A 115,343-nucleotide genomic window follows, 5' to 3' on the forward strand; every position below is an offset into this window, starting at 1 on the left:
GGGCGACGTGACCGGCGTCGACGTGGCCGGCCGCCCCTGCGCCGGGGGCGTGCCGGTCGCCCGCATTCGCGCCGGGGGCGCGAGCGTCGCCCGCGTCCGCGCCGGGGCGGCGCCCGCCGTTCGCCGCCGTGCCGGTGGCGCAGCCGTCATCCGGACGGCCGCCGTCATCCGGACCGCCGTCACCATCCGGACGGCCGCCGTCATCCGGACCGCCGCCGTCGGCGGAACCGGCGCCCCCGCCCGGACCGGCGCGGCCGCCCGTCTCGGTGGCCGCACCCGCGACGGCCGCCCGGAAGACGTCCGTGTCCAGCCAGCGGGGCAGCGCGCAGGTCAGCGCGGCGGCCCGGCGTACCGGGTCCGTCTCCCACTTCAGGAAGCGCTCCACGGCCATGGCGCTGGTGTCGCCCGTGTCGGCGAGGTCGTCGAGGTCGGCGGGTCGGGCCTCGGCGAGGGTGGAGACCAGGACGGGCAACCCACCGGTGAGCCGCAGGACTTCGTCGACGACGGGCTCGGCGAGGACGCCCTTGGCGGCGAGGAGGCCGCGTGACTCGGTCTCCGTGAAGGGCCGCAGGGGCAGGTCGAGGACGAAGTCGGTGAGGCCGCCCCAGCGGGCGGCGTCGAGGGGGTGCCGGCCCGCCGTGACGAGGACGACGTTGCCGGGGAGGGGGCCGTAGCGGTCGCCGGAGACGAGATCGTGGAGCCACGGGTCGAGGAAGGCGCCGGTCCGTTCGTAGGTGTCGAAGAGGAGGACGAGCCAGGGCACTTCGGAGGCGACCGCGCCCAGCTCCTCCAACAACGCAGGTGTGAGGACGAGTTCGGGGGCGAGCAGCAGCTCGGCGTCCTCGTGGCCGCGCGCCCGCGCACCGAGGCCTCCGCGCAACCGGGCGGCCTGGCGGACGAGTTCGGCCGGGTCGACGGCGCCCGCGAAGGGGCCGACCACGGGGACGAGGCCGAGTGCGACGAGCGTGGCCCGGGCGGCGGCCAGGCTCGCGGCGGACGGCTCGGCGGCGCCGGTGGCCCCTGACCGCCGCCCCGCGCCGGCCGGCGCGCCGGGCCCCGCCTCCCCCGCCGCATCCGGGTCCGCGTCCGGCTCCGCGAAGGCCACCGCGGCCAGTTCCGCCTCGTACCGCCGCTCCCGGTGCGCGGCCAGCAGCCGTTCCAGGTCCTTGCACCGGTGTCCCTGCCGGGCGAAGCGGTCCGCGACGACGGCCAGGGCCTCCGGGACGCTGCCGACGCCGTCGTCGAGGTACGCGGTGAGGGCGCCGCGCTCCTGGGCGATCTGCTCCAACTCCCTTGCCAGGAAGGTCTTTCCGATGCCCGCGTTGCCGTGTACGTGGAAGAGGAAGCGACGTCGCTCGTCCTCGATGGGCAGATCGAAGTTGGCTCGAAACGCCGCCCGTTCGCTGCCGCGGCCGACGAAGCCCTGTCGGGTGCGCCGCCGGATCAGCTCCTGCATCGTGGGAATCTGCGGCTGCGCGCGACCCATGCGAACTCCTCCGGCCTTCCTCGGTTCTCCACGGTTTTCCGCCAGCGACGGGTCTCATTGTGATCCAACGCGCCGAAAAACACCTGGGGATGATCCATGCTCACGCACATAGTTGGACCATGGCTGAATCCCAGACCCCCCGCGGCTCACTTCTTCCCCTCGCCTCCACGTTGCTCGTCGGCACGGTCGCCCTCTACATGGCGCTCGTCGCGTTCAGCAACATCACCGACTTCGGCACGAACCAGCAGTTCGTCCGCCATGTCTTCGCCATGGACACCACGTTCAAGGACGAGGACCTGATGTGGCGGGCCATCGAGTCGAAGGGCGTCCAGGACGCGGCGTACGTCCTCATCATCGTCTGGGAGACCGTCGCGGCGCTGCTGCTCATCGCCGCCACCTGGTTCTGGGCCCGGGCCCTCGGCCACCGCACCTTCCACACGGCCCGCCGCTACAGCACCCTGGGCCTGCTCATGGTCCTCCTCCTCTTCGGCGCCGGCTTCATGGCCATCGGCGGCGAATGGTTCGTCATGTGGCAGTCCAGCGACTGGAACGGCCTCGACGCCGCCCTCCGCGTGTTCCTGCTGAGCGGAGTGGTACTGCTGGTGACCCATCTGCCGGCGAACGAGACCAGGACCGGCTGAGCCCCCACGACCGACTGAGCCCCCACGACCGGCCGACAGACCGACAGACCGATCGGCCGACCGGCCGACAGACCTCCCGCACCGGCCGCCCCGCTGCCGGCGGTCATCGGGCCGCCGGCAGTTCGGGGGTTCCTGTTGCCCCCCTCCGGTCTCCCGCAGGTGGGTCAGTCCAGTACCGGCAGCAGGTCCGGCAGGTGGCCGTCGGAGGCTCGGGCCGCCTGTTGGCGTTCCTGCGGGACCTCGCCGTACAGGGTCGTGCGAGGCCTCGCGGGGCGGCCCGCCGCGTCGGCGACCGCGATCAGGTCCTTGACCGACTTGTAGGAGCCGTAGGAGGAGCCCGCCATGCGGGAGATGGTCTCCTCCATCAGGGTGCCGCCCAGGTCGTTGGCGCCCGAGCGGAGCATCTCGGCCGCACCCTCCGTGCCGAGTTTGACCCAGCTGGTCTGGATGTTGGGGATCCAGGGGTGGAGGAGGAGGCGGGCCATGGCGGTGACGGCGCGGTTGTCGCGCATCGTCGGGCCGGGGCGGGAGATGCCCGCCAGGTACACGGGCGCGTTGGTGTGGATGAACGGCAGGGTCACGAACTCGGTGAAGCCGCCGGTCCGTTGCTGGATGCCGGCCAGCGTGCGCAGGTGGCCGAGCCAGTGGCGGGGCTGGTCGACATGGCCGTACATCATCGTCGAGGAGGAGCGGATGCCCAGCTCGTGGGCGGTCGTCACCACCTCGATCCAGGTCGCCGTCGGCAGCTTGCCCTTGGTCAGGACCCAGCGGACCTCGTCGTCCAGGATCTCCGCCGCCGTACCGGGGATGGAGTCCAGGCCCGCTTCCTTCGCGGCCGTCAGCCACTCGCGGATCGACATCCCGGTGCGGGTCGCGCCGTTCACCACCTCCATCGGGGAGAAGGCGTGCACATGCATGCCGGGGACGCGGGACTTCACGGCCTTCGCGATGTCGAAGTACGCGGTGCCCGGCAGGTCGGGGTGGATGCCGCCCTGCATGCAGACCTCGACCGCGCCGAGGTCCCAGGCCTGCTGGGCGCGGTCGGCGACCTGGTCGAGGGAGAGCGTGTACGCGTCGGCGTCCGTGCGGCGCTGCGCGAAGGCGCAGAAGCGGCAGCCGGTGTAGCAGACGTTGGTGAAGTTGATGTTCCGGGTGACGATGTAGGTGACGTCGTCGCCGACCGCCGACCTGCGGACGTCGTCCGCGATCCGGGTGAGCGCGTCCAGCGCCGGGCCGTCCGCGTGCAGCAGGGCGAGCGCCTCGGCGTCCGTCAGCTTCGTCGGGTCGTCGGCCGCCGTCGCCAGCGCCGACCGTACGTCGGTGTCGATGCGCTCGGGCACCATGCCCGGCGCCGCCGCCTCGCGCAGGGCGCCCCAGTCGCCGTAGACGGAGTCGAAGTCCTCGCGGCGGTCGCCGGTACGGCCCTCGGTGTCGACGGCGGTGTGCAGGTCCGTGCGGCCGGTGGCGACGAAGACCTCCTCGGGCTCCTGCCACGGGTGCCCTTCGACGACCGCGTCCGGCAGGGCGAGGCCGGTCTCCGGGTCGGCCAGGGCCCGTACGTGGGGCAGGAGACGCGGGTCCAGCCACGGCTCGCCGCGCGAGACGAACTCCGGGTACACGCACAGGCGTTCGCGCAGCTCGAAGCCGGCGGCGCGGGAGCGTTCGGTGAGTTCCTCGATCTGCGGCCAGGGGCGCTCGGGGTTCACATGGTCGATGGTGAGGGGGGAGACCCCGCCCCAGTCGTCGATCCCGGCGCCGATCAGCCGCTCGTACTCGCTGTCGACGAGGTTCGGCGGGGCCTGGATGCAGCCGGCCGGGCCCATGAGGTGCCGGGCGACGGCCACCGTGGCGACCAGCTCGTCCAGTTCCGCGTCCGGCATGCCGCGCATCGCGGTGTCCGGCTTGGCGCGGAAGTTCTGGATGATCAGTTCCTGGATGCCGTGGTAGGCCCGGGAGACCTTGCGGAGGGCGAAGAGGGACTCCGCGCGTTCCTCGTACGTCTCGCCGATGCCGATGAGGACACCGGAGGTGAAGGGGACCGAGGAGCGGCCCGCGTCCTCCAGCACCCGCAGCCGGACCGCCGGTTCCTTGTCCGGGGAGCCGTGATGGGGGCCGCCCGGCTCGGACCACAGGCGGGTCGCGGTCGTCTCCAGCATCATGCCCATGGAGGGCGCCACCGGCTTGAGCCGCTGGAAGTCCGTCCAGCTCATGACGCCGGGGTTGAGGTGCGGGAGGAGGCCCGTCTCCTCCAGGATGCGGATGGAGATGGCGCGGACGTACGCGATCGTGTCGTCGTAGCCGTGCGCGTCGAGCCACTCGCGCGCCTCCGGCCAGCGGTCCTCCGGCTTGTCGCCGAGCGTGATCAGCGCTTCCTTGCAGCCGAGCGCGGCCCCCTTGCGGGCCACGTCCAGCACCTCGTCCGGCGACATGAACATCCCGTGGCCGGCGCGGCGCAGCTTGCCCGGGACGGTGACGAACGTGCAGTAGTGGCACTTGTCCCGGCAGAGCCGGGTGAGCGGGATGAAGACGCTCTTCGAGTACGTGATCACACCGGGCCGCCCGGCCTCCGCGAGCCCCGCGTCCCGCACCCGCGCCGCCGACGCGGCGAGGTCCTCCAGGTCCGCGCCGCGCGCCTGGAGCAGCACCGCCGCCTCGCTCACGTCGAGCGCCACGCCGTCACGGGCGCGTTTGAGTGCGCGCCGCATGGAGTTCTCGGTGGGGCCGGTGGGGCCCTGGGGGCCGGTGGGTCCGTTTCCCGAGGTCGCGGAAGTCGTCATCCGTCGAGCATACGAGCGACTTGGCTCCGCCGGTGGGGTGGGCGCCTCCTAACCCGGGGATGCGGGTTTCGTGGGCGGGTGCGGGGGCGTGGGGGTTCTCGCGCAGTTCCCCGCGCCCCTGAGAAGCCCAGGCCCACGGGCATGAAAGGCGAGGCCCTGCGGGCCCAGAAGGCAGCGGCGGGCTGAAAAGCATGGGGCACAGCCCCTGCTTTTCAGGGGCGCGGGGAACTGCGCGAGCAAGCCCCACCGGACCCGCACCCGCCGACGAGCCCCGCCCCCCGAGCTCTCAGGCGCCGCCGCCTCTCACGCACCCTCCCCCAAGAACACCGCGTACTCGTCCAGCAGCCCCAGCACCTCGGCCTCCCCCGCCGGAGGCAGCTGCACCACGGCCTCCTCGATGCCCGACTCCGCGTAGTACGCCAGCTTCCCCGCACTCGGCTGCACCGCGTAAGGCACCACTTGCAGCCCGGCGGGATCGCGCCCCGCGTCCGCCCACGCCGCCCGCAGCGCTGGCAACGCGTCCCCGAGCCCCCGCCCGCCGATCGGCAGCCACCCGTCCGCGTACTCGGCGATGTGCGCGAACAGCTTGGGCCCCGCGGCCCCACCGATCAGCGTGCGCGGCCCCACCACCGGCCCCCGCGCCTTCTGCACCGGCTTCGGGTACGCGGAACTCGCCCGCACGCTCCCGAACTGCCCCTCGTACGCCGTAGGTTCCTCCGACCACAGCGCCCGCATCAGCGCCATGCGGTCGCGCACCAGCTCGCGCCGGGTGCGCCACTCGACCCCGTGGTCGGCGGCCTCCTCGACGTTCCAGCCGTAGCCGAGGCCGAGGGTGAGGCGGCCTCCGGAGAGGTGGTCGACGGTCGCGATCTGCTTCGCGAGGTCGATCGGGTCGTGCTGGGCGACCAGGGTGATCCCGGTGCCGAGCCCCAGTCGCTCGGTGACGGCCGCAGCCTGGCCGAGCGCGACGAAGGGGTCGAGGGTACGGCCGTACTCGCGCGGCAGGTCGCCGCCGGCCGGGTACGGGGTCGTCCGCTCGACGGGGATGTGGGTGTGCTCGGGGAGGTAGAGCCCCGCGAAACCGCGTTGCTCCAGCTCACGGGCGAGCCGGGTCGGAGTGATCGTCTCGTCGGTGAGGAAGATCGTCACGGAGATGCGCATGTGTCATCTCTAACCGCTCGGGACAAGGATGTCCATACCGACCGGTCGGCACATAGGGGAGCCGACCGGTCGGCCCCTGGGGCCTGCCTGCCGGTCCTCGACGGCCGTGGACCGCAACACCGCATCCGCCCCCGGATCCAAGCCCAGCGCGCGGGAGATCCGGTCGGCCGTCGTTTCGGACGGCCGCCGATGCTCCTCCTCCATCGCCTGGACGAGACCGGCCGACGCGAGGACCGCGACGCCGAGGGCCTCGCGGGACAGGCCGGCACTCATGCGCGCGGCATTGAAAATCCCGTGCAGTACAGCGTCCAACCGGTGGTGTCGTGGAGGGGAGGTCCGGCTGTCAGTCGGCGAGCCCGGCGTTGACGATCGCCTTGATGTACGGGAGGTCGTTGCCGGTCCCCGTCGGGTTCAGGGAGTACACCACGAGGTGCCGGAGGTCGCGGGTGGCGAAGAACCCGTTGTCCCAGCCGGGGCGGGAACCGGTCTTGCCCCACGCGTACTCGCCACTTGGGAGCTGGTGGCGCAGGAGTCCGCCGATGCTGTAGCAGGCCGCCTGGCCGACGCAGTTCTTGTTGTCGGTGGCGCTCTTCACGTTCGGTACCTCGAATACCAGCTTCTGCTGGGCGGGTGGGAGCAGGCGGCCCCGGAACAGTGCGGTGACGAAGCGGTCCAGGTCGGCGGCGGTGGAGATCATGCCTCCCTCGGCCCACGGGTACGGGCTCTGCTCGGTCACGTCCTGCCCGTCGAGGTACACCTCCGCGTGGGGCGAGGGGATCGTCGGGTCGTCGGCGGCGGGCAGGCTCGTGTGCCTCAGACGCAGCGGCCGGATGATCCTGCGCTGTAGTTCGTCGGTGAAGGAGTGGCCGGTGACTTTCTCGACGACCAGGCCGAGGACGAAAGAGTTGAGTCCGTTGTACTGCTGCTCGGAGCCGGGTGCGGGCGGCGCGTCGGTGGCTGCGGCGAACGAGTCCCGCAAGAAGTCTTCGGGCGTCACTGATCTGAGCTGCCATCCGGGTCCGTCGGCAGGGACGGGGGTCGGGGCGGGCTTGGGCAGGCCGCTCGTGTGGTCGAGGAGCTGGCGCACGGTGACGCGGTGATACGCCTCGGGCAGCACGTGGGGGACGTACCTTCGCGCCGGTGCGTCCAGGCCGATCCGGTGCTCGGCGACGAGTTGGAGAATCACCGTGTTGGTGAACGCTTTGGTGACACTGCCGATCCGAGCATGGGCGTCAGCGGTGACCGGGCCGGCGGTGGCGCCCACGCCGTCCCGTCTGATGAGCGCACCCGCGACGACGTCGTCGGGCAGGTGGTCGAGGATTTCCTGAACGGTGAGGTTCGCGGACGCCGGGGCGCTGGAAGCAGGCGTGGCGGCAGCCGTGGGCAGGGCCGCGCCGACGGTGAGAGCGGTGGCCAGGGCGAGGGTGGTGACGGCAAGGCGGATGCGCATCGAAGCTTCTTCTCCACGGCGCTGATGGGACCTGTTGACAACGCCAACTCTGCTGCGTGCAGTCGCCGTCGCCCATGAGTGATCACCCTGATCACAACCCTGAACTACCCCTGACAGATGCGACCTGGTGCCTGCCGCCTCATCAGTTCGCCGGGTTGGTCAGGCTGCGGTTGCGAGGGGGCGCCCGCCCCAGCGGATGCCCTTCTCGCTGCGGATGCGGGCGCGTTCCTCGCGCTGTGCGGCGAGTAGGTCGGGGTGGCGGGCGTCGGCGTTGCGCCAGCGCGGGTAGCGGTGCAGGGCCTGGGTTTGCGTGGGGTGACTGCGGTGGTGGGAGTTGGCCGCTCGGTGACTTCGTCGCGGAGGTTGCGCAGGGCGACTAGGGGTCTTCCCCGGGCGGTGGGGTCGTGAGCGTGTGGAGGGTGTGTTTGGCCTTCTTGGCCGTGGCGGTCACGTCGCCGAGGCGGTGGACCAGGATCCAGCGGCCGTCGTCGTACGCGGCGGCCACGACCGACGAGCCGCGGGTGGCGCCGTCGTGCCACCGGAGCGAGGGCCCGCGCTGCCAGGAGGGCGCCGGTTCGCCGAAGCGGCGTTCCACGAGCTGGGCGACCACGAGGTCCGCCAGCGTCCGGCAGCTGGACCACAGACCGCCGGCCGGCAGGATCGCGCCGGTCATCGTCCACAGCGGCCGGGGCCGGCCGAACAGATCGCGCGGCACGAGCCGTCGCTCCTCCGGCGGCGTCGCCGTCATCGCCCCCGCACCCAGCCCGAGCGGCACCAAGACGTGGGTGTCCACCAGCTGTTGGTACGAGCACCCGGTGACGGTGGTGAGTGCCAGCCCGAGCACGGCGTAGCCGAGGTTGGAGTACTCCTGACGGCCCGTCCGTCCGGCCGTCAGCCGGTCCAGGTCGCGCAGCGACTCCCGCAGGGCCGTCTCCGTGAATCCGGCGTACGGGTCGTCGGGCGGGCCGGTGGGCCCGACGGGCAGCCGGGGCAGGCCCGACGTGTGCTCGGCGAGGTGCAGGAGGGTGATGCCGGTCCCCCTCGGCACCTCGTCGAGGCACTCCTCCAGCGGCGTGTCGAGGCCCAGGTCCCCCGCCGCCGCCAGCCGGGCGAGGACGGTGCCCGTGAGCACCTTGGTGAGGGAGCCGATCTCCACGAACCGGTCCGCGTCATGGCCGTACGTGACCCGGTCGGTGACACCGGCTCCACCCAGCAGACAGGTCGGGGTCCGCACGCGCGCTCTCCTGCTCTCTCGTCGGCCGGGGCCGGGTGGAGGCCCGGGCCCGGCGGCGGCTCCCCCGCCGGGAGAGCCGTATCGAAAACTGGCGATTCCCTTCCCTTGCCCCACAGTTCACCACCGCATACGAAGGTGACACGCACCACAGGCAGCACCACCCACGCCATGTCACTCACGACCGACCGGGGAGCAGCAGCATGTGCGACGACCACCACGGTGACGGGAACGGAATGGGAAGGCGCGCGCTGTTCGTGACGTCGGCCGCGGCCGCGCTTACGTTGGGAAGCGTGACCTTTGGGACGAGCGGCGCCGAGGCCGCGGACGGCGAGCAGGAGACGAGGACGATCAGGGGATCCCTCCCCACCGGCTCCCCCGATTTCGTGTATCTGCCGGTAGAAGTGCCGCCGGGGGTACGGGAGTTGAGGGTCTCCTACAGCTACGAGAGAACGACCGTCCCGGCCGGCACCATGGGCAACGCGCTCGACATCGGCGTCTTCGACGAACGCGGCACCGAGCTGGGCGGCAAGGGGTTCCGGGGCTGGTCGGGCGGCGCGCGCACGGAGTTCTTCATCCGGACGGACGAGGCGACCCCGGGCTACCTCCCGGGCCCCGTACGCCCCGGCACCTGGCACATCGCGCTGGGCCCGTACACGGTGGCACCGGACGGGCTGCCGTACGAGATCACGATCACCCTGACGTACGGGCGTCCGGCCGCTGCCGTGAAGCCGGTGTACCCGCCGGAGCGGGCCAAGGGGCGGGGCCGGGCCTGGTACCGGGGCGACTGCCACCTCCACTCCTGGTACTCCGACGGCCGCCGCACCCCCGCCGAGCTGGCGGCCCTCGCCCGTGCCGCCGGCCTGGACTTCATCAACAGCTCGGAGCACAACACGCAGTCCGCGCACGCCCATTGGGCCGAGCACGCGGGTGACGACCTGCTGATCATGCTGGGCGAGGAGGTCACCACGCGCAACGGGCACGTGGTGGCGCTCGGCGTCGATCCGGGCACGTTCGTCGACTGGCGCTACCGGGCGCGGGACAACCGGTTCGGCAAGTACGCCCGGCAGATCCGGCGCGCCGGAGGCCTGGTCGTCCCGGCCCATCCGCACGCCACCTGCATCGGCTGCAACTGGAAGTTCGGCTTCGGCGAGGCGGACGCGGTGGAGGTGTGGAACGGCGCCTACTCGCCGGAGGACGAGGTGGCGCTCGCCGACTGGGACGGCATGCTGGTCGCGGGCGTGCGCGAGGGCCGCCGGGAGTGGATCCCCGCGATGGGCAACAGCGACGCGCACCGCGATCCCGACCCCGTCGGGCGGCCCCAGACGGTCGTCCTGGCCGACGAGTTGAGCCGGGAGGCGATCCAGGAGGGACTGCGGGCGGGCCGCTCGTACGTCGCCGAGTCCAAGGACGTGTCCGTGTCGTTCACGGCGTCCGGGGCGCGGGGCGAACACGCGGGCATCGGGGAGCGGTTGACGGTGGACGCCGACACCCCGGTCACCGTCTCCCTGGAGGCGACGGGCTCCGCCGGCTGCACCATCCGCTTCGTGACCGACCAGGGTGTCCTGTTCACCTCGCCCGCGATCCCGGAGTCCGGCACGGGCGCGGCGCAGTGGCGTACGACGGCCTCGTACGCGGCGTACGTACGCGCCGAGGTCCGCAGGCCGCCGATCGTCCCGGGCTTCCCGGGCCCGCTGGCGGCCTTCACCAACCCGATCTTCCTCGGACGGCGATAGCGGCCGGGGGCTCGCCGGCCGTCGCGCGATGGTGGCCGGCAGGAAGATGCGGGGACGGTAGGGGGAACCCTCGTACGAAATACTCGTGTTGGGCTTTAGGTTTGGCTCGACACGAAGTGTGCGTCTGTCTGTGTGCCGACGCACCCTGCACGGCGACAGGAGACGGCGCCCATGACCGATCACGTGACCACGCCCGACCCGGCGGCGGCTCCGGCGGCGAAGGAGAAGGTCGACACCTCGGTGCCCGCCTCCGCCCGCATCTGGAACTACTGGCTGGGCGGCAAGGACAACTACCCGGTGGACGAGGCGGCCGGCGACGCGTACGCCGGCGCCTTCCCCGGCATCGTCACCATCGCCCGCAGCAGCCGCGCGTACCTGCGGCGCAGCATCCGGCACCTGGTGGAGGTGGAGGGCGTCCGGCAGTTCCTGGACGTCGGCACCGGGCTGCCCACGGCCGACAACACCCACCAGGTCGCCCAGCGCAGCGCGCCGGAGGCGCGGATCGTCTACGTCGACAACGACCCGATGGTCCTCGCGCACGCCCGCGCGCTGCTCTACTCCTCCCCGGAGGGCGCCACCGCGTACGTCGACGCGAGCCTCTACGAACCGGAGCGCATCCTGGAGGCCGCGTCCCGGACGCTGGACCTGTCGCGGCCGACGGCGCTGATCCTCAGCGGCATCCTGGGCCATGTCGCCGAGTACGAGGAGGCCCGTGACATCGTCCGCCGCCTGCTCGCCGGCCTTCCCTCCGGCAGCTACCTCAACATCAACGAGGGCTCCCGGGGCACCGATCCGGACTACGAGCACGCCCAGGACGCCTACAACGAGACGGGCGCCGTCCCGTACTTCCTGCGCCCGATCGACCAGATCACCGGCTACTTCGACGGTCTCGACCTGCTCGACCCGGGCGTCGTCTCCGTGCCCCTGTGGCACCCGGACGACACGACGACGGGCCGGCCGAAGCCGATCGGCCAGCACGGCGGGGTGGGCCGGAAGCCGTAGGGCACGTCGGGCGGGAGCGGGGGCGGGCGCGGGGCGTGCGGCGAGGCAATCAGCGCGCCCCGGCCCGGCCGGTGGGTTCGGACCCGCCCCCGTTCCGCCGGTCGGCCGCGTCGGCCCAGTCGGCCAGGTCCGCGACGACGGCCGTGTGGTCGGAGGGCCAGACGCCGTCGACGGGGCCGTCGCCCGCTCTGCGCACGGCGCGTACGTGGCCGAGTCCGCCGGGGCCCGGCGGTCCGACGTGGATGTAGTCGACCCGTACGCTCGGCCCGTGCGAACCGGCGACGTACGGGTTGGCGAGGTCCCAGGTGGCCGAGGGGGCGCCCGGTTCGGCGTACTCCCAGACGTCGAAGAAGCACTGCCCGGGGACGGCGGGCGCGGTCCTGTAGCCGCCGAACAGCCGGACCTCGTCGGAGTCGGGCCAGGCGTTGAAGTCACCGGTGATCACGGGCGGGTGGCCGGTTCGGCCGGTGTCGCCGGTGGGGCGGCCGCGGTGCCGGGCCACGAACTCGGCCAGCGCGGTGACCTGGCGGCAGCGCTGCGCGGACGCGGCGGTCTCGGAGCTGAGGTGGGCGGTGAAGAAGGGGATGGGCGCGCCGGGTGCGTCGAGGAGGGCGTAGAGCGCGCCGCGCCCGCTGCCGCCCTCCGCCGTCGGCAGCCCGATGGCGTCCCGCTCCAGCACGGGCCACCGGCTGAGCACGGCGGTGCCGATCCCGACGCGCGGGTCACCGATCCGTCGCTGCCAGCGCTCGGCGTCGCCGTACTCGCCCCAGGCCCAGTGCATGCCGAGTTCCCGGGCGAGCCATCCGGCGAGATTCCCCTCGCCGCTCTCCGCCCCGTCGGCCGCCTGCTCGTCGCTCGCCTGCCCGTCGCCCGCCTGCTGGTCGCCCGTCTGCTGGTCGCCCGTCTGCTCCCAGACCTCCTGCAACCCAACGACATCGGGCCGCAGTTCACGCAGCACGGCGAGGATCGCCTTCTGCCGCTCCTGCCACGGCCCGAACCGCCACCACAGGTTCCACGTCACGACCCGCACCGGCCACCCACCGCCTTCGCCCCGCACCCGATCCTGTACCCCGTACCTCCCACACACCGAGGAGAACCACTCCGAATGTCCCGTGAAACGGAGCTGAAGCAACGCGTCGTGACGGCCTTCCAGCGTCACGTCGCCAACCCGCTGCTGCGCAGGGTCCCCCTTCAGACCCTGCTGGAGACGACCGGCCGCACGTCCGGCCTCCCGCGCCGCACCCCCATCGGGGGCCGTCGTGTCGGCGACGCGTTCTGGCTGGTCTCCGAGTACGGCGAGAAGTCCCACTACATCCGCAACATCAAGGCCGACCCGTCGGTCCGGGTCCGCATCCGGGGCCGCTGGCACACGGGCACGGCCCACCTCCTCCCGGACGACGACCCGATCGCCCGCCTGCGCACCCTCCCCCGCGCCAACAGCACAGCGGTACGCGTGCTGGGCTCCCACCTGCTGACGGTACGGGTGGACCTGCACGACCACCACGCCTGACCTGCGAGACCGCCGACGGGTTGCTCTTCCACCCCGTACGTCGTACGTCGCGGGGTGGATGCCGTCCGGCGCAGGACGTTCCCTTCGCGGCCCGGCACAGTGGGTCAGGGTCAGCCGGGGTGGTCCGGGGCCTCCTCGAAGGTGAAGTAGATGCTCAGGACGTAGGGCTCGTCCTCGTCGTGGGCGTGGTCCCAGGAGACGTCGACCAGGAAGACGTCGTGTGCGCCCACCCACGCGTGGGCCTTCCGGAAGGCGTCCGCGGCCGTGGTGGCGGGGAAGAGTTTTCTGGCCATGGGGTGCACCTGCGACTCGGCGTCCGAGTCGTCGAAGCCCTCAGGGACGGTCAGGCAGAGGTCCGGATCGAGTTCCATGCCCGAGAGGACCGCCGCGACGACGGCCGGGTTGCCTCGGGGAGTGCCGTAGCGTGTCCGGGTCACGGAGCGAATCGGTCAGGACGACGTTGGCCGGCACGCCACGAACACGAACTCCTTCCCGGGCCGGTCGGGAGCGTCCCGTACGTCCTCGACCGTGTAGCCGTGCGCGAGCAGGTCCGCCTCGATCTCCCGCCGTTCGCGGAATCTGAGGGTGGAGTCGGAGGTGAGGGTCACGGCTTCGCCCCCGGCGGCGCCACCGGTCCCGTCGAGGACGTAGTGCCAGCGGAACGACACCAACGGGCCGGTGATGTCGGTCAGTTCCACCCAGCTCTCGACGGTGCCGACGCCCGGGACGTCGGTCACCCCGTACGACGCCTCGCGGTTCCACGTCTCCCACGCCCGTCCCGCCGGGTCGCGGGTCTCGAAGACGAGCCGGCCGCCCGGCCGCAGAGCCTCGTGCGCGCCCGCGAGGGTCCGCCGCCACAGCTCCGGGTCGACGATCTCCTGCGCCACGTTGGCCGTCATCGTGACCAGGTCGACCTGGAGCGGGGGAAGGTCCGTCGCGTCACCGTGGATCCAACGGACCCGGTCCGCCCCGGGTTTGGCCCGCGCGACGTCGAGGGAGGCACCGGCCGGGTCGACCCCGACGACCTCCACCCCACGCTCCGCCAGCAGCAGCGCGAACACCCCCGTCCCGCAGCCGATGTCCAGCACCTGCCTCGCGCCGAACCCCTCCGCGAGGAGCAGATAGGCGTCCAGGTCGCCGCGGTCGGGGTCGAGCGGATCGTAGAGTCCGGCCAGCCGCGGGTCGTGGAAGGTCTCGTCAGCCATGCCGTCACCCCTGCCCTTCCCAACAGCCCCCGATGCGGGCGGAATTCGCGCGACAGGGCACAGGCGCACCGTGGAAGGTGGTCACGGACGATTGAACGCCCGATCGCCCGACCGCCAATCCGCTGACCGCCGACCGCCGACCGCTGACCGCCGACCGCTGACCGCTGACCGCTGACCGCTGACCGAGGAGTCCACCCCATGCCCGATCGCCAGACGACCGTGTCCATCACGGAGTTCGCCGTCTCCGACGCCGAGGCCGGGCCGTACGGTGTCACGACCGGGCCGGACGGCGCGTTGTGGTTCACGTTGGTCCACGCCGGGCGGATCGGTCGGCTGGCGCTCGACGGTGAGGTCACGTCGTACGCCCTCGAAACGACGACCGGCGGGCCGTCCGTCATCACCTCCGGGCCGGACGGCGCGCTGTGGTTCACCGAGTTCCGGGGGCATCGGATCGGGCGGATCGGCACGGCCGGCGAGGTGACGTCCTTCACGCTGCCGACGCCGGACGCGGGACCGTTCGGGATCGCGGTCGGCGCCGACGACGCGTTGTGGTTCACGGAGTCGGGGGCCGACCGGATCGGCCGGATCACGACCGACGGGGAGGTCACCGAGTTCCCGCTCCCGCTCACCGGGGCGTTCGCGTCGGCCATCGCGGCCGGGTCGGACGGCCGGCTGTGGTTCACGATGAACCAGGCGAACGCCATCGGTGCGATCACCCTGGACGGGGACGTCACGGTCCACCCGCTGCCGACGCCGGGCGCCGCGCCCGTGGGCATCGCCGCCGGTGGTGACGGGGCCCTGTGGTTCGTGGAGATCGGGGCGGGGCAGATCGGGCGGATCACCACGGACGGCAAGATCGACGAGTTCCCGCTGCCGGACCGGGAGTGCCGCCCGCACGCCATCGTCGCCGAGGCGGAGGCAGTGGCCGGAGCCGGGGCCGGAGCCGGAGCCGGGGCCGGGGCCGGTGGTGCTTGCTGGTTCACCGAGTGGGGCGCGAACCGCGTCGGCCGGATCGCCTACGGCGCCGGGCACCCCGAGCCGCACGAGATCCACGAGTACGACCTGCCGACCCCCTCCTCGGAACCCCACGGAATCGCACTGGGCCCGGACGGCGCCGTGTGGACGGCCCTGGAGACCGGCTCCCTGGCCCGCGTCGAGACCCGCTTCCAGAAGTGAGCCACCGGCAACCTCAGATTCTCCTCTGAACCCACCCCGCCGCCTTGTCGCCCCTCTCGCCCCGGTGTCACGATCACGGCCTCGCCCACCACCAACGGGGCGGAAAACGGGGGTTGTTCATGTCACGTGCACCACGCGCGCCGCGCCGCACCCGCACCACCACCTGGGCGCCGGCACTCCTCTCGGCGGCCGTACTTCTCTCCGCCACCGCCTGCTCACAGCCGCCGGCCGAGGCGGAGTCGAAGCCGACGGCGAAGGCGACCGCGAACCATGGCCGGGGCGAGGGCAAGGGCCGGGGCGGAGGCGGCGCCGAGCGCAGGGACGAGGCCGACGGCGACGCACCCCGTGAGTTGGCGTATCGGGCTCCCGATCCCGTGACCGACCGCGTCGTCCTGCGTCAGGACCGGACCCGGGACAGCGCGCACCTGGAGTTCGGGCCGGCGAGGAAGGGGGAGGCCAAGGCCCTGGTGGTCGCCGTGAGCTGCGAGGGCAAAGGCACGATCGAGGTCGTGCTCCGCCCCTTGAGCGCCTCGTTCCCCATGGAGTGCCTCGACGGCGAGGTGAAGAGCATCGCCAACGAGTTCGTCATGGACGGCGCGGAGCGCGCGGGCACGGTCTCCGTCACCGCCGCGACGGGCGTGCAGTGGTCGCTGTCGATCGGCCGGGGCGACGACCCGACCGGCGTCGCCTGACGCGACCTCACCGGCCGCCGCCCCACCGCCCCGTCATCCCAGCGCGTTCGCCCACCACCCCACCGCCCCGTCGGCAGGCATCACTCCGTGTCGACGGGCGGGGGCTGGTCGGTGTCGAGTTGGTGGTCGGCCCAGACGTAGCTCGCGGGCAGCAGGTCGGTGATGGCGACGGTGCGCAGGCGGTCGCCCTCACCGACGATGACCCCGATGGCGGGGAAGTAGTCGAGCAGGACCTGCCGGCACCGGCCGCACGGCGGCACCACCCCTCGGTCGCGGTCGCCCACGGCGACGATCACGTCCAGCTCGTAGGCGCCCTGGGCGGCCGCGGCGCCGATCAGGACCAACTCGGCGCAGGGTCCTCCGGTGAAGTGGTAGGCGTTCACGGCGGTGACGATCCGACCGTCCCGGGCGCGGGCCGCGGCCGCCATGGTGTGGTTGTCGCCACGGCAGCGTGTGCGGGCGACATGGGCCGCGGCGCGGATGAGTTCGTGGTCGACGGGGCGGGTCTGCGAGATCATCCCCCCAGCCTCACCCGCCCACCCGCCCGAGCACCAGCTCAGCCAGCTCCGCCGGGCTCGCCTCGCCGTCCAGGAACACCGTGTCGGAGGGGAGGGTGTCGGCCGCGGTCGCGCACACCGCGATGCGGTCCTTGCACCACCGACGCACCCGTTCGTCCTGCTCGGGGTCGTCCGGGGTGAAGCTGCGGCCGTCGATGCGGGCGGTCAGCACGTCCTCGGGGACCCGGAGGAAGAAGTGGTGGAGGGGGATGCCGGCGGCCTCGATCGCGCCGAACACCTCGGCCACGTAGGCGGGCCGCACGAGGGTCATCGGCACCAGCACCGTCCGCCGTCCGTACTCCTCCACCAGCCCCACCAGGAACCCGGCCACCTGCCGCCGCCACAGCCGCAGATCCTGGAAGTCCCCGGTCGGCACCTCCACGATCTCCCGCAGCACGTAACCGATCACCTCCGGATCGAAGACCAGCGCGTCGGGCCACCGCCCCCGCAACTCCTCCACCAGCGTGCTCTTGCCGCTCCCGAAGGCGCCGTTCACCCAGACGATCATCAGCCGACCGTACCCGTGTCCCCTCCGGGGCGCGTGTCGGTCCGGGCGAACTCGGCCAGCGCCGTGAAGTCCGGTTCGCGCAGGCCCAGTCGGGGGTCGATGCGGTGCAGCAGGGCGTGTGGTCCGTGGCGTCGGGTGACGAAGGTGCGGTCGATGGCGGTCAGTTCGTCGTCCACCCACGCGAACGGGCGCCCCGCCGCGTGCTCGACGAGATGCGGTGTCTTCCAGAACAGGCCGGCCGGCCAGGAGGTCCCGTCGGCCCCCGGGTCGCGGCCCACCCCCGACCGCGCCCCGGTGCCCGCCCGCTCCGCCACCCCCGCCCGTTCCGCCGCCCCCGGCCACTCCACCACCGGCAGTTCCGGCAGCCCCAGCACCGGCCCGATGTACGTGTTCGCCTCGGCGCCCCACGTCGTCGCCCACACCAGGTCGTACCGGCGCCCCAGCTCCAGCAGCCGCCGCCCGTGCTCCTCGTTCAGCCACACCCGCAACGGCTTGACGTACGCCGCCGGTTCACCCGGATGCTGGTCGAGCCAGCCCTGCGGCTTCATCCGGTGCGTCGCGTACCCGGCGGGCCGCCGCTCCGGCTTCGCCGCGTACGGGTTCAACGGCCCGTCGACGTCCAGGTAGAGCAGAGGACGCCGCCGAGACTCACCAGGACCACGCATGCGGCCATCATCGCCGCACCAGCGCTCAGACGGCAGACGGCAGAACGCCTGAGGTGAGAGGTGAGAGAACGATCACCCCGGCCAGACGATCGCCTGCGTCTCGCTGTACGCGTGCAGCGCGTACGAGCCCACGTCGCGCCCCACCCCGCTCTGCTTGAAGCCCCCGAACGGCGCCTCCATGTTGCGGCCGACCGTGTTCACCCCCACGCCGCCCGCGCGCAGGCGCCGGGCCACCCGGAACGCCCGGGCGACGTCGCCGGACCAGACGTAGTCGATGAGGCCGTAGTCGCTGTCGTCGGCGAGGGCCACGGCATGGTCCTCGTCGTCGAAGGGGAGGACGACGACGACCGGCCCGAAGATCTCCTCGCGGACGACCCGCATATCGGGCGTGCAGTCCGCCAGCAAGGTCGGCGCCACCCAGAAACCCCGTTCGTACGGCGGCCGTTCACCCCCCGCCACCACCCGCGCGCCCTCCTTGCGGCCCAGTTCGACGTACGACTCGACCCGGTCGCGGTGGGCCGCCGAGATCACCGGCCCCACCACCGTGCCCGGCGCGCGCGGATCCCCGACCGGCAACCTGGTTGCGTAGGCGGCCAGTTGGGCCACCAGGCGGTCGTACACGCCTCGCTGGGCGATCACCCGCGTCGGTGCCGTGCAGATCTGTCCGCTGTAGAAGGTGAAGGTGGTGGCGATGCCGGCCACGGCCCTGCCGAGGTCCGCGTCGTCGAAGACGACCGCCGCGCCCTTCCCGCCCAGCTCCATCAGCTGGCGCTTCATCCCGCGCCCGCAGACCTCCGCGATCCGCCGCCCGACGGCCGTGGAGCCGGTGAAGCTGACCATGTCGACGTCCGGTGAGTCCACGGCGGCCTCACCGGCGTCCGGTCCCGAGCCGCTCACCACGTTCACCACACCCGGCGGAACACCGGCGGCCTCCAGGGCCTCCGCCATGCGCAGGACGGAGAGCGGGTCCTGCGGGGCCGGTTTCACGACCACCGTGTTGCCCATGGCGAGGGCGGGCGCGATCTTGCCCGCCGGGTTGGCCCAGGGGTTGTTGTACGAGGTGACGCAGGTGACCACGCCCACGGGCTGACGTACGGCGAGGGCACCCATCACGGCCGCCCTGCCGAAGGGCCCGGCCTCGTTGATCTGGGGCGCGATCGGCTCCTCCACCGGCTCCACGCGCGCGTACCGCTGGAAACGGGCGGCGCCCACCCCCACCTGCATGCCCCGCGCCGTCCCGGTCGTCGCGCCGCTCTCGGCCTGCGCGAGGTCGGCGTACGGCACGAGGTGGCGTCGTATGTGGTCCGCCGTCCGGGCGAGGATCGCGGCCCGTTCCGCGGCCGGCGTCCTCGACCACGGGCCGAAGGCCTCCCGGGCGGCGGCGGCGGCCGCGTGCACCTGTTCCCGCGAGGCCTCGGGCGCCCACCCGACGACCTCCTCCGTCGCCGGGTCGACCACCGGGTAGTGCCCGCCGTCGGGCTCGACCCAGGAGCCGCCGATGAACAGCCGCCGCCGCTCCGAGGACTCCTCCGCAGCTCCTTCCGAAGACCCCGGCCGGCTCACCGCGTACTCACCGTGCGGGTGTCGCGCCCGCTGCGCAGGACCTTGCCGGGCACGGCGCCGGTCACCACGTCGTCGCGGATCGCCTCGACGCCGTTGACCCAGACCGCCCGTACGCCGATCGCCCTGGAGTCGAGGCGTGGGCTGTCACCCGGCAGGTCGTGCACCAGGGTGGCCTTGCCGGCGTCGACGCGCTCCGGGTCGAACAGGACGAGGTCCGCATGCCACCCCTCCCGTACCTGGCCCCGTTCCCGCAGGCCGAAGAGGCGCGCCGGGTCGTCGGTGAGCATCTTCACCGCCTGCTCGAGACCGACCAGCTTCCGGCCGCGCAGACAGTCGCCGATGAACCGGGTGGTGTACGGGGCGCCGCACATGCGGTCCAGGTGGGCGCCCGCGTCGGAGCCGCCGAGGAGGACGTCCTCGTGCCGCCAGGTCTCGGCGCGCAGGGTCCAGGAGTCGGGGTCGTTGTCGGTGGGCATGGGCCACAGGACCGTACGGAGGTCGTCGGCGGCGCAGATCTCCACCAGGCACTCGAACGGTTCCTGCCCCCGCTCGGCGGCGATGTCCCGCACGACGCGCCCGGTGAGGCCCTCGTTGGCCTCGCTGTAGGTGTCGCCGATGACGTAGCGGCCGAAGTTCGCGAGCCGCCGGAAGACGCCCGCCTCCTTGGAGTCCGCCCGGCGCAGCATCTCCGCCCGTACGTCGGGGTCGCGGAGGCGCTCGATCCGTTCGGGCACCGGCAGGCCCAGGACCGGCCCCCAGCCGGGGATGAGGTTCAGCGCGCAGAACGTGCCCAGCGACATGTTCATCGGGGTGAGGATCGGCATGGTCAGCGCGACCACCCGGCCGCCCGCCTTCCGGGCCCGCTCGCTCGCCTCCAGCTGCCTCGGCACGCGCTCGGGGACGGCGGAGTCGATGGTGAGGACGTTCCAGTTGAGGGGGCGCCCGGCGACCGCGCTCATCTCGACGAAAAGGTCGATCTCGTCGTCGCTGAACTGGTCCAGGCACCCGGCGACGATCGCCTCGATCTGCGTGCCCTCGTGCTCGCCCACCGCCCGGGACAGCGCGATCAGTTCGGCGGGCGTGGCGTGGCGCGAGGCGACGGGCTTGCCGTCCCCGTCGCTGTGCGTCGACGACTGCGTGGTCGACAGCCCCCAGGCGCCCGCGTCCATCGCCTCGTGGAACAGCCGCAGCATGGCGTCGAGTTGCTCGGCGCTCGGCTGCCCGCCGATGGCGTCCGGCCCCATCACATACCGCCGCAGCGCGCAGTGCCCCACCATGAACCCGGCGTTGACCGCGATCCGTCCTTCGAGCGCGTCCAGGTACTCGCCGAAGCCGTGCCAGGTCCAGGGCGCGCCCTGCTCCAGCGCGACCAGCGACATCCCCTCGACCTTGGACATCATCCGGCGCGTGTAGTCCGCGTCCTCGGGGCGGTCGGGGTTGAGGGGCGCGAGGGTGAACCCGCAGTTGCCGCCCGCGACCGTGGTCACCCCGTGGTTGAGGGAGGGCGTCGCGTACGGGTCCCAGAACAGCTGTGCGTCGTAGTGGGTGTGGGGGTCGACGAAGCCGGGGGCGAGGACGAGGCCGGCCGCGTCCTCGGCCGTACGGGCTTCTTCGGTGACGTCCTGGCCGATGACGGCGATACGGCCGTCCCGTATGCCCACGTCGGCGGTGTACGCGGGCGAGCCTGTCCCATCGACGACGGTCGCACCTTTGATGACATGGTCGAGCATGACTCTCCCCTCCGGGTTCCCAGTAAGAATCGGGTGCCACCATGCTTTTAGAGGCGCGGGGAACTGCGCGAGCAACCACGACGCACCCGCAGCCGCCGAACGACCCTCAACCCGCCGCCCGGAACCGCGAAGTCCGATGCACAGGATCCGTGTCGATCTTCGGAATCACGTGCTCCCCGACCAGCCGAATCGTCTGCAGCGTCGCGTCCTTCGGCACCCCCACCGGCAGCCCGAAGCTCAGCTGGTCCGCTCCGGCCTGCTCCCACCGCTTGCACTGCCGGAACACCTCGTCCGGGTCCCCGCAGATCAACAGCTCCTCCTCGATGAGCAGTTCGATGAACTCCTCGTTGTACTCGGGCAGCGTCTCCGGCCAGACGGGGAAGCCCTCGGGCCGGGGGAAGGTGTCGTGGTACCGGAAGACGAGCGAGGGCAGATAGTGCAGCCCGCCGCTCACGGCGATGCGTACCGCCTCGTCGTGCGTGGGCGCGCAGATCGCGGTCGTCGTCACCATCACGTTGTCGTTGACGAAGTCCCCGATGGGCTCGGCGTCGACGATCGCCGTCTTGTACTTCTCCAGCACCCACTCCATGTCGGAGACCTTCTGCACGCTGAAGCCGAGCACCCCGAGGCCCTTGCGGGCGGCCATGGAGTACGAGGGCGGCGACCCGGCGGCGTACCACATCGCGGGGTGCGACTTCCCGTACGGCTTGGGCAGGATCTTGCGCGGCGGCAGCGACCAGTGCTTGCCCTGGAAGCCGACGTACTCGTCCTGGAGCCACATCTTGGGGAACTCGGCGATGGTCTCTTCCCAGATCTCCTTGGTGTGGTTCATGTCGGTCACCCCGGGGATGAACCCGAGAATCTCGTGCGAGCCGGCCCCGCGCCCGCTGCCGAACTCGAAGCGGCCCTCGGTGAGATGGTCGAGCATGGTGACCTTCTCGGCGACCTTCACGGGGTGGTTGACCTGGGCTAGCGGGTTGAAGATGCCGGAGCCGAGGTGGATCCGGTCCGTCGCGTGCGCCAGGTAGCCGAGGAAGACGTCGTTGGCCGACAGGTGTGAGTACTCCTCCAGGAAGTGGTGCTCGGAGGCCCAGGCGTACTTGAAGCCGGACTTGTCGGCCTGGATGACGTACTCGGTCTCCTCCATCAGCGCCTTGTGCTCCGCGAGGGGGTCGGTCTCGGCCCGCTTGCCCACGTATCCCTGTACAAAGAGCCCGAATTCCAAGGAGGTTCACCGTCCTCAGCCATACCCGGCAGTCGTCACGACTGTTTCTGACAGTACGTCAGATCTGGATACGGCCGACTGTTCCACCGGCCCCGTGGAGCGTCAATAGCTGACGTGTCGTCAGATACGCGCCCGGGGGGAGCCGGGGCGGTCAGAGGCTCACGCCGGCCAGCCAGCCCCCGTCGATCACGAACGGCTGCCCGGTGATGTAAGAGGAGTCGGCGCAGGAGAGGAAGAGGGCGAGGCGGGCGACCTCCTCGGGGCGGCCGATCCGGCCGAGCGGGATGCGCTTGCGGTAGAGCTTGTCGACGGCCTCGGCGGACACTTCGTCGCCCGGGTCGGTCATCGCGGTGTCGACGGCGCCGGGGCAGACCGCGTTGACCCGGATGCCCTTGCGGGCCAGCTCCAGGGCGGCGACCCGGGTGAGGCCGACGATGGCGTGCTTGGTCGCGGCGTACGCGCCGACGTACGCCATGCCCGTCATCCCGGTGTACGAGGCGGTGTTGACGATGGTGCCGCCGCCGGCCGCCTCGATCTCGGGGGCCAGGGTCTTGACGCCGAGGAAGACACCGACCTGGTTGACCCGCACCACCTGCATGAACTCGTCGAGCGGGGTGTCGACGAGGGAGTTGAAGCGCAGCACACCGGCGTTGTTGACCAGCCCGTCGACGCGGCCGTACGCCCCCTTGGCGGCGGCCACGGCATCCCTCCAGTCGCCCTCGCGGCTCACGTCCAGGTGGACGTAGAGCGCGCCGATCTCCTTGGCGAGGGCCTCCCCCTGGTCGTCGAGGACGTCGGCGACGACCACCTGCGCCCCCTCGGCCCGGAACAGCCGGGCCTCCTGCTCACCCTGGCCGCGCGCGGCGCCTGTGACGAGGACGACACGTCCGTCGAGCTTGCCCATGTGGACTCCCTTCGCGGTGCGTTGGCCGAGGTCAGGGTACCTCTGTAGCTGACGATTCGTCAGATGTGAGGCCCGCGCTTGCATATGCGATCTCAAGTGACCTACGAGTAGGGACATTTGACCCTGTCGATGTCATGTACGGAGCCCCAATATTTCTTCAGCAGAAGGTAAAGCAACACTCAAGGAGAGAGCCCGTCATGGCGAAGAGGCGCTTCAAGAACAAAAAGGTCCGGTACCTGGCGATCGGAGCCTCGCTCGTGACAGGTACGGCTGTCGCCGCCGTGCTTCTGCCGTCGGCCAGCGCGGCCGAGGAGTTGACGGCGGAACAGATCATCAAGAAGTGTGAGCGGGCCAAGGTGCTGAACGGCAAGCAACAGGACATCTTCGATTTCGGCGGGCACCCTGTTGCCGGCCCCACCTTCGAGTCCGACAATTGCGATTTCGTCGAGACCAAATTCGAGACATTCGACGGCCCCACGGAGAAGGTCACCGTGGACTTCCCGAACTGCGAACCCGACGCCACCGAACCGGCGAAGGTGACCACCGAGTTCTCCAAGGCGGTGGGCCAGGGCGAGGGCAAGTACACCGCGACCCAGCAGGGCGCCCTCGGCGGTCTCTTCGGAGCCCTGAGCGGCGGCTGGGTGAAGCACAAGGGCACGCTGGACATGACGGTCAAGACGGCCACCGCCAGCGAGTCGGAACAGCGGGAGGTCCCCGTCGGCAAGGTGATGCACGTGACGTTCACGCCGAAGATGCAGCGCATGACCGGCGAATGGCGCGTGCGTATCGACGCCGACCCCGGCAGCTTCGCCGTGAACCCCACCCCCGAGCAGAACTTGGTGGCCCCGGAGGTCGTCGAGGGCCCGGTCATCCTCGAAAGCGCCGCCGGCACGCCCGGTCTCGCCGACGGCACCACGAAGGTCGTCCTGGAGGACTGCTGACCTCCCTCCCCGCTCCCCCCACCTCCTCTCCCCCTCCCTCCTCTCCCCCTCCCCCCACCTCCTCTCCCCCTCCCTCCACCAGCTCTTCCCCTCCCTCCACCAGCTCTTCCCTCCCCACCTTCCTCGCAGGAGACGCACATGACACGCACCGGGCGCAGCGGCAACCACCGCAGCAAGAAGAAGCGCATCACCCTCGCGCTGGCGCCGGTCGTCGCCCTCGGACTGGCCGTCCCGCTGATGTACAGCGCGGGCGCCGCCACCCCCGACGAGGTGGCCACCGACTGCCGCACGGACTCGGACAAGCTGGAGAACTGCGAGTTCGTCGACGTCCAGTTCAAGGCCAACAGTCTCGGCCCCAACGAGCGGGTCACCTCGGTGACCGACAACTGCGGAGTCGGCACCGCGGCGACGAAGACCTTCAGCGGCACGGCGTCGGTGACGCGCGTCATTCAGCTGGAGGACGGCTTCAACACGGACGGCAGCACGAAGCTGGCGAGTTCCGTCTTCGAGATCGGCGTCAAGTTCGCCACCCAGGAATTCAACATCAAGCGCGACGACACCACCTCGTCGTTCTCCTTCTCCCGGTCCGACACGGTCAAGGCGGACCACGTGGCCTTCTTCATGTGGTCCCACAAGCGCACGGACGTGAGTGGCTTCCTCAAGGCCACCTACAAGGAGGCCCAGGACGGCCAGAAGGTGTTCTTCTCGCCCAGCGAGAACGCCACCAGCGTCCACGTGTTCTACCCGCAACTCCTGCCGAGCGGAACGCCGGACGGCCGTCTGTGGCTGCGCAACGTGAAGTGCGACACGCCCCAGGCGAACGGCATCCTCAAAAGTGAGGGAAGCGTCCGCGCCGAACCCGGATTCGACGAGGGCGGGGCGAACGTGACCGACGTCGAGATACCGCTCTCCGAAGTCACCGTTCAGTAGCGGCCGCCCGCCCGGAGAAACCCGAGTAATCCCCCGCGCTCAGCGCGGGGGATTCTTCTTTCGGTCGCCGATGGTTTTTCCTTCGGTCTCCGAAACGGGCGCCTGCGTGTTCCCGAATGCGCTCAATCGGGCGTTCTCATACGCGAACTCCGGGAGCCGCTCCCAGCCAGCGCAGCACGGCTTCCGTACTGCCGCGGGCGTCCAGCTTGGCGTAGATGTTGCTGAGGTTGTTGCGGACGGTCTTCTCGCTCAGCGTCAGCCGCAGGCCGATCTCCTGGGCGCCGAGGCCGGTGGAGAGCAGCTCCATGATCTGGCGTTCGCGGGGCGAGAGCAGGGAGCGCAGGCGCTCCGTCTCCTGCCCGTGCTCCGGCAGCTGCCGTGCCGCGTCGCGGATGACGGCGCAGGCCACGGGCGAGAAGTACGTGTGGCCGACCGTGGCGGCCACGACCGCGGAGGACAGCATGCAGGTGCAGTAGTCGCCCTCGACCAGATAGCCGGCCCCGCCCCGGAACACCCCCACCACCGTGTCGGGGTCCTGCCGGGGGCTGACGACGATCACCGGGACGCTCATGGAACCCATGGCCTTCAGCAGCCCCGCGAACGACTCCGAGGGGTCCTCGCAGCGCAGGACCACGACGTCCGCCTCGGTCTCGCGGAGTTCGCGGTAGGGCGGCGGGACGAGGAGCGCGCTGCTGACGTAGCGGTCGTCGGGGGCCGGCCAGTCGTCGTGCGGCCACCGGCCCGGGGCACAGGCCAGGGCGACCGACAGGCCCGGGGACGAGGGCGCCGGCCGGCGGGGTGGGTGTGCCGGGAGGTGGGAGGGGCGTGCGGGAACAGCTGAAACGGGGGTGCCTGCGTGCTGGGACGTTCTGACGTGCCGGGGGGATCGCACCTCGCGTGTCCTTCCGCCGAAGCCATGACTCCCCTACATACGCGACTCCGGCGTCAGTTGTTCGAAGTTTCAAGGATGAACCGCCGAGCTGTCTGACAGGTGGGCCGCGCCCGGCCACGGCGACGGCCGAAACCTGGCGGTAGGGTCCCGATGTGCGTTGATCCGCCGGGCGGTGGCCGAGTGCCGCCGCAGAGGATGCGGGTGACCCCGGTGAGTCCCGGGGCCGCCCGGTTCGGCATACCCGCCCTCCACCCACACCGGAGATCACGCCATGACCGCCCAGCGGCCCGTCACGCCCGACGAGAAGCCCGACGAAGCGCCTCACGTGCCCGACGAAGCACCCCACGTGCCCGACGAAGTGCCCCACGTGCCCGACTGCATGTCCCGAGCCATGCCCCCTGCCCTGTCCTACGACGCCTTCGTCGAACGCGCCGCCGCCGACCCCGCCGTCGTAGGACTCGTCCTCAAGGGCTCCCGGGCCCACGAGGGCATGACCACCGAGCACTCCGACCACGATCTGTACGTCGTCCTCGCCGACGGCGCGACGACGGACCTCACCCGTTTCGCGGGGCACCGCACGCCCGGCCTCGATCTCGTCGTCCTCACCCTCGACGAGTTCCGCGCCGCCGGGATGCCCGGCTTCGAGCGGTACGCCCTCGCCCGCGCCCGGGTCGTGCTCGACCGCCTGGACGGAGGGATCACCCGGATCCTGTCCGCCAAGGCCCGGCTCGACGCCGAGGAGGCCCGCGAGGCGGTGGCCGCGTACCTCGACGCGTACGCCAACTCCCTCTACCGCTCGGTCAAGAACGACCGCGACGGCCAGGCACTCGCGGCCCGCCTCGACGCCACCGACAGCGTCCGCTACCTGCTGGAACTGCTCTTCGCCCTCGCCCGGCGCCCCCGCCCGTACAACAAGTACCTGGAATGGGAGCTGACCCACTTCCCCCTGCCCGACTGGGACACCCCCCGCCTCCTCGACGCCCTGGCCCACATCACGGCCACGGGCGAGGTGCCCGCACAGCGCGACCTGTTCGCCCGGGTCGAGGCCGTGGTCCGGCGGGCAGGACACGGCCCGGTCCTGGACGCGTGGGGTGAGGATCTGGGGCTCATGCGGGCGCCGTAGGAGTGCGGTCGGCTCGGTGGCGGCCGGTGCCGCAGTCAGTCGGGCAGGTCCCAGCCCGGCCCGTCTGGTGAGCCGAGCCAGACTCGTTGACCGCCGGGAGCGACGGTCAGGCCGAATTCGGTCTGCGGCGGCGCTCCCGCGTCCCGCCACGCTCCGATCGATTCCTCGACCGCGTCCCACAGCCGGTCCGGACCGCCCTGACGCACCAGGTGCCCGGCGTCACCACTCGGCACGAGCGTGGCGAACGACCTCGTGGCCAGGTCCACCACATGGTCCAGCACCGGGGCCCCGCTCACGCCCATTCCCACCCACTGGGCACCCGGTACCGCAAGCTGGGCGACGAACTGTGTGGTCCAGTCGGCCAGTACCCCGGGGCCGACCCGGGCCTGGCGCTCGTCCGCGTCCTGGGCCAGGACATTCGCGACGCCGCACAGGGCGGGCGCGGCGTGAGGACGGGCGATCATGAACGACACCGTGCCGGGCAGGAACCGCCCCTCGGCCGTGCCGCCCTCGCCGACGATCAATTTCACCAGGCCCGACCCGTACAGCCACCCGGAGACAGGTACGACGATCGTGCCGCCAGGACGCACCTGCTCGACCCAGGCCCCGGGAACGGTGCGCACAGAACACGTGGCGATCAGCCCGTCGTACGGCGCGCCCTCGGGATGGCCGAGGAGGCCGTCGCCGTTGACGAGTGCCGGTGGGTAACCGACCGCCGTGATCGCATCCCTGGCACGTGCGGCGGCAGCCGGGTCGACCTCGACCGACGTCACGTGCTCACTCCCGAGTCGCTCACACATGAGTGCCGTCGAGTAGCCAGTACCGGTGCCGATCTCCAACACTCGGTCCCCGTCGTGCGGATCGAGGTCCTGAAGCATGCGCACGACGAGGCTCGGCAGGGTGGACGAAGAGGTCGGATCGCCGTGAACGGGCCCCGCCACGTCCGCCGGATGCACATGACCGTCCAGCTGTGTCACCAGCGTGTCATCGGCGTACGCCTCCATCAGCCAGGTGTCCAGGTCGTCGTCGCGGCCCGGAAGGACCGGCGTCCAGAGCGTGCCTCGCGCACCCTGGGACCGGCGGAAATACGCGCGTACGAACTCATGTCTGGGCACGGTCTCGACAGCGGAACGCCAGAGCGCCGACCGAAGATGACCACCCTGTTCGAGCCGGTCGGCCAAGGCTTCACGCAGCTCGACGGCGAGGTTCCCGTCCGCGAGTGGGTTGTCTGTCATACCGAGCGCCCCTTCTCCAGCAGGTCTGCCAGAGCACAGGTGATGGCCCCGGTCGTCGCACGGTCCACGAACGCCCACTGACCGTTCGGATTGCACTCCAGGAAGCGCCAGGCGCCGCTCGCCTCCAGAGCGAAGTCGAACGCGCCGAAGACCAGACCGAACGCCTTCAGATAGGCGCGGATGCCCTGCCGCACGGACATAGGGATGTCGGCGGCTTGCATCGGCGTGCAACTGACGAGGTCGTGGTCGAACCGCCAGTCGAGGTGATCCCCATCGGTGGTGATACGGGTGGCGTGCAGTCGCTCGCCCACTGCCGCCACCCTCACATCGGCGATCTTGGTGACAGCCTGCTGGAACAGGTGCGGGCAGGCGGCGACACCGTCGCCGATCTCATCGGCCGCGACCGGGCGGACCCAGACCGTACGCAAGGCGCCGCCCTTGCGGTACGCGGTCGATCTGAGCGGCTTGTAGACCACCGGCTCGTACTCCTTGGCGAAGGACCGGGCGGCTGCGGGGTCGTTGGTGATCAGCGTCGGGGGTACGTCCAATCCGGCCCGTACGGCTTCGTTGATCTGGCGGGGCTTGAACTCCGCGCCCGAGTTCCGGTGCGGGTGGTTGACGTACAGGCAGGCCGGAAGCGCAGCGAGAAGACCGCCCAGACCGTGCCGCAGCTGGGCCACGGCGAAGTCCCGCTCCTGGTCGTCCGGGCCTCCGGCCGGGACGTACGGGGTCGGTCGCCGGTAGTACACGGCGCGGGCGTCCTCCAGGCCGAGGGTGCGAGTCGCGGTGGTGAGCGGACCGTGCCACGAACGGCCGCCGCCCGCCCGGCCGGAGAACGTCACCTCGTCAGGCGAACCGGGGTCGAGCCGTACGACCGGGACGCCCCGGGCGTACAACTCGGTGATGACGTGGTCGGACGTCATGTCGTCCAGGGCGGTCAGCACGACGACCGGGCGAGGAGAGGCCATCAGTCCTGGTCCGCGTCCTGGTCTTGCCCCTCGTCGGAGTTCGAGGGACCGGAGCCGTCCCCCTGGCTGGTCTGGGTCCTCGTCTCCGTTCCGGTGCCGGTGCCGTGCTTGCCCATGTCGACGGGGCGTCCGCACGCGTCGTGGAAGACGGTCGTCTGTGACGCCGGGTCCAGGGCCACGGCGGTGGCGACGACGTGCAGCGCCGGGTACGGCTCCATGCGGGACAGGCCCCAGGGGCGGAGAGGTCGGCCGATCGGTTCGCCCGACGCCTTCTCAGCGCCGAGTTCGCGCCTCGACAGGTTCTCGTGATGGTCACAGAGGGCGTTCACCGAGCGTGCGAGTCGCCGAGCGTGCGCGATGGCGGCGGGGGGCGTGGGGCCGGGTTCGAAGCCGAGCCGCATCCGGGCCTCACCGACACAGGCGAGCGCGCAGGCACGGGGCACGTCCCCCTCGGGCAGCGCTCCGGCCGCGGCCTCCACCTCGGGAACGGCCACCACGATATGACCGCGCAGTTGCAGGATGAGGGTCTCCAACTCGTCGGGGGGCGGGGGCCCCGCATGCCCGGCGAGCAGACGCCGTGCGGTGGCTCGCATGGTGTCGATGTCGAGCGGGGCTCGTTCCCATTCCCCGGCAACCCGAGGACGGACGGTTGGTGTTGCTGCCATTCGGCACTCCTCAGCAGCGTCGGCCGTATCTCGGGAGGCTGTGCCCCGCCGAGGCTTCGTCGTGACTGCTGACGCTAGGCGGGTGCGGCCCGACGCTCCCAGCGTTGTGCAGATATGTGCAACAACGCCTTTCAACAGGTGAGTTGATGGAAAAGGACACTTGACCCCGTCCATACGGGGGCCCACTCTGATGCAGAGGACTGCACAACCAGTCGAAGGGGAACTGACGTGCCACTGCTGTTCATCGGCATCGATCCGAACACCGGTGACGACGAGAGCCCGACGGTGTGGGTCGATCAGGAGAAGCAGGAGCTTGTCTTCCAGGGATGGAAGCCCGGCCGTGAACTCGAAGCGGAGTGTGCCGCGTTCGAGGTCCCGGGACACGGAGCAGGGATTCCGGACGGGGAGGCAGTGATCCGCATCCCGGCCAGAATGGTGCACATGATCAGGGAGGCCTGCGATGCCGTCGAGCGTGCCGCCGTTCAGTGAGCTGATCGCGGGCTGCGAGCGCTCGGCGCTTCACCTCGAGATGCGCGACTCCTATGCCGTCGACGGCGAGAAGGGACCATTCGCCCAGTGGCGTGGGGGGTACCGCCCCGACCCGGAGGATCGGGCGTCCTGGTGGCGCCCCTGGCTCGACCTGATCCAGGAGACGGTCTCTCGCGGGATCGTCGTACGCCGGGCCCGGATCGTCTCCGAGCCGGTCACCGAGTACATCCGCTTCGAGCACGCGAACACGTTCACCAACATCGCCGCAGGCGAGCACGTGCGCTGGCTGCCCCGCCGCCAGGCCTCGGACATCGCGCTGCCCGGCAACGACTTCTGGCTGTTCGACGACCGGTTGATCCGGTGGAACCACTTCACCGGTGACGGTCATTCGGCCGGCCAGGAGATCTCCGACGACCCGGCAGCCGTCGAGCTGTGCTCGGAGGCGTTCGCGACGGTGTGGGCGCGTGCCGTTCCCCACGACCTGTACGACATCCGCTGACAGCACGCCCGGTAGGCCCGTTCATGCCCCTCTCCCCGTCTTCATCCGCCCAGGCCGCACGCGAGGCTGTCGCCGGACGGCTGCGTGACCTCCGAAAAGAGGCGGGACTGACGGTCGTCGAGCTGGCGGACCGGTGCGACTGGCACCACTCCAAGACGTCCCGCATCGAGAACGCGGTCACCGGTCCCACCGCGAAGGACATCCGCCGCTGGTGCGCGGCGGTCCACGCCGAGGACCAGGCGGACAACCTCATCATCCAGTCGGTGAACGCCGAGTCGATGTACCGGGAGTGGCGCCATCAGGTCCGTAACGGCCTGAAGCAGCTCCAGGAAAGCTACGCCCAGGTTTTCAGCAGCACCACGTTGTTCCGCGTGTACTCGTCCACGCTCGTCCCCGGACTGCTTCAGACGGAAGGCTACGCGGCGGGCGTTCTCCGTAGAGCCGCCCGGTTCCGTGAGCTCCCCTTCGACGACAGTGCCGAGGCAGCCCGGGCCAGGGTCGAACGCTCGCGGGTCATCCACGATCCGGGGCGCCGCTTCGCCCTGCTGGTGGAGGAATCCGTTCTCCGCTGCCAGATCGCCGACGCGGACGCCATGGCCGCGCAACTCGGCTATCTCCTGACTGCCGGGGCCCTGCCGTCCGTGTCGCTGGGAATCATCCCGATGGACACGGCAGGGCGCGCGCAGTGGCCACGGGAGACGTTCCACGTCTACGACGACGAACTCGTGTCCGTGGAACTCGTGTCAGCCCGCGTGAGAATCACCCAGCCCGACGAGATCACCCTCTATCTGAAGGCTTTCGAGCAGCTGCGGGGGATGGCCGTGTACGGCCCGAAAGCCCGCTCGCTGATCCTGAAGGCCATCGAGGCTCTGGGCTGACGCAGGCGGGCGCGTGTCCGGTGCCACCCAGGTCCAGTAGGACGTGGGGTCACTTCTCCTGATCGGCGACGAACGAACCTTGCCCCAGGACAGTACGGAGTCTTCCCTCCGAGCGGAGGGAGGCCACAGCCTTTTGCACAGTCGACGCGGCGACGTCGAACTCCGCGGCAAGGTCGACCACGGCCGGGAACCGGCTACCGGGGGCGTAGGTGCCACCGTCGATTCGGCGGCGCAGATCGTCCGCGATCTAGGGCCAGACGGGTCTGGCACGGTCGAGATCCATGGGACGAGCGTAGAGGCGCCGCGCGTCAGCCGCTGTCGACCGAACCCGTGGGTCGTTTGTTCACCACGTACACCCCCATGCCCGTCACCGTCTCCACCAGTCCCTCGTCCTTGAGCACCTTCACGGCCTTGCGCAGAGTGTCGCGGGCTACGCCGAACTCGGCTTCCAGCTCGACGAGGCTCGGGATACGGCGGCCGGTCGGGATACTGCCGTCCTCGATGCGGGCGCGCAGGCTGTCGGCGATCTGACGATACGGCGGGACTGGCCCTTCCCGATCAATGCTCATGGTCCAGGACAGTAGGCGGCGAGCGTGTACCTGCCATAGCTACCCCAGAGGATAGACGGGGGTAGTACAGTCCGTCTACCCTCTGGAAACGTAAGACCCCGGCGAGGTTGTGGGACCTCCCGGGGCACGGCCAGCAGCTGAAAAGGAGCTGACGACAGTGAGCATTATCCATGCCCTCTTGCGGTGCGTTCTGAGCGTCTTGGCACCAGGCACCGGCAGGAGGCGAGCCGGTGCGTGCCTCTTCGAGCCCGGCCCCGGGCGCGAGTCCGAGGCATCCTCAACGCCCACCGGGCCGCTCCCCGCCTCACGTTCCCCCTACAACCTGGACCCCCACACCTCCCTTGACGGCTCTACCTCCCCCCTCATCCGCCCCTACTCTCATCGCCGTCGAGCGGGAGCAGGCTCGGCAGTCGCGGCGGCGGCTCGCGCTGGTGCTCGCCGCCGACTTCGGGATCGACCTCGACCGTCATGTCGTCGGTGCCGAGCGGGCGGTGGCGTGTTGAGGTCGTCGGAAGCACACGTCGCCCCGTACTCCGAGCGCGCGCCGGCTGGGCGGCCCGACCACGCGGATCTGCGCCGGCGGTGCCGGCAGACCACCGACGGACCCCTGCCGGGAGCCACGGACCTGCCGCTGTCCCCGTGTCTGTGCTCCGGCCAGGCACCCGGCACGGACAGGGCCCGGTGAAAGCTGGGCGGTACCCCGAGAACGGGGCCTCCCGGCTGACCATCCGCACCTATCGGATCCGCCCAGACGGCGAAACCGTCGGCCACGCACAGCAGCGCACCGTCATCAGCGGGCACGACACCGAGCGCCTGCCGAAGTCGCATGAATGGCCGCCGTGCGGATGCCCTCGCTGCCGGACCGGGCGGGAGACCGAACCCCGGTAGCCGGGTCCGCGCCATCAGCCGCTCGCCCTGCCACGGCTTCCGCGACAGGGGGGCGGCCCCTACAACAGGGGCCCCACCTCAGCCCCGAACGCCCCCATCTGGTCAACGAGTTCACTCCGCCCCCGACTCCGGAACCGCACCTGGATCTGGTCCACCCCCATCGCCCCGTACTCCCGCAGCGACTCCGCGAGCGCTTCCGGACCCCCGGTGAGGGTCCGGCGCCCCACGTCCCAGTCCGGCTCGCCCACGTACAGCGGCTCGGTGATCGCGCCGATGGTGAAGGGGGCGGTGGCGCCGGCCTCCTCCCGGAGCCGGCGGAGCCGGGCGATCTGCGCCGGGAGGCGGTCGCGCGGGTCGCCCTGCGGCAGCCAGCCGTCGCCCCGGACGGCGGCCCGGCGGACGGCGGCGGGGGACGAGCCGCCCACCCACAGGGGCACCCGGTCCTGGGCGGGGCGCGGACGTTGGCCCAGGTCCTCGAAGTCGTACAACTTGCCGTGGTGGGAGGGGAATTCGTCGGGGCCGAGCGCTGCGCGCAGGGCGTCCACGCACTCGTCCAGGACCGCTCCCCGCCGCTCGAAGTCCACCCCCAGCGCCTCGAACTCCTCCCGTACGTGCCCGGCGCCCACGCCGAGGATCAACCGGCCGCCGGAGAGGTGGTCGAGGGTGGCGTACTGCTTCGCCGTGACGAGCGGGTGGCGCAGGCCGACCACCGCGACATGGCTCAGCAGCCGGACCCGTTCGGTGACGGCGGCCAGGTGGGCGAGCGTGGCGACCGGGTCGTACCAGACCGTGCCCATCGCGGGCGCGAGGCGGCGCGGGATGGCGACATGGTCGCAGACGGCGAGGTACGCGAACCCCGCCCGGTCGGCGGCCCGCGCGATCTCGACCAACTCCTCCGCCCCGGCGTTCGCCTCCCATGGCTCGGCGTAGAGGGTGCTCTGGGACTGCACGGGCAACTGCATCCCGTAGGCCAGTCGGGCTTCATCCGGTGACCGCACAACCGCTCCTCCGTCTGATTGACCGCGGATCGGGGAGGAACTCATCGTCTTATCTGACGGCTAGTCAGACAAGAGGGGCGGCGGCGTCGGCGGCGTCGCCATGAGGCCGGAGGTGGTCGGGCCAGTCGAGGGGAGGGAGCGCGCCGCCCCTCGGAGGTGTTCCGCGAGCGCTTCGACTGCCGGGGCCATGGGTGACGTGCGGGCGCCGGCGCCCCACGCCAGCAGATGGTGACGGCGGGCCCACGGCTCACGCAGCTCGCATACGTCGATCGGCTGCACGTCCGGGGCAAGGGCGCGACGCGGTACGACGGCGAGGCCGACCCCGGCGGAGGCCAGCGTGACGAGGGTGCCGAGGTCCGCGACGGTGGTGCGGTGACGCGCGGCGGGAGCGTGCTGACCGAGGTGTCGCTCGATCCAGCGACGGAGCGAGGAGTCGGCGTCGAGACCGACCAGCGGGTGCTCGGCGACCTCGCTGTACGTCAGTGCCGTACGCCCGGCGAGGATGCCGCCGGCCTGACCGACCACGACGAGGGAGTCGTCGCCGAGGGGTTCGGTGTCCAGGCCCTGGTCGCGGGCCTCGTCGTCGACGACCACCCCCAGGTCCGCCTCACCGGCCGCGAGCAGACGCATCGTGCGCGGCGTGCGGCTTTCGGCGACGGTGACGTCCACGTCCGGGTGGGCGCGCAGGAACGACACCAGGGCGCGCGGCACCAGCCTGTGCAGGGCGGAGCCGCCGCCCAGCAGGGTCAGAGGCCCGGTGCGGGGGCGGGCGTAGCTGGCGACGGCGCTTTCGAGACGGGCCGTGCGGTCGAGGACCTCGCGGGCGTGGCGGGCCAGGGCCGTCCCGGCCGGGGTGGGCCGTACGCCACGCCGGCCCCGGATCAGCAGAGCCACCCCGGCATGGTGTTCCAGGGACCGGACCCGGGCACTGGCCGACGGCAGACTCAGATGCATGCGGCGGGCGCCCGCCGTGATCGAGCCCTCGGTCACGATGCCGAGGAAGAGCCGAAGGTCGTCGAGGTCGTAGCGCACCCGCTTGAGCCTATGGCAGAGCCGTAGGCTCGATACGCGGATCGCGCATGGTGAGGCCATTGCGGGGACCTGACCCCCGGCGCGATGCTCGGCGCATGTCGGAGATCCTCCTCGTGCTGCTGGCCGGTCTCGCCGCGGGCACTCTGAACGCGGTCGGCGGTGGGGGCACGTTCGTGGCGCTGCCCGCCCTGGTCGCGGCCGGTCTGCCGCCGGTGACGGCGAACGCGGCCTCGACCATCGCCCTCCTGCCCGGCTCGGTGGCCGGAACCTGGGTCTCCCGGCACGAGATCACGCAGGTCGGCGGTGCTTCCACCCGAGCGATGACCATGACCGGTCTGGTGGGTGGCGGAGTGGGCGCGGCCCTTCTGCTGGCCCTGCCGTCCGCATCCTTCGACGCTGCCGTGCCCTGGCTGCTGGCCTTCGCCACGCTCGTCCTCGCCTTCGGGCGACCCGCCCTGCGGCTGCTCGGCACGGGCCCGGAGCGGGCGCGCGGCCTGGGGCCCGGCGCCCTGCTGGCCGGTCACTTCCTGCTCTCCGTCTACGGCGGATACTTCGGCGGAGCCGTAGGCCTCCTGATGCTGGCCCTGTGGAGCCTCGGCCTCGGGCTGGATCCCGCCACCGGCAATCCCATGCGGATCGCCCAGGTGACCGCCGTCTACGTCAGCGCCGCAGCGCTCTTCCTCGTCGCCTCGGACGCGCTCACCGCACCGGTCCTCCTCAGCGCCATGCTCACGGGCGCGGTCGTCGGCGGCTTCGCCGGGGCCCGCCTTGCCCTCCGGCTTCCGGCAAGCGCCCTCCGGGCTGTCGTCCTGGGAACGGCGGTGACGATGACCGCCCTCTACTTCTCCCGCGCCGGCATGACCTGACGACGTGGCAGACACCCGGGTACATGCCCTACCGACACAGAGGCCCGCCGTTCACCGCCGGTCGTCCACCGGGCGGCGCTCCCGCGAGGCGTCCCCTGTCACGCCCTGATGGCGCGACTTCACCCGCCTCTCCCCCCCCCTGTGAAGCGGCACCCGACCTCCACGGCTGGGGTGCTGTGCATGCGGACGGCAATGATCTCGGCACCGCTCAGGAGTCCGGTGGTCCGAGCTGCTGCTGAGCAGCGCGGTGGTCGCCACCACGAGGTCCCGCCCTCGCCGACCGGAAGTCCGTCGGCGGCCCCGGCCGGTGCCACCGGAGCCCCCGCAGCCGCCGGGACGCGGCCCGCCAATCAGGAGGGAACCCCATGGGGTGACACACCGGGTGCCGTCGTACTCGGTGCCTGCGCCGGCGGTCGGGTGCCGGCCTTGCTCTTCGCCCTACCCGGCCGCGAACGCGGTGCGGTCGTCGACACCGCGTCCGGCGCCGGTGCCGGCAGCGCCGAACACGGCGTTGTCAGCAGGCCTTTGACCTGGGCGGCCACGGCGCGTATCCGGCCCGAGAGTTCACATGAGTGTCGTACTTACGCCCATTCCTGACCTCTCCGGCTTCGGAGGGCGGCCTTCCGCTCAGGGCCCCGCCCACAACCCGTCCTCCGTCAGCCCCAGCAGTTCGATCGCGTTCCGGCGCACGATCCGGTCCACCACGTCCGGGTCCAGGTGGCCCATCTGGGCCTCGCCGACCTGGCGGGACTCGGGCCAGGTGGAGTCGGAGTGGGGGTAGTCGGTCTCGTAGAGGACGTTGCCGACGCCGATCGCGTCCAGGTTGCGGAGCCCGAACGCGTCGTCGAAGAAGCAGCCGTAGACGTGGTCGGCGAACAGCTCCGACGGCGGGCGGTGGACCTTGTCCGCGACGCCGCCCCAGCCCCGGTTCTCCTCCCAGACGACGTCCGCGCGCTCCAGGATGTACGGGATCCAGCCGATCTGCCCCTCGGCGTACATGACCTTGAGGTTCGGGAAGCGCTCGAACTTGCCGCTCATCAGCCAGTCGACCATCGAGAAGCAGCAGTTGGCGAAGGTGATGGTGGAGCCGACGGCGGGCGGCGCGTCCGCGGAGGTGGACGGCATACGGCTGGAGGAGCCGATGTGCATGGCGACGACCGTGCCCGTCTCGTCGCAGGCGGCGAGGAAGGGGTCCCAGTCGTCGGTGTGGACGGACGGGAGGCCCAGATGCGGAGGTATCTCGGAGAAGGCGACGGCACGGACGCCGCGCGCCGCGTTCCTGCGCACCTCCGCCGCGGCCAGCTCCGCGTCCCAGAGCGGGATGAGGGTGAGCGGGATGAGCCGGCCCCGCGCCTCGGGGCCGCACCACTCCTCCACCATCCAGTCGTTGTACGCCCGGACGCCGAGCAGCCCCAGCTCGCGGTCGGCGGCCTCGGTGAAGGTCTGGCCGCAGAAGCGCGGGAAGGTCGGGAAGCAGAGGGCCGACTGGACGTGGTTGACGTCCATGTCGGCGAGGCGCTGCGGGACGTCGTACGAGCCGGGGCGCATCTGCTCGTACGTGATGATCTCCAGCTTGATCTCGTCCCTGGAGTAGCCGACGGCGGTGTCGAGGCGGGTCAGCGGGCGGTGCAGGTCCTCGTAGACCCACCAGTCGCCGATGGGGCCGTCGTCGCCGGGGGCGCCCATCACAGGCTTGAAGCGGCCACCGAGGAACGTCATCTCCCTCAGCGGCGCGCGGACCACCCGGGGGCCCGTGTCCAGGTACTTCTTGGGGAGCCGGTCCTGCCAGACGTTCGGGGGCTCCACCGTGTGGTCGTCGACGGAGATGATCTTCGGGAAGGGGGCGGGTGCGGGGGTGGGGCTGTCGGGATCCGTGGCGCTCGTCTCCAAGGTGTCCATGTCCGTCACGGTAGCGCCGATCTGACGGTCCGTCAGTAACGGTGTCACCGCCGACCCCGCCGCGAAGAGTCTGTGTGGACCTCGTGACATCCCGCGTGGCCCGGTGTGATCGACCTCTCGCACGGCTGACGGATCTGCCATGAACAAGGCAAACTGGCCTGGATATCAGAAGGCCTTAGGGGGCTGTCGATGGGCGGTGGACCGGGAGTGCCGGAGGTCGGTGGGCCGCGAGTGCCGGAGCAAAGGACTGCCGTGGACGCCGAGACCGCGCAACCGTCCCCCGAGGCCCCGGCCGAGCTGCGCTTCAGCGTGCTCGGGCCCGTGCGCGCCTGGCGCGGCACCGAACCCCTCGCCACCGGTTCGCCCCAGCAACGCGCCCTGCTCGCGGCACTGTTGCTCCGCGAGGGCCGGACCGCCACCGCCAGCGAGCTGATCGACGCGCTGTGGGGCGACGAACCGCCGTCCCAGGCCCTGGCGGCGGTCCGCACGTACGCCTCCCGGCTGCGCAAGGTGCTCACCCCCGGCGTCCTGGTCAGCGAGTCCGGCGGCTACGCGGTCCGCGCGCTGCCCGCCGGCGCCCTGGACCTCGCCGTGGCCCAGGAACTGGCGGCCGACGCGGAGAAGGCCAAGAACACCGGGGATCTGTGCCAGGCGCGCCACCTGCTGAACGAGGCGCTCGGGCTGTGGGACGGCGAGGTCCTGGCGAGCGTCCCCGGGCCGTACGCCGAGACCCAGCGGGCCCGCCTCGACGAGTGGCGGCTGCAACTGGTCGAGTCCCGGCTGGACATGGACCTGGAGCAGGGCTGCCACGCGGAGGCCGTCTCCGAGCTGACCGCGCTCACCGCCGCGCACCCGTTGCGGGAGCGGCTGCGCGAACTGCTGATGCTGGCGCTGTACCGCAGCGGACGTCAGGCGGAGGCCCTCGCGGTGTACGCGGACACCCGCCGCCTGCTCGCGGACGAACTGGGCGTTGACCCCCGCCCGGGACTGCGGGAGTTGCAGCAGCGCATCCTGCAAGCGGACCCCGGCCTCGCGGAACCCTCCGCGCCCCTCGCGCCCGAGACCACCACGACGCCGGTCCGGCCCGCCCAACTGCCGGCCACCGTGCCCGACTTCACCGGGCGCGCCTCCTTCGTGAACGACCTGAGCAAGGTACTGGCGGAGGCGTCCGGCGCGGAGGGCCAGGTGATGGCCGTGTCCGCGCTGGCCGGCATCGGCGGCGTCGGCAAGACGACCCTCGCGGTGCATGTGGCCCACCAGGCCCGGTCGGCCTTCCCGGACGGCCAGCTGTACGTCGACCTCCAGGGCGCCGGGGCCCGCCCCGCCGAGCCCGAGACGGTCCTCGGTTCCTTCCTGCGGGCGCTGGGCACGGCCGACTCCGCGATCCCCGACTCCCTGGAGGAGCGGTCGGCCCTGTACCGGTCGGTCCTGGACGGCCGCCGGGTGCTGGTCCTGCTCGACAACGCGCGGGACGCCGCCCAGGTTCGGCCCCTGCTGCCCGGTACGGCGGGCTGCGCGGCCCTCGTCACCGCCCGGGTGCGCATGGTGGACCTGGCCGGGGCCCACCTGGTCGACCTCGACGTGATGTCCCCCGACGAGGCGCTCCAGCTCTTCACGAAGATCGTCGGCGAGGAGCGGGTGGCGGCGGAGCGCAAGGCCGCGCTCGACGTCGTCGCGGCCTGCGGTTTCCTGCCCCTCGCCATCCGCATCGCCGCGTCCCGCCTGGCGGCGCGCAGAACCTGGACGGTCTCCGTCCTCGCCGACAAACTCGCCGACGAGCGGCGGCGGTTGGACGAGCTGCAGGCCGGCGACCTGGCCGTGAAGGCCACCTTCGAGCTCGGCTACGGCCAGCTGGAACCCGCCCAGGCCCGCGCCTTCCGCCTGCTCGGCCTCGCGGACGGCCCGGACATCTCCCTGGCCGCCGCGGCCGCCGTACTGGACCTGCCGCCGGAGGAGACCGAGGACCTCCTGGAGATCCTGGTCGACACGTCCCTCCTCGAATCCGCCGCGCCCGGCCGCTACCGCTTCCACGACCTCGTACGGCTCTACGCGCGTGCATGCGCCGAGCGGGACGAGCAGCCGCCGGAGGAGCGGGAGTCGGCGATGTCGCGGCTGCTGGACTTCTATCTGGCGACGGCGACGCGGGTGTACGCGATCGAGCGGCCCGGGGACCGGACGGTCGCGCATCTGGAGAGGAGCCAGTACGCCGGCCGGGAGTTCGCCTCCGCCTCGGACGCGCTGGACTGGCTGCACGCGGAGGCGGAGCCGCTGCTCGCGTGCGTGCAGCAGTCCCTGAGGGCATCCACACTGCGGCGGGCCGTCGACCTCCTGCTGGCCACCATCGACCTGGCCGAGTCCGGCGCCGGTTCGCGCCGCTACGAAACGACCGCGCTCGCCGCTCGGGACGCGGCCGCGGCGCTCGGGGACGCGCACGCCGAGACCCGGGCACGCATCACGCTGGCGCAGGTCCTCAGCCAGGCGGGGCGTTTCGACGAGGCGGAGCAGGAGGCCGCGCGCGCCGATCTCGTGAACGGGACGGCCGAGGACCCCTGGACGAGCGGCACCGCCCCCAACCAGCTGGGCATCATCGCCAACTGCACCGCCCGCTTCCCGGACGCCGAGGTCTTCCTGCTCAGGGCCATCGAGGCGTTCCAGGCGGACGGCAACAAGCCCGGCGAGGCCAGCGCGGTGTGCAACCTGTCTCGTTCTCTCGCCTCGATGGGCCGCACCGCCAGGGCGGTCGAGCTCGCCCAGCGAGGCGTGGAGATCTACGACGAGCTGGGCCTGTCCCTACGCATCGCCAACGCCCGCTATGCCTCGGGGACCGTGCTCACGCAGGCGGGCCGGCTCCCGGAGGCCCTGGAGCAGCTCGACGCGGCACTGCGGATCTTCACCGAGAACCGTCAGCGGCTCTGGGAGGGGACGACCCATTTCCGGGTGGCCCAGGTCCACCTGGCGGCCCGTCGCCCCGCGCAGGCCGCCCGGCACGCCGAACAGGCGCTGGCGATCGGCTGCATCGGCGGCGACTGGATGAGGGCCAACGCCCTGACCCTGCTGGGCAGGGCCCTGGTGGCCCTCGGCCAGTCGGACCGGGCCCGTGCCTGCTGGCGCGAGGCGCTCACGATGTACGAGCAGTCCGGCTCGTCCGAGGCGGCGGAGGTGCGCGGGCTGCTCCACCCGCTCGCGGCGGCGTGACACGCCTGGGGCGGGACGTTCATCGAACGTTTATGAGCGGCTGACAGTCTCAGGTCATCGATCCGTCGCGTCGGGGGGCAGGCGGATCCACAGGGCCTCATGAATGACCCGAGGTCACTCGAAACGCCCGTTCGGCGACCCCCGGGGGAGTTGCCGAACGGGCGCTTCCGCCGAGAAACACCGCTCACTCACGGGGAGTTCCAGCTATGAGCGACAAGAAGAAGCAGGACCCGGAGATCACCACGATGGACCAGCACACGCCCGCTCCGCCCGGCAAGGACGGCGCGATCACCCCGCTGGACCAGCACACGCCGGCCCCGCCGAGCGAGGACCCGGAGATCACCACGATGGACCAGCACACGCCGGCTCCGCCCGCCCTGGACCTGGGCGGCAAGAAGTAGACCTTTGCCCGACGGGGATCGGCCGCGGTGGCGCGGAGGGGGAGCCACCGCGGCCGAGGCATGTCCGGTGGCCGGTTCCGGCACCATCGAGGAAGGGGACCAGGATGATCGCAGCGCGTGTCGGATCCGGTGCCTCCGTCGTCGCACGGCCGGAGAGGACCCCGCCCGCGCTGCGCGCGGCCCTGGAACAGGTCGCCCCGCATCGCGTGGGCGAGATGGAACGGCAGAAGGACGAGGCCATCACCCTGGCCGCCCGCACGGGCAGCCTCGGCCCGATCACCCGGTTCCTCGACACCTGGGCCGTGGCGGTCGAGATCGCCCGCGTCCCGGCCGCCGCCGAGCGCCTGCGCACCGCCGAGCACACCGCACGCACCGTGGCCCCCGACGACCCCGCCTGGCGCGAGGCCATGAACGAGATCCACGCCCTCCACACAGCGGCGCGGGAGTCACTGAGCAGCGACTGATCGGAAGCCGGACGACGGCCGGGCGGCGGCCCAGCAGGGACTGAGCAGCGGCCGGGCGGCGGCCAAGCGGAGACTGCGCAGCGGCCGGGCGGCAACCGCACGACAGGAGGGCGGCAGTTGAGCCGAGACCGGGTCCCACCGGCCCAACCACTCCCGCACCTCCACCCCCCTCACCACCCCCGCAACTCCCCCTTCACCACCTTCCCGCTGGCGTTGCGCGGTAGTTCGCTCACGAAGGCGACCGTTCTCGGCACCTTGTAGTTGGCCATCTCCCGGCGGGACCACGCGATGAGGTCGTCAGCGGTCACCAGGGAGTCGGGGCGGCGGACGACGAACGCCCTGCCGACCTCGCCGAGGCGGGGGTCGGGGACGCCGACGACCGCCACGTCCGCGACATCGGGGTGGAGGCCGAGGAGTTGCTCGATCTCCGCGGGATACGCGTTGAACCCGCCGACGATGAACATGTCCTTGAGGCGGTCGGTGATCCGCAGGTTGCCGTCCTCGTCCAGAACGCCGATGTCACCCGTGCGCAGCCAGCCGTCGGCGGTGACCGCGCGGGCGGTCTCGGCGGGGTCCTCGAAGTAACCGCGCATGACGTTGAAGCCGCGGACGAGCACCTCCCCGGGCGCACCGGCCGGCAGGGGGGAGCCCAGCGGATCGACGACGCGCACCTCCGTGCCGGGGACCGCCCGGCCGGACGTCGACGCGATCACCGACGGCTCGTCGCCGCGCCGGCACATCGTGACGATGCCGGACGCCTCGGACAGGCCGTACGCGGTCAGTACGGTGTCGACGCGGAGTTCGGCCCGCAGCCGTTCGACGAGCCGGAGCGGGACCACGGCCGCGCCCGTCACCACCAGCCGCAGCGCGCTCAGGTCGTAGTCGTCGCGGGCGGGATGGTCCAGGAGGGACTGGTGGAGGGTCGGCGGGCCGGGCAGGACCGAGACCCGCTCGGCGGCCACGTTGGCCATCGCCGTCTCCACGTTGAACACCGGCTGCGGGATCATCGTCGCGCCCCGCATCAGACAGGCGATCACCCCGGCCTTGTAGCCGAAGGTGTGGAAGAACGGGTTCACGATCAGGTAGCGGTCGCCCTGCCGGAGCCCGGCCAGTTCGCTCCACACCTCGTACGCGCGCAGGGTCTGCGCATGGGTGATCACCGCGCCCTTGGGTCGGCCGGTCGTGCCGGAGGTGAAGATGATGTCGGACGGGGAGTCGCCCGTCAGCCGGTCGGAGCGTGCCCTCACCTCCTGCGCGGTCACCCCGTCGCCGCTCGCGAGGAAGTCCTTCCAGGTGCGGAAGTCGGCGGGGGCGTCGTCCGAGAGCACCACCGCCTGCTCCAGATGCGGCAGTCCGGGCAACGGCCCCGGCCGTTCGCACACGCCGCCGGCCCCCGGCGCCCGCAGCCGCCCGCCGTCCGCGCCCGCCGCGCGCCGGAGCGAGGCGACGTACGAGGTACCGAGGAACGTGCCGGTGACGAACAGCAGCTTCGCCCGGCTGCGCGCCAGCACGTCCGCGGCCTCACCACCCTTGAAGCGGGTGTTCAGCGGGACGAGGACCGCGCCCGCCGAGACCGCGCCGAGCGCGGCGACGATCCAGTCGAGGGAGTTCGGGGCCCAGAGGGCGACCCGGTCGCCGACCCGCACCCCGTTCGCGACGCACGCCGCCGCAGCGCGCTCCACCCGAACGCCCAGCTCCGCGTACGACACCCGGGTACGTCCGTCGACGACGGCCTCGACCCCGGCGTACCGCCGGGCCGCCGCGCGGACCAGCCCGGGGACGGTCCCCCACTCCAGGTCACCGCGCCGCCCGACCAGGTCACCGCGCGTCCCCTCCCGGTCACCGCGCCGTCCCTCCATGCCACCGCTCACAGCAGGCCTCCGTACCCGAGAACCGGTGTTCAAGCGCCCGATCGTCAGCCGGACACCCGTAGCTGACTACCCGTCAGATTAGCTGTACCCTGACGGACTGTCAGCAGCCGAACGGCCCCTGTGCGGAGGTGCGCTCCGCCACCCGGTGCGGAGGTGCGCCCCATGGCCCAGCTCAAGGACGCGACAGCGATCGTCGGCATCGGGCAGACCCCCTTCGCCAAGCAACTCCCGGAAACAGAACGGTCGTTGGCGTGCCGGGCGATACTCGCCGCCCTCGACGACGCCGGGATCGCCCCGGACGAGGTCGACGCGCTCGCCTCGTACACGATGGAGGAGACGGACGAGGTCGAGGTGGCGAAGGCGCTCGGCCTCGGCGACCTCACCTTCTTCAGCAAGGTCGGCTACGGCGGCGGCGGTTCGTGCGCCACGGTCGCGCACCTCGCCGCCGCGATCGCCACCGGCCAGGCCACGGTCGGGGTCGCCTGGCGGTCCCGCAAACGCGGCTCCGGCCCCCGCCCGTGGAAGAACACCACGGTCCAACTCCCCACACCGGCCCAGTGGACCCGCCCCCACGGCCTGCTGCGCCCCGTCGACGAGATAGCGATGCTGGCCCGCCGCCACATGCACGAGTACGGCACCACCCGCGACCACCTCTTCAACGTGGCCCTCGCCTGCCGCAACCGGGCGAACCAGAACCCCGCCGCGATCATGTACGAGCGCCCGCTGACCCGGGAGATGTACATGAACTCCCGCTGGATCAGCGAACCCCTGTGCCTCTTCGACAACTGCCTGGAGACGGACGGGGCGTTGGCGTGCGTGGTGGTCTCCGCCGAGCGCGCCCGTGACTGCCGGCGCCTCCCCGTCTACGTCCACTCCACCGCCCAGGGCCTGCCGGCCCAGCACCACGGCATGGTCAACTACTGGAACGACGACCCGCTGACCGGCCCCGCCTGGACCGCCGCCCGGCACCTCTGGAAGCACGCGGACCTCACCCCGGACGACATCGACGTCGCCCAGATCTACGACGCGTTCACCGCCCTGATCCCCCTGTCGCTGGAGGGGTACGGGTTCTGCGCGCGCGGCGAGGGCGGCGCCTTCACCGAGGGCGGCGCCCTGGAGACCGGCGGCCGGCTCCCCCTGAACACCTCCGGCGGCGGCCTCAGCGAGGCCTATGTGCACGGCTTCAACCTGATCAACGAGGGCGTCCGGCAACTGCGCGGCACGAGCACCGCCCAGGTGCCCGGCGCGGCGACCTGTCTGGTCACGGCGGGCGAAGGGGTACCGACCTCCGCGCTGCTGCTGAGGAACTGAGGAGTCGAGGACATGCTGACACCGGTGGTGGACGAGGACGGCGCCCCCTTCTGGGAGTACGCCGCGCGGGGCGAACTGCGGATCCAGGCGTGCGCCGACTGCGGCGAACTCCGCTTCCCGCCCCGCCCCTGCTGCCCGCACTGCCGCTCCTTCGCGGCCGAGTGGCGCCGGGTCTCGGGGCGGGGCCGGATCTGGTCGTACGTCCGCCCGCACCCGCCGCTCCTGCCCGACTACGCCGCGCAGGCCCCGTACCACGTCGTCCTCGTCGAACTCGCCGACGCGCCCCGCATCCGTCTGGTCGGCAGCCTGGTGAGCGGGCCGGGCGCCCGCCTGGACTCGGTGCCGGCCGAGCGGATCCGGATCGGCGCGCGGGTGCAGGTGGCGTTCACCTCCACCGGCCTGCCCCAATGGGTGCTGGAGCGGCCGTGACCCTGCGCACCACGACGGACAAGGCGACGGGCGTGGCCCTGCTGACCCTGGACCGCCCGGAGCGACTGAACGCGATCGACCTGCCGACGGCCGAGCAACTCGCCTGTTTCTGGCGGGAGTCGAGATACGACGACGCGGTGCGGGCGGTCGTCGTGACCGGCGCGGGCGAGCGTGCCTTCTGCACGGGCCTCGACCGGGACGCGGCGGGAGCCGTCCCGCAGCCGAACTCCCCCTACACGATCGAGGACCCCCTCCTCAGGATCGGCCCGAAGTCCAACGACTGCTGGAAACCGCTGATCGCGGCCGTGAACGGCATGGCCTGCGGCGGGGCCTTCTATCTGCTGGGCGAGGCGGAGTTCCTCGTCGCCGACCCCGCCGCCACCTTCTTCGACCCCCACACCAGCTACGGCATGGTCAGCGCCTTCGAGTCGATCCTGATGGCCCAGCGCATGCCGTACGGGGAGGCCACCCGCATGGCACTGCTGGGCACCGCCGAGCGGATGTCGGCCCGGCGGGCGCACGAGGTGGGGCTGGTGTCGGAGGTGACGGAACCCGGCGAGGCGGTCGCCGCGGCCGTGCGGTGCGCGGAGATCGTCGCCGGGTTTCCGACGGAGGCCGTCCAGGGCACGGTACGGGCCTGCTGGGCGGCACGCGAGGCGACGCGAACGCACGCGCTCGCGTACGCCCCGCACCTGATCTCACTGGGCAACCAACCGCGGCAACGACAAGAGGAGTTGTACGTGTCGCGGCGACAGAGCGGGCATCGGACGCGATGAGGAGGGACACCTCGAATCACGGACAATTCGCGAATGAAACGTGAACTGATTCACACGCAGGCTTCACTTGATTGCGCCACTCATGAGCTTTGTCCCCATGTGAGTCTCTGGTTAAGAGGCGGGAGTTGCTCGTATGTTGCGACCTGATCACTCGACCTCTTGATCGCACATATCCAGTCATAGCTCAACGCCGTTCGGCGGGGGATAAAACATATGAATACACACGGGGGAAGACGTCGGCTCCGCAGAGCCGGCGTGGTGCTTTCCGCAGCCCTGATGCTGGCGGCGAGCACATCGGAGGGCGCGATGGCGGTGGCCGGCGGGAGTGCCGGCACCTCTGCCGTCGACGCCGCCAAGACCGCAGCGTCCGCCGACACGGCCGGAGCGGCCGACGGGTCCGCTGAAGCCGAAGCGGGCGAGGACGCCAAGGCACTGGCCAAGGCCGCGCGCACGGGCAAGCCCGTGGAGATCACCTCGATGCGCGGCGAGAGCAGTGAGGTGTTCGCCACTCCGAAGGGTCATCTGGAGGCCCGGGAGCACCTGCGACCGGTGCGGACGCGGGTGAACGGCGAGTGGCAGGACATCGACACCACGCTGGCGCGCGGCGCGAACGGCACAGTGGCGCCCAAGGCCACCACCGTCGGGCTGACGTTCTCGGGCGGGGGCACCGACCCGCTGGTGCGCATGATCAAGAACGGCCGGGAACTCGCGTTGTCCTGGCCCGAGAAGCTGCCCGCTCCGGAACTGAGCGGGAACACCGTCACCTACCCGGACGTCCTGCCGGACGTGGACCTGCGCATGACGGCGCAGCAGGACGGCTTCACTCAGTTGCTGGTCGTCAAGTCGGCTGAGGCCGCGGCGAGTACGGAGCTGAACGAGCTGCGTCTGGAACTGGACGCGGGCGGCATGCGGGTCGAGGAGACCGACGGCGGCGGCCTGGCGGCGATCGACAAGGGCGCAGGAAGCGCGGTCTTCGAAGCCCCTCGCCCGGTGATGTGGGACTCCAGCGACCAGGCACCCGGCACCACGGAGGAGTCCTCGACGCGGCCCTCCGCCGGGAGCGCCTCGAAGACGTCGGCGCTGTCCGCACCGCGCTCGGCCACCTCGGCCACCACGACGACCGCCGTCACCGCCTCCGCCACCGCCGCCGAGGCCGGCGCCGACGGCCCGGAAACCAGCGCCGCGGAGTCGGCGAACGTGGCACCGGTGGGTGTGGACGTCCCCGCCGCGCAGGACGAGTTGGTGCTGACGCCCGACCGCGACGTGCTCCGGGGCAAGGACACGGTGTACCCCGTGTTCATCGACCCCCAGTGGTACTCCCCGAAGGCGTCGGCGTGGACGATGGCCTCCGAGTACTGGGCGTCGTCGCCGCAGTGGAAGTTCAACGGCGAGTCGGACGCGGGCCTCGGGTACTGCAACTGGGCCTACTGCGCGCCGCACGACACCAAGCGGCTCTTCTACCGCATCCCGACGTCGAAGTTCGCGGGCCGGAGCGTGCTGCAAGCGGAGTTCGTGGTCCGCAACACCTGGTCGGCGTCCTGCTCCGACCGGAGCGTGGAACTGTGGCGCACCAAGGACATCTCCTCGTCGACGACCTGGAACTCGCAGAACGCCTCCGGCTTCTGGATCGACCACCTCAGGACCGCGTCCTTCGCCTACGGATACACCGGCTGTGCCGCGAAGGACGCCGAGTTCGACGTGAAGTCCGCGATCCAGTTGGCGGCGGACAAGAAGTGGTCGACGATGACCTTCGGCATGCGGGCGGCGAGCGAGTCCGACGCCTACGGCTGGAAGAGGTTCTCCGACGACGCCTATCTGCGCGTGCAGTACAACCGGCCGCCGCCGCAGGTCAAGATGTCGCAGCTGGTCATGGAGTACGGCGGGACGTGCAAGAAGCCCGAGAACGCCGCGCGTGTGCGCTCCCTGGGCAAGATCTACGCGAACGACATCACGGACCCCGACGGTGACACCGTCAAGGTGGAGTTCGCGGCCAGCTGGGACACCGGTGACGGCAAGGGCTCGGTGACCCGCTGGAAGTCGGGGCTGACGGGGGCGAAGAAGTCCGGCTCGGACTTCTCGATCACCCTGCCGTCCACCCTCCCCAAGAACAAGACGATCAACTGGTACGTCCGTTCCAACGACGGGGCCCAGTCCTCGCCCTGGTCGTACACGGGCGACCCGACCTCCTGCTACTTCGTGTACGACACGAGCGTGCCGAAGGCCCCGAGCATCTCCTCCGCCATCTACCCGGCCTCCGACCCGGAGGACCCCGAGGACCCCTGGTACGACGGAGTGGGCCAGTACGGCAACTTCGTGATCACCGGCGCCGTCTCCGACGTGACGAAGTACTGGTACGGCATCAACGGTGACCCGGTGTCCGCCAACACGGTCACCACCTCGGGCGGCGCGGCCAAGACGGTGCCGGTGCTGCCGCTCAAGCCGGGCCTCAACACCTTCACCGCCCGCTCCTTCGACGCCGCCGGCAACGGCTCCGAGATCCGCACCTACCAGTTCCGTGTCAAGGCCGGGCAGCTCGAACGCGCCAACTGGTCGATGGACGAGGCGGCCGGCGCCACCCAGGCGGCGGGCGGCGCACCCGAGCAGACCGCGTTCCTGTACGGCGGCCCGACCCGGGACGTGGAGGGCAAGATCGGCAAGGCCGTGCAGTTCGACGGCGTCGACGACTACGCCGCCACCGAGGTCGCCACCATCAACACCGATGTGAGCTTCTCGGTGTCGGCGTGGGTGAAGCTGTCGGCGATGCCGGCCGGCGGGGCGGTCGTCGCCTCCCAGCGGGGCAACAACGCGCCGGGCTTCGAGCTGTACTACTCCAAGGGGTACGACCGCTGGGTGTTCAACCAGTACAGCGCGGACACCACCAGCGCCACTCCCGTCCGGGCCATGCAGGCCGCCGCGGGCGGGGCCAAGGCCGGGGAGTGGACCCATCTGGTCGGTGTGTACGCCGCCGGTGAGCAGCAGCTGAAGCTGTTCGTCAACGGCACCCTGGCCGGCACCACGGCCTACAGCACGGCGTGGAACGCGCGGCGCGGCATGATCATCGGCGGCAGCCATCTGAACGGCGCCGTGACCTCGTTCTTCCCCGGGTCCATCGACGAGGTGAAGACCTTCGAGAAGCCGCTGTCGGCGGCCGAGGTGTCCACCCTCTACAGCGCGAACTCGATCGGCGCCGGCCGTCCGGCCCGCGCGGTCTTCCACATGGACGACGCCGCCGACGCCACCGCGCTGAGCGGCCGTGCCGACGTGAACCCGGCGGTCCTCAAGGGCGGGGCCACCACGGGTACGGCAGGGGTGGACGGCAACGCCCTGACCCTGGACGGCACCGACGACTACGCCGTCACCAGCGGCCCGCACATCAACACCTCGTACAGCTACGCCGTCTCGGCCTGGGTGAAGCTGCCGAAGACCAAGCCGAACCACGCCGCCACGGTCGCCTCGCAGATCGGCTCCACGGTGACGGGTCCGGAGCTGTACTACTCCAGTGCCTACGACCGCTGGGTGTTCAACCAGCACGGCGCCGACGCCGCCGACTCCACGGTGGTGCGGGCCATGCAGCCCGAGGGCACCGCGGCGTACGGCGGTGAGTGGACGCACCTGGTCGGCGTGCAGGACACGGTGGCCGACAAGCTCTCGCTGTACGTCAACGGGACCCTGGCCGGCACCACCGCCACGACCACCACCTGGTATGCCGGGGGTGCGGTGCAGATCGGTGCCAGCGCGTTCGAGCGGACGCCGACCTCGTTCTTCCCCGGCCAGATCGACGACGTACGGCTCTTCGACCGTCCGGTGTCCGCCGGCGAGGTGCAGCAGCTGTTCAAGCAGCGCGCGGTGGTCAAGGGCCGCTGGAAGTTCGAGACGGCCACCGGAACGCCCCTGACCTCGCCGGACGCCTCGGCCGCGGCCAACGCCATGACCCTCTACAACGGCGCCCAGACGGGCTCGGGCTGGGTCGACGGTGCCGTCACCCTCGACGGCACCAACGACTACGCCGCGGCCTCCGTGGTCCCGGTCGACACCGGTGCCAGCTTCACGGTCAGCGCCTACGTCCAGACGGCCGCCACTCCGACGAGCCCGGTCACGGTCATCAGCGCTCCGGGAACGAAGAAGAGTGCCTTCGCGGTGCGCTACGAACCCAGCGCCACCCCGGCGACCGATCCGGGCCGCTGGCGGATCGCCACGGCCGACTCCGACAGCGACACCGCCGCGGTCTCCGACGTCGGCAACGGCATGTTCTACAGCCCGACCGACTGGAACCATCTGGCGCTGGTCTACGACGGGTTCTCCAAGGAGGTCCGCCTCTACGTCAACGGCGAACTCCAGGAGACCGCCTGCGCCGACGCCGACGAGGACGGGGTGCAGGACGACGCGAGCTGCGCCGACGTCGTCTCGTGGGCCGACGACGTGCTGACCTACAAGGCGTCGAAGACGCTGCAACTCGGCCGGGACACCACGGGCACCACGTCCGGCCAGTACTTCCCCGGTTCGCTCTCGGACGTGTGGGTCTTCCAGGGCGCGTTGACCGAGACCCAGATCGACCACCTCGCGGTCGGCATGCCGGGCGTGGAGACCGCCGTCCCCAGCGGCGACTGACCGGCTCGGTCATCGGGAACGGGGCCCGCCGCCGTACGCGGCGGGCCCCGTTCCCCGCCTGACTTCTTCGCTCCGCCGCACATGGCTCCCCCCTGCCCGCGGAGCACCCAACGGGAGGAAAAGACTCGGATGACGACCAGACCACGCAGGAGAACAGGCCGGCCGTGGCGGTGGGTCGCCATGGCCTCGGCCGCGGTGCTGACCGGCACACTGATACAGGCATCGGGCGTGCCCGCCGCCGCCCAGCCGGCCTGGCGCAAGCCCGCGCTGCCCAAGGCCGAGTCACCGGTCGCCGGCGGCCCGGCGGGCAAGGCCGTGCCCCGCACGGTCACGAAGGGCTCCCGCACCCCCGCCAAGGCCCCGGCCACCACCTGGCCCAAGGCGACCGCCGCGACGGTCACCCTGGACAAGGACACCACCCGGGTCAAGGGACTCCCCCTCACCCTGGACACCAAGGTCAAGAAGACCGCCGACGCCGCCACCGGCACCTACACCGTCGGCGCCCTGTCCAAGAAGGCCGCCCGCAAGACCGGCGTCGACGGCCCCGTCTTCACCCTGACACCCCGCAAGGGCGACACCCAGCGCGCCGGCAAGATCCGCGCCGGACTCGACTACTCCTCCTTCGCCGGCCTCTACGGCGGCGGATACGCCGACCGCCTCGGCCTCGTCCAGCTGCCCGCCTGCGCACTCACCACGCCGCAGAAGAAGCAGTGCCGCACGACCCGGCCCGTGGCCACCGTCAACGACACCGAGAAGCAGACGCTGACCGCGTCCGGCCTGGCCCTCGCCTCCGGCGGTCCCACCGTCTTCGCCGCCGTCGCGGACACGGAGAGCGTCGGCAGCGACTACAAGGCCACCACGCTGTCCCCCTCCTCGACGTGGAGCACCAACCTCAACACCGGTGACTTCAACTGGTCGTACGAGATGGCGGTGCCCGAGGTCCCCGGCGGTCTGAAGCCGAACGTCGGTCTGACGTACTCCTCCTCGGCCGTCGACGGGCGGACGGGCAACACCAACAACCAGTCCTCCTGGGTCGGTGACGGCTTCGACCTGTCGCCCGGGTTCGTCGAGCGCCGCTACAAGCCCTGCGACGACGACGGCGTGGAGAACGCGGACGGCGGCAAGCCGGGCGACCTGTGCTGGGCCTACGACAACGCCTTCCTCACCTTCAACGGCAAGGCCGGTGAGCTGGTCCCCGACGGAACCGACTCCTGGAAGCTGAAGAAGGACGACGGCACGAAGGTCGCCCGGATCCGCGGCTCCAGCGACAACGTGCGCGGCAACGGTGCCCGCGACGACGAGTACTGGCGGGTCACCGCCCCGGACGGCACCCGCTACTACTTCGGGTACAACCGCCTGCCCGGCTGGACGGACGGCAAGGAGACCACCGACTCCGCGTGGACCGTGCCCGTCTTCGGCGACGACTCCGGTGAGCCCTGCCACGCCGCCACGTTCGCCGACTCCTGGTGCCAGCAGGGCTGGCGCTGGAACCTCGACTACGTCGTCGACGCGCGCGGCAACGCCATCGCCTACTACTACGACAAGGAGACCAACTCCTACGGCCGGAACCTGAAGGCCGCCGACGACACCCGCTACGTCCGTGGCGGCACGGTCGACCGCATCGAGTACGGGCTGAAGTCCACCTCCATGTACAGCGCGCAGGCGCTGGCCAAGGCCGACTTCACCAACAGCGAGCGCTGCATCGCGGACGCGCAGACCGACTGCGACTCCATCGCGAACGACGCCGCCTACTGGTACGACACCCCCTGGGACCTGAACTGCGAGGCGGGCACCGACTGCGACGCGGGCCGGTACTCCCCGGTGTACTTCACCCGCAAGCGGCTCACCGAGGTCGCCACCCAGGTGTACGACGGCAGCGGCTACAAGAATGTCGACTCCTGGAAGCTCACCCACCGCTGGGGCATGGCCGACACCGACTACCAGCTGCTGCTCGACTCCATCCAGCGCACGGGCCACACCGCCACCCCGGCGATCACGCTGCCGAAGACCACGTTCGCGTACACCCAGCTCGCCAACCGGCTCGACAGGACCGGCGACGGCTACGCCCCCTTCATCAAGTCCCGGCTGTCCACGATCGCCGACGAGTCCGGCGGCCAGACCGACGTCAACTACTCGGCGCCCGTCTGCGACTCGGCCGCGCTGCCCACCCCGCAGACCAACACGACCCGCTGTTTCCCGCAGTACATCGGGGGCAGTTCCACCGCCGATCCCGAGCTGCAGTGGTTCAACAAGTACGTCGTCTCCTCCGTCACCGCGACCGACCGCACCGGCGGCTCCCCCGACCAGGTCATCACCTACGACTACAAGGACGGCGCGGCCTGGCACTTCGACGATGACGACGGGCTGACGAAGGAGAAGCACAAGACCTGGTCCCAGTGGCGCGGTTACGGACACGTCCGTGTCCAGACCGGCGGCCAGGGCGGCGCCTCGGCCATGAGGACGCAGCAGGACTCGTACTTCCTGCGCGGCATGGACGGCGACCGCAAGGAACCCTCCGGCGGCACCAAGTCCGTCAGCGTCGCCCTGGGCGACGGCGAGGGCGACCCGATCGCCGACCACGAGTCGGCGACCGGCTTCGCCTACAAGGCCGTGGCCTACTCCGGACCGGGCGGCAAGGCGCTGACCAAGACGGTCAACCGCCCCTGGCACCACGAGACGGCGAAGAAGACCCGCGACTGGGGCACGGTGACGGCCAATCTCACCGGCACCGCCTCCACCAAGACGTGGACCTCGCTGGACGACGGCGCCGGCGCGGCCTGGCGGATCACCTCGCTCGCCAACTCGCACGACACCGTGGCCGGACGGGTCACCCAGGTCGACGACTTCGGCGACAACACCACGTCCACCGACAACAAGTGCACCCGCACCACCTACGCCACCAACACCACCGACAACATCCTCAACTTCCCCTCCCGCGTGGAGACCGTCGCCAAGGCGTGCGACACGACCCCCAGCCGTCCCGCCGACGTGATCTCCGACGTGCGCTCCGCCTATGACGGCGGCGGCTACGGGACGGCCCCCACCAAGGGCGATCTGACCGCGAACGCGGTCCTGAAGAAGTACGACGGCACCACCGCCGTCTACCTGGAGTCCGGGGCCACCTTCGACTCCTACGCCCGCCCGCTGACCAGCACCGACCTGACGGCGGACGTGAAGGTCACCGCCGCCGGGGTCCTGACCCGGACGGTACGCGGCGACAGCCGTACGACCACCACCGCCTACACGCCCACCACGGGGTTCGCCACCAGCACGAAGGTGACCTCGCCGCCGGCCACGGCGGGTGACGCGGCCACGGCGCACTCCTCGACGACCACGTACGACATCCTCCGCGGCCAGCCGCAGACCCAGACCGACACCAACACCAAGGTCACCAACCTCACCTACGACGCGCTGGGCCGCTCCTCCAAGGTGTGGCTGGCCGACCGGACCACCAGCCAGACCCCGAACTTCGAGTTCACGTACACCATCGCCGAGGGCAAGCCGGCCGCGGTCGGTACCAAGACGCTCGGCAACAACGGAACCCAGCGCACCTCGTACGTCCTGTACGACGGCTTCCTCCGCGAGCGCCAGACCCAGGAACCCGGCCCGGACGGCGGAAGCCTGCTGGCCGACACCTTCTACGACGAACGCGGCCTGGTCTCCAAGGAGTTCGCGAGCTACTACACGGAAGTCGCCCCGTCCACGACGCTGTTCAAGCCCGAGAACGCGCTGAGCGTCGAGACCCAGAACCGCTACACCTACGACGGCCTGGGCCGGCAGACCGAGATGAGGCAGCTCGCCGGGAACGGCGACGGCGGAGCGGTCCTCGGTGTCACGAAGACCCTCTACGGCGGTGACCGCACCACGGTCGTCCCGCCCGTCGGAGGCGTCGCCACCACCAAGCTCACCGACGCCCGCGGCCAGCTGACCGAGCTGCGCCAGCACCACAGCCGCAGCGCGACCGCCGCGTACGACACCACCAAGTACGGCTACACGGCGGGCGGCAAGCTGGAGAAGGTCACCGACCCGGCGGGCAACTCCTGGGAGTACCAGTACGACCTGCTGGGCCGGCAGACCAAGGCCGTCGACCCGGACAAGGGCACCACCGTCAGCGCGTACGACGACCGGGGCCGGCTCACCACGGCCGACGACGCCCGTCCCGACGCGGAGACCCCGGCGCTCTGGTACGGCTACGACAACCTCGGCCGCCGCACCGAGATCCGGGAGGGTTCCTCCAGCGGCGCCCTGCGCGCCAAGTGGGTGTACGACACGATCAGCGGCGCCAAGGGCCAGCTCGCCTCCAGCTCCCGCTTCAGCGGCGGCCAGGAGTACAAGTCGAGCGTGGTCGCCTACGACCGGCTGTACCGCCCGCTGCGCACCTCCGTCACCATCCCGTCCTCCGAGGGCGCCCTCCAGGGCACCTACCTGTCGACGACCACGTACAACGACTCGGGCACGGTCCAGGGCGTCGGCTACCCGAAGGCCGGGGCCCTCCCGGCGGCGACGGTGGCCTACACCTACGAGGACGAGACCCTGCGTCCGACGGGCTTCTCCGGCAGCCAGGGACTGAAGTCCACCACGAGCTACAGCCTCACGGGCAAGCCGCTGCAGTACGAACTGTCCAACAACGGCGGCAAGAAGACCTGGGCGACCAACACCTACGAGTGGGGCACCCAGCGCCTGGCCACCTCCCGCGTGGACCGGGAGAACATCACGGGCGTCGACCAGCACAACACCTTCCGCTACGACGAGGCGGGCAACGTGCTGTCCGTGTCGGACGTCTCCCGCTCCGGCACCGACAACCAGTGCTTCACCTACGACCACCTGCGCCGTCTGACCGAGGCGTGGACGCAGCCCACCACCACCTGCGCCACCGCGCCCAGCGCCGGTGTCCTCGGCGGCCCGGCCCCGTACTGGCACTCCTACAGCTACGACAAGGTGGGCAACCGGCAGAACGAGACGATCCACGACACCACCGGCAACACCGCCAAGGACACCAAGCGGGCGTACGACTACCCGGACCCGGGCGCCGCTCGCCCGCACACCCTGTCCTCGGTCGTCACGACCGACGCGACGGGCTCGACGGAGGACAGCTACGGCTACGACGAGACCGGCAACACCGAGACCCGCACGCTGAACGGTGACACCCAGACCCTCGCCTGGGACGCGGAGGGCCACCTCGCCAAGGTGACCGAACCGGTCGAGGGCGGCGGCAGCAAGGTCACGGAGTACCTCTACGACACCGGCGGCAACCGTCTGATCGGTCGCACCCCGACCGAGACGACGCTCTACCTCGGCAGCACCGAGATCACCCTGGCCAAGGGCTCGACCACCGCCAAGGCCACCCGCTACTTCGACCTCGGCGGCGGCCACCAGGGCGTCCAGAAGGACGACGGCAGCGTCTCGATCACCCTCGCCGACCACCACGGCACGTCCCAGCTGGCCGTCGACTCGGCGACCCAGCAGCTCACCCAGCGCCGCACCCTGCCGTTCGGCGGGCCCCGCGGCACCCAGCCGACCAACTGGCCGGGCACCAAGGGCTTCGTGGGCGGCACCGACGACACCAAGGTCACCGGGCTCACCCACATCGGGGCCCGCGAGTACGACCCGTCGACCGGCCGTTTCATCAGCGTCGACCCGGTGATGGACCTGACCGACGCGCAGCAGATGCACGGCTACACCTACAGCAACAACAACCCCCTCACGTTCTCCGACCCGACCGGCCTGTGGTGCGACAGCTGCAACGACGGCAAGGGGTGGCCGACGGTGGACGGGTACGAGGGGGCGTCCGAGACCACCACGAAGACCTCGACGAAGAGCAGCAATGACGACAGCGTGTGGATCTCCCAGCACGCGCCGGCCTCGACCGACACGGACCAGCTCGACGCCTGGTTCTCGGAGTACTCACCGAGCGGACGCGCGCCGGACGGTGACTACTGGAACACACCGGTCTACGAGCGCGACGGCAGCGTCGGCCAGGCATGCTTCGGCCGACTGGCTTGCCTCAAGGCGAACAACTACCTGACGAAGCTCGGCCGCAAGCTCACCGACGCCGACTACGCACAGGCCAAGCGCATCGCCGCGACCTACTGCCTCGACAACGCCCCCGAGTGCGTCGACGACGCGGAGGCGTGGGAGCGCGGCAAGGTCATCGAGAGCCTCATGGCCATGGTGATCACCGGCGGCAAGGGCGGAAGGGTCTCGAGGTCTCTCGGCTGCAAGTGCTTCCTGGCCGGCACCGACGTCCTCATGGCCGACGGCGCCACCAAGGACATCGAGGACATCAAGCTCGGCGACGAGGTCCTGGCCACCGATCCCAAGACCGGCGAGTCCGGTCCCCGGAAGGTGACCCGCCTGATCGTCACGGAGGACGACAAGCACTTCAACGAGCTGTCGATCGCCACCGAGGACGGCGTCGAGAAACTCACGGCGACCCACGAACACCCGTTCTGGTCCCCCTCGGAGAAGGACTGGATCGAAGCGGGCGACCTGGCCGCGGGCATGACCCTGCTCACCGACACCGGCGACACGGTCATCGTGACGGCCAACCGCTCCTTCACGAAGCGGGCCCGGACGTACAACCTCACGGTGGCCGGGCTGCATACGTACTATGTGCTGGCCGGTGAGACACCAGTACTCGTCCACAACACGGGCTGCGCCGTTTATGACGCGGACTTCGCAATGGGACAGCTCACCAGAAATGGCACCGCCAAGGCGTCACATCTGGAGGAGTTCGGGCATTCCAACGGCTGGGTCCGCAGCCAGACGGAGAATGGCCCCATCAAATTCCGTGACGCGAACGGGGTTCTTCGACTCACCATCAAGAAGGGCACTGGCAGGGCACCGGGAAGCAGTGACCCGCATGTTGAGATGAGAAATGCCGACGGAGAGCGGATCGACTCATTCGGCAATCCTGTCACGCGAAAGAGTCCTGGAAACCATACGCCCATCGAATGGGACCTGCCATGAAGGACTACAGGGAAGTAAGCCAACTGGCCGTTTACCACCTGGAAGAGAGTTATGTGCTCGACATCCAAGCTCGCCCGGGACTCTTGGCGCTGACGATGGATCTGGCTCTGCATGTCGACCATCCGCAGCACAAGCCCGCTTCCCCCGGCGAGAGGCACTGCTACCGGCAAGGAACTCTGCAGTTCACGCGTGTAGTGGATCTGCATTGGGCAGAGCAAGGCACTCCGCCGGCAAAGGATGCGACCGGCGAGCTGGACTACGGGACCGTCGACTCTCTCGAGATCGAAGGGAACCTGTATGTCATGACAGGCGACTTCGGGCGAATTTCCGTCACCGCTTCGGATCTGTCGATTCGATTCGATGACTGAGGACTCTCACCGATCGGCTTGAACAGCCACAGGGACCGGCAGTCGGCAGGGCAGACATCGCCGACTGCCGGTCCCTGCGTATGGAGGCACCCTCTCCGATTCACTCCCACACTCAAGATCGTTAACTTCGGACCAAGGGAAAGCTTTTGTTCAGACGAGGCATGGGCTGCACGGTGGCCGCGATTCTGGCCGCGTTTCTTGCCAGCGCGTGCGGGGAGAGCACCGGAAAGGGAACGATGAGTTCCGAGAGTGATCGCACCTCGGCGAACAGCACGGCCGGCGGACCCTGGACCGAGGCGGATCTCAATCAGGTCGCGTTGGGCAAGGGCGACGGTGAGAAATTCGGCAGCATGCCGATGAGCACCAGCCCTTCCGCGAGACGAGCAGATCCCGTCGAGTGCAGCGCGATCGCCCAGACCCTCGGGCGGAGCAGCAGTGCCTACGGGGCCAACGCGCGGATCAACCGGACGTACAGCGGCAAGGGAGCGCGCCCCGGGGCCGTCATGGCTCTCGCCTCGCACAAGGCCGAGGATGCGAAACGGGTGGTGCGCGAATTCCGTACGGCGGCCGACGACTGCACCGCCTTCAAGGAAGGCAGGTCGTCCTACGAGGACGTCGAGGCCCAACCCGATCCCGGATACGGGGACGAATCCGTCTCCCTGCGGTTGGTCGCGGTCGTGTCGTATCCGGACGGGGTGAAGATCCGGGTCCCTCACGCTGTCGTGGTTGTGCGGGAAGGCACGACGGTCGCGATGTTCCACAACTTCCAGAGGCCGAAGGCCTCGGACGGGAAGAAGCAGGCCGGAATTCCGGACCAGCTGGTCAAGGCGCAGGGGGAGAAGATCCGAAAGTTCGACGGCTCGAAGTAGCGGAGTAACAGAACGGAACGTCCGTCTGTCTATCCGTCCGCCGCCATCTGACGCAACACGCAACACCAAACGGGAGAAACAGAAGCGAATGAAGACCAGACCACGCAGAAGAACAGGTCGGCCCTGGCGCCGGGTGGCCATGGCCACGGCCGCCGTGCTGACCGGAACACTGATACAGGCGTCGGGCGTGCCCGCCGTCGCCCAGGCGCCATGGCGCAAGCCCGCACTGCCGAAGGCCGAGTCACCGGTCGCCGGCGGCCCGGCCGGCAAGGCCGTGCCCCGCACGGTCACGAAGGGCCCCCGCACCCCCGCCAAGGCCCCGGCCACCACCTGGCCCAAGGCGACCTCCGCGACGGTCACCCTCGACAAGAACACCACCCGGGTCAAGGGATCGCCTCTCGCGCTGGACACCCGTGTCAAGAAGTCCAAGGACGCCGCCACCGGCACCTACACCGTGCGCACCCTGTCCAGGAAGGCCGCCCGCAGGACCGGCGTCGACGGGCCCGTCTTCACCCTGACACCCCGCCAGAACACCGAGCAGCGCGCGGGCAAGGCACGCGCCGCGCTCGACTACTCCTCCTTCGCCGGTCTCTACGGCGGCGGCTACGCCTCCCGCCTCACCTTCGTCCAACTCCCCGCCTGCGCGCTCACCACACCGCAGAAGGCGAAGTGCCGCACCACGCGTCCGGTGGCGACCGTCAATGACACCGACAAGCAGACCCTGACAACGAAGTCGGTCGCCCTCAGCGCCGGCTCGGCCACCGTCCTGGCGGCCACCGCGTCGGCGAGCAGCGACAAGGGTGACTACAAGGCGACCTCCCTGTCGGCCTCGTCGACCTGGAACACGGACCTGAGCAGCGGCTCGTTCGCCTGGTCGTACGACATGGCGGTGCCCAAGGTGCCCGGCGGGCTGACGCCGCAGGTCGGGCTGTCGTACTCCTCCGGCGGTGTCGACGGCCGGACGGGCAACAGCAACAACCAGGCATCCTGGGTCGGTGACGGCTTCGATCTGGCGCCCGGTTTCATCGAGCGCAGCTACAAGAGCTGCGAGAAGGACGGGGCGACCAACGCCGACGGCAAGGAGCCGGGCGACCTGTGCTGGGCGTACGACAACGCCACCCTGTCGCTGAACGGCTCCGGCGGTGAGCTGGTGCCCAACGGCACCAACTCCTGGAAGCTGCAGAACGACGACGGCACGAAGATCGACCGGATCTACGGCTCGTCGTCCGACGTGCGGTCCAACGGCGCCCGCAACGACGAGTACTGGCGGGTCACCACCCCCGACGGCACGAAGTACTACTTCGGCTACAACCGGCTCCCGGGCTGGGCGAGCGGCAACGAGACCACCGACTCGACGTGGACGGTGCCGGTCTTCGGCAACAACGCCGACGAACCCTGCAACGCCTCCACGTTCGCGGCGTCCTGGTGCCAGCAGGGCTGGCGCTGGAACCTGGACTACGTCGTGGACCGGCGCGGCAACGCGGTCGCGTACTACTACGACAAGGAGACCAACTCCTACGGCCGCAACGTGACCGCCGCCGACGACACCCCGTACGTCCGCGGCGGCACCCTGGACCGCGTCGAGTACGGGCTGAAGTCCACCGCCATGTACAGCGCGAAGGCGCTGGCCAAGGTCGACCTCACCAGCAGCGAGCGGTGCATCGCCGACAGCTCCACCACCTGCTCGTCCATCTCCTCGGACGCCCAGTACTGGTACGACACCCCCTGGGACCTGAACTGCGAGGCGGGCACCGACTGCGACGAGGGCCGGTTCTCCCCGGCTTTCTTCACCCGCAAGCGGCTCACCGAGGTCGCCACCCAGGTGTACGACGGCAGCGGGTACGACAACGTCGACTCCTGGAAGCTGACCCACCGCTGGGGCATGGCCGACACCGACTACCAGCTGCTGCTCGACTCCGTCCAGCGCACCGGCCATGACGGCACGGCCTCGATCACGCTGCCGAAGACCACCTTCGCCTACACCCAGCTCGCCAACCGGCTCGACAAGACCGGCGACGGCTACGCCCCGTACATCAAGTCCCGGCTGTCCACGATCGCCGACGACTCGGGCGGCCAGATCGACGTCAACTACTCGGCGCCAGTCTGCGACTTCGACGCCCTGCCCACCCCGCAGACGAACACCACCCGCTGCTTCCCGCAGTACATCGGCGGCAGTTCGAGCGACGACCCCGAGCTGCAGTGGTTCAACAAGTACGTCGTCGCCTCCGTCACCGCGACCGACCGCACGGGCGGCTCGCCCGACCAGGTCACCCTGTACGACTACCTGGACGGCGCGGCCTGGCACTACGACGATGACGACGGCATGTCCAAGGCCAAGCTGCGGACCTGGTCACAGTGGCGCGGTTACGGCCACGTCCGAGTGCGCACGGGCGGCCAGGGCGGCGCCTCGGCGATGAAGACGCAGCAGGACTCGTACTTCCTGCGTGGCATGGACGGCGACCGCAAGGAGCCCTCCGGCGGCACCAAGTCCGTCAGCGTCACCCTGGGCGACGGCGAGGGCGACCCGATCACCGACCACGAGTCGCAGGCCGGCTTCGCCTACAAGACCGTCACCTACTCCGGCCCCGGCGGCAAGGTCCTCGAGAAGTCGGTGAGCCGGCCCTGGTACAAGGAGACCGCGAAGAAGGTCCGTGACTGGGGCACGGTCACCGCCAACTTCACCGGTACCGCCTCCTCCAAGTCGTGGACCTCGCTGGACGACGGCGCGGGCGTCAAGTGGCGGACCACCTCAGGTTCCGAGACCCACGACCCGGCCACCGGCCTGGTCGTGCAGAGCGAGGACCTGGGCGACACGACGACCGCCGCCGACAACCAGTGCACCCGCACCACCTATGTCACCGGCAGCGTCCCCCTGGCCAGCCCGGCACGGGTCGAGACGGTCGCCAAGGCGTGCGACGCCACCACCAACCGGCCGGACGACGTCATCTCCGACGTCCGCACCGCCTACGACGGCGGGGCGTACGGCGCCGCGGCGACCAAGGGCGACGCCACCAGGACCGCGAAGCTCAAGACGTACAACGGCACCACCGCGGTCTACCTGGAGTCCAGCTCCACCTTCGACGGCTACGGCCGGGCACTGACCACCACCGACCTGACCGCAGACGTCACGGTCACCGCAGCCGGCGCGCTCACCCGTACCGCCCGCAGCGGCGGCCGGACCACCACCACCGCGTACACGCCCACCACGGGCTTCGCGACGAGCAGCACGGTGACCACCCCGCCCGCCACGGCGGGCGACAGCACCACCGCCCAGGTCTCGACCACCACCTACGAGGCGCTGCGCGGGCTGCCCCTCACGGAGACCGACACCAACAGCAAGGTCACCAGCTACGCGTACGACGCGCTGGGCCGCGCCACCAAGGTGTGGCTGCCGGACCGGACGACGGGCCAGACCCCCAGCTACGAGTTCACCTACACCGTCACCGAGGGCAAGCCGGTCGCGGTGGGCACGAAGACCATCGGCAACTCGGGCGCGCAGGACACCACGTACGCCCTGTACGACGGTTTCCTGCGCCCCCGCCAGACGCAGGAGCCCGGCCCGGACGGCGGGACGCTCCTCGCGGACACCTTCTACGACGAACGCGGGCTGACCGCGAAGGAGTTCGCTTCCTACTACATCACCGACGCGCCCTCGACCACGCTCTTCAAGCCGGCTGACGCGCTGAGCGTGGAGACCCAGTCCCGGTACACCTTTGACGGCCTCGGCCGGGTGACCGAGATGAAGCAGATCGCCGGCAACGGCGACGGCGGAGAGGTCCTCGGCGTCACGAAGACCCTCTACGGCGGCGACCGCACCACGGTCATCCCGCCCGTCGGCGGCACCGCGCAGACCACCGTCACCGACGCCCGCGGCCGCATCACCGAGAAGCGCCTGCTGCACTCGCGTTCGGCCGACGCGGCCTACGACACCACCTCCTACGACTACTCGCCGCGCGATGAGCTGACCAAGGTCACCGACCCGGCGGGCAACGCCTGGACGTGGAAGTACGACCTGATGGGCCGGCTCACCGACACCACGGATCCCGACAAGGGCGCCGGTCACCTCGAGTACGACGACCGGTCCCTGATGACCAGCTCCAAGAGCCCGAAGGGCGTCCTGGCCTACGTCTACGACGGTCTGGGCCGCAAGACCGAGATGCGGGACGACTCGTCCTCCGGGACGCTGCGCGCCAAGTGGGTCTACGACACGATCAGCGGCGCCAAGGGCCAGCTCGCCTCCAGCTCCCGCTTCAGCGGCGGCCAGGAGTACAAGTCGAGCGTGGTCGCCTACGACCGGCTGTACCGGCCGCTGCGCACCTCGGTGACGGTCCCGGCGGCCGAGAAGGAACTGGCGGGCACGTACCTGTCGACGACCAGCTACAACGCGTCGGGCACGGTGCAGGGTGTCGGTTACCCCAAGGCCGGTGATCTGGCCGCCAACACCGTCACCCACACCTACGAGGACGGCACGCTGAGGCCCGTCGGGGTCAGCGGACCGCTGAACCTGACCGCGAGCACCAGCTACAGCCTCACCGGCAAGCCGTTGCAGTACTCCCTGGCCGCGAACGGCGGCAAGGCCACGTACGAGACGAACACCTACCAGTGGGGCACCCAGCGGCTGGCCACCTCACGGGTGGACCGCCAGGACGTCGCGGGTGTCGACCAGTTCAACGCGTACACGTACGACGAGTCGGGCAACGTCCTGTCCGTCTCCGACACCTCCCGCTCCGGCACCGACAACCAGTGCTTCAGCTACGACCATCTCGGGCGGATGAAGGAGGCCTGGGCCCAGTCGACCACCGGCTGTGTCGCCACTCCCACCACGGGCGCGGTGGGCGGTCCGGCCCCGTACTGGACGTCCTACACCTACGACAAGGTCGGCAACCGGCTCACCGAGACCCAGCACGCCACCGCGTCCGGTGGCACCGACACCAAGCGGGACTACCACTACCCGGACCCGGGAGCCGTGCGCCCGCACGCGCTGACCTCGGTGGACAACACCACCGGGACCGTGAAGTCCACCGACAGCTTCGGCTACGACGACGCGGGCAACACGCGCACCCGACTGCTGGGCGACGGCACCTCCCAGACGCTGGACTGGGACGCCGAAGGCCATCTGGGCAAGGTCACCGAGCCCGTGGAGGGCGGCAGCGACAAGGTCACCGAGTATCTGTACGACTCGGAGGGCAACCGGCTGATCGGCCGGACCCCGACCGAGACGACGCTGTATCTCGGTTCCACGGAGATCACCCTGGCGAAGGGGTCCACAGCTCCCAAGGGCACCCGCTACATCGACGTGGGCGGCGGCCACATGGCCGTACAGTCCAACGACGGGAAGATCTCCTTCACCCTGGCCGACCACCACGGCACGGCCCAGTTGTCCGTGGACGCCACCAGCCAGGCCCTGACCCAGCGCCGCACCCTGCCGTTCGGCGGCCCGCGCGGCACGGAGCCGAACAACTGGCCCGGCACCAAGGGCTTCGTGGGCGGCACCATCGACAAGGCCACCGGCCTCACGCACCTCGGCGCCCGCGAGTACGACCCCGCCCTGGGCCGCTTCCTGTCGGTCGACCCGGTCTTCACCGACAGCGACCCGCAGCAGATGCACGGCTACACCTACGCCAACAACAACCCGCTGACCTACTCCGACCCGGCGGGCACGGAGATCGGGTCCAAGCCCAACTCCTGCCAGTACTCCTTGGCGAACTGCAGCAAGCACACGCAGAAGGAAGTCGGCTACGACGCGAAGTCCGGCACGACCGACTACCGCCGAGGCAACATCTACAAGCGGTCCCAGGCCGCGAAGAAGTACTGGGTGGCGTCCAACACCCCGGTCACCAACGACATCGACAAACTGGCGGACTGGTACTGGTCCCCGAGGATGAACGGGGAGTTCACGGACGACTTCTGGTACAACCCGGTCTACGAGTCGTCGCAGAAGGGTGCGGAGGGTTCCGCCTGTTACGGCCGCGAGGGCTGCCGTCAGGCCTACCTGTACGTGCTGCACGGCGGCAAGGACGTCGAGAAGGCCAAGGAACTCGCGGCCACCTACTGCGTCTACAACGCCGAGGAGTGCAACGAGAAGGCCGCGGCCGTCGCACGGGGCAACGTCATCAAGGAGGTCGTCGCCACCGCGCTGCTGGCCTACGTGGGCGGAGTCCGCGGCGCCGTGAAGCCCTGCAACAGCTTCGTCCCGGGCACCCACGTGCTCATGGCCGACGGCACGACCAAGGCCATCGAGGACGTGCGGACCGGGGACGAGGTCCTCGCCACGGATCCCAGGACCGGCCGCACCATCGCCAGGACGGTCACCGCCGAGATCACCGGCGAGGGCCGGAAGGACCTGGTCAGAATCACTCTGTCCATCGAGACCGGTGGCGGGAAGAGCACCGCTTCGGTCACCGCGACGGCCGGCCACCCCTTCTGGGTCCCGGAACTCGGCGCCTGGGTCGACGCCACGAACCTGACGGTCGGAGAGCGACTCGACGCGTCCACCGGAAGTGTCGTCCGCATCACCGGCGTCCGTCAGTGGAGCCAGTCGGCCACCGTGCACAACCTCACCGTGGCCGACCTGCACACGTACTACGTGCTGGCGGGAGAGACTCCGGTCCTCGTGCACAACTCGACACCGGCCTGTGGGCCGTCCGTCGGGGCAGGCGCGAACCTGGCGAATCTCTCCGGATCGGTGAGGGCTCGCGTCCAGAACGCCGCGAACCGGATCGGGAAGCCGATCTCGGTTGTCGGTAGCCGGACACTGGGGCCGAGGACGTCGTCGAACCCGGACGGAGTGCACAGCGAGTCCGACTGGGACTACGTGATCACGGGCATCAACAGCCGTACCAAGCACTCCGTGTCAAGCTCGCTGCCGAAGGCCGACGTCACGCTGGGTGTCGGGCGACGGCAGGACATCTTCACCGGGCCGCTCGACACCACCAGGCCCCATATCACCTTCTATCCACAGGGTTAGGGATGAACGAACAGGAAAACTCAGCCACCGTCCTGGCAGTCTCGGGAAACTACGCGGTGGTCGGTCTGCCAAATCGCCGCTACCCGGCACTGGCCGTACAGGGAGACTCCTTGAAGGTGCTTCAGGAGGCCGTCGAGGAGTTGGCCGGACAGCTGGGTTCGGGAGACCTGGAAGAGGCCGGTTTCTCCCTGAGGGAGATCCGGTCAACGGTCGCGTCGATGCTGTCGACCTATGAATCCGCTTCGCGCGAGGCCGGATTCGATCTCCCCTACGTGCGCTGAGACCTGATCCGCCTGCACCGGATGCCTCGCTGGATCTCTTCCGGCGAGGCATCCGCTTTCTTCTCCCGGGTATCGCAGTCATCCACCAGGAGTGGCGGACGTGGGAAGGCCGGACGGCATCGGCGCCTCGGCGCCCACCCGGTCCGGGGCGTCGCGGCGTGTCAACCGCCGCCCCCACCTCTGGGCCGGCACCTCGACGCAGTAGTACGTCAGCACGCACACCGGCAGCAGCACGGCGTAGAAGGCGACTTCGAGGACGAGGTCGTCGTGGCGGCGGCGGCCGATCGTGCCGTCGCTCACCGCCAGCAGCAGCGGATGCACCAGGTAGACCGAGTAGCTGATCGTGCCCAGGAACGTGAGCAGCCGCGGGATCCGTCGGCGGCGCACCGCCAGCCCGATGCCGAAGGTGGCCACGGCCAGCAGGAAGGACACGATCCAGGCGCGCCGCGTGAAGTGGCCCCCGTCGCCGTCGACGTACGCGCTCCCGACCGCGCAGGCGACCACCAGGGCCGCCGCGCACCCCGCCCACGCCCAGCCGCTCTGACCGGTGTCGGCCCGGTACACCGCCGTACCGAGGAACATCACGGCGAGGATCACCAGCCCCTCCCACACCGGGACGGTTCCGTTGAGGGCGACCAGGGCCAGGGCGAGCCCTCCGCCCAGCAGGCCCCCTGACACCCTCAGCACGGTCGACCCGGTGCTCGCGCAGCAGATGGCGACGACCATCACGACCGCCGCGAGGGCGATCAGCCGGCCGGTGCCGAACTCCCCGGAGAGCGCCGACGCCGGCAGCGTGAACCCGGCCGCCACGCTCAGCGCGGCGAACCCCGCCAGGGTGACGGCCACCACGCCGGACCGCCGGTGCAGACGCACCGTGAAGAGGGCGACGACCAGCAGGTAGAAGGCCATCTCGTACGAGAGGGTCCACAGGACGAGGAGGAGATTGGGCGTGCCCAACAGCTCCTGGAACAGGGTGAGATGGGCCACCGCCACCGAGGCGAGGCTCTGCCCGCCGAAGTCCCGGATTTCCGCGACACCCAGGTGGTCGGCCGCGATCAGACCGGCGACGACGGCCGCGCACAGCGGGTAGATCCGGAACAGACGGCCCGTCCAGAACGTCCTCACATTTCCCCGGCGTTCCAGCGACGCGGGGATGATGTAGCCGCTGACCAGGAAGAACACCATGATGCCGTAGCGGCTGGTGTTGAACTCCGGCATCAGCTCCCGTCGGAACTCCGCCATGAAGGAGTACGACGAGTGGTCGAACACCACGACGAGCGCCGCGATGCCGCGCAACGCGTCCAGCCAGCCGAGCCGCGACGAACCGGACGCCGCCGCCCGGGACGACCGGGGCGGCCGCGACGACCGCGACGAACCGGCCGATGCGGAGAGTGAGGACTTCATACCCCTTCTCACGTGCGGCCTTTCCCCGGTGTTCAGTACGGCTCTCAGCTGCTGGTCCAGAGCGCCAGGGGCTCGACCTCGCAATCCTCCACGTCGGCGAAGTCGGCCGCGTCGTCGACGTGCACCTTGACCTCGGCCACCCCGTTCGCGGGCACGGTGATCTTCTCGTCGTCCGCGACCACCGGCCGGCCCGCCTTGTCGACGAAGGCCACCACGGTGATGAAGCTCGACTCGTGGTCGTTGGGGTTCTTGACCTCGACGGTCGCGTACGGCTTCGCGGCCGTCGCGCAGCTCACAAGCTCGGCACTGCCGTCCTTCGGAGCTTCCCGGGGGCTCTCGGTGCTGTCGTCGCCGCCGGTGCCGCCGGTGCCGCCGCTGTCGTACGAGTCGTCATAACCGTCGTCGTAGTCGTAGTCGTCGTAGTCGTCGTCGCTGTTGCCGAGACCGGACGTGCCGCCCGAAGAGGAGGACGAGGACGAGGACGACGAGGACGACGAACTGTCGTGGTCCTGGGAGGAGGAACTGCAGCCGCCCCCACCGCTTCCACCGTCGCCGCTGCCGCCACGGGAACTGCCGCTGCCGCCGGAACCGCGCCCCGTCGAGAAGCCGGTCAGCGCGAGCACCACGATCACCGCCGTCGACGCGAACCTCAGCCCGCGCATCCTTGTCCGCCCGTGCACGAGAGGCACCCTCACCCGGAGACGCGCGAGAGGTCGCCGAGCTTGCAGGTGCCGCCGCCGACCGTGTGGCCGCCGGCGTCCAGCGTGCTCTGGGGCACCTTGACGTCGACGGTGTCCGAGGACCCGGCGGGCACGGACGCGATGGTGTTGTCCTCCACGGTGTCGATCAGTTTGCCGTCGGAGTCCGTGAACTCCACGTCGAACTCGTAGCTGTAGGTGGAGCTGGAACTGCTGTTGGTGGCACGCACCCGGGCGACCAGACCGCTGTCGTACGCACAGGTCTCGATCTTCAAGTCCCGTGTGGCACCCCGGGACGCGGACGAACCGCCCGTCCCCGTGGTGGTGCTCCCACCGGTCGTGGTCGAACTGCCGCTGTCGCTGCCCCCGCTGGAGCCCGAGGAACTGCTGGACGAGGACGAGCCGCCGGAGCAGCCTCCGCCGCCGGAGCCGCGGGCCCCGGTGAGAGCGAGGACGACGATGCCGCATACCGCGACGGCTCGGACATGACGAGATTTCACGTTGCTCAACCCCCGTTGAGTAGCGTCGATTCGGTGCCACACGCACACAAAAGGAACAACCGCGGCGGTGACAGGTGCACGACACCATACCGTTTTCGGCCGCGGCCGTGCCCCCGTCCGCGAGGGGCCGTCCGCCACCGCGCGGCCTATGTGGTGCGCGCCGTCCCCGTCCCCTTCTCCGCGTCCAGGGCGTACACACAGCGGTCCTTGCTGCACGCGTACACGACACCGTCCTTGACGACCGGCGAGCCGGTGATCTCGCCGCCGGTCGCGAGCTTCCAGCGGAGGCGGCCGTCGTCGGCCTTCAGCGTGTACAGGAGGTGGTCGGTCGAACCGAAGTGGATGCGGCCCTCCGCCACCGACGGCGCGCCCACGATCTCGCCGCCCGCCTGGAAGCGCCACTTCGGCGTGCCCGTGACCGCGTCGAGGGTGTAGAGCCCCTTGCCGCTGCCGACGTGGACGTGCCCGGCGGCCACCAGGACCGGCTCCAGCGAGGAGCGGGACTCCGTCGCGATGCGCCAACGGTCACGGCCGTCGGTCGCGTCGAGGGCGTAGACCGTGCCGAGGTAGTCGGCGAGGTAGACCCCGCCGCCCGTGACGGCGGGGCCCGGCGCGAACGTGGGGGCGGACAGGAAGACCGCCGGGGCCTCGAAGTGCCAGCGGACATGGCCGCCGGCGATGTCGACGGCGAGGACACGGCTCCCGGCGGCGATGTAGACGTAGCCGTCGGAGGCCGGGGTCAGCCGCACCGGGACGCCGCCGCAGGAGGCCGCGTCGCCGATGGGGTACGACCAGCGCTCCTCACCCGTACGGGCCTCCAGCGCGCGCAGCCGGGCGTCCTTCCAGATGTACACCGTGCCGTCCTGGACGACCGGCCCGGCCTCCGGGGACTCGAAGTCGGTCTGCGCGCCCGTGAGCTCCCACAGCTTCTGCCCGTTGGAGGCCTCCCAGCCCTGGACGCCGCCGCCCCGGGTGGCGGTGACCACCGTGCCCCGGTCGGCCTTCAGCGAGTACACCCACGCCTCGGTGGACAGCCGCCACAGGTCGGCGCCCTCGCGGGCGTCGAGCGCGAAGAGGGTCGGGCCGTCGGAGGCGTGGATACGTCCGTCCGCGACCGCCATCGACCACGCGACGTCGCGCGTCTTGAAGCGGCGCCGACCCGTGGCCACGTCCAGGGCGTGCACCTCGAAGGAGGTGACGTAGACGAGGTCGCCGGCCACCGACGGGGTGCCCCAGACGTCGTTCGACATGCGGAAACGCCAGGGGCGCCAGCCGGAGGCGGCCGGTTCCGGGGTCGGCGGGGCCACGGCGGGCGCGGGGTCGGCGCCGTTCACGCCGGCGCGCGGCCGGGACCAGGACGCGGCGAGACCGGCCTCGGGAGGGGGCGCCTTCACGGCGGCGGCACGGGCGTCGGCGACGCGCGGACCGGGCCCGATGGGGACCTGACCGCCGGCCAGCCGCACCGGCCCGGTGTCGGGGGCGCCGGACGGGACGGGCGCGGGGTCGTACGAGGGCGGCGGCGGGGGTACGGGCGCGGGGCGGGCGCCACCTCCGCTGCGGCCGCCGGTGTTCTGCGCCTTGGGCGCCGGGCGTCCGCCCCGGCGCGTCTCGATCAGGCTGACCGCCTTCTCGGGCAGCCACGCCGACGCCGTACCGCTGTCGTCCGAGCCGGAGCCGAAGAGGTGGGGCGCGAGCTGCGCCTGGAGGTCGGCGGGGCCCGGTCGCGCGGTCGGGTCCATCTGCATACAGGACTCGATGAGGGGGCGCAGCTCGTCCGGCAGACCGGAGAGGTCGGGGCCCTCGCGCAGCAGCATGAACACGGTCTCGACGGGGTTGGCGCCGTGGAAGGGCGCGTGCCCGGTGGCGGCGAACACCAGCATCGAGCCGAGCGAGAAGACATCGCTCGCGCCGGTCACGCTCCGCGAGTCCTTCGCCTGTTCGGGCGACATGTACGCCGGGGTGCCGACGGCGACGTTCGTCATCGTCAAACGCGTGTTCGATACGCCGGAGGCGATACCGAAGTCGATCACACGCGGCCCGTCCTCGACGACGAGCACGTTGGAGGGCTTCAGGTCGCGGTGGACGAGTCCGGCGCCGTGGATGGACTGGAGGGCTTCGGCGACACCCGCGGCGAGCCAGCGGACGGCCTGGACCGGCATGGGCCCGCAGTCGTTCACTATCTCCTCGAGCGAGGGCGCGGGGACGTACGCGGTCGCCAGCCACGGCACGGCGGCCCGCGGGTCGGCGTCGACCACGGCCGCCGTGTAGAAACCGGACACCGCGCGGGCCGCCTCGACCTCACGCGTGAAACGGACCCGGAAGAGCTGGTCCTCCGCGAGCTCGGTCCGCACGGTCTTGATCGCCACGCGCCGACCCGACGCGGAGCGCGCCAGATAGACCAGCCCCATGCCGCCGGCCCCCAGCCGTCCCAGCACCTCGAACGGCCCGATCCGCCGCGGATCGTGCTGCGTCAGCTGATCCACCACTTGCCCTGCCACCTCCCCGTACGGACCGCGTCACCCACGTTGTGCGCGCGACCCCGTGCAGCGTCTCACCACCGCACCGCCATGGCGGCACGCACCCCGATTCTTCCTGCTACCGGGGGCAGGTGCGAACCCGGGGGCGGATCGGGGTGTCTCAGGACAAAACCACGTCGTCCGCCCCTCGGGAAGTGGGAGCCCGGATGGTGGGACAGCGCGGCGAGCCGCGTACCACCGGCGCACAACCCCGTACGTCCGTCCGCCCGGCGCCCTCTGCGCGCCCCGCGCGACGACCGGAACGCCGCACCACCCGAGAACCGTCAGCGGCCCTGCCTCAGCGCTCTTCCCGCTGGTCAGCGTCGTCCTCCGGGCCGTTCGCCGTACGTTCCCCCTCCGGCCGCGCCCCGTCCTCGCGCTGGTCGTCCCCCTGTTGCCGCAGTTCGTCCGGACGCTGTTCGACCTGGTCCGCGGCCCGCGGGGCCTCCCGCCAGCCGTTGTCGTCCCCCTGCTGGAGCAGTGCGAACGAAGCGCCTTGATTGTCCGTGACGACCGCCACATTTCCGTACGAGGTGTCGAAGGGCGGCACCTGCACCCGGCCCCCGAGCCGGCTGACGGCGCCGAGCGCGGCCTCGCAGTCCTCCGTGCGGAAGTGGACCAGGAAATGCGGCGGCATCTCCGCCGGGAAGACGTCCGTGAGCGTGGCGCGGCCGAAGTCGGGGCTGGCGTCCGGGCCGAAGAGGGCGTCGTGGAAGAGGTGCGCGTAGAAGGAGTTGGCGGCCTTGGTGTCCCGGGTGTACAGCTCGGCCCACGCGAACGTGCCGGGCTCGTGACGCCGGCCGAAGCCGGGGTGCGCGGCGCCCTGCCAGAGGCCGAAGACCGCGCTCTCCGGGTCCGTGGCGAGCGCGGCCGTGCCGAGGCCGCCGACCGGTGTCGGCGGGGTGATCACCTGACCGCCGGCCGCGACGATCCGGGCGGTGAGGGCGACCGCGTCCGGGGTCGCGAAGTGAACGGTCCACACGGTGGGGAGGCGGCCGTCGGGCTTGGGGGCGAGGGCGGCGACGGGGGCGCCGCCGAGGTGCGCCCACACCTGGTGCGCGCCGTCCTGGGGGGCCACCGCGAAGGTCCATCCGAAGAGTTCGCCGTAGAACCGCTTGCCCGCCTCGACGTCGGGCAGCTGGGCGTCCACCCAACAGGGCACGCCCTCGGGATACGGGGCGTTTCCCGTCCCGGCGGCGCCCCCGGTCTCATCGGCCATGACGCCAAGCTAAGGGCGCACGAGCCGACACGCGCGCGGGGCGCGTCCGACCGCGCGACGCATCTGACGCCGGGGGTGGGGTGCAGTTCCCCGCGCCCCTTGGCGGCATGGGGCGCGGGCGGCGTTGTCAAGGGGCGCGGGGAACTGCGCGGGAAGCCCCACGCACCCGCACCCGACAACGCACCGAAGCGGGGTCGAAGGGGCGCAGCCCCTTGTGGAGAGGGACGGGTAAGGGCGGCGGGGGCGAAAGAAAATGGCCAATACCCCCCACGCCCACCGCACGAACCCCTTGGTGAAGCCCACACTCCCCATTTGCAGTCGGCCGAATCGCGCTCCGATCACCCCTCGGTAAGCTGACGGCATGACAGGACAAGTGCGTACCGTCGACGGCCGCGTGGCCGGCCGGCGAGGGCAGGCGACCCGGCAGAAGCTGCTCGACTGCCTCAGCGAGATGCTCAGCTCGTCGCCCTACCGGGACGTCAAAGTCATTGATGTCGCCCGGAAGGCGGGCACTTCACCCGCGACCTTCTACCAGTACTTCCCGGACGTCGAGGGCGCCGTCCTGGAGATCGCCGAACAAATGGCCACCGAGGGCGCCACGTTGACGCGCCTTCTCGAAGGCCGCTCCTGGGTCGGCAAGGCAGGCTGGCAGACCGCCCAGGAACTCGTCGACGGCTTCCTGGAGTTCTGGCGCAAGAACGACGCCATCCTCCGCGTCGTCGACCTGGGCGCCGCCGAGGGCGACAAGCGCTTCTACAAGATCCGCATGAAGATCCTGAACTCGGTCACCAACTCCCTCTCGGAGACGGTCGCCGAGCTCCAGGCCAAGGGCCGCGTCGACAAGGACGTGAACCCGGGGGCCCTGGCGGGTTCCCTGGTCGCCATGCTCGCCTCGGTCTCCGGCCACCAGAAGGGCTTCCAGTCCTGGGGCGTGAAGCAGGCCGAACTGAAGCCCAACCTGGCCCTGTTGGTCCACCTGGGCATCACCGGCAAGAAGCCCACGAAGTAGGCAGGAGCCCCCGGGCACGCCCCCGGACGCGATTCCTGTCACGCAGACGGCACCCTCACCCGAGGAGTGCCGCCTGCCGCGTTCAGGGGACCGGGACCCCCGGCCCGCGACTCGCCCGGCCCGCGGCTCAGCGCCGTACGATCCGGAACACCCGTATCTCCCGGTCGATCCGGGCCTGGTACGTCGAGTACGGCGGCCAGAACCGCAGCAACTCCTGCCAGACGGCGGCCCGTTCCGCGCCCGCCAGCAGATGCGCGGTGACGGGGATGTCCTGCCCCTTCCAGTTGATCTCGGCGTCGGGATGGGCCAGCAGGTTGGCGCTCCAGGCCGGATGGCCGGGGCGACCGAAGTTCGACCCCACGAGGATCCAGCTGCCGCCCTCCGCCTCGGGCATACAGGCCAGCGGCGTACGACGCGGCACCCCGCTGCGCGCGCCGGTCGCGGTCAGGACGACCCCCGGCAGCAACTGCGCGCTGAGCAGCACACGCCCCCGGGTGACCCGGTGCACCGCCCGGTCCAGGGCGGGTATGACGTGCGGCGCGACCCGGGCGAACGCGGGTGCCGAGGACACCTTCTGCACCAGCCGTACGCCCATGTCCTTGATCCCGTCGGTCATCCCCGCCGTACCCCTCGCAGCCATCAGCCCCGCACCTCCTCGCGTACGCCCCGTCCGTCGGGCTCCCGCCCACCGGGGGCCCGCCCACCTCCACCCCGGCCGTCACGTTCCCGGCTCTCGCCCGAGAAGACCCCCGCCTCGTCGGCCGCCCGCCCCCGCAGCCGGTGCACCGGCCCGAAGAGCAGCTCGTCCCCCGCCGCCCGCTTGAAGTACGACTGCGCCTCGTGCTCCCAGGTGAACCCAATCCCCCCGTGGAGCTGGATCCCCTCCCCGGCGGCCACCCGCAGGGCCTCCAGGGCCTGGGCGAGGGCCAGCCCGCCGACCCGTTCACCGCCCCGCCGGCCACGACCGCCCGCTCCGGGTGAGTCGGCCGCGGCCGCCCAGGCCGCGTAGTACGCCGCCGACCGGGCGGCCCGCACCCCCACGTAGACATCCGCGAGCCGGTGCTTCACCGCCTGGAACGACCCGATCGGCCGCCCGAACTGCTCCCGCTGCCGCACATACGCCACCGTCCGCTCCAACGCCCGGTCGGCCGCGCCCACGGCCTCCGCGGCGAGCACGGCGGCCGCCGCGTCCCCGACACCGGCCAGGGCGCCCGGCACGTCCGCCGTGTCGTCGTCGCCCAGCAACTCGGCCCGCACATCGCGCAGTTCGAGCCGGGCCACCGGTCGCGTCTCGTCGAGGGAGGTCTGCCGCACCCGTACGACCCCGGAAGCGGCCCCACCACCACCGCCCTCGCCCTCCCCCGCCCGCACCAGGAACAGCAGCGTCCGCGAGCGGGCGTACCCCCCAGCGTGCGCGGCGACGGCCAGCAGCCCCGCGCTGTGCCCGTCGAGGACCTGCCCGGCCTCCCCGTACAGCCGCCATCCGTCCCCGGCCCGGCGCGCCTGGACGCCGCCGGCCCGGCCGCCGCCGGACCACGCGCCCCGGTTGTCGGCGGTCAGGGCCAGTGCGGTGGAGAGGGCGCCGCCCGGTACCGCGAGGGCGGCGGTCAGCCGGCCGGAGGCGAGCGGCGGCAGCAGCTCGGCGCGCTGCCGCTCGGTGCCGAGAGCGAGGATCAAGGGGGCGACGAGGACGGAGGTGGACAGCAGGGGCGAGGGTGCGAGCGACCGCCCCAACTCCTCCACCGACAGCGCGAGTTCGGTCACCGAGCACCCGACTCCGCCGTACGTCTCGGGGAGCGCGAGCCCCGGCAGGCCGAGCTGGTCGGAGAGGGCGGCCCACAGCCCGCCGTCGTACCCCTCCCCGGTCCGCACGGCGGCCCGGACCTCCTCCGGACCACAGCGCTTGAGCAGCAACTCCCGCACGGTGCGCCGGATCTCCTCCTGCTCGGCGGTGAAGCGGGCGTCCATGGGCGGTCCCCCTTCCGTTCCCCCAGCCACGTGCTCCGGACACAGCACATCTGACGGTCCGTCATATTAGGGCGGTTGCCGACGAAAGCACAGAGCAGCCACAGACGACGTTGCCTCACGGAATGCGGGAGTGCCGGAACGCGGGAGTACCGGAACGCGGGAGTGCGGAATGCCGGAACGCCGTGCGGAATGCCGCGCGGGGTCAGGGGCATTTCAGGGGACACCCAATCTGATGTACCGTCAGATTCATGACCGCTGTGCCCGGTACACAGAACGTCACGCGAACCGCGACGCAAGGCAACCGGCGAAAGGTGGCGATCGTCGGGGTCGCCCTCTCCGACTGCGGCCGGGTGGACGACGCGACCCCGTACGCGCTCCACGCGCAGGCGGCCCGCCGCGCCCTCGCCGACGCGGGGCTGGAACGCTCGGCCGTCGACGGGCTCGCCTCGGCCGGACTGGGGACGCTGGCGCCGGTGGAGGTGGCGGAGTACCTGGGCCTGCGGCCCACCTGGGTGGACTCCACGTCCGTCGGCGGCTCGACCTGGGAGGTCATGGCGGCGCACGCGGCGGACGCGATCGCCGCCGGGCACGCGAACGTCGTCCTCCTCGTCTACGGCTCCACGGCCCGCGCGGACATCAAGGCGGGCCGCCGGACCGGCAACCTCTCCTTCGGCGCGCGCGGCCCGCTCCAGTACGAGGCCCCCTACGGGCACACCCTGATCGCCAAGTACGCCATGGCCGCGCGCCGCCACATGCACGAGTACGGCACGACGCTGGAACAGCTGGCCTCGGTGGCCGTGCAGGCCCGGACGAACGCGGCGGCCAACCCCGAGGCGATGTTCCGCACCCCGATCACCGTCGACGACGTGCTGTCGTCCGCGCCGATCGCCGACCCCTTCACCAAGCTGCACTGCTGCATCCGCTCCGACGGCGGCGCGGCGGTCGTGCTGGCGGCCGAGGAGTACGTACGGGACTGCCGGCCGACCACGCCCGTCTGGATCCTCGGCACCGGCGAGCACACCTCCCACACGACCATGTCCGAGTGGCCCGACTTCACGGTCTCCCCGGCGGCGGTCAGCGGGCGCCTGGCCTTCGAACGCGCCGGAGTGCGCCCCTCCGAGATCGACTTCGCCGAGATCTACGACGCCTTCACGTACATGACCCTGGTGACCCTGGAGGACCTCGGGTTCTGCGCCAAGGGCGAGGGCGGGGCGTTCGTGGAGAAGGACCGTCTGACCCTGACCGGCGACCTCCCCGTCAACACCGACGGCGGCGGTCTCTCCGCCCAGCACCCCGGGATGCGCGGCCTCTTCCTCCTCGTCGAGGCCGTACGCCAACTACGCGGCGAGGCGGACGCCCGCCAGATCCACACCCCCACCGGCGACCTCCCCCGCCTGGCGGTCGCCTCGGGCACGGGCGGCTGGTTCTGCTCCTCGGGGACGGTGGTCCTGGGGCGGGGGTGAGGGGGCCGGGGCGCCAGGGAGGCCGGAAGGTGCGTGGTCCGGAATAGGGAACGGGGCCGGTGCGCTGAACCGACTCGCAGGCGAAGACGCCCCGAGGCATCCCGGAGGAAGTGGCATGGCACTGTCCCGCAAGGAGCGCGAGGAGTTTCTGGCCGAGGTGCACGTGGCCGCGTTGGCGGTGGACGCGGGAGAGGGGCGGGCCCCGCTGACGGTGCCGATCTGGTACCAGTACGAGCCCGGCGGCGACATCTGGGTCATGACCGGCCGGGACTCCCGCAAGAACCAGCTGATCCAGGCCGCCGGACGCTTCACCCTGATGATCGACCGGCTGGAACCCACGATCCGCTACGTCTCCGTCGAGGGCCCCGTCACCGACACGGCCCCGGCCACCCTCGACGACCTCCGGGAGATCTCCACCCGCTACCTCCCGCCCGAGAAGGTCGACGGCTACATGGAGTTCGCCTCCTCGAACCACGGCGACCAGGTCGTCGTCCGCATGCGGCCCGAGCGGTGGGTCTCGTCCGACCTGGGCACGGTGTGAGACCGTCCCACCCATGATCGATCCCCCTTCCCGGCCCGGATCCGAGGCCCGACCCCGGCCCCACACCACGCCCTCCCCCGACCCCTCCCCCACCCCCTCCCAGCCGTCCGGCCTCGTCCAGACGCTGCGCGGGCTGCGCGTCTGGGATCCGCAGGTCAGCGCGCTGCCGCTGTTCGACCCGGCCACGGCCCCGGCCGAGCCGGTGCCGCTGTTCGCCACCTGGTTCGGCGAGGCCGTGGCGGCCGGGCAGGTGGAGCCGCACACAATGTCGCTGGCCACGGCGGACGCGGAGGGGCGCCCGGACATCCGTACGGTGATGCTGCACGACGTGGACGCGCGTGGCTGGCACTTCGCCTCCCACGCCGGAAGCCGCAAGGGCCGACAGCTCGCGCACCGCCCGTACGCCTCCCTCGGCTTCTACTGGCCCCTCCTCGGCCGCCAGGTACGGGTGCGGGGCCGTGTCACGGTCGAGCCCGCCGAGGTCGCCCACGCCGACCTGCACGCCCGCTCGACGGGTGCGCTGGCCGCCGCGCTCGTGGGACACCAGAGCGAAGTCCTTTCCTCGTACGAGGAGTTGGAGCGCGCCTCGGAGGCCGCCTGGGCACGGGCCGAGCGGGAACCGGACGTGCCCGTGCCCTCCTGGACGGCGTACGTCGTGGAGCCGGACGAGGTGGAGTTCTTCCAGGGCGACGCGCGGCGCCGACACGTACGCCTGGACTACCGCCGGGAGGGCGCTGGTTGGGCGAAGGCGCTGCTCTGGCCCTGACCTTGCCCTGTGCCTCCCTCGGCCTCAGACCTTCTCCCACACGGACACATGCGCGGTGCTGTCGTGGGTGAAGGGCTCCCCCTTCCACCCCGCCCACCGGTCCCGCAGCCGCATCCCGGCGAGCCGGGCCATCAGATCCAGCTCGGCCGGCCAGACGTACCGGAACGGAATCGTCCGGTACACCGTCCGCCCGTCGACGACCGTCATGTGGTGCGACCGCATGCCCTGCGTCGCGACGTCGTACGTGTCGAACCCCAGCCGGGTCGGCCCGACCCGGAACGGCACCGCGCTCTGCCCCGGCGGCAGCCTGCGCAGGTCCGGCACCCCGACCTCGATCACGAAACGGCCGCCGGGCACGAGGTGCGCGGCGGCGTTGCGGAAGCAGTCCACCTGGGCGTCCTGCGTGAGCAGGTTGTTGATCGTGTTGAAGACCAGGTAGGCGACCGTGAAGCCGGGGCCCTCGACCCGGGTCGTCGCGAAGTCCCCGATGGTGACCCCGATGTCCTCGCCGCCCGGCTTGGCCCGCAGCCGCCGGACCATGGCCCGCGACATGTCGATGCCGTGCACGGGCACGCCCCGCCGGGCGAGCGGCAGCGCGATCCGCCCGGTGCCGACGCCGAACTCCAGCGCCCGCGCGTCCCCGCCGGGCCCACCCGCGAGACCGGCGATCAGGTCGACGACGGGGTCCACGGCCGCCGGGCCGAACACGTCGTCGAAGGGGTCCCCGGAGCCGTCGTCGTAGTGCGCGGCCACGTCCTCCCCGAAGTACCCGTCGGGATCCTCGACGACCTCGTACGCGTCTCGCTCGTCGACGGTCTCGTACTGCTCCCTGTCGTCCGCGCTCATCGAAGAATTCCCTCCGGGTCCGGGGCCGGGGCCGGGGCTGGGGCCGGGGCCGGGGCTGGGGCCGGGTCCGTGGCGAGGCGGGCGTGCAGGTGGGCGTCGCGGAACGCGTCCTGGCGTCCCTCGTCGAACGCCGCCCCGCGCATCAGCCCCTCGAACCGGAACCCGCACAGCTCGGCGATACGGCAGGACGCGGCATGGCCGACGACGTGGTCGAGTTCGAGCCGGTGGATGCCGAGTTCGGTGAAGGTCCAGCGGGCGGCGAGGTCGAGGGCCCGGGTGGCGACCCGGCGGCCACGGGCCTCGGGCAGCACCCAGTAGCCGATGACGGCCCTGCGCATGAACGCGTCGATCCCGCTCAGCCCGACCTGCCCGAGGGTCGCTCCGCTCTCCGCGTCCGTGATCCGGAAGGCCACGGTCGTGCCCTCCGCGTCGGACTCGGCCCGCCGGCGCAGCGACTGCCTGGCGCCCTCGAAGGTCTCGTCCCACACCAGGGGCGTGTTCCACCGCCGGAAGTCGGGATCGGTACGCCCCCGCAGCCACGCCTCGACATCGGCGTCGGACTCGGCGTCCCAGGAGCACAGCCGCAGCCCGTACCCCTGTGGCTCGGCGGAGGACGGGTCGGGAGGGTCGGGGAACGGGCCGGAGGATCGCTCATCAGTACGGCTCACGCCCCCATTGAAACGCGCGGCCCCTCACGCCCGCACGCGAAATACGGGCACCACGAACCCCCCGCTCTCCCGGAAGGCGACCTGGAGCCCTGTCCCCGCGCGCAGTTCCCCGCCGCCCTCCTCCCCCTCCACGACCTCGGTCATCATCCGGGGCCCCTCGACGAGGTCGACCACGGCGGGGACGTACGGCGTCCGCTCCCCGAAGGGCGGCAGGTCGTTACGGTGGACGACGGACCAGGTGTAGAGCACGGCGCGTCCGGAGGCCTCCTCCCATCGCACGTCCTCGCTCCAGCAGTACGGGCAGAACTCGCGCGGATAGTGATGGGCGCGCCCGCATCCCGCCGCCCCGCAACGCCGCAGCAGCAGCCGCCCGTCCGCCGCGGCGTCCCAGTACGTACGACTGAGACCGTCGACCTCCGGCTGATCGAACCGCACACCGTCACCACCCGTCACCGTCGCCACCACCAGCCTCCCCCCACCACCGAGCCCTCCCAAGGCGCCCCCGCTCCCGCTCTCGCTGCGGCCCCCGCTGCCGTCAGAACAACCCCAACGCGCTGTCGACGGACCACGTCTGCCAGGACGTCCCGAACAGCGCCACCACCGAGATGAGCGCCATCATCGAGTTCTGCCCCTGCTCGGCCCAGTCGTGGATCATCAGCACGAGATAGAGGAGGTTGAGCACCAGCCCGCCGACGAGCGCGATCGGGGTGAGGAACCCGAGGATCAGCCCCAGGCCGAGGGCGAGTTCGGCGTAGACGACGACATGGGCCATGGCCCGCTGCCGCGGCCTGACCACCACGTCGAACCCCCCGCGCACCGCCGCCCACCGGTGCTTCTCCGCGACCCCGGCCGCCCAGGCGATGCCGGCCCCCTCCTCGAACCAGGCCCTCTTGTCCTTGTGCCGCCAGCTCTCCAGCCACCACAGCCCGAGCCCGATACGCAGCACGGCCACCCATTCGGCACCGCTGAGCCAGATCGTCTCCATGGACATCGCCCTTCCGCGCGCACTCACACGGGTTTCTGACGGTACGTCAGTTCAATGGAAGGGAGAGGAATGCGCAAGAGACACGGACCGGCCGACAGAACCCGTGACCGCGCCTGCGCCTGCGAGGTGGCGTCCCCCTACGCCTCAGGGCACGAACCCGACCGGCATGGCCCGCCCGTACAACTCGTCGAGACCGACGAGCAGGAGGCCACCTCGCTCCGCCGCAGCGCGCAGCGAGTCGCTGAATCCCGCGGCGCTGAAGAACGCCAGCCCGCAGTGGGCCGTGTCGAACCCCCGGCCCGTCAGCAGTTCGCGGGCCCGGCTCAGTCGCTCCAGATGGCCGACACCCAGCACGGTGCCCCACTTCGCTTCTCCCAGGAGGGCAACCGACGGCCGCTGCCCCCCGGAACCCGGCTCGACGACCGCCACATCCACCTGTAGCTGCCGGCGTTCAGCCGAGTCGGTCACGATGCCGCTGCCGACCTCACCCAGCGACCTACCGAGCAACGAGCGTCCCGGCCCGATCACATACTCACGGCACACGGCCTCGAAATGCGGTCCGGCCACCTGTGCCGCAAAACGCTCGGCCGCCTGCCCCCACACCTCTGCGGCCTGACCGCTCTCCAGCCGGGCCCAGGCAGGACGCATGACCGCTTCGTAGAAGTTGATCAATGGTTCGACGATGCGGTACTGCGACTTGCCCGCCCGGAAGACATCGGCCTCACGAACCAGGAGGTGACTGTCCTCGAGGACGTTGAGCGGGTGCGAGATGTCGACGGCCTTCCGGCCGATGTAACTGGCGATCCCGCCGCGCGTCGTGTTGCCCTGCGCCACAGCCGCCAGGACGGAGTGGTACAGGGCCGTGTCTCGGATGTCAGCCTCCTCTGCGAGCAGGTAACGCGCTTCCCGGAAGAGCGGACTGAACGGCGAGAGGACCGTACGGCAGATCCAGTCATCGAACGCCGGCAGGTTCTCGGGGACGTCGTCCGCCAGGAACTGGCGGCGGTACGCGGGCGTACCGCCGACGACGGCGTGCAGTCGGGCCGCGAGGGCGGGTTCATCGGCGACGCCCCAGAACTCCGCGGCGGGCCGGTAGCCGAAGGGCCGCACGACGAGTTCGAGCTGGGCCCGGCCCCGCAGGGGGGCCGTGCTCGCCAGCAGCCCGCCCATCACAGACATCGCCGAACCACAGAGGAGGAGCCGCATACGGCTTTCCCCTGTCTGATGGCGATCGATCTCGCGCTGGATGAGGGAGGGGAGTTCGGGGGCGACCTTCGCCAGGTAGGGGAACTCGTCGATGACGACGAGACGCGAGGTCTTCTCGCCCGCTCCCCTCCCGTCCAAAGAGGCGATGCCGAAGAGAGAGGAGATGGCGTCGTCCCAGGTCGCGAAGGAGAAGGGCGCCGGAGAGCCCACGTGCTCGGCCAGGGCGGCACCGAACTGCCGCAGCGACTCGGTGGCGGTGCCCGCCGTGGCACCGAAGTAGAAGCCCCCGTACTGCTCGACCAAGGCCCTCAGCAGATACGTCTTCCCCATCCGGCGGCGACCGCTGACGACACCGAGCATGGCCTGCGGCAAGGGCCGTTCCACGAAAGCGACGAGCGCCTCCCACTCGGGCGCGCGGTCGAACACGTGCGGAGGTTTGACCAACCGTGCCGTACGCCTCACGAGGCCTCCCTCCAGTCCTTAGGACTGTACCCCTAAGGACTGTACTCCTTACTAGCAGGACGGACCACGGCGGGGCCTCACGACGCGGGGCGCGTGAGCCGCATGCGCCGCCACCTCCCGTCCACATACCAGGAGACCTACGCCACAGACCCCACCCACCCCTCCTACACCCGTGATCAATCCGCAACCAATTCCGGGCTTGACCGAGACCCAACAAGTGAGCGGGTGAATACGCTCAGGCACATGGCCGATTCCAGTGCATCCGCAGGGCCCGCGACCTCTGCGTCCTCCGACCACCCCGTCTATGTGATCGGCGGCGGACCCGGTGGGCTGGCCGTCGCGCACGCGCTGCGGGCGCGGGGGGTGCGGGCCGTGGTGCTGGAGAAGTCGGACGCGGTCGGCTCGTCCTGGCGGCGGCACTACGACCGGCTGCACCTGCACACCACCCGGCGGCTGTCGGCGCTGCCCGGCCTGCCCATGCCGCGCCGCTTCGGCCGGTGGGTGTCGCGGGACGACGTGGTGCGGTACCTGGAGAAGTACGCCGAGGTGCACCAGCTGGAGATCGTGACGGGCGTCGAGGTGTCCCGGGTCGAGCGCGGCCCGGACGGCACCGGCTGGCTGCTGCACGCCACCGGCGGCCGCGAGCTGACCGGCGGCGCGGTGGTCGTCGCCACCGGCTACAACCACACGCCCCACATCCCCGACTGGCCCGGCCGCGACTCGTTCGAGGGCGAGCTGGTGCACGCCGCCGAGTACCGCAACCCGAAGTCCTACGCCGGCCGGGACGTCCTCGTCGTCGGCATCGGCAACACCGGCGCCGAGATCGCCGTCGACCTCGCGGAGGGCGGGGCGGCGCACGTACGGCTCGCAGTGCGGACGGCCCCGCACATCGTGCGCCGGTCGACCGCCGGGTGGGCGGCCCAGTACACGGGCGTCCTCGTACGGCGGCTGCCGGTCGCCCTCGTGGACCGGCTCGCCAAGCCGATGGCGAAACTCAGCGTGCCCGACCTCTCGGCGCACGGCCTGGCCCGCCCCGACACCGGCCTCTACTCCCGTGTGCACGAGGGCTCCGTCCCCGTACAGGACGTCGGCCTCATCGACGCCGTACGCAAGGGGCAGGTCGAGATCGTCGGCCCGGTCGAGGGGTTCGAGGACGGCAAGGTCGTCCTCGGCGACGGCACCCGTGTCGCGGCGGACGCCCTGATCGCCGCCACCGGCTACCGGCGCGGCCTGGAAAGACTCGTCGGACACCTCGACGTGCTCGACGACCGCGGAAAGCCCGTCGTCCGCGGCGCACGCACCCCCGCGAGCGCGCCCGGCCTGTACTTCACCGGCTTCACCAACCCCATCAGCGGCATGCTCCGCGAACTCGCCCTCGACGCCGAGAAGATCGCCAAGGCGGTCGCGAAGACCGGCGGGGTCGCCACGCTCGACGCGATCACGGTACGCATCCGCACGGAGCGCTGACCGCCCGCCGGTCACCACCTCACACCGCCGGCCGCCCCACGCTCCTTCCGGGACCCGGACGGTGACCACCTCCCCACCACCGGATCATCCCCCATGGACATCGCCCATGGACGCATCCGGTCACAGGTCTGGCCTCCGCCCCGCGTGGGTACAACCTCCTTACTGCCGCGTAACTTTGCTCGCACACCCATTCCTGACGCAGCGTCAGTTCAGTAACCTGAAATCTGACGTGTCGTCAGGTACGTGAACGTCACCACGTCACTGAATTGGCTGTCACACAGGAGCGGGCGGACCGATGCTTGGATCAACCCACGGCACCCTCACCACCGACTCCCGCCGGGCCCGGGCCATCGCGTGCGGGGAGCACCCCGCGCAGGCCGTGCACGGCAGGCCCGCCGAGGCCGGCGACCTGGACGTCAGCGGACGCCCGCTGCACGCCGACGTCCCCGACCTGGACCGTTTCTTCCGCCCGGAGGCCGTCGCCGTCGTCGGCGCCTCGGACACGGAGGGCCGGCCCAACACCGGGATCACCCGGCAACTGCTCGCCTGGTCCGAACGCGTCGGCGCCCGGCTCCACCCCGTGCACCCCACCCGGGAGTCGGTCTTCGGCATCCCCTGCGCCCCTTCCGTCGCCGCCCTGCCCGAACCGGTCGACCTCGCCGTACTGCTCCTCTCCGACCCCCTTCCCGTGATCGGCGAACTGGCCGAGGCCAAGGTGAAGTTCGCCGTCGCCTTCGCCTCCGGCTTCGCCGAGACCGGCGCGGAGGGCGCCGCCGCCCAGGAGCGGCTGGCCGCCGCCGTGGCCCGAGCCGGCGGGCTGCGGCTGCTCGGCCCCAACACCAACCTCAACGCCTTCGAGCGGTTCAGGGAGGACCTCGACGGGCCGGCCATCGCGCTCATCACCCAGTCCGGCCACCAGGGCCGCCCCGTCTTCTCCCTCCAGGAACTCGGCATCCGCCTCTCCCACTGGGCCCCCACCGGCAACGAGGCCGACCTGGAGACCGCCGACTTCATCTCCTACTTCGCCGAGCGCCCCGAGGTGGGCGCCATCGCCGCCTACGTCGAGGGCCTCAAGGACGGCCGCGCCTTCCTCCTCGCCGCCGACCGGGCCGCCCGGCGCGGTGTCCCCGTCGTCGCCGTCAAGGTCGGCCGCACCGAGACCGGCGCCCGCACCGCCGCCTCCCACACCGGCAAGCTCACCGGCGCGGACGCGGTGGTCGACGCGGCGATGCGGCAGTACGGAGTGATCCGCGTCGACGGGCTCGACGAACTCCAGGACACGGCCACCCTGTTGGCACGGGCCCGACGCACGACGAGGGCCGTGCCTGGGCCCGCCGTACCGGCGACGACCGTACCCAGGACGGCCGTACCGCGGCCCGAAGGCGTCGTCGTGTATTCGATCTCGGGCGGCACGGGCGCGCACTTCGCGGACCTGGCCACCGAGGCCGGACTGCCCCTCCCCACGCTCTCCGAGGCCAAGCAGGCCGAGCTGCACCAGTGGATCCCCGACTATCTGAGCGTGGCCAACCCCGTCGACAACGGGGGCCATCCCGTGGGCGACTGGCGCGGGCCCCGCATCCTCGACGCGATCCTCGACGACCCCGCCGTGGGGGTGCTGATCTGTCCCATCACCGGCCCCTTCCCTCCGATGAGCGACAAGCTCGCCCAGGACCTGGTGGCCGCGGCGGAGCGGACGGACAAGCTGGTGTGCGTGGTGTGGGGGTCGCCGGTGGGCACCGAGGCCGCGTACCGCGAGACGCTGCTCGGGTCGTCCAGGGTGGCGACCTTCCGCACCTTCGCCAACTGCATCACCGCCGTCCGCGCCCACCTCGACCACTCCCGCTTCACCGCCGCCTACCGCTCCCCCTTCGACGAGGCGCCCCGCTCCCCCTCGCCCTCCTTCCGCAAGGCGCAGGCACTGATGCGGCCGGGACAGCAGCTGAGCGAGCACGCGGCCAAGCAGCTGCTGCGCGCGTACGGCATCCGCGTGCCGCGCGAGCAGTTGGTGACCAGCGCGGCGGCGGCCGTACGCGCGGCGAGCCTCGTCGGCTATCCGGTGGTGATGAAGGCGTCCGGCGCGAGCATCGCCCACAAGACGGAGCTCGGCCTGGTGAAGATCGGCCTGACCTCCGCGAGCCAGATCCGCGACGCCTATCGCGAACTCACCGACATCGCCCGCTACGAAGACGTCTCCCTCGACGGGGTGCTGGTGTGCCAGATGGTCGAGCGGGGCGTGGAGATGGTCGTGGGCGTGACCCACGACGACCTCTTCGGGCCGACGGTCACGGTGGGCCTCGGCGGGGTCCTCGTGGAGGTGCTCCGCGACTCGGCCGTACGCGTGCCGCCCTTCGGCGAGGACCAGGCCCACGCCATGCTCGCCGAGCTGCGCGGGCGGGCCCTGCTGGACGGGGTGCGCGGGGCTCCCCCGGCCGACGTGGACGCCCTCGTGGAGGTCGTGCTCCGCGTGCAGCGCATGGCACTCGAACTCGGGGACCAGATAGCGGAGCTGGACATCAACCCGCTGATGGTGCTGCCGAGGGGGCAGGGGGCGGTGGCCCTGGACGCGCTGACGGTGTGCCGCTGAGCGCCGACGCGCGCGGAAGGCACCCCCCACGACCAGGAGAACCATCACTCCCCGTAAGAATCGGAGCACCCACATGTCCGCTTCCCCCCTTGAACATCCCGAAAAATCCCGTGACTCATTGATACGGCACGCCACTGACAACGCCGTCTCGTGGATCACCCTCAACCGCCCCGAGGCGATGAACGCCATCGCCCCCGACCAGCGAGAACGCCTTATCCACCTCCTCTCCGAGGCCTCCGCCGACCCCACCGTGCGCGCGGTGGTGATCACGGCCACGGGCCGCGGATTCTGCGCGGGCGCGGACCTACGGGGCTCAGCGACGGGCGGTGGGGAGCAGGTGCCCGGCGACGTGGCGCGGGTGGCCGGTGACGTGGCGCGGATGATCCGCCTCGGCGCCCAGCGGCTCATCTCGGCCGTCCTGGACTGCGAGAAGCCGGTGATCGCGGCGGTGAACGGCACGGCCGCCGGCCTCGGCGCGCACCTCGCCCTCGCCTGCGACCTCGTCCTCGCGGCCGAAGAGGCCCGTTTCATCGAGGTGTTCGTACGGCGCGGCCTCGTCCCCGACGGGGGCGGCGCGTACCTCCTCCCCCGCCTCGTCGGACCCCAGCGGGCGAAGGAGCTGATGTTCTTCGGCGACGCCCTGACCGCCGCCGACGCGCATCGCCTCGGCCTCGTGAACCGTGTCGTCCCCGCCCAGGACCTGGAGAAGACGGCCCGCGAGTGGGCCGAACGCCTCGCCGCCGGCCCCACCCGCGCCATCGCCCTGACCAAACACCTGGTCAACACCTCCCTCGACACCGACCGCGCCACCGCCTTCACCGCCGAGGCCACCGCGCAGGAGATCAACATGACGACGGCCGACGCCCAGGAGGGCGTGGCGAGCTTCGTGGAGCGGCGGGACCCCCGCTACGAGGGCCGCTGACGAGCGAGAAGAGGCTCGGCGCGAGCCTTCACTTCTGACGGGCCGTCAGTTCTAATGACTCACGTGATGGGACACGCGGGAATGGCGGCCGCCGCCGTCCGCTATCTGAGAGCAGCCCCGGCGGACAGGGGCCGTGGGACGACGAACGTGCCACCGGTCGTCGACGCCCTGCCCCGCCCCGACCTGCGCTGTGTCGGCGAGCACGAACGGGCACCGGTCGACCAGGCCGAGTTCCGTCGCGTACTGGGCAACTTCGCGACGGGGGTCACGGTGATCACGGCCCCGGGAGCCGCGGCAACCCCGGGAGCGGCGGAAACCCTGTCGGGATCGGGCACCCCGGCGGTCCCGCCCCCCGCCGGCTTCGCCTGCCAGTCGTTCTCCGCGCTCTCCCTGGACCCGCCGCTCGTGGTCTTCATGGTCGGCCGTACGTCGACGACCTGGCCCCGGATCGCCCGCGCGGGTGTGTTCTGCGTGAACGTACTCGGCGCGGACCAGGGCGAGTTGTGCCGACGGTTCGCGGTGAGCGGTGCGGACAAGTTCGCCGGCGTGGCCCACACCCCGGCCCCCGCGACGGGCTCCCCGCGCCTCACCGGAGCCCCCGCGTGGATCGACTGCACGATCCACGCCGTCCACCCCGGCGGCGACCACCTGATCGTGGTGGGCCGCGTGGAGGCACTGGGCACCGACACCGAAACGACACCACCACTGCTGTTCCATCGGGGCCGCTTCGCGGAGCTCAGGGTCTGAGGTCGCAGAGGGCGGGGATGCTGCAACCGGCCGTGGCGCGGTTCGAGTCGGGCGGGACGATGCCCGGCGCTCCCCCTCCTCAAGCGGTTCGCCGTCGCCTTCGGCATGCGTCTGCACGTCGGGTTCGAGCCACTCGACCGCACAAGCTGAAGCGCCCCCCTCCACGCCCCGCACCTCAGACCCCCACCGCCACCCCCACCCTCCCCACCGGGCGTCGCCGTATCACCAGCGCCATCAGCGCCGCCGCCGCGCACAGCGCGCCCGAGGCGTACCAGACGATGTCGTACCTGCCGAAGATGTCGCGGGCGAGGCCGCCGAGGAAGGCGACGAGGGCGGCGCCGACCTGGTGGGACGCCAGGACCCAGCCGAAGACGATGGCGCTGTCCTCGCCGTAGTGCTCGCGGCACAGCGCCATGGTGGGCGGGACGGTGGCGACCCAGTCGAGGCCGTAGAAGACGATGAAGAAGATCATCGGCAGATGGACCGCCGGCGCCAGCAGCATCGGGAGGAAGAGCAGCGAGACACCGCGGAACGCGTAGTACACCGCCAGCAGCCGCCGTGAGTCGAAGCGGTCCGTGAACCAGCCCGAGGCGATCGTGCCGAGGACGTCGAAGACCCCGATGACCGCCAGCAGCGAGGCCGCCGCCGTGATCGGCATGCCGTGGTCGTGGGCGGCGGGCACGAAGTGGGTCTGGATCAGGCCGTTGGTCGAGGCGCCGCAGATCGCGAACGTACCGGCCAGCAGCCAGAACGGCCCTGTCCGCATCGCCGAGAACAGCACCCTCACCGCCCGCCGCGCCGCCCCCTGCACCGGCCCCGGCTTCGGTACGAACTCCCGCGCCCCGTACGGCTTCAGCCCCACGTCCGCCGGATGGTCGCGCAGCAGCAGCCAGACGAAGGGCACGACGGCCAGCGCGGCGAGCGCCACGGTGACGGAGGCGGGCCGCCAGCCGCGCTCGGAGACGATCCACGACAGCAGCGGCAGGAAGATCAGCTGCCCGGACGCCGAGGCCGCGGTCAGGATGCCCGAGACCAGACCACGCCGTTCGGTGAACCAGCGGTCGGTGACGGTCGCCGCGAACGCCAGCGCCATCGAACCGGACCCCAGCCCCACCAGCAGACCCCAGCAGAGCATCAGCTGCCAGGCCGACGTCATCCACACCGTCGCACCGGCCCCGGCCGCGATCACCGTCAGCGCCACCGCGACGACCCGGCGGATGCCGAAGCGGTCCATCAGGGCGGCGGCGAAGGGGGCGGTCAGTCCGTACAGCGCCAGGTTGATCGAGACCGCCGACGCGATCGTGCCGCGCGACCAGTCGAATTCCACGTGCAGCGGATCGATCAGCAGGCCCGGCAGCGAACGGAAGGCCGCCGCGCCGATGATCGTGACGAAGGTGACGGCGGCGACGAACCAGGCACGGTGGACACGGCCCCGACGGCGGCGGGGACGAAGACCGCCACGTCCGACACGGGGACCGGCGCCGGACCCGCCCGTGACGGCGGCGGACCCGCCCGTGGCGGCGGCGGACCCGCCCGTGGCGGTGGGGCGGGACTCGGCGGCAGGGCGGGACTCGGCCGCGTCGTCGGCTGTCTGGGGCATGACGTCAAGCTTCCGACCTGCGCGCATTCCGGACGAGTGGCCGAAGGGACAGCATTCGCTAGGATCGGGCCATGCCCGCCGTCCCCTCGACCGAGCGCACCCTCACCACCGCCCCACGGCCCACCACCGCCCCGCAGCCGACCCCCGCACCGCGTCGTCCTGCTCGCGCTCGACGGCCTGCTCCCCTTCGAACTCGGCATCCCGCAGCGCATCTTCGGCAGGGCGCGCGACGCGGCGGGGGCACCGCTGTACGAGATCGTCACGTGCTCGATCCGGCCGCCCGGCCCGGTGGAGACGGACGCCGACTTCGAGATCCTCGTCCCGAACGGCCCGGAGGTCCTCGCCACCGCCGACACGGTCGTCGTCCCCGCCTCGTACGAACTCGGCCCGGTCTACGAGGACGGCGTCCTCACCCCCGAACTGGCCGCCGCCCTCGCCCACATCCGCCCCGGCACCCGGCTGGTCTCCATCTGCAACGGCGGCTACGTCCTGGCGGCGGCCGGCTTCCTCGACGGCCGCCCGGCGACCACGCACTGGTCCCTCGCCGAGCACTTCCAGCGGCTCTTCCCTCAGGTCCGGGTCGACGCGGACGTCCTCTTCGTCGACGACGGCGACGTCCTCACCTCGGCGGGCGTCGCGGCCGGCATCGACCTGTGCCTGCATCTCGTACGGCGCGACCACGGCACCGGCGTAGCCAACGACGTGGCCCGGCGCACGGTCGTGCCGCCGCACCGGGACGGCGGGCAGGCCCAGTACATCCAGCGGCCGCTGCCCGAGCCGCAGACCGGGACCACGACCGCCGCCCGCGCGTGGGCCCTGGGGCGGCTCCACGAGCCGATCCAGCTCCGGGACATGGCCGCGCAGGAGTCCATGTCCGTCCGTACGTTCACCCGCCGCTTCCGTGAGGAGGCCGGTGTCAGCCCGGGCCAGTGGCTCACCCAGCAGCGCGTCGAACGGGCCCGCCACCTCCTGGAATCCACCGACCTCACCATCGACCAGGTCGCCCACGACGCGGGCTTCGGCACCGCGCAGTCCATGCGGCAGCACCTTCAGGGAGCGCTGGGGGTGACCCCGACGTCGTACCGACGGACGTTCCGCGCGGCCCGACCCCCCGGAGCCACGACCGGGGCCACCGCCACCAGCACCCCCGACAGCGAGGGCTCCGAGGCCGCCGGAACCGCTCAGAACGTGAGCACCGCCCGGGCCACGCGCCCCTCCCCCGCGTCCTCCGCCGCCTTGGCGAAGTCCTCCACCGGATAGGTGGCCGTGACCAGTTCGTCGAGGAGCAGGCGCCCCTCCCGGTACAGGTCGGCGTAGAGGGCGATGTCCCGCTGCGGCCGGGAGGAGCCGTAGCGGCAGCCCAGGATCGACTTGTCCAGGTAGAGGGAGGAGACGAGGAAGGTGGCCTCGGCGGTCGCGGCCGGCACTCCGAGCAGGATCGCCTGCCCGTGCCGGTCCAGCAGGTCGACGGCCTGGCGGATGAGGTCGACCCGGCCGACGCACTCGAACGCGTGGTCGGCACCGGTGGGGAGGATGTCCCGCACCCCTTCCACGGACGTCAGGAAGTGCGTGGCCCCGAACCGCCGCGCCACCGCCTCCTTCTCCGGATTGGCGTCCACGGCCACGATCCGGGTCGCCCCCGCGATCCGCGCGCCCTGCACCACGTTCAGCCCGATCCCGCCGGCCCCGATGACAACGACACCATCCCCCCGGTCGACGCGGGCCCGGTTGAGCACCGCCCCCACCCCGGTCAGCACACCGCACCCGATCAGCGCGGCGGAGGTCAGCGGGATGTCGTCCGGGATCCGTACGGCCTGCACGGCCTTGACCACCGTCTCCTCCGCGAAGGCGGAGTTCGCGGCGAACTGGAACACCTCCCGCCCGCCCCGCGAGAACGGCCGGGTGGGCCGCCCGATCGCCCGTCGGCACATGGTCGGCCGCCCCCGGTCGCAGTCGGCGCAGGCCCCGCAGTTGGCGAGAGTGGACAGGGCGACGTGGTCCCCGGGCCGGACATGCCGGACCCCCGCCCCGACCTCCGCGACGACCCCGGCCCCCTCGTGCCCGAGCACCACGGGAACGGGAAACGGAATCGTCCCGTCCATGACCGACAGATCGCTGTGGCAGAGCCCGGCGGCCGAGATCGCCACCCGCACCTCACCGGGCCCCGGCTCGCGCACGGCCAGATCGTCGACGACCTCGGCCCGCTTCCCGTCGAACACCACTCCGCGCATGGCCTCCACCTCTCGGCGTCTCAGCCTCTCGGCTCCCTCGGCAGACCGAGCACCCGCTCGGCGATGATCGTGCGCTGCACCTCGTCCGAACCGCCGTAGATGGTGTCGGCCCGGCTGAACAGGAACAGCTGCTGGAACGGGTCCAGTGCGTACGGCTCCGCCGCCGACCACTGCCGCGGTCCGACGGCCGCCCGCGCGCCCCGCACCTCCATCGCCAGCTCCCCGAGCCGCCGATGCCACCGCCCCCACAGCAACTTGGCCACACTCGGCGCGCCCGGCTCCGCGCCGCCCTCCGCCCCGCCGAGCGTCCGCAGGGCGTTCCACCGCATGGTCCTCAACTCGGCCCACTGCCGTACGAGTCGGTCGCGTACGACGGCGTCGTCCACGGCGCCGCTGTCCACGGCGGCCCGTACGACGTCCCTCAACTCTTCCTCGAAACCGATCTGTTGGGCGAGCGTCGACACCCCGCGCTCGAAGCCGAGCAGCCCCATGGCCACCCGCCAGCCGTTCCCCTCGCCCCCGACGACGTGCTCCGCGCGGGCGTGCGCCCTGTCGAAGAACACCTCGTTGAACTCGCTCGTCCCGGTCATCTGCCGGATGGGCCGCACCTCGATCCGGCCCGGCTGGTCCATCGGCACGAGCAGCAACGACAGCCCGTGGTGGCGTTCGGAGCCCGGCTCGGTACGGGCCAGCACGAAGCACCAGTCGGCCTCGTGGGCGAGCGAGGTCCAGATCTTCTGTCCGGTGATCCGGTACGACCCGTCGTCCGCCCGCTCCGCCCTGGTCCGCACGCCGGCGAGGTCGGACCCGGCGCCGGGCTCGCTGTATCCCTGGCACCAGAGTTCGTCGCCGCACGCGATCGGCGGCAGGAACCGCCGCTTCTGCTCCTCGCTCCCGAACGCGATCAGCGTCGGCGCGAGCAACTTCTCTCCGATGTGGCCGGACCGGGCGGGTACGTCGGCCCGCGCGTACTCCTCGGCCCACACGACCTGTTGGACGAGGGTGGCCGTGCGGTTCCCGTACCCGTCCTCGGCCCAGCCGAGCCCGATCCATCCGGCGGCGCCGAGCGTCCGCTCCCAGGCGCGCCGGTCCTCTCCCACGCCGGCGTGCGCCCCCAACCAGGCCCGCGCGTCCGCCCGGAACGCCTCGTCCTCATCACTGAACCCGAAGTCCATACCGCCTCCAAGATGACCGCCGCGGGTGATATCGGCGCATTGTCGGGTGCGGGCCCGGTGGGGCTTCTCGCGCAGTTCCCCGCGCCCCTGAAAGCCCAGGCCCTGCGAGCCTGAAACCACGGCCCTGCGGGCCTGAAACCACGGCCCTGCGGGCCTGAAACCACGGCCCTGCGGGCCTGAAAAGCACGGGGCGCAGCCCCTGCTTTTCAGGGGCGCGGGGAACTGCGCGACCAGCCCCCACGCACCCGCACCCGACAACGCACCCGCACCCGCACCCGCACCCGCACCCCACAACGCACCCCGTTCGGCAGGGCCCTCACGCGTTCGGTCGCTCCCCCGCCGCCGCAGCGGCAGCCATCCCCTCCACCCGCTCCAGCATCGGCATCGGATCCACCCCCACCGCCCCCGGCAGGAACTCCGCGATCCTCTCCGGCGTCCAGCCCCCTTCGGCGTACGCGGCACGCAACTCCCTCGGCTGCGCCCACACCGCGATCTTGGGCCCGGCGACCGTGTACACCTGCCCGGTGATCCCCGCGTCCCGGGCCCGCTCGGACAGCAGGTACACCACGAACGCGGCCACCTCCTCCGGCTCACCGATCTCGGTCAGCTCCATCGGCACCCCCGCCGACATCCGCGTCCGCGCGACCGGCGCCACCGCGTTCGCGGTCACCCCGTACCGGTGCAGGCCGAGCGCCGCGCTCCGCACCAGCGAGATGATCCCGCCCTTGGCCGCGCTGTAGTTGGCCTGCGAGACAGACCCCTGGTGGTTGCCGCTGGTGAAACCGATCAGCGTCCCGGCCCGCTGCTTGCGCATGACGGCGGACGCGGCCCGGAACACCGTGAACGTGCCCTTGAGGTGGGTGGCGATCACCGGATCCCACTCGTCCTCGGTCATGTTGAACAGCATGCGTTCCCGCAGGATGCCGGCGACGCACACGACCCCGTCGATCCGTCCGTACGCCTCGACCGCCGTGTCCACGACCCGCTGCCCGCCGGCCATCGTGGAGATGTCGTCGGCGACGGCGACCGCCTCGCCGCCGGCCGCCTCGATCTCCTTGACGACCGTCTCGGCGACGGAGCTGGTGGGTTCGGAGCCGTCGACGGAGACGCCGTAGTCGTTGACGACGACCCGAGCGCCCTCGGCGGCGGCGCCGAGGGCGACCGCCCGGCCGATCCCCCGCCCCGCTCCGGTGACGGCGACGACCTTGCCTGCCAAGAAGTTTCCCACCCCGAGCCCTTCCCCTCATCACATCGCCCGGACGAACCGCTGTCCGTGGCCCGATATCTGATGCACTGTTATCTGACGGGTCGTTAGATTTGCTCGTACGGCGATTCTACGACCCGCCGGATACGCCACCACAAGCCCTCGGGGAGGCCCGATGTCATCGCCCACGGAGTTCGCCGCGTTCACGGACATCGCCAAACGCGTGAACAACTGGGGGCGTTGGGGGGCCGACGACGAGATCGGCACCCTCAACCTGATCACCGACGAGGTCGTACGGGAGGCGGCCGCGTCGGTGCGCTCCGGTCGCCGCGTCCCGCTCGCGCTGCCCCTGCAACAGGACGGCGTGCAGACGGGGATGATGCCGGGCCGGGTGAATCCGCTGCACGCGATGGTGCAGATCAACCAGGAGATCTTCGGTCCGGGCACGGTCGCGTGCAGCGACGACGCGGTGACCATGGGGCTCCAGGCGGCCACCCACTGGGACGCGCTCACCCATGTCTCGCACTCGGGCCGGATCTACAACGGCCGCCCCGCGGACACGATCACCCCGCACGGCGGCGCGGCCTTCGCCGGCATCGACAAGGCGCGGCACATCGTCTCGCGCGGTGTCCTGCTGGACATTCCCCGCGCCCTCGGGCTCGGCGACGACCGGCTGCCCGGCGGTCACGCCGTCACACCCGAAGACCTGGACGCCGCCGAGGAGTTGGCGGGCACCCGGGTCCGCGCGGGCGACATCGTCCTGGTCCGCACCGGACAGATCCGCACCTATCTCGCCGGCGACAAGCACGCGTACGCGTTCCCGTCGCCGGGGCTGTCGCTGCGTACCCCCGAGTGGTTCCACGCGCGTGACGTGGCGGCCGTAGCCAATGACACGCTGACGTTCGAGATCTTCCCGCCGGAGGTCGAGGACCTGTGGCTGCCGGTGCACGCGCTCGACCTGGTCGAGATGGGCATGCCGCAGGGCCAGAACTGGAACCTGGAAGAGTTGTCCACAGCCTGTGGACAAGCGGGGCGGTACGACTTCCTGCTCTCGGCGATGCCCGAGCCGTTCGTCGGAGCGACGGGCACACCGGTGGCCCCGATCGCCATCCTGTAGAGCCGCACCCCCAGAGTCGGCTGACGGTGGAGTCGGCTGGCGGCGCGCCGTTACCCGCCCCAAGCACGGCACCGCGCGCCGCCATCCGGCTTCGGCATGCCCGCCCCGCCCCTGGGCCCTGCGGGAGCCGGCGCCGAATCACGACCCACGCTCGTCGAGGGCCTCCGTCACCGAGACCCTCGTCGTCCCCTCGCGGCGAATCGCTGAACACAAGCGTGATCAAACGGACACGAGACGTCAATAGCCGTTCAGGGATGAAGCGGACGAAACCGACGTCGCGACGGTGAGCACGGAAGCAGGTCCGGCGCACGACGCGGCCACCACCGGGCAACCGTCCCACGTCGTGCGCTCGCGCGCGGCGCGTGCGACGCGAAGCCGGGCGACCGAGTGCGCCTCGCGGCTCGGGGCCGCGCCCCAGCGCCGCGGCAGGCAACGTCTGCGCGACGGGCGGACGTTGCCCCTTGGGGCACTAGGGGGTGTTTCGAAAGTCCTGTGCGGTGCCCGCGGTGTCCGGTGCGTGCTCTCGGCGTGCCGGACGAAAGCCCTCGTACTGGACGTACTTGGGCTTTTGGCCGGTGCGGCGAGAGGGCGTGCCGGGCGCCGTGGGTGCTGTGCGGGACGTTCGAAACACCCCCTAGACCGCCTCGAACGCCAACCCGTCGCAGGCCAGACTCTCCCGGGCCACCGCCGCGACACCCGTCACCGCGCTGCACGCCGGGTAGACCGCGGGGGCCACCGTGCCGCCGCCGACCATCCCGCCGCCGGCCCCGGAGGCGCCCGCCCCACTCGCCGCCCCGGAAGCGCCGGGCACCACCCGGTCCAGCTCGCACCAGATCCGCTTGCCGACGCCCTCGTGGGTCCAGCCCCAGCGGTCCGCGAGGACGTCGACGAGGGCGAGACCGCGCCCGCCCGTCTCGTCGCCGTCGGCACATCGCGGGGCCGGGGGACACGCGCTGCCGTCGGCGACCTCCAGGCGGACCTTGCCGATCGCCCCGTCACGGCGCCCGGACAACTGCAGCCGCAGCACCGCCGGACGGCCGGTGTGCACGACCGCGTTGGTGACCAGCTCGGAGACGAGGAGGATCAGCGTCTCGGCGAGCGGCTCGTCGTCCCCTATACCGGACCCGGAGAGCCGTGCACGGGCCCATCTCCGTGCGCGACCCACCTCTGCGGGGTCGGGCCGGATCTCCAGCTGCACTTGAAGCACCTGCACCGCTCACACCATCCGAACCGGCGGACACATCGCCGCACGCCCCCGAGGGGCCACGATCGTGGTCATCTGCTGCCTGGCCGACGCCACCGCCGTCGACACCATCGGCACCGGGATCACGGAACGTGATCCCCTTACCGGACAGCATGGTTGACGTACAGTCACCCCAACAAGCGCTTCGGGCATATTCCAGCGCGAAGGAGTACGCGTACGGCATACTGTGCGACGCTCATCGCGGGGAGTCGAACAGACCGGAGCGTCGAGACTCCGGCCCACTTCACGAGTGCCGGGCACCGCCGGATCCGGGGCCGCCACAGGGGCAACACCGGCTCGGCTCGACCTCGGAACCACTCGCATCCACCAGAAGGTACCGGAGCGGGACTCCGACTCCAGGCCGTGACAAGTCACGCCTAGGACACAACACGGTATCAACGCTCGGTAATTCCGGTATGCCACGTTCCGCGACATTCGGCCGCGCCACTGCCACGGATTTCCGGCTTCACGCTGGTCAGGGCCCTCAACTCGCCTCGCTCAGCAGTTCCCGTGCCAACAACTCCTCACTCTCCGTGACCGATCCGCCACGTTCCGCCCGTACCCACGCCCGCTTCAGACACAGGTGTACGTCGGCCTCCCAGGTGAACCCCGAACCGCCGTGGACCTGAAGGGAGTCGCGGGCACCGCGCACCGCCGCCTCGTCGGCGAGCAGCCGGGCCGCCGCGATGTCCACCGGATCGACGGTCACGGCCGCCGCGTACACCGCGACCCGGGCGACCTCCACCCGCACCAGCAGTTCGGCGCAGAGGTGCTTGACCGCCTGGAACGCCCCGATCGGCCGGCCGAACTGCTCCCGCGTCCGGGCGTGTTGCACAGCGGCCTCGCAGGCCCGGACCGCCGTGCCCAACTGCTCGGCGGCGGTGAGCAGTACGAACAGATCATCGAGACGGGCGGCGGGGTCCACTCCGGGCACCCGGTGCAACGGCGTCAACGGATCCACCGACCGCAACGCCACGGCCCCTTCGACGGCCCCCACCACCACGTCCGCCTCGTCCAGCCACTCCACCGAGCCGCCACCCCCGACAGCCGTCACGACGACCTCGCCGGTCGCCGCCCCCGGCACCCGCCCCGCGGCGAGATGCGTGGCCACCAGCGGCCCGGGCAACAGCGCCCGCCCCGCCTCTTCGAACACCACCACCGCCTCCGGCACCCCGAGCCCCACGCCGCCCTCCGCCTCCGGCAGGCGCAAAGAGAAGAACCCCGCCGCACCCAACTCCCGCCACAGCCCCCGGTCCAGCACGCCGCCCCCGTCGACGGCGGCCCGCAACCGCTCCGCCCCGAAACGCCGCGCCAACACCTCCCGGATGCCGGCCCGCAGAGCGACCTGATCCTCAGTGAGCCGAAACCGCATAAGCCACCAGCCCCTCATAGCCCCCGAGCACAACACCGCGGGCCCCAAAGGGGCGCGGGGAACGGCGCGAGCAACCACGCCCCACCCGCACCCGCCGACGAAACAGTCACCCCCACACCACTGGGCGCCCTCCGTCACCCCTTGGGCAGCCCAAGAATCCGCTCCCCCACGATGTTCCGCTGGATCTCGGACGTCCCCGCGGCGATCGTGTACGACAACGAACTGAGCCGATCCAGCACCCATCCACGCCCCAGATCGAGCGCGTCCGGCCCCAGCACCTCCGCCGCCAGCTCGAACAACTCCTGCCGCGCCCGCGAATACCGCAGCTTGAACACCGAACCCCCCACCCCCGGCACCCCGCCGGAGGCGCCCGGCACCCCGCCGGAGGCCTCCCCCTCGCTCACGTTCCACTGCGTGAGCCGCCACAGCGCCCGGAACTCCGCGTTCGACCGCCCGAGCCGCCGCCGTACACCGGAGTCGTCCCAGGCCCCGTTCGCCCGGGCCTCCCGTGCCACCTCGGCCAACACACGCCGACAGGCGACCACTTCACCCACGAACGCCGTGCCCCGTTCGAACGACAGCGTCACCATGGTCACCCGCCAGCCGTCGTTCTCCGCGCCCACCCGGTTGGCGACCGGCACCCGCACGTCGTCCAGGAACACCTCCGCGAACTCCGTGGAACCGGCGAGCGTGCGCAGCGGACGTACGGTCACACCGGGCGCGTCCATCGGCATCGCCAGCCAGGAGATGCCCCGGTGCTTCGGCGCCTCCCCGTCCGTGCGCACCAGCAGCTCGCACCAGTCGGCGACCTCCGCGTGCGAGGTCCAGATCTTGGAGCCGCTGACCACGTACGTGTCGCCGTCCCGTCGCGCCCGCGTGCGCAGCGAGGCGAGGTCCGACCCGGCGTCCGGTTCGCTGAACCCCTGGCACCACACCTCCTCGCCCCGCAGGATCGGCGGCAGCCAGCGCGCCCGTTGTCCGGCGGTGCCCTCGGCGGCGATCGTGGGCCCGGCGTGCAGCAGGCCCACGAAGTTGGCGCCCACATAGGGGGCGCCCGCCCGTTCGGTCTCCTCCAGGAAGATCAGCCGGGTGGTCGGGGAGGCGTCCCAGTGGACGTCGGCGTATCCGGCGTCGTACAGCGTGCGCTGCCAGCCGAGGTCGTAGGCGCGCCGTCCCGGCCAGTCGTCGGGCGACGGCTTCGGCGGCAGCGAGGGGAGCGTCTTCGCCAGCCACTCCCGCAGCCGCGCCCGGAACGCCTCCTCCTCCGCGCTGTACGCGAGATCCATCGCCCCGGGCCCCTACCGGCCGAGGTGGCGGTCGAGGTCCAGGTCGAGCATGCGGATCGCGTTCCCCCGCATCAGCTTGTAGACCGTCTCGTCGTCGAGGCCCTTCACATGGTCGAGGGCGACCTCCTTGGTGTGCGGGAAGGTCGAGTCGACGTGCGGGTAGTCGGTCTCGAAGGTCGCGTTGTCCCGGCCCACGACGTCCAGCGAGGCGACCCCGTGTTTGTCGCGGAAGAAGCAGCAGAACATCTGCCGGTAGTAGTACGTCGACGGCGGCTCGGGGATCAGGTCGCGCACCCCGCCCCAGGCGCGGTGCTCCTCCCAGACGTCGTCGGCGCGTTCCAGGGCGTACGGGATCCAGCCCATCTGCCCCTCGCTGTAGGCGAGTTTGAGGGTCGGGAACTTCACCAGGACCCCGCTGAAGAGGAAGTCCATCATCGAGGCCATCGCGTTGTTGAAGGAGAGGGAGGCCTGGACGGCGGGGGGTGCGTCGGGGGAGGCGGCCGGCATCTGGGAGCTGGAGCCGATGTGCATGTTGACGACCGTGCCGGTCTCCTGGCAGGCGGCGAAGAAGGGGTCCCAGTAGCCGGAGTGGATGGAGGGCAGGCCGAGGTAGGTGGGGATCTCGGAGAAGGTGACGGCCCGGACACCCCGGGCGGCGTTCCGCTCGATCTCCGCGACGGCGAGGTCGATGTCCCACAGGGGGATCAGACAGAGCGGGATGAGCCGGCCGCCGCTGTCGCCGCACCACTCCTCGACCATCCAGTCGTTGTAGGCGCGGACGCAGGCCAGGGCCACTTCCTTGTCGTGCGCCTCGGCGAAGGTCTGCCCGCAGAAGCGGGGGAAGGTCGGGAAGCAGAGCGAGCCCTCGACGTGGTTGAGGTCCATGTCCGCCAGCCGTGCCTTCGGGTCCCAGCAGCCCCGCCGCATCTCCTCGCGGGTGATGCCCTCCAGCGTCATCTCGTCCCGGTCGAACCCGACGGCCGCGATGTTCCGCTTGTACGGGAACTTGAGGTCCTCGTAGATCCACCAGTCGGTCGGCGGCCCGTCCGGGTCCATCGTGATCTGGTACCTGCCCCCGACGTACGCGAGCTCGCCGATCCCGGCGGTGAGGGGCTTCGGGCCCCGGTCGCGGTACTTCTCCGGCAGCCAGGTCTCGAAGAGGTGCGCGGGCTCGATCACATGGTCGTCGACGCTGATGATGCGGGGCAGTTCGGTCATGGGTCCCCTCCACCGAGCCGTTTCTGACGGAGCGTCAGCTAGCTCCTCTCCAGCAGGCTAGTGGCGCACCCCTGGACCGACAAGGCGCCCGGCCCTACGCTCTGCCCACGATCTGACACATCGTCAGTTGAATGCGGCAGGGGGCCCTCCGTGACCGACACCGCCCACGCGCTCAGCGACTCCCGCACCCTCTGGGAACTTCTCGACCGCCGCGCCGGTCTCACCCCCGACCGGCCCGTCCTCCTCCAGGACGACCGCACCCTGAGCTTCGGCGAACTGCGGGCCCGCGCCGAGCGGGTGGCGGCCGGACTGTACGAGCGGGGCGTACGCCCCGGCACGGTCGTCGCCTGGCAGCTGCCCACCCGCATCGAGACCGTCCTGCTCTCCTTCGCCCTGGCCCGCCTCGGCGCCGTCCAGTCCCCGGTCATCCCCTTCTACCGCGACCGCGAGGTCGGCTTCGCGCTCCGCGAGTCGAGGGCCGAGTTCTTCGCCGTACCCGGCGAGTGGCGGGGCTTCGACCACACCGGGATGGCGCGACGGCTGGACGCGCGCGGGATCTTCGAGGCGTACGACGCCCTCCCGGAGGGCGACCCCGCGGCGCTCCCCGCCCCGCCCGCCGACGGCACCTCCGTCCGCTGGATCTACTGGACCTCCGGCACCACCTCCGACCCCAAGGGCGTCCTGCACACGGACCGTTCCCTGATCGCGGGCGGCTCCTGCCTCGCCCACGCGCTCCGGCTCAGGGCGGACGACGTCGGCTCGATCGCCTTCCCGTACGCGCACATAGGCGGCCCCGACTACATGGTGATGCTCCTGCTGTACGGCTTCCCGGCCGTGTTGTTCGAGCACTTCGCGCTGCCGGCCGCGCTGGAGGGGTACCGCAAGCACGGGGTGACCGTGGCGGGCGGGTCGACGGCGTTCTACTCGATGTTCCTGACCGAGCAGCGCAAGCAGCCGGGCGAGCCGGTCGTCCCGTCCCTGCGGCTGCTCGCGGGCGGCGGGGCCCCGAAGCCGCCCGAGCTCCACCACGCGGTCGTACGGGAGATGGGGGTCCAGCTCACCCACGGGTACGGCATGACGGAGGTGCCGATGATCACGATGGGGGCGCCGGACGACTCGGTGGAGAACCTGGCGACGACGGAGGGGCGGCCGCCGGAGGGGATGGAGATCCGGATCGCGGCGGACGGGGAGGTGCGGTTGCGCGGGGAGGCCGTCTGTCAGGGGTATCTGGATCCTGCGCAGTCGGCGGCTGCCTTCGACGAGGACGGCTTCTTCCTCACCGGCGACCTCGGGCGTCTCACCGACAGCGGGCATCTGGTGCTGACCGGCCGCCTCAAGGACGTCATCATCCGCAAGGGCGAGAACATCTCGGCCAAGGAGATCGAGGACCTGCTGCACGGCCATCCGGCCGTGCAGGACGTGGCGGTGATCGGACTGCCGGACCCGGAGCGCGGGGAGCGGGTGTGCGCGGTCGTCGAACAGCCGCCGGGGGCCGAGGCGCTGACCCTGCCGGACGTCACCGACTGGCTGCGTGCGAAAGGGCTGTCCGTCCACAAACTGCCGGAGCGGCTGGAGGTGGTGGACGCCCTTCCGCGCAACGACACCTTGCGGAAGGTACTCAAGTACAAGCTGCGCGAACGCTTCGCGTGACCGCCGTGACCGCCGTGACCGCCGTCACCCGACCGCTGACGGCCACCACTTGACCGCACGCGATCGGCTGCGGTCCACACGTGAGCGACAGCTGACCGCACACGATCGAGTCCGACCGATCGCCGGGGACTGCCGACCGCTCGCGGGCCCCGCCATGACACCGGCGAGCTGCCCGCGCCGTGGGACTACTCGGGCACGGTGAAGTAGCGCGCGAACGCGTTGACGACCTCCACCTCGTCCACCTTGCCGTCGGCGTCGGTGTCGAGCGTGGCGGCGGCCGCGGCCGCGGCCTCCTCGGAGGCGCCGAGGGCCTTGAGGACCCGGGCGGTCTCCTCGACCGTGGCCTTGCCGTCCCCGTCGGCGTCCGCGACGGCGAGCGCCGCGTGCAGGAAGGGGCGGGCGATCTCGGCGAAACGGTCGGGGTTGTCGCGCAGCCGCTTGACCGCGCCGTTCACGAACTCGTCCCGGGTGATGCGCTGGTCACCGTCCCGGTCCGCCATTCCGGCCATCCCCTGCCAGAAGGCCTCGGCGCCGCCGTACAGGGCCTGGCCCTTGTCCGAACGGGCGGTGGTGCCGAACTCGTTGAGAACCGCCTTGCTCGCCGCGCTGAAGTCCTCGCGGTCGATCCAGCCGTTGCCGTCCTGGTCGAAGGTGGCGAACCGGGCGGCGATCCTGCGCTCGTACTCGCTGCTGACCATGTCTCTTCGGGCCCGCCTTACGTCAAGTGGGGTGCTTCTCGGACGGAGCGTACGACGTCAACGGCCCGGACGGAGCGTGAAAGCGGCGCTTGTACCAAGACTGCGGGAATTCCGGGACAACCGTGTGGCCGCCGGGACACCACCGCGTGGGAGGGCTCATACGTGCGTACTGCTCACGGGGAGGGTGCGGGGTCAGGCCGACAGGGGGTCGGCCTGATCGTCGGCGTCCGGCGCGACCGCCGAGGGGACGTCCGGGTGGACGTCGAAGAGGCGGCGCACGCCGAGCGCGGCGAGGACGCGGTTGACGTGCGCTCCCTCGGCCGGGCCGCCGCCGGCGTGGCCGTCGGCGGGGAGGATCAGCCGGAGCCGGCCCCGGCAGGACCGCATCAGACGGCGGGTGGCGACCAGTACGCCCACGCCGCTGGAGTCGCAGAAGACGACGGCGGAGAGGTCGAGGACGAGACTTCGGCGGCCGTCGGCCACCGCCTCGTGCACCCGCTGGCGGAGCACGGGCGACGTGACCAGATCCATCTCTCCGGACACGTGCAGCACGGCCCACTCGCCCTGCTCGCCGTCGGTCACTTCGAACGCCACCGCGATGCCTCTCAGTCGCCGAACCGGAAGCCACTGCACCGCTTCCTGCTGCGCGGCTGCCCCGCCGTCGTTCCATGAAACACCCGCGGGCCGCCGAAAGCGTGGGGTAAGCGAGCCATTTCCAGGGCCTTTTCGGTGCGATTTCCATCGAGTACGGTCACATCTGATCGAAGATTGATCACGAATCACCTCAGCATCGATCTGATGCGGGCTCATACGGGCTTCGCTCGGGCAGATTCGCGCAGATCAGAGGCCTCATATGGTCGTACAGGCATACGAAAGGCGGGCGGACGCCCACGTGGGCGGTGTGGAAACGGCTTACTCGTGAGGTGCATACCACCTCCGGCCTCACGAGGCACGCGCATTGCCATAAAGGGGCGTGCGCGGTCAGCGGTGCCGACTACATTCGGGACGGCGGTACGCACAGGCTGGAATCGGGCCGGAAAACGGGCCGGAAGCAGGCTGAAAGCGGACCGCGGTCTGCCGTCGTCCGGCCGGCGCCCGCCCGGCGCCCGACCGGGCGGGCATTCAGGAACGGCGCAGGTGAGAGCAGGGTGAGGGGGCCGTATGGCGACGATGGACGCACCGCCCCGCTGGGACCGCAAGATGCAGCAGCGGCTGGCGCGCGGCGAGGCGGCGGCGCTCGGTGAGCTGTACGACCGGTTCGCGTCCCTCGTGCACGGGCTGGCCCACCGTGTCCTCGGCGACGAGCGGGGCGCGGACGGCATCACCCGCGAGGTGTTCCTGCGGCTCTGGGAGAACCCCGAGGAGTACGACCCCAAGCAGGGGCCCATGCGGTCCTGGGTGGCGGCGCTGACCCACCGTCTCGCGGTGCAGCGACTGCGGGCCACCGAGACCGCGGCGCTCGCCCGGGGCGGCGAGGGCACGGCGGAGGACCTGGAACGCAAGGTCCACCAGGCGTCGGTGGCGGCCCGCGCCGACTACATCGTGCAGGCCATGCCCGCGCCGCTGCGGGCCGCTCTGGACCTGGCCTATTTCCAGCGCCGCGACTACCGCCAGACCGCCACCGACCTGGGCGTCACCGAGGACGAGGCCCGACGCCGGCTCCGCCTCGGCCTCCAGCTCCTCTCCACCGCCCACGACACGCGCCCCTCCGGCACCCCGCCCGAACCCGGGCCCCTCACATGACCACCACCCCCAGCCCGCACGGGCAGCACGAGCCGGAGACCCGGGAGACCCCGGCCCCGGGCCTGTCCCCCGACCTCGCAACGCCCGAGTCCAGCGGTACGGGCGGGACGGACGACGCGGACGGGAAGGTCGGCGCGGGTGGGCCCGACGGCACAGGTGGGCCGGACGAACCGAGTGGGCCGGGCGGATCCGCGCGGCCAGGTGCTTCCGGCGGCACCGGCGGGCCGAGTGGGCCGCCCGGGGCCACGGGCGGTGGTGGTGACGAACCGGTGGGGCCGCCCCGCATACCGCTGCCGCGCACCTCCGTGGAGGACACCGGAATGCCTCTGCCCGACGTCATGCCGAACCCCACCTCCGAGGCACCCCCGGCCACCCCATCGGCCCCCTCGGCCCCGTCAGCCCCACCCGCGCCGCCGGACCCCACCCCGGCGCCCGGCCCCTCCGCACCGTCCGGAACCCCCGTGCCACCTGCCTCTTCGAAACAGCCCGACCCGTCCGTACCGCCGGACCCCTCGCCCCCACCCGGCTCCCCCTCCCCCTCCCCCTCCCTGTCTCCCTCCCCCTCTCCGTCCCCCTCCCCCCTCGTGCTGGAGCACCAGGTGCTGAAGGCGCTGCTCGGGGCCTGGGCGCTGGCCGTGTGTTCCGCGGAGGAGGCGTTGGCCGTGGAGGAGCATCTCGGGGTGTGCGGGGGATGCGCGGACGAGGCGCGGCGGCTGCGGGAAGCGGTGGGGCTGCTGCACCCGCCGGAGAGCCTCGACCTCGACCCGGCCCTGCGCACCCAGGTCCTGGAGTTCTGTCTCGGCCGCCGCCCGCCCCGCATCCCCGTCCCCCGCTGGGCCGCCCCGTACGACGCGGAGACGGCCCGGCTGGACGCCCTGCTCCAGGACATCGACGCCGCCGACTGGCACGCCCCCGTACGACTGCGCTGGTTCGAGGGCGCGGGCCCGGTGAGCCGTCGTACGACCGTCGCCGGGGTCATCGCCCACCTGCTCTCCGTCGACGGGCTCGTCGCCGCGGCGCTGGGCCTGGACGACCCGCTCGGTTCACTCGAACCCGGCCCCGACGAGCCTCCCGTCGGCGCCTCCCCGGCGGCACGCACCGAGGCGTACTGGAAGGCGTCCCACTACCCGCCCACCCGCGCCCTCCGCGCCCCCTGGCGGCAGCAGAGCCACGACATCGTCCGTACGACCTCGTTCACGGGCGGCGGCCCCGACGGCTCCGACGACGGCCCAGGCCGGCCGACGGTCTCGTACGGCGGCTTCGCGCTCCCCCTCCAGGACGCGATGCTCGATCGGGCGTTCGAGTGCTGGATTCACGCGGAGGACATCGCGGAGGCCGTGGCCTACCCGTACGAGCCGCCCTCCGGCCGTCATCTGCACGGCATGATCGACCTGGCGGCCCGCATGCTGCCGCTGTCGCTGGCCGAGCGCCGCCGGAGCGGCCTCGCGTCCCCGCCCCCGCCCGGCCGCCACCTCGTACCGGCCGGTGCCCCCGGCCGCAGTCTCCGTCTGGAGATCGAGGGCTCCGGCGGCGGCGAGTGGCTGATCCCCCTCGACTCCCCCGGCGCCCTCGGCTCCGCCGATCACGAGGTGGCCCATGTGGCCCTGGACGGCGTCGAGTTCTGCCGTCTCGCCGCCGGACACGTACCTCCGGAGGAGGCGGCCGCCGGACAGGGCGGCGACCGGGAGGCCATCAGGGACGTACTGTTCGCGGCGGCGGCGCTGAGCCGGATGTAAGGGTCGGGATTGGGCCAGGGCGGGAGGTCTCGCCCCTGACGCTCGCCGGGGCGTAGCCGCGCGAACAAACCCGCGCCGAGCACCACCGGCCCTCAAAGGGGCGCGGGGAACTGCGCGGCCAGCCACCACGGACCCGCACCCGCCGCACCGCAGACGCCCCCGAGCTATGAGGCGCCCCGGCCCGGCGGAGCCCCTACGCGAAGACGACCGTCCGGCGCCCGTTCATCAGGATGCGTCGTTCGGCGTGCCACTTGACCGCCCGCGCCAGCGCCTGGCACTCCACGTCACGCCCGACGGCGACGAGCCCCTCGGGCGTCACCCCGTGGCCCACCCGCTCGACCTCCTGCTCGATGATCGGCCCCTCGTCGAGGTCGGCGGTGACGTAGTGCGCCGTCGCGCCGATCAGCTTCACACCGCGCGTGTGCGCCTGGTGGTACGGCTTCGCGCCCTTGAAGCTCGGCAGGAAGGAGTGGTGGATGTTGATGATGCGCCCGCTGAGCTGCTTGCAGAGGTCGTCGGAGAGGACCTGCATGTAGCGGGCGAGGACGACCAGCTCGACGTTCTCCGCACGCACGATCTCCAGCAGCCGCGCCTCCGCGTCCGCCTTGGTGTCCTTGGTCACCGGGATGTGGTGGAAGGGGATGTCGTACGACCCGACCAGCTCGGCGAAGTCGGTGTGGTTGGAGACCACCGCCGCGACCTCGACCGGCAGCGCGCCCGTGCTCGCGCGGAAGAGCAGGTCGTTCAGGCAGTGCCCGAACCTGCTGACCATGAGGACGATGCGCATCTTCTCGTCGGCCCGGTTGATCTGCCAGTCCATCTGGAAGGAGTCACCGATCGCCGCGAAGCTGGCCCGCAGCTTGTCCACGTTCACCGGGGCGTCCGCCGAGAAGTGGACGCGCATGAAGAACAGACCCGTGTCGTGGTCGCCGAACTGCTGACTGTCCTCGATGTTTCCGCCGGTCATGAAGAGGTAGCTCGACACGGCGTGCACGATGCCCGGCTTGTCGGGGCAGGCGAGGGTGAGGACGTACTGGTCGGCGGGTGCCGCGGCTCGGGTGGACTGCTCGTTCATGCCCGACAGGGTCCCATATGGCGTACCCATGTCGGCAATCGTCCCGAGGACCGGACCGCGGCGCCCGCGCCACTGCCGGGCAGGGCCTGTCTAGGCCGCCCTGGTCATGATCCGCAGCACTTCGAGCGTGCGCGGCGGGGTGTCCGGGTCCTCGCCGTCGCTCGCCGAGAGGCGGACGTGGGCCTCGCGGGCGGCGCGGACGGCCTCGGGCCAGGCCTCGTGGTCGAGGTACGCGGAGACGGGCGCGTCCGGGCCGACCTGGTGCATGATCCGCAACACGCGCAGCACGGCCGTGTCGACGAGGGCCGCCTCCTGGGCGTCACGGAAGATCGTGCCGACGTACTTCTCGGCGGACCAGTTGTCCAGCCAGGTGTCCTCGACCAGGCGGTACACGGCGTCGGTGACGTCCCCGTACCCGTCGACACCGGCCAGCCAGACGTTCTGCTGGAACGCGGGGTCGGAGAGCATGTGCAGCGCGGAGCGCACATTGCTGCGCCAGCGCCACCACGGCATGTCGTTCAGTGGCATGCCGCCCATGGTGGATGAGCGACGCCCACGACGGGAAGGGGTCTCCGGACCTTGGACGGTCATCGATCGCTCGTTCCTCTCTGAAACCACTCGAAAATACGATCGTAGCTCCTCGTAATTCACCTCCCGGTCACCCCGCGTTGACCATCCGTCACGCCCGGGTTGGGGTTGTGGCGGAATCGTGCGGAGCCATGACTGGCTTCCAGGCACGACGGACACCTCAGCCCCCAGGCCATCCCACAGGCCTCGCCAAACGTCTGGTCAGAGCCACCACACTGGCGGCGTGTGCGTCACTCGTCGCCGGGTGCGGGGTCATCCCTGGTACCACGGGGGGTACCGGGGACGGCCCCGTCACCGTCATGACCTGGGCCCCGGAGAAGACGGCCGCCACCAACAAGCCCGGCATGCCCGCGATGGCCAAGGCGTACGCCCGCTGGATCAACGCGGGCGGCGGCATCAACGGCCGCGAGCTGAAGATCCTCACCTGCAACGACCACAACGACACCGTGACGGCCGCGAAGTGCGCCCGCCGCGCCGCCGACGAGGACGTCGTCGCGGTCGTCGGCTCCTACAGCCAGCACGGCCGCTCCTTCCTCGCCCCGCTGGAGTCGGCGGGCATCCCCTACATCGGCGGCTACGGCGTCACCGACGACGAGTTCGCCAGCGCGCTGTCGTACCCGGTCAACGGCGGCCAGGCCTCCCTGATGGCCGGCCTCGGCGAACAGCTCGCCGAGGACTGCGGCCCGGTCGCCCTCGTCCGCCCCGACTCGATAGCCGGAGACCAGCTGCCGCTGCTGCTGGACTCGGGGCTGCGGTCCCGAGGCCACAGCGGCGCCGAGGACCAGCTGGCGGCCGAGGACGCGACCGAGTACGGCGAGCACGCCCGGGAGGCACTGCGGCGGGCCAGCACGCGGGCGGGCACGGAGGGGTGCGTGGTCCCGGCCCTGGGCGACCGCACCTTCACGTTCATGGACTCCTTCCGCCGGGACCGCGCGGACTTCCCCGAGGTCCGTACGGGGACGGTGCTGGGCAGCGTCGACCAGACGGTGATCGACGCGACCGGGGGGAGGTCGGGGCCGTACGAGGGGGCGTACGTCACCGGCTGGTACCCGGTGGAGAGCGACAAGCGGTGGGACCGGATGAAGGAGGTGATCCGGGAGCACGCGTTCGGCGACAACCGGATCGACCCCGCGGACCCGGGCGTGCAGACGACGTGGATCGCGTACACCGTCCTCACGGCCGCCCTCGAGAAGATCGGCGACGGGGAGGTGACCTCGCAAGCGATCCGGCGCGTCCTCGACGGCGGCCTGAAGGTCACCACCGGCGGCCTGACCCCACCCCTGAGCTGGCGCTTCGAGGACCTCATCGCCTCCGCCGGCTTCCCCCGCCTCATCAACCCCGAAGTCACCTTCCAGATCGTCCGCAAGGGCCAACTGGTCGCGGCCCGACGGGACTTCGTGAACGTGGAGAAGACGCTGGTGGAAGCGGAGAACTGACCACCGCCAGGCACGTCGACGGCCGGCGGGGAGACCCGATACGGCCCCGCCCCGGTCCCGGCTTCGACTTTCGGCCTCGGCCTCGGACTCGGACTCGGTGTCAGTCTCGGCTCGGGCGCCTCGTCCCTACAGCTGGACCGCCTGGCGTTCGGTCAGGGTGTAGGTCTTGGCGATCTCGTTCCAGAGTTCGGCGGCCTTGGTCTTCTCGGCGCTGGCCGTGGCGCTGGCCTGGTTGCCGGCCTGGGTCTGGCCGGTGGTGCGGGCCTGGCCCTTCTTGCAGCCCTTCTTGCCGGCGGTCTGGTCCGCCCACGCCGCGTAGTGGTTGTCGGCGGCGGCCGAGGCCTTCCAGGCCTTGGTCAGCGAGGTCGTCAGGGCCTCGTGGCCCGGCAGCTGGTCGACCGACAGCTCGCCGAGCCGGGTGACCAGGTCGTTGCGCTGCTTGGCCGCGGCCCGCAGATCGGTGGCGGCCTGGCCCAGGTTGGAGCAGGACTCGATGTCGGCGACGGCCTTGATCACGCTGTTCCGGCTGTCGCCGCTGTCCGCCAGCAGCTTGTCGAGCGCGACCGCCTGCTCCCGCGCCGGGTCCGCCGACGCGGACGCCGACTCCTCGGGCGCCCCGGTCGCCGCCGCGGGCTTGTCACCGCTCGGCGCGGACTCGTCCCCCGACCCGGCCATCAGCGCGCCCGCTCCGATCCCGAGCACCGCGATCCCCACGCCGACGAGCGCGATCAACGGCACGCGCGATCTCGTACGACCGCCCCCGCCGCCCCCGCTCTCCCGTCTCCCGGAGGCGCGCCCGGACTGCCCACCGTGTCCCTCGTGACCCGCGTGACCACCGTGCCCCGGGTGACCACCGGGGCCGCCCGGGCCACCGGGCCCGCCCTGGCTCCTCGGGGGCTGCTGGGCAGGACCGTGGTCGATCTTCGGCATCTGCTGGGTGGACCCGGCGGCGCCACCGGCGCCCGGCCCGTCCCGGAAGAGGCTGTCGAACACGTCCGGCTGCTGCTGACCCTGCTGCGTCCCCGGCGCGCCGTACGACTGGGGCCGCGGCTGCGCCTGCGCGGCCACCGGCGGTATGTACTGCGTCGCCTCCGCGTCCGGGTTCGCGGTCGGCGGCAGGGGCCCGGCGCCGTTGTCCGGCACCCGCCCCAGATACGTCGTCGCGTCCCCCGCCGCCTCCGGCGGCAGCGCGCCCGGCCCGACCGGCGGCAGGAACTGCGTGGCGGCCTCGGCGGCGGGCGCCTGCGCGGCCACCGGCGGTATGAACTGCGTCGCTCCCTCGTCGACCGGCACGGGCCCGACCGCCGGCACGAACGGGATGTACTGGGTGGCCCCCTCGTCCACGGGCGGCAGCGGCGCGCTCTGCGGCGGCAACGGCGCACCCGCCCCCGCCGTGCCGTATCCCGCGCCCCCGTACGCCGCCCCGGGCGCCCCCTCGGGCGGCAACGGCATCCCACCCTGGGTGCCGTAGCCCTGCCCGGCGGCGTCGCCCTGGGCATGGCCGTACGCCTGACCGGCCGCGTCGCCCTGGGTGCCGTACGCGCCCTGCGCGCCGTATCCGGGGTGCCCGCCCGGCGTGCCGTACGCGTCCTGCGCCCCGTGCGCTCCCCACTCCGGCGCGGGGGGCGCGCTGTTCCACTGGTCGGCCTGCGGCTGGGCGGGCGCCGCGGTCTCCTCGGAGCCCCACTGCCGCTGTTGGTCCCACGGCTGGGGCGGGGCCGGCGGCAGCGGGGCCGGCGGCAGATCGCTCGGGTGGAGCGGCGCCCCACCGTCCGAGGGCAGCACGATGCCTTCGCGCGCGGTCCGCGCCGAGGGCTCCTCGCCCTGTCCACTCTGCGTCACCGAGACTCCTACGAATGGGGGACTTGCGGAATCGTCGACTCACGCTACCGGGTCCGGACGACACCCCACGCACCACCCGCGCGCCCGGCCCCCACCGGACCCGCGGCCGCGATCAACCAGAACCCCTGTTCAGAGCGGAGCGCCTACGCCGCCTGGAGATCCATCCGCGCCCCGAACTCCCTGACCACCGCCTCCTCCCGGAACGGCTCCAGCCGCTGCTGGAAGTCCTCCAGGTAGTCGGCGCCCCGGTTCGACCGCAGCGACCCCAGCAGCTCCACGGCCTTCAGCCCGGTGTGGCAGGCCTGCTCGACCTCCCGCTGCTGCACCTGTGCCGTGGCGAGCAGCACATACCCGATCGCCCGCCGCCGCGCCCGCGACCGAGGATGCTTGGCCAACGACTCCTCGGCCTGCCGTGCCGCCGCCTCCGCCTGTCCGAGGTCCCGGTGGCAGTGCGCCAACTCGTCGGCCAGATAGGCCTCGTCGAAGTGCTTGATCCACACCGGGTCGTCCCCGGACGACGGATTCGCCGCCTCCAGCGCCTCGACGGCCCGCCCGGCGGCCGCCTGCGCGCCGCGCGCGTCGCCCAGCAACGCGTGCCCGCGCGCCTCCGCCGCGTGGAACATCGACTCCGCGCGCGGAGTCGCCCGCCCCCGCGCCCCTTCCTGCGCCGCGCGCGCCAACTGCGCGATCTCCCTCGGGTTTCCGAGCTGCGCGGCGAGATGGCTCATGGACGCGGCGAGGACATAGCCGCCGTACCCGCGGTCGCCCGCCGCCTGGGCGAGGCGGAGCGCCTGGATGTAGTACCGCTGGGCGAGGCCGGGTTGGCCGGTGTCGACGGCCATGTACCCCGCCAGCTCGGTCAGTCGGGCGACCGCCGCGAACAACTCCCGCCCCACGGCCTCCCGGTAGGAGCCGGCCAGCAGCCCCGAGACGACGCTGTTGAGGTAGTGCACGACGACCGGCCGGACGTGCCCGCTGCCGTACTGGTGGTCGAGGTCCACGAGCGCCTGGGTCATCGCGCGCACGGCCGCCACGTCGGAGAGCCCCACCCGGGGCCCCGCCGAGCGGGCCACCTGGGAGTCCGGCGCCGAGATCAGCCAGTCACGGCTGGGCTCGACGAGGGCGGAGGCGGCGACGGACGACCCGGAGAGGAAGTCCCGCCGCCCCACGTCGCTGCGCCACAGCTCGCAGACCTGCTCGATCGCTCCCAGCACCGTCGGCGAGAACTGCAGGCCGACGCCGGAGGCCAGGTTCTTGCCGTTGGCCATGCCGATCTCGTCGATGGTGACCGTGCGGCCCAGCTTGCGGCCGAGGGCCTCGGCGATGATCGCGGGCGCCCGGCCCCGCGGCTGCTGTCCTCGCAGCCAGCGCGCGACGGACGTCTTGTCGTAGCGGAGATCGAGTCCGTGCTCCGCGCCGCACATGTTGACCCGCCGGGCCAGCCCCGCGTTGGAGCAACCCGCTTCCTGGATGAGCGCCTGCAGTCGTTCGTTCGGCTGCCTGGCGACGAGCGGCCTCGCGGCCATTGCGTACCCCCTGTGGCTGTGGTGCCTTGCCCACGCACCGAGTTGACGTGTCTTCAGTGACCGCGCTCTGTCGCATACGTGTACCCGCGTATCGAAAAGATCCGGCCTCGAAGATCAATGCCCCGCCGACATACCGAAGATGCGAGACATGCCAGGATTGCCGGGGTAAACACGGATGCTGTCCCCCACACGTGGCTACCCGGCTCACTCCGTGATCCCTCCCGCGCGCCCCCGGCCATGCACCCATGCGCCCCGACCCCGTCGGCGATGCTCTCCCCCGCGCATGTGACATCCGTAACCCCTGATGACCGCTAGAGTTGTGTTCATCGTGGAAGAGACCATCGCGGGCCCTGAAGCTGCCCAAATCCCGAAGCAGCGTGGCGAATCGCTGCTGGACACCGCCGTTCGATACGCCGAAGAGCGCCACTGGGACGTGTTCCCCGGCACTTGGCTGGAAGCCGTCGACGGGGTGCAGATCTGCTCCTGCGGCAACACAGCGTGCGCCACCCCCGGCGCGCACCCGACGCGTGAGGACTGGGCGACCCAGGCGACAGGCAGTGCGACCGTCGCACGCCGTCTGTGGTCGAAGCAGCCCACCGCGTCGATCCTGCTGCCGACCGGCCGTACGTTCGACACGATCGACGTTCCCGAGACCGCCGGTCTGCTGGCGCTGGCCCGCATGGAACGCATGGAGCTGACGCTGGGTCCGGTGACCTGGACCCCGGACCGCCGCATGCAGTTCTTCGTGCTGCCGGGCGCGTCGGTCAAAGTCCCGGATCTGGTACGGAAGTTGGGCTGGTCGCCGCTCGCGCTCGATCTCAGGGCGCTGGGCGAGGGCGAGTTCGTGGCCGCTCCGCCGACGCGGTACGGGTCGCGGGGTGCCGTGCAGTGGGCCCGCCGCCCCACCCCGGCGAACCGGTGGCTGCCGGACGCGGAGGAACTGATCTCACCGCTCGCGTACGCGTGCGGGAGGGATGGGCGGCGGTAGCGCTCCGCGCGCGCCGGTTGCGCGCCGGGCGGTTGGCCCGGGGCCGGTTTCGCGGCTGCGGCTCCGGTGGGGCTTCTCGCGCAGTTCCCCGCGCCCCTGAAAAGCAGGGGCTGCGCCCCGTGCTTTTCAGGCCCGCAGGGGCCTGACGCTTTTAGGGGCGCGGGGAACTGCGCGAGAAGCCCCACCGGACGCGCACCCGCCGACGAAACAGGTGCCCCCGAGCCATCAGGCGCACCTCAGCCGACCTCGCCGTCCCCCTCCAGCTCGTCCAGGAACGGCTCGATCGCGGAGCGCCACGCGTCCGGCTGGTCGTAGTGCACGAGATGCCCCGCGTCGGCGACCTCCGCGTACTGGCCGCGGGGCAGCACCCGGACCATCTCCTGGGACTCGGCGCGCCCCAACTCCCCGTCGAGACCCCGGACGACGAGGGTGGGGCAGCGTACCTGGGTCAGCTCCTCCCAGTGCGCGTCGTACACCCAGGTCTCACGGGTCGTCAGCATCTGCTCGGGGTCGAACACCGGCCGCCAGCCGTCGGGCCCCTCGTGCATGACCTCGGCGTAGAACTCACCCCGGGACGGGCTGGGGCGCTCCACCCAGGGGTCGTCCTCGCCGAACCACTTGCGGACGTCGGCGAGGGTCGCGAACGGCAGCGGCCATGCCTTGAACCAGTTCTCCCACTCGCGCTGCGAGGCGGCGCCGAGCGCCGAGGCCCGCATGTCGCAGATGATCAGTCCGCTCACCAGGTCGGGGCGGCGGGCGGCCAACTGCCAGGCGGTCAGCGCGCCCATGGCGTGGCCTATGAGGACGACCGGGGCGAGGCCCAGCTGTTCGACGGCGGCCTCGGCGTCCTCGACGTAGGCCTCACGGGTGTACGCGGCCTGCTCGGGCTTCGCGCTCTGGCCGTGTCCGCGCTGGTCGAGCGCTACGGCGCGACGGCGTTCGGAGAGCCAGCGGGCGGTGGGTGCCCAGTGCGAGGCGCGGCCCATGAGGCCGTGCAGTAACAGCACCCCGGGCCGGGGCTCGTGCTCGCCGGACTTGGGCGGG

The 115,343-nt window shown here is 71.4% G+C and carries 95 protein-coding genes and 1 pseudogene (2 of these 96 running past the window's edge); 42 read left to right on the forward strand and 54 right to left on the reverse strand.

Annotation, left to right across the window (positions count from 1 at the left end; all coding sequences use genetic code 11):
- Positions 1-1,486 carry the 5' end (the start) of a tetratricopeptide repeat protein gene (locus ACZ52C_RS17595; RefSeq protein WP_469075557.1) on the reverse strand. The gene continues 1,493 nt to the left of window position 1, outside the view, so only the first 1,486 of its 2,979 coding nucleotides appear in the window; it begins with the start codon at positions 1,484-1,486; its stop codon lies beyond the left edge, outside the window.
- Between the two features lie 119 nt (positions 1,487-1,605).
- Here ACZ52C_RS17595 and ACZ52C_RS17600 point away from each other — a divergent pair, with 119 nt between their 5' ends.
- Positions 1,606-2,127 carry a DUF2165 domain-containing protein gene (locus ACZ52C_RS17600; RefSeq protein ID WP_469075558.1) on the forward strand — a complete coding sequence of 174 codons (522 nt, stop codon included), beginning with the start codon at positions 1,606-1,608 and terminating at the stop codon, positions 2,125-2,127.
- A 164-nt stretch (positions 2,128-2,291) separates the two neighbouring features.
- Here the strand turns inward: ACZ52C_RS17600 and ACZ52C_RS17605 are convergent, their stop codons facing one another.
- From ACZ52C_RS17605 to ACZ52C_RS17630, 6 genes and pseudogenes are all read right to left on the reverse strand, one after another.
- Positions 2,292-4,904 (reverse strand): bifunctional FO biosynthesis protein CofGH, encoded by a 2,613-nt coding sequence (locus ACZ52C_RS17605; protein WP_469075559.1) that lies wholly within the window; start codon positions 4,902-4,904, stop codon positions 2,292-2,294.
- Positions 4,905-5,207: 303 nt separating this feature from the next.
- Complete coding sequence (locus ACZ52C_RS17610; RefSeq protein ID WP_469075560.1) at positions 5,208-6,065, reverse strand: LLM class F420-dependent oxidoreductase; 858 nt, start codon at positions 6,063-6,065, stop codon at positions 5,208-5,210.
- Between the two features lie 9 nt (positions 6,066-6,074).
- Complete coding sequence (locus ACZ52C_RS17615; protein WP_469075561.1) at positions 6,075-6,338, reverse strand: helix-turn-helix domain-containing protein; 264 nt, start codon at positions 6,336-6,338, stop codon at positions 6,075-6,077.
- Between the two features lie 70 nt (positions 6,339-6,408).
- Entirely contained in the window at positions 6,409-7,515 is a 1,107-nt protein-coding gene (locus ACZ52C_RS17620) for a serine hydrolase domain-containing protein (RefSeq protein ID WP_469075562.1), read from the reverse strand.
- 159 nt (positions 7,516-7,674) lie between these two features.
- Positions 7,675-7,860 (reverse strand): annotated as a pseudogene (locus tag ACZ52C_RS17625) (IS630 family transposase); the annotation flags it as partial.
- A gap of 31 nt (positions 7,861-7,891) precedes the next feature.
- Positions 7,892-8,749 carry a serine hydrolase domain-containing protein gene (locus ACZ52C_RS17630; RefSeq protein ID WP_469075563.1) on the reverse strand — a complete coding sequence of 286 codons (858 nt, stop codon included), beginning with the start codon at positions 8,747-8,749 and terminating at the stop codon, positions 7,892-7,894.
- A 200-nt stretch (positions 8,750-8,949) separates the two neighbouring features.
- On the opposite strand from ACZ52C_RS17630, the gene ACZ52C_RS17635 reads away from it, so the two are divergent.
- Together ACZ52C_RS17635 and ACZ52C_RS17640 are read left to right on the forward strand one after the other, a co-directional pair.
- Entirely contained in the window at positions 8,950-10,482 is a 1,533-nt protein-coding gene (locus ACZ52C_RS17635; RefSeq protein WP_469075564.1) for a CehA/McbA family metallohydrolase, read from the forward strand.
- A gap of 171 nt (positions 10,483-10,653) precedes the next feature.
- Positions 10,654-11,484, forward strand: coding sequence for an SAM-dependent methyltransferase (locus ACZ52C_RS17640; RefSeq protein WP_469075565.1), 831 nt, complete (start codon positions 10,654-10,656; stop codon positions 11,482-11,484).
- 49 nt (positions 11,485-11,533) lie between these two features.
- On the opposite strand, the gene ACZ52C_RS17645 is transcribed toward ACZ52C_RS17640, so the two are convergent.
- The gene (locus ACZ52C_RS17645) at positions 11,534-12,514 is read right to left on the reverse strand and encodes an endonuclease/exonuclease/phosphatase family protein (RefSeq protein WP_469075566.1); all 981 of its coding nucleotides are present in this window, start codon (positions 12,512-12,514) and stop codon (positions 11,534-11,536) included.
- A gap of 75 nt (positions 12,515-12,589) precedes the next feature.
- On the opposite strand from ACZ52C_RS17645, the gene ACZ52C_RS17650 reads away from it, so the two are divergent.
- Complete coding sequence (locus tag ACZ52C_RS17650) at positions 12,590-12,994, forward strand: nitroreductase/quinone reductase family protein (protein ID WP_469075567.1); 405 nt, start codon at positions 12,590-12,592, stop codon at positions 12,992-12,994.
- Positions 12,995-13,104: 110 nt separating this feature from the next.
- Here ACZ52C_RS17650 and ACZ52C_RS17655 read toward each other — a convergent pair whose 3' ends face one another.
- Positions 13,105-13,431, reverse strand: coding sequence for a hypothetical protein (locus tag ACZ52C_RS17655; RefSeq protein ID WP_469075568.1), 327 nt, complete (start codon positions 13,429-13,431; stop codon positions 13,105-13,107).
- 12 nt (positions 13,432-13,443) lie between these two features.
- Positions 13,444-14,199: a class I SAM-dependent methyltransferase gene (locus ACZ52C_RS17660; protein WP_469075569.1), complete on the reverse strand. Its 756-nt coding sequence runs from the start codon at positions 14,197-14,199 to the stop codon at positions 13,444-13,446.
- Between the two features lie 198 nt (positions 14,200-14,397).
- On the opposite strand from ACZ52C_RS17660, the gene ACZ52C_RS17665 reads away from it, so the two are divergent.
- Positions 14,398-15,375 carry a Vgb family protein gene (locus tag ACZ52C_RS17665; protein ID WP_469075570.1) on the forward strand — a complete coding sequence of 326 codons (978 nt, stop codon included), beginning with the start codon at positions 14,398-14,400 and terminating at the stop codon, positions 15,373-15,375.
- A 119-nt stretch (positions 15,376-15,494) separates the two neighbouring features.
- Positions 15,495-16,067: a hypothetical protein gene (locus ACZ52C_RS17670; RefSeq protein ID WP_469075571.1), complete on the forward strand. Its 573-nt coding sequence runs from the start codon at positions 15,495-15,497 to the stop codon at positions 16,065-16,067.
- An 80-nt stretch (positions 16,068-16,147) separates the two neighbouring features.
- Here ACZ52C_RS17670 and ACZ52C_RS17675 read toward each other — a convergent pair whose 3' ends face one another.
- The 7 genes from ACZ52C_RS17675 to ACZ52C_RS17705 all read right to left on the reverse strand — a co-directional run bounded on the left by ACZ52C_RS17675 (position 16,148) and on the right by ACZ52C_RS17705 (position 23,219).
- Positions 16,148-16,585 (reverse strand): cytidine/deoxycytidylate deaminase family protein, encoded by a 438-nt coding sequence (locus ACZ52C_RS17675; RefSeq protein ID WP_469075572.1) that lies wholly within the window; start codon positions 16,583-16,585, stop codon positions 16,148-16,150.
- A 10-nt stretch (positions 16,586-16,595) separates the two neighbouring features.
- Entirely contained in the window at positions 16,596-17,132 is a 537-nt protein-coding gene (locus tag ACZ52C_RS17680; protein ID WP_469075573.1) for a P-loop nucleotide/nucleoside kinase family protein, read from the reverse strand.
- Positions 17,132-17,797 (reverse strand): hypothetical protein, encoded by a 666-nt coding sequence (locus ACZ52C_RS17685; protein WP_469075574.1) that lies wholly within the window; start codon positions 17,795-17,797, stop codon positions 17,132-17,134. Before ACZ52C_RS17685 ends, ACZ52C_RS17680 begins: the two co-directional genes overlap by 1 nt.
- 72 nt (positions 17,798-17,869) lie before the next feature.
- The gene (locus ACZ52C_RS17690) at positions 17,870-19,360 is read right to left on the reverse strand and encodes an aldehyde dehydrogenase family protein (RefSeq protein ID WP_469075575.1); all 1,491 of its coding nucleotides are present in this window, start codon (positions 19,358-19,360) and stop codon (positions 17,870-17,872) included.
- Entirely contained in the window at positions 19,357-21,090 is a 1,734-nt protein-coding gene (locus ACZ52C_RS17695; protein ID WP_469075576.1) for an N-acyl-D-amino-acid deacylase family protein, read from the reverse strand. The genes ACZ52C_RS17690 and ACZ52C_RS17695 overlap by 4 nt, the downstream gene beginning before the upstream one ends.
- A gap of 106 nt (positions 21,091-21,196) precedes the next feature.
- Positions 21,197-22,315 carry an LLM class flavin-dependent oxidoreductase gene (locus ACZ52C_RS17700; protein WP_469075577.1) on the reverse strand — a complete coding sequence of 373 codons (1,119 nt, stop codon included), beginning with the start codon at positions 22,313-22,315 and terminating at the stop codon, positions 21,197-21,199.
- 151 nt (positions 22,316-22,466) lie between these two features.
- On the reverse strand, positions 22,467-23,219 hold the full coding sequence (locus ACZ52C_RS17705) for an SDR family NAD(P)-dependent oxidoreductase (RefSeq protein WP_469075578.1): 753 nt from the start codon (positions 23,217-23,219) through the stop codon (positions 22,467-22,469).
- 197 nt (positions 23,220-23,416) lie between these two features.
- On the opposite strand from ACZ52C_RS17705, the gene ACZ52C_RS17710 reads away from it, so the two are divergent.
- Positions 23,417-24,160: a hypothetical protein gene (locus tag ACZ52C_RS17710; protein ID WP_469075579.1), complete on the forward strand. Its 744-nt coding sequence runs from the start codon at positions 23,417-23,419 to the stop codon at positions 24,158-24,160.
- Positions 24,161-24,298: 138 nt separating this feature from the next.
- Complete coding sequence (locus tag ACZ52C_RS17715; protein WP_469075580.1) at positions 24,299-25,090, forward strand: hypothetical protein; 792 nt, start codon at positions 24,299-24,301, stop codon at positions 25,088-25,090.
- 136 nt (positions 25,091-25,226) lie between these two features.
- Here the strand turns inward: ACZ52C_RS17715 and ACZ52C_RS17720 are convergent, their stop codons facing one another.
- Positions 25,227-25,982 (reverse strand): LuxR C-terminal-related transcriptional regulator, encoded by a 756-nt coding sequence (locus ACZ52C_RS17720; protein ID WP_469075581.1) that lies wholly within the window; start codon positions 25,980-25,982, stop codon positions 25,227-25,229.
- A gap of 391 nt (positions 25,983-26,373) precedes the next feature.
- Here ACZ52C_RS17720 and ACZ52C_RS17725 point away from each other — a divergent pair, with 391 nt between their 5' ends.
- Positions 26,374-27,105, forward strand: a complete 732-nt coding sequence (locus ACZ52C_RS17725; protein WP_469075761.1) for a hypothetical protein — start codon at positions 26,374-26,376, stop codon at positions 27,103-27,105.
- Between the two features lie 35 nt (positions 27,106-27,140).
- Here ACZ52C_RS17725 and tgmC read toward each other — a convergent pair whose 3' ends face one another.
- The 3 genes from tgmC to ACZ52C_RS17740 are packed head-to-tail and all read right to left on the reverse strand — an operon-like array spanning position 27,141 to position 29,973.
- The gene (tgmC, locus tag ACZ52C_RS17730) at positions 27,141-28,340 is read right to left on the reverse strand and encodes an ATP-grasp peptide maturase system methyltransferase (RefSeq protein WP_469075582.1); all 1,200 of its coding nucleotides are present in this window, start codon (positions 28,338-28,340) and stop codon (positions 27,141-27,143) included.
- Positions 28,337-29,308, reverse strand: coding sequence for an ATP-grasp ribosomal peptide maturase (gene tgmB, locus ACZ52C_RS17735; protein ID WP_469075583.1), 972 nt, complete (start codon positions 29,306-29,308; stop codon positions 28,337-28,339). The genes tgmC and tgmB overlap by 4 nt, the downstream gene beginning before the upstream one ends.
- Positions 29,308-29,973: a DUF6415 family natural product biosynthesis protein gene (locus tag ACZ52C_RS17740; RefSeq protein ID WP_469075584.1), complete on the reverse strand. Its 666-nt coding sequence runs from the start codon at positions 29,971-29,973 to the stop codon at positions 29,308-29,310. Before ACZ52C_RS17740 ends, tgmB begins: the two co-directional genes overlap by 1 nt.
- A 228-nt stretch (positions 29,974-30,201) precedes the next feature.
- On the opposite strand from ACZ52C_RS17740, the gene ACZ52C_RS17745 reads away from it, so the two are divergent.
- From ACZ52C_RS17745 to ACZ52C_RS17755, 3 genes are read left to right on the forward strand one after another with little or no spacing between them, the layout of a single operon-like run.
- Positions 30,202-30,462: a hypothetical protein gene (locus ACZ52C_RS17745; protein ID WP_469075585.1), complete on the forward strand. Its 261-nt coding sequence runs from the start codon at positions 30,202-30,204 to the stop codon at positions 30,460-30,462.
- A complete protein-coding gene (locus ACZ52C_RS17750) occupies positions 30,434-30,961 on the forward strand; it encodes a DUF6879 family protein (RefSeq protein ID WP_469075586.1) in 528 nt (175 codons plus the stop codon). Before ACZ52C_RS17745 ends, ACZ52C_RS17750 begins: the two co-directional genes overlap by 29 nt.
- 23 nt (positions 30,962-30,984) lie before the next feature.
- The gene (locus ACZ52C_RS17755) at positions 30,985-31,839 is read left to right on the forward strand and encodes a helix-turn-helix domain-containing protein (RefSeq protein WP_469075587.1); all 855 of its coding nucleotides are present in this window, start codon (positions 30,985-30,987) and stop codon (positions 31,837-31,839) included.
- A 49-nt stretch (positions 31,840-31,888) separates the two neighbouring features.
- Here the strand turns inward: ACZ52C_RS17755 and ACZ52C_RS17760 are convergent, their stop codons facing one another.
- Together ACZ52C_RS17760 and ACZ52C_RS17765 are read right to left on the reverse strand one after the other, a co-directional pair.
- Positions 31,889-32,086: a GntR family transcriptional regulator gene (locus ACZ52C_RS17760; protein ID WP_469075762.1), complete on the reverse strand. Its 198-nt coding sequence runs from the start codon at positions 32,084-32,086 to the stop codon at positions 31,889-31,891.
- Positions 32,087-32,147: 61 nt separating this feature from the next.
- On the reverse strand, positions 32,148-32,408 hold the full coding sequence (locus tag ACZ52C_RS17765) for a GntR family transcriptional regulator (RefSeq protein WP_469075588.1): 261 nt from the start codon (positions 32,406-32,408) through the stop codon (positions 32,148-32,150).
- 341 nt (positions 32,409-32,749) lie between these two features.
- Here ACZ52C_RS17765 and ACZ52C_RS17770 point away from each other — a divergent pair, with 341 nt between their 5' ends.
- Positions 32,750-32,911, forward strand: coding sequence for a hypothetical protein (locus ACZ52C_RS17770; protein WP_469075589.1), 162 nt, complete (start codon positions 32,750-32,752; stop codon positions 32,909-32,911).
- Between the two features lie 444 nt (positions 32,912-33,355).
- Here the strand turns inward: ACZ52C_RS17770 and ACZ52C_RS17775 are convergent, their stop codons facing one another.
- Together ACZ52C_RS17775 and ACZ52C_RS17780 are read right to left on the reverse strand one after the other, a co-directional pair.
- The gene (locus tag ACZ52C_RS17775; RefSeq protein ID WP_469075763.1) at positions 33,356-34,258 is read right to left on the reverse strand and encodes an LLM class F420-dependent oxidoreductase; all 903 of its coding nucleotides are present in this window, start codon (positions 34,256-34,258) and stop codon (positions 33,356-33,358) included.
- Between the two features lie 96 nt (positions 34,259-34,354).
- On the reverse strand, positions 34,355-35,326 hold the full coding sequence (locus ACZ52C_RS17780; RefSeq protein WP_469075590.1) for a LysR family transcriptional regulator: 972 nt from the start codon (positions 35,324-35,326) through the stop codon (positions 34,355-34,357).
- Positions 35,327-35,421: 95 nt separating this feature from the next.
- Between ACZ52C_RS17780 and ACZ52C_RS17785 the strand changes: the two genes are divergently transcribed.
- Entirely contained in the window at positions 35,422-36,192 is a 771-nt protein-coding gene (locus tag ACZ52C_RS17785) for a sulfite exporter TauE/SafE family protein (protein WP_469075591.1), read from the forward strand.
- Between the two features lie 627 nt (positions 36,193-36,819).
- Here ACZ52C_RS17785 and ACZ52C_RS17790 read toward each other — a convergent pair.
- Complete coding sequence (locus tag ACZ52C_RS17790) at positions 36,820-38,091, reverse strand: amidohydrolase family protein (RefSeq protein ID WP_469075592.1); 1,272 nt, start codon at positions 38,089-38,091, stop codon at positions 36,820-36,822.
- Positions 38,092-38,280: 189 nt separating this feature from the next.
- On the opposite strand from ACZ52C_RS17790, the gene afsR reads away from it, so the two are divergent.
- The 3 genes from afsR to ACZ52C_RS17805 all read left to right on the forward strand — a co-directional run bounded on the left by afsR (position 38,281) and on the right by ACZ52C_RS17805 (position 42,151).
- Positions 38,281-41,286, forward strand: coding sequence for an SARP-family global regulator AfsR (gene afsR, locus ACZ52C_RS17795; RefSeq protein ID WP_469075593.1), 3,006 nt, complete (start codon positions 38,281-38,283; stop codon positions 41,284-41,286).
- Between the two features lie 206 nt (positions 41,287-41,492).
- Positions 41,493-41,687, forward strand: coding sequence for a regulatory protein AfsS (gene afsS, locus ACZ52C_RS17800; RefSeq protein ID WP_319105048.1), 195 nt, complete (start codon positions 41,493-41,495; stop codon positions 41,685-41,687).
- Positions 41,688-41,791: 104 nt separating this feature from the next.
- Positions 41,792-42,151 (forward strand): DUF6247 family protein, encoded by a 360-nt coding sequence (locus ACZ52C_RS17805; RefSeq protein WP_193380383.1) that lies wholly within the window; start codon positions 41,792-41,794, stop codon positions 42,149-42,151.
- A gap of 170 nt (positions 42,152-42,321) precedes the next feature.
- On the opposite strand, the gene ACZ52C_RS17810 is transcribed toward ACZ52C_RS17805, so the two are convergent.
- Positions 42,322-44,010: a fatty acid--CoA ligase family protein gene (locus ACZ52C_RS17810; RefSeq protein WP_469075764.1), complete on the reverse strand. Its 1,689-nt coding sequence runs from the start codon at positions 44,008-44,010 to the stop codon at positions 42,322-42,324.
- Between the two features lie 174 nt (positions 44,011-44,184).
- Between ACZ52C_RS17810 and ACZ52C_RS17815 the strand changes: the two genes are divergently transcribed.
- The 9 genes from ACZ52C_RS17815 to ACZ52C_RS17855 all read left to right on the forward strand — a co-directional run bounded on the left by ACZ52C_RS17815 (position 44,185) and on the right by ACZ52C_RS17855 (position 66,600).
- Entirely contained in the window at positions 44,185-45,333 is a 1,149-nt protein-coding gene (locus ACZ52C_RS17815; RefSeq protein ID WP_469075594.1) for a lipid-transfer protein, read from the forward strand.
- Between the two features lie 12 nt (positions 45,334-45,345).
- Positions 45,346-45,762 carry a Zn-ribbon domain-containing OB-fold protein gene (locus tag ACZ52C_RS17820; RefSeq protein ID WP_469075595.1) on the forward strand — a complete coding sequence of 139 codons (417 nt, stop codon included), beginning with the start codon at positions 45,346-45,348 and terminating at the stop codon, positions 45,760-45,762.
- Complete coding sequence (locus ACZ52C_RS17825; protein WP_469075596.1) at positions 45,759-46,538, forward strand: enoyl-CoA hydratase/isomerase family protein; 780 nt, start codon at positions 45,759-45,761, stop codon at positions 46,536-46,538. The genes ACZ52C_RS17820 and ACZ52C_RS17825 overlap by 4 nt, the downstream gene beginning before the upstream one ends.
- Positions 46,539-46,751: 213 nt before the next feature.
- A complete protein-coding gene (locus ACZ52C_RS17830) occupies positions 46,752-51,146 on the forward strand; it encodes a LamG-like jellyroll fold domain-containing protein (RefSeq protein WP_469075597.1) in 4,395 nt (1,464 codons plus the stop codon).
- 129 nt (positions 51,147-51,275) lie between these two features.
- Positions 51,276-58,115 carry a polymorphic toxin-type HINT domain-containing protein gene (locus tag ACZ52C_RS17835; protein WP_469075598.1) on the forward strand — a complete coding sequence of 2,280 codons (6,840 nt, stop codon included), beginning with the start codon at positions 51,276-51,278 and terminating at the stop codon, positions 58,113-58,115.
- Complete coding sequence (locus ACZ52C_RS17840) at positions 58,112-58,483, forward strand: hypothetical protein (RefSeq protein WP_469075599.1); 372 nt, start codon at positions 58,112-58,114, stop codon at positions 58,481-58,483. Before ACZ52C_RS17835 ends, ACZ52C_RS17840 begins: the two co-directional genes overlap by 4 nt.
- Before the next feature lie 161 nt (positions 58,484-58,644).
- Complete coding sequence (locus ACZ52C_RS17845; protein ID WP_469075600.1) at positions 58,645-59,352, forward strand: hypothetical protein; 708 nt, start codon at positions 58,645-58,647, stop codon at positions 59,350-59,352.
- 88 nt (positions 59,353-59,440) lie between these two features.
- Positions 59,441-66,319, forward strand: coding sequence for a polymorphic toxin-type HINT domain-containing protein (locus ACZ52C_RS17850; protein WP_469075601.1), 6,879 nt, complete (start codon positions 59,441-59,443; stop codon positions 66,317-66,319).
- A gap of 2 nt (positions 66,320-66,321) precedes the next feature.
- Positions 66,322-66,600: a DUF6959 family protein gene (locus ACZ52C_RS17855; protein WP_469075602.1), complete on the forward strand. Its 279-nt coding sequence runs from the start codon at positions 66,322-66,324 to the stop codon at positions 66,598-66,600.
- Positions 66,601-66,678: 78 nt separating this feature from the next.
- Here ACZ52C_RS17855 and ACZ52C_RS17860 read toward each other — a convergent pair whose 3' ends face one another.
- The 3 genes from ACZ52C_RS17860 to ACZ52C_RS17870 are packed head-to-tail and all read right to left on the reverse strand — an operon-like array spanning position 66,679 to position 68,977.
- Positions 66,679-68,004 (reverse strand): acyltransferase family protein, encoded by a 1,326-nt coding sequence (locus tag ACZ52C_RS17860; protein WP_469075603.1) that lies wholly within the window; start codon positions 68,002-68,004, stop codon positions 66,679-66,681.
- A 44-nt stretch (positions 68,005-68,048) separates the two neighbouring features.
- Positions 68,049-68,684 (reverse strand): hypothetical protein, encoded by a 636-nt coding sequence (locus ACZ52C_RS17865; protein WP_469075604.1) that lies wholly within the window; start codon positions 68,682-68,684, stop codon positions 68,049-68,051.
- A gap of 11 nt (positions 68,685-68,695) precedes the next feature.
- On the reverse strand, positions 68,696-68,977 hold the full coding sequence (locus ACZ52C_RS17870) for a hypothetical protein (protein ID WP_469075605.1): 282 nt from the start codon (positions 68,975-68,977) through the stop codon (positions 68,696-68,698).
- A 7-nt stretch (positions 68,978-68,984) separates the two neighbouring features.
- Here ACZ52C_RS17870 and ACZ52C_RS17875 point away from each other — a divergent pair, with 7 nt between their 5' ends.
- Positions 68,985-69,191: a hypothetical protein gene (locus tag ACZ52C_RS17875; protein ID WP_469075606.1), complete on the forward strand. Its 207-nt coding sequence runs from the start codon at positions 68,985-68,987 to the stop codon at positions 69,189-69,191.
- Positions 69,192-69,348: 157 nt separating this feature from the next.
- Here ACZ52C_RS17875 and ACZ52C_RS17880 read toward each other — a convergent pair whose 3' ends face one another.
- On the reverse strand, positions 69,349-71,688 hold the full coding sequence (locus ACZ52C_RS17880; RefSeq protein ID WP_469075607.1) for an outer membrane protein assembly factor BamB family protein: 2,340 nt from the start codon (positions 71,686-71,688) through the stop codon (positions 69,349-69,351).
- A 328-nt stretch (positions 71,689-72,016) separates the two neighbouring features.
- Entirely contained in the window at positions 72,017-72,937 is a 921-nt protein-coding gene (gene kbpA, locus ACZ52C_RS17885) for an AfsK-binding protein KbpA (RefSeq protein ID WP_469075608.1), read from the reverse strand.
- 361 nt (positions 72,938-73,298) lie between these two features.
- On the opposite strand from kbpA, the gene ACZ52C_RS17890 reads away from it, so the two are divergent.
- The gene (locus ACZ52C_RS17890) at positions 73,299-73,946 is read left to right on the forward strand and encodes a TetR family transcriptional regulator (protein WP_045556112.1); all 648 of its coding nucleotides are present in this window, start codon (positions 73,299-73,301) and stop codon (positions 73,944-73,946) included.
- Positions 73,947-74,073: 127 nt separating this feature from the next.
- Here the strand turns inward: ACZ52C_RS17890 and ACZ52C_RS17895 are convergent, their stop codons facing one another.
- Complete coding sequence (locus ACZ52C_RS17895) at positions 74,074-74,562, reverse strand: nitroreductase/quinone reductase family protein (protein WP_469075765.1); 489 nt, start codon at positions 74,560-74,562, stop codon at positions 74,074-74,076.
- A gap of 23 nt (positions 74,563-74,585) precedes the next feature.
- Complete coding sequence (locus tag ACZ52C_RS17900) at positions 74,586-75,914, reverse strand: acyl-CoA dehydrogenase family protein (protein ID WP_469075609.1); 1,329 nt, start codon at positions 75,912-75,914, stop codon at positions 74,586-74,588.
- A gap of 248 nt (positions 75,915-76,162) precedes the next feature.
- Here ACZ52C_RS17900 and ACZ52C_RS17905 point away from each other — a divergent pair, with 248 nt between their 5' ends.
- The 3 genes from ACZ52C_RS17905 (at position 76,163) to ACZ52C_RS17915 (ending at position 78,684) form a co-directional block, all read left to right on the forward strand.
- Complete coding sequence (locus ACZ52C_RS17905; RefSeq protein ID WP_469075610.1) at positions 76,163-77,377, forward strand: thiolase C-terminal domain-containing protein; 1,215 nt, start codon at positions 76,163-76,165, stop codon at positions 77,375-77,377.
- 115 nt (positions 77,378-77,492) lie between these two features.
- Positions 77,493-77,918, forward strand: a complete 426-nt coding sequence (locus tag ACZ52C_RS17910; protein WP_469075611.1) for a pyridoxamine 5'-phosphate oxidase family protein — start codon at positions 77,493-77,495, stop codon at positions 77,916-77,918.
- A gap of 13 nt (positions 77,919-77,931) precedes the next feature.
- Entirely contained in the window at positions 77,932-78,684 is a 753-nt protein-coding gene (locus ACZ52C_RS17915; protein WP_469075612.1) for a pyridoxine/pyridoxamine 5'-phosphate oxidase, read from the forward strand.
- 24 nt (positions 78,685-78,708) lie between these two features.
- Here ACZ52C_RS17915 and ACZ52C_RS17920 read toward each other — a convergent pair whose 3' ends face one another.
- The 5 genes from ACZ52C_RS17920 to ACZ52C_RS17940 all read right to left on the reverse strand — a co-directional run bounded on the left by ACZ52C_RS17920 (position 78,709) and on the right by ACZ52C_RS17940 (position 82,815).
- The gene (locus ACZ52C_RS17920; protein WP_469075613.1) at positions 78,709-79,530 is read right to left on the reverse strand and encodes a class I SAM-dependent DNA methyltransferase; all 822 of its coding nucleotides are present in this window, start codon (positions 79,528-79,530) and stop codon (positions 78,709-78,711) included.
- Positions 79,527-80,198, reverse strand: coding sequence for a GNAT family N-acetyltransferase (locus ACZ52C_RS17925; RefSeq protein WP_469075614.1), 672 nt, complete (start codon positions 80,196-80,198; stop codon positions 79,527-79,529). Before ACZ52C_RS17925 ends, ACZ52C_RS17920 begins: the two co-directional genes overlap by 4 nt.
- A gap of 24 nt (positions 80,199-80,222) precedes the next feature.
- Positions 80,223-80,660 (reverse strand): Zn-ribbon domain-containing OB-fold protein, encoded by a 438-nt coding sequence (locus ACZ52C_RS17930; RefSeq protein ID WP_469075615.1) that lies wholly within the window; start codon positions 80,658-80,660, stop codon positions 80,223-80,225.
- A 73-nt stretch (positions 80,661-80,733) separates the two neighbouring features.
- Positions 80,734-81,183, reverse strand: coding sequence for a DoxX family protein (locus ACZ52C_RS17935; RefSeq protein ID WP_469075766.1), 450 nt, complete (start codon positions 81,181-81,183; stop codon positions 80,734-80,736).
- 144 nt (positions 81,184-81,327) lie between these two features.
- Positions 81,328-82,815, reverse strand: coding sequence for an AAA family ATPase (locus tag ACZ52C_RS17940; protein ID WP_469075616.1), 1,488 nt, complete (start codon positions 82,813-82,815; stop codon positions 81,328-81,330).
- Between the two features lie 279 nt (positions 82,816-83,094).
- On the opposite strand from ACZ52C_RS17940, the gene ACZ52C_RS17945 reads away from it, so the two are divergent.
- From ACZ52C_RS17945 to ACZ52C_RS17960, 4 genes are all read left to right on the forward strand, one after another.
- On the forward strand, positions 83,095-84,318 hold the full coding sequence (locus ACZ52C_RS17945; protein ID WP_469075617.1) for a flavin-containing monooxygenase: 1,224 nt from the start codon (positions 83,095-83,097) through the stop codon (positions 84,316-84,318).
- A 295-nt stretch (positions 84,319-84,613) separates the two neighbouring features.
- A complete protein-coding gene (locus ACZ52C_RS17950) occupies positions 84,614-86,902 on the forward strand; it encodes an acetate--CoA ligase family protein (protein WP_469075618.1) in 2,289 nt (762 codons plus the stop codon).
- Between the two features lie 73 nt (positions 86,903-86,975).
- A complete protein-coding gene (locus ACZ52C_RS17955; RefSeq protein ID WP_469075619.1) occupies positions 86,976-87,824 on the forward strand; it encodes an enoyl-CoA hydratase/isomerase family protein in 849 nt (282 codons plus the stop codon).
- Positions 87,825-87,890: 66 nt separating this feature from the next.
- The gene (locus ACZ52C_RS17960) at positions 87,891-88,571 is read left to right on the forward strand and encodes a flavin reductase family protein (protein ID WP_469075620.1); all 681 of its coding nucleotides are present in this window, start codon (positions 87,891-87,893) and stop codon (positions 88,569-88,571) included.
- A gap of 175 nt (positions 88,572-88,746) precedes the next feature.
- Here ACZ52C_RS17960 and ACZ52C_RS17965 read toward each other — a convergent pair whose 3' ends face one another.
- Entirely contained in the window at positions 88,747-90,171 is a 1,425-nt protein-coding gene (locus tag ACZ52C_RS17965) for an MFS transporter (RefSeq protein ID WP_469075621.1), read from the reverse strand.
- Between the two features lie 159 nt (positions 90,172-90,330).
- Here ACZ52C_RS17965 and ACZ52C_RS17970 point away from each other — a divergent pair, with 159 nt between their 5' ends.
- Positions 90,331-91,431, forward strand: a complete 1,101-nt coding sequence (locus tag ACZ52C_RS17970; protein WP_469075767.1) for a GlxA family transcriptional regulator — start codon at positions 90,331-90,333, stop codon at positions 91,429-91,431.
- On the opposite strand, the gene ACZ52C_RS17975 is transcribed toward ACZ52C_RS17970, so the two are convergent.
- The 3 genes from ACZ52C_RS17975 to ACZ52C_RS17985 all read right to left on the reverse strand — a co-directional run bounded on the left by ACZ52C_RS17975 (position 91,353) and on the right by ACZ52C_RS17985 (position 94,805).
- Positions 91,353-92,402: a Zn-dependent alcohol dehydrogenase gene (locus ACZ52C_RS17975; RefSeq protein ID WP_469075622.1), complete on the reverse strand. Its 1,050-nt coding sequence runs from the start codon at positions 92,400-92,402 to the stop codon at positions 91,353-91,355. The genes ACZ52C_RS17970 and ACZ52C_RS17975 overlap by 79 nt on opposite strands.
- Before the next feature lie 20 nt (positions 92,403-92,422).
- On the reverse strand, positions 92,423-93,577 hold the full coding sequence (locus ACZ52C_RS17980; protein WP_469075623.1) for an acyl-CoA dehydrogenase family protein: 1,155 nt from the start codon (positions 93,575-93,577) through the stop codon (positions 92,423-92,425).
- 316 nt (positions 93,578-93,893) lie between these two features.
- Positions 93,894-94,805, reverse strand: a complete 912-nt coding sequence (locus ACZ52C_RS17985) for an SDR family NAD(P)-dependent oxidoreductase (protein ID WP_469075624.1) — start codon at positions 94,803-94,805, stop codon at positions 93,894-93,896.
- Positions 94,806-94,956: 151 nt separating this feature from the next.
- On the opposite strand from ACZ52C_RS17985, the gene ACZ52C_RS17990 reads away from it, so the two are divergent.
- The gene (locus tag ACZ52C_RS17990; protein WP_469075625.1) at positions 94,957-95,898 is read left to right on the forward strand and encodes a cyclase family protein; all 942 of its coding nucleotides are present in this window, start codon (positions 94,957-94,959) and stop codon (positions 95,896-95,898) included.
- 634 nt (positions 95,899-96,532) lie between these two features.
- Here the strand turns inward: ACZ52C_RS17990 and ACZ52C_RS17995 are convergent.
- The 4 genes from ACZ52C_RS17995 to ACZ52C_RS18010 form a co-directional block, all read right to left on the reverse strand.
- Positions 96,533-97,096, reverse strand: coding sequence for an ATP-binding protein (locus ACZ52C_RS17995; protein ID WP_469075768.1), 564 nt, complete (start codon positions 97,094-97,096; stop codon positions 96,533-96,535).
- 529 nt (positions 97,097-97,625) lie between these two features.
- Positions 97,626-98,513, reverse strand: coding sequence for an acyl-CoA dehydrogenase family protein (locus tag ACZ52C_RS18000; RefSeq protein ID WP_469075626.1), 888 nt, complete (start codon positions 98,511-98,513; stop codon positions 97,626-97,628).
- A 134-nt stretch (positions 98,514-98,647) separates the two neighbouring features.
- Positions 98,648-99,799, reverse strand: coding sequence for an acyl-CoA dehydrogenase family protein (locus tag ACZ52C_RS18005; protein ID WP_469075627.1), 1,152 nt, complete (start codon positions 99,797-99,799; stop codon positions 98,648-98,650).
- A gap of 12 nt (positions 99,800-99,811) precedes the next feature.
- Positions 99,812-101,017 (reverse strand): amidohydrolase family protein, encoded by a 1,206-nt coding sequence (locus tag ACZ52C_RS18010; RefSeq protein WP_469075628.1) that lies wholly within the window; start codon positions 101,015-101,017, stop codon positions 99,812-99,814.
- Between the two features lie 150 nt (positions 101,018-101,167).
- On the opposite strand from ACZ52C_RS18010, the gene ACZ52C_RS18015 reads away from it, so the two are divergent.
- Positions 101,168-102,667: a class I adenylate-forming enzyme family protein gene (locus ACZ52C_RS18015; RefSeq protein WP_469075629.1), complete on the forward strand. Its 1,500-nt coding sequence runs from the start codon at positions 101,168-101,170 to the stop codon at positions 102,665-102,667.
- A gap of 185 nt (positions 102,668-102,852) precedes the next feature.
- On the opposite strand, the gene ACZ52C_RS18020 is transcribed toward ACZ52C_RS18015, so the two are convergent.
- A complete protein-coding gene (locus tag ACZ52C_RS18020; protein ID WP_469075630.1) occupies positions 102,853-103,365 on the reverse strand; it encodes an EF-hand domain-containing protein in 513 nt (170 codons plus the stop codon).
- Positions 103,366-103,557: 192 nt separating this feature from the next.
- Positions 103,558-103,965: an STAS domain-containing protein gene (locus ACZ52C_RS18025; RefSeq protein ID WP_045556397.1), complete on the reverse strand. Its 408-nt coding sequence runs from the start codon at positions 103,963-103,965 to the stop codon at positions 103,558-103,560.
- A 561-nt stretch (positions 103,966-104,526) separates the two neighbouring features.
- Between ACZ52C_RS18025 and ACZ52C_RS18030 the strand changes: the two genes are divergently transcribed.
- Both ACZ52C_RS18030 and ACZ52C_RS18035 read left to right on the forward strand, forming a co-directional pair.
- Positions 104,527-105,108, forward strand: coding sequence for a sigma-70 family RNA polymerase sigma factor (locus tag ACZ52C_RS18030; protein WP_469075631.1), 582 nt, complete (start codon positions 104,527-104,529; stop codon positions 105,106-105,108).
- A 338-nt stretch (positions 105,109-105,446) separates the two neighbouring features.
- Positions 105,447-106,844: a zf-HC2 domain-containing protein gene (locus ACZ52C_RS18035; RefSeq protein ID WP_469075769.1), complete on the forward strand. Its 1,398-nt coding sequence runs from the start codon at positions 105,447-105,449 to the stop codon at positions 106,842-106,844.
- Between the two features lie 193 nt (positions 106,845-107,037).
- On the opposite strand, the gene purU is transcribed toward ACZ52C_RS18035, so the two are convergent.
- Together purU and ACZ52C_RS18045 are read right to left on the reverse strand one after the other, a co-directional pair.
- Positions 107,038-107,919 (reverse strand): formyltetrahydrofolate deformylase, encoded by an 882-nt coding sequence (gene purU / locus ACZ52C_RS18040; protein ID WP_469075632.1) that lies wholly within the window; start codon positions 107,917-107,919, stop codon positions 107,038-107,040.
- Positions 107,920-108,009: 90 nt separating this feature from the next.
- Positions 108,010-108,510, reverse strand: coding sequence for an SCO4402 family protein (locus ACZ52C_RS18045; protein ID WP_045556084.1), 501 nt, complete (start codon positions 108,508-108,510; stop codon positions 108,010-108,012).
- 128 nt (positions 108,511-108,638) lie between these two features.
- On the opposite strand from ACZ52C_RS18045, the gene ACZ52C_RS18050 reads away from it, so the two are divergent.
- Complete coding sequence (locus tag ACZ52C_RS18050; protein WP_469075633.1) at positions 108,639-109,943, forward strand: ABC transporter substrate-binding protein; 1,305 nt, start codon at positions 108,639-108,641, stop codon at positions 109,941-109,943.
- A 126-nt stretch (positions 109,944-110,069) separates the two neighbouring features.
- Here ACZ52C_RS18050 and ACZ52C_RS18055 read toward each other — a convergent pair whose 3' ends face one another.
- Together ACZ52C_RS18055 and ACZ52C_RS18060 are read right to left on the reverse strand one after the other, a co-directional pair.
- Entirely contained in the window at positions 110,070-111,785 is a 1,716-nt protein-coding gene (locus tag ACZ52C_RS18055; RefSeq protein ID WP_469075634.1) for a hypothetical protein, read from the reverse strand.
- A 143-nt stretch (positions 111,786-111,928) separates the two neighbouring features.
- Complete coding sequence (locus ACZ52C_RS18060; protein ID WP_469075635.1) at positions 111,929-113,311, reverse strand: transcriptional regulator; 1,383 nt, start codon at positions 113,309-113,311, stop codon at positions 111,929-111,931.
- Between the two features lie 304 nt (positions 113,312-113,615).
- Here ACZ52C_RS18060 and ACZ52C_RS18065 point away from each other — a divergent pair, with 304 nt between their 5' ends.
- Positions 113,616-114,299: a bifunctional DNA primase/polymerase gene (locus ACZ52C_RS18065; protein ID WP_469075636.1), complete on the forward strand. Its 684-nt coding sequence runs from the start codon at positions 113,616-113,618 to the stop codon at positions 114,297-114,299.
- A gap of 236 nt (positions 114,300-114,535) precedes the next feature.
- Here the strand turns inward: ACZ52C_RS18065 and ACZ52C_RS18070 are convergent, their stop codons facing one another.
- Positions 114,536-115,343, reverse strand: the 3' portion of a protein-coding gene (locus ACZ52C_RS18070) for an alpha/beta fold hydrolase (RefSeq protein ID WP_469075770.1). It continues 65 nt past the right edge of the window; only the last 808 of its 873 coding nucleotides appear in the window; the start codon falls outside the window, past its right edge — the gene reads right to left on this strand; its stop codon occupies positions 114,536-114,538.

The sequence above is a fragment of the Streptomyces sp. NPDC034049 genome (assembly GCF_055575575.1).

What these genes read in the sequence shown, in the direction of transcription:
- ACZ52C_RS17840 (WP_469075599.1), top strand. Translation starts at nt 58,112, where the DNA reads ATGAAGGACTACAGGGAAGTAAGCCAACTGGCCGTTTACCACCTGGAA.
- ACZ52C_RS17715 (WP_469075580.1), top strand. Translation starts at nt 24,299, where the DNA reads ATGACACGCACCGGGCGCAGCGGCAACCACCGCAGCAAGAAGAAGCGC.
- ACZ52C_RS17950 (WP_469075618.1), top strand. Translation starts at nt 84,614, where the DNA reads ATGCTTGGATCAACCCACGGCACCCTCACCACCGACTCCCGCCGGGCC.
- ACZ52C_RS17615 (WP_469075561.1), bottom strand. Translation starts at nt 6,338, where the DNA reads ATGAGTGCCGGCCTGTCCCGCGAGGCCCTCGGCGTCGCGGTCCTCGCG.
- tgmC (WP_469075582.1), bottom strand. Translation starts at nt 28,340, where the DNA reads ATGACAGACAACCCACTCGCGGACGGGAACCTCGCCGTCGAGCTGCGT.
- ACZ52C_RS17650 (WP_469075567.1), top strand. Translation starts at nt 12,590, where the DNA reads ATGTCCCGTGAAACGGAGCTGAAGCAACGCGTCGTGACGGCCTTCCAG.
- ACZ52C_RS17640 (WP_469075565.1), top strand. Translation starts at nt 10,654, where the DNA reads ATGACCGATCACGTGACCACGCCCGACCCGGCGGCGGCTCCGGCGGCG.
- ACZ52C_RS17660 (WP_469075569.1), bottom strand. Translation starts at nt 14,199, where the DNA reads ATGGCTGACGAGACCTTCCACGACCCGCGGCTGGCCGGACTCTACGAT.
- ACZ52C_RS17725 (WP_469075761.1), top strand. Translation starts at nt 26,374, where the DNA reads ATGCCCCCTGCCCTGTCCTACGACGCCTTCGTCGAACGCGCCGCCGCC.
- ACZ52C_RS17755 (WP_469075587.1), top strand. Translation starts at nt 30,985, where the DNA reads ATGCCCCTCTCCCCGTCTTCATCCGCCCAGGCCGCACGCGAGGCTGTC.
- ACZ52C_RS17675 (WP_469075572.1), bottom strand. Translation starts at nt 16,585, where the DNA reads ATGATCTCGCAGACCCGCCCCGTCGACCACGAACTCATCCGCGCCGCG.
- ACZ52C_RS17955 (WP_469075619.1), top strand. Translation starts at nt 86,976, where the DNA reads ATGTCCGCTTCCCCCCTTGAACATCCCGAAAAATCCCGTGACTCATTG.
- ACZ52C_RS18060 (WP_469075635.1), bottom strand. Translation starts at nt 113,311, where the DNA reads ATGGCCGCGAGGCCGCTCGTCGCCAGGCAGCCGAACGAACGACTGCAG.
- ACZ52C_RS17605 (WP_469075559.1), bottom strand. Translation starts at nt 4,904, where the DNA reads ATGACGACTTCCGCGACCTCGGGAAACGGACCCACCGGCCCCCAGGGC.
- ACZ52C_RS18035 (WP_469075769.1), top strand. Translation starts at nt 105,447, where the DNA reads ATGCCGAACCCCACCTCCGAGGCACCCCCGGCCACCCCATCGGCCCCC.
- ACZ52C_RS17830 (WP_469075597.1), top strand. Translation starts at nt 46,752, where the DNA reads ATGAATACACACGGGGGAAGACGTCGGCTCCGCAGAGCCGGCGTGGTG.
- ACZ52C_RS17935 (WP_469075766.1), bottom strand. Translation starts at nt 81,183, where the DNA reads ATGGAGACGATCTGGCTCAGCGGTGCCGAATGGGTGGCCGTGCTGCGT.
- ACZ52C_RS17820 (WP_469075595.1), top strand. Translation starts at nt 45,346, where the DNA reads ATGCTGACACCGGTGGTGGACGAGGACGGCGCCCCCTTCTGGGAGTAC.
- ACZ52C_RS18030 (WP_469075631.1), top strand. Translation starts at nt 104,527, where the DNA reads ATGGCGACGATGGACGCACCGCCCCGCTGGGACCGCAAGATGCAGCAG.
- ACZ52C_RS17850 (WP_469075601.1), top strand. Translation starts at nt 59,441, where the DNA reads ATGAAGACCAGACCACGCAGAAGAACAGGTCGGCCCTGGCGCCGGGTG.
- ACZ52C_RS17960 (WP_469075620.1), top strand. Translation starts at nt 87,891, where the DNA reads ATGGGACACGCGGGAATGGCGGCCGCCGCCGTCCGCTATCTGAGAGCA.
- ACZ52C_RS17685 (WP_469075574.1), bottom strand. Translation starts at nt 17,797, where the DNA reads ATGCGTGGTCCTGGTGAGTCTCGGCGGCGTCCTCTGCTCTACCTGGAC.
- ACZ52C_RS17945 (WP_469075617.1), top strand. Translation starts at nt 83,095, where the DNA reads ATGGCCGATTCCAGTGCATCCGCAGGGCCCGCGACCTCTGCGTCCTCC.
- ACZ52C_RS17705 (WP_469075578.1), bottom strand. Translation starts at nt 23,219, where the DNA reads ATGGGCAAGCTCGACGGACGTGTCGTCCTCGTCACAGGCGCCGCGCGC.
- ACZ52C_RS17980 (WP_469075623.1), bottom strand. Translation starts at nt 93,577, where the DNA reads ATGGACTTCGGGTTCAGTGATGAGGACGAGGCGTTCCGGGCGGACGCG.
- ACZ52C_RS17900 (WP_469075609.1), bottom strand. Translation starts at nt 75,914, where the DNA reads ATGGACGCCCGCTTCACCGCCGAGCAGGAGGAGATCCGGCGCACCGTG.
- ACZ52C_RS17905 (WP_469075610.1), top strand. Translation starts at nt 76,163, where the DNA reads ATGACCGCTGTGCCCGGTACACAGAACGTCACGCGAACCGCGACGCAA.
- ACZ52C_RS17710 (WP_469075579.1), top strand. Translation starts at nt 23,417, where the DNA reads ATGGCGAAGAGGCGCTTCAAGAACAAAAAGGTCCGGTACCTGGCGATC.
- ACZ52C_RS17785 (WP_469075591.1), top strand. Translation starts at nt 35,422, where the DNA reads ATGTCGGAGATCCTCCTCGTGCTGCTGGCCGGTCTCGCCGCGGGCACT.
- ACZ52C_RS17805 (WP_193380383.1), top strand. Translation starts at nt 41,792, where the DNA reads ATGATCGCAGCGCGTGTCGGATCCGGTGCCTCCGTCGTCGCACGGCCG.
- ACZ52C_RS17910 (WP_469075611.1), top strand. Translation starts at nt 77,493, where the DNA reads ATGGCACTGTCCCGCAAGGAGCGCGAGGAGTTTCTGGCCGAGGTGCAC.
- ACZ52C_RS17990 (WP_469075625.1), top strand. Translation starts at nt 94,957, where the DNA reads ATGTCATCGCCCACGGAGTTCGCCGCGTTCACGGACATCGCCAAACGC.
- ACZ52C_RS17810 (WP_469075764.1), bottom strand. Translation starts at nt 44,010, where the DNA reads ATGGAGGGACGGCGCGGTGACCGGGAGGGGACGCGCGGTGACCTGGTC.
- ACZ52C_RS17835 (WP_469075598.1), top strand. Translation starts at nt 51,276, where the DNA reads ATGACGACCAGACCACGCAGGAGAACAGGCCGGCCGTGGCGGTGGGTC.
- ACZ52C_RS17680 (WP_469075573.1), bottom strand. Translation starts at nt 17,132, where the DNA reads ATGATCGTCTGGGTGAACGGCGCCTTCGGGAGCGGCAAGAGCACGCTG.
- ACZ52C_RS18010 (WP_469075628.1), bottom strand. Translation starts at nt 101,017, where the DNA reads ATGACCGAACTGCCCCGCATCATCAGCGTCGACGACCATGTGATCGAG.
- ACZ52C_RS17620 (WP_469075562.1), bottom strand. Translation starts at nt 7,515, where the DNA reads ATGCGCATCCGCCTTGCCGTCACCACCCTCGCCCTGGCCACCGCTCTC.
- ACZ52C_RS17855 (WP_469075602.1), top strand. Translation starts at nt 66,322, where the DNA reads ATGAACGAACAGGAAAACTCAGCCACCGTCCTGGCAGTCTCGGGAAAC.
- ACZ52C_RS17765 (WP_469075588.1), bottom strand. Translation starts at nt 32,408, where the DNA reads ATGAGCATTGATCGGGAAGGGCCAGTCCCGCCGTATCGTCAGATCGCC.
- ACZ52C_RS17975 (WP_469075622.1), bottom strand. Translation starts at nt 92,402, where the DNA reads ATGCGCGGAGTGGTGTTCGACGGGAAGCGGGCCGAGGTCGTCGACGAT.
- ACZ52C_RS17965 (WP_469075621.1), bottom strand. Translation starts at nt 90,171, where the DNA reads ATGCCCCAGACAGCCGACGACGCGGCCGAGTCCCGCCCTGCCGCCGAG.
- purU (WP_469075632.1), bottom strand. Translation starts at nt 107,919, where the DNA reads ATGAACGAGCAGTCCACCCGAGCCGCGGCACCCGCCGACCAGTACGTC.
- ACZ52C_RS17860 (WP_469075603.1), bottom strand. Translation starts at nt 68,004, where the DNA reads ATGAAGTCCTCACTCTCCGCATCGGCCGGTTCGTCGCGGTCGTCGCGG.
- ACZ52C_RS17740 (WP_469075584.1), bottom strand. Translation starts at nt 29,973, where the DNA reads ATGGCAGCAACACCAACCGTCCGTCCTCGGGTTGCCGGGGAATGGGAA.
- ACZ52C_RS17635 (WP_469075564.1), top strand. Translation starts at nt 8,950, where the DNA reads ATGTGCGACGACCACCACGGTGACGGGAACGGAATGGGAAGGCGCGCG.
- afsS (WP_319105048.1), top strand. Translation starts at nt 41,493, where the DNA reads ATGAGCGACAAGAAGAAGCAGGACCCGGAGATCACCACGATGGACCAG.
- ACZ52C_RS17695 (WP_469075576.1), bottom strand. Translation starts at nt 21,090, where the DNA reads ATGCTCGACCATGTCATCAAAGGTGCGACCGTCGTCGATGGGACAGGC.
- ACZ52C_RS17915 (WP_469075612.1), top strand. Translation starts at nt 77,932, where the DNA reads ATGATCGATCCCCCTTCCCGGCCCGGATCCGAGGCCCGACCCCGGCCC.
- ACZ52C_RS18020 (WP_469075630.1), bottom strand. Translation starts at nt 103,365, where the DNA reads ATGGTCAGCAGCGAGTACGAGCGCAGGATCGCCGCCCGGTTCGCCACC.
- ACZ52C_RS18065 (WP_469075636.1), top strand. Translation starts at nt 113,616, where the DNA reads ATGACCGCTAGAGTTGTGTTCATCGTGGAAGAGACCATCGCGGGCCCT.
- ACZ52C_RS18045 (WP_045556084.1), bottom strand. Translation starts at nt 108,510, where the DNA reads ATGACCGTCCAAGGTCCGGAGACCCCTTCCCGTCGTGGGCGTCGCTCA.
- ACZ52C_RS17670 (WP_469075571.1), top strand. Translation starts at nt 15,495, where the DNA reads ATGTCACGTGCACCACGCGCGCCGCGCCGCACCCGCACCACCACCTGG.
- ACZ52C_RS17750 (WP_469075586.1), top strand. Translation starts at nt 30,434, where the DNA reads ATGCCGTCGAGCGTGCCGCCGTTCAGTGAGCTGATCGCGGGCTGCGAG.
- ACZ52C_RS17920 (WP_469075613.1), bottom strand. Translation starts at nt 79,530, where the DNA reads ATGAGCGCGGACGACAGGGAGCAGTACGAGACCGTCGACGAGCGAGAC.
- ACZ52C_RS17890 (WP_045556112.1), top strand. Translation starts at nt 73,299, where the DNA reads ATGACAGGACAAGTGCGTACCGTCGACGGCCGCGTGGCCGGCCGGCGA.
- tgmB (WP_469075583.1), bottom strand. Translation starts at nt 29,308, where the DNA reads ATGGCCTCTCCTCGCCCGGTCGTCGTGCTGACCGCCCTGGACGACATG.
- ACZ52C_RS17600 (WP_469075558.1), top strand. Translation starts at nt 1,606, where the DNA reads ATGGCTGAATCCCAGACCCCCCGCGGCTCACTTCTTCCCCTCGCCTCC.
- afsR (WP_469075593.1), top strand. Translation starts at nt 38,281, where the DNA reads ATGGGCGGTGGACCGGGAGTGCCGGAGGTCGGTGGGCCGCGAGTGCCG.
- ACZ52C_RS17775 (WP_469075763.1), bottom strand. Translation starts at nt 34,258, where the DNA reads ATGCAGTTGCCCGTGCAGTCCCAGAGCACCCTCTACGCCGAGCCATGG.
- ACZ52C_RS18050 (WP_469075633.1), top strand. Translation starts at nt 108,639, where the DNA reads ATGACTGGCTTCCAGGCACGACGGACACCTCAGCCCCCAGGCCATCCC.
- ACZ52C_RS17610 (WP_469075560.1), bottom strand. Translation starts at nt 6,065, where the DNA reads ATGCGCATCTCCGTGACGATCTTCCTCACCGACGAGACGATCACTCCG.
- ACZ52C_RS17895 (WP_469075765.1), bottom strand. Translation starts at nt 74,562, where the DNA reads ATGACCGACGGGATCAAGGACATGGGCGTACGGCTGGTGCAGAAGGTG.
- ACZ52C_RS17665 (WP_469075570.1), top strand. Translation starts at nt 14,398, where the DNA reads ATGCCCGATCGCCAGACGACCGTGTCCATCACGGAGTTCGCCGTCTCC.
- ACZ52C_RS18005 (WP_469075627.1), bottom strand. Translation starts at nt 99,799, where the DNA reads ATGGATCTCGCGTACAGCGCGGAGGAGGAGGCGTTCCGGGCGCGGCTG.
- ACZ52C_RS17790 (WP_469075592.1), bottom strand. Translation starts at nt 38,091, where the DNA reads ATGGACACCTTGGAGACGAGCGCCACGGATCCCGACAGCCCCACCCCC.
- ACZ52C_RS17815 (WP_469075594.1), top strand. Translation starts at nt 44,185, where the DNA reads ATGGCCCAGCTCAAGGACGCGACAGCGATCGTCGGCATCGGGCAGACC.
- kbpA (WP_469075608.1), bottom strand. Translation starts at nt 72,937, where the DNA reads ATGGCCGATGAGACCGGGGGCGCCGCCGGGACGGGAAACGCCCCGTAT.
- ACZ52C_RS18000 (WP_469075626.1), bottom strand. Translation starts at nt 98,513, where the DNA reads ATGCGGTTTCGGCTCACTGAGGATCAGGTCGCTCTGCGGGCCGGCATC.
- ACZ52C_RS17845 (WP_469075600.1), top strand. Translation starts at nt 58,645, where the DNA reads ATGGGCTGCACGGTGGCCGCGATTCTGGCCGCGTTTCTTGCCAGCGCG.